This is a genomic window from Streptomyces sp. NPDC005775, assembly GCF_042871565.1.
In the GTDB taxonomy this organism is placed as follows: Bacteria; Actinomycetota; Actinomycetes; order Streptomycetales; family Streptomycetaceae; genus Streptomyces.
This window is the reverse complement of record NZ_JBIAIU010000005.1, coordinates 1-114900: the sequence shown is the minus strand read 5'-3', so window position 1 is coordinate 114900 and position 114900 is coordinate 1. Positions and strand designations below refer to the sequence as shown.

Below are 114900 nucleotides of genomic sequence, written 5' to 3'. Positions count from 1 at the left end.
TGATCTGAGGGCAATGCGTCTGCCCCATTACTGCATTCGGTCCAGGCGGAGAACTCGATCAATTGCCGTTCGGTGGATGAAGGTCAATTACATTTACCGCGCACTGTTTTGATCGTGTCCCGCTCCCTACAATCCGTCCACGTCTTGAGCGCTGAGCGTCAAGGAGGACGTATGGCGGGGTTCGGCACCACACCACTGGCAGAACTGACGCAGTTTTCCGCACTTTCCGACCCACCCACCACTCTGGCGGCCGCGGTACTCACCGATGACAACCGCGTCATCGTGATCGTCGTCGCGGTCGTCGCCGTCGCCGCACTGGTCGTCGCCCAGCTACTGGTACGCCAGGTGCTGGCGGCGGGCGAGGGCACCGAGCGCATGAAGGAGATCGCGGCGGCGGTCCAGGAGGGCGCGAATGCCTATCTGGCCCGGCAGTTGCGCACGGTCGGCGTATTCGCCGTCGTGGTCTTCTTCCTGCTTCTGCTGCTTCCTGCCGACAACTGGTCGCAGCGCGCGGGCCGTTCGGTGTTCTTCCTGGTGGGTGCGCTTTTCTCGGCAGCCACCGGATACATCGGTATGCGGCTGGCCGTACGGAGCAATGTCCGGGTGGCGGACGCCGCGCGTGAGGCGACTCCGGCGGAAGGCGAACCGGAAAAGGATCTCACCACTGTTTCGCACAAAGCCATGAAGATCGCTTTTCGAACGGGTGGCGTGGTCGGCATGATCACCGTGGGGCTGGGCCTCCTCGGCGCCTCCTGCGTGGTCCTCGTCTACGCCGCCGACGCGCCCAAGGTGCTGGAGGGCTTCGGGCTCGGTGCGGCGCTGATCGCGATGTTCATGAGGGTCGGTGGAGGCATCTTCACCAAGGCGGCCGATGTCGGCGCCGACCTGGTCGGCAAGGTGGAACAGGGCATCCCGGAGGACGACCCCCGCAACGCCGCCACCATCGCCGACAACGTGGGCGACAACGTCGGGGACTGCGCCGGCATGGCGGCCGACCTCTTCGAGTCCTACGCCGTCACGCTGGTCGCCGCGCTCATCCTCGGCAAGGCTGCCTTCGGCGACTCGGGGCTGGCCTTCCCCCTGATCGTTCCGGCGATCGGTGTGGTCACCGCGATGATCGGGATCTTCGCGGTGGTCCCGCGACGTGCCGACCGCAGTGGAATGACCGCCATCAACCGCGGATTCTTCATCTCCGCCGTCATCTCGCTGGTGCTGGTGGCCGTCGCGGTCTTCGTCTACCTGCCGTCCTCGTACGCGGAGCTGGACGGGGTCACGGACGCGGCCATCACCTCCCACGGCGGGGATCCGCGGGTCTTCGCGCTGGTCGCCGTCGCCATCGGCATCGTGCTGGCGGCCCTGATCCAGCAGCTGACCGGCTACTTCACCGAGACCGGCCGGCGCCCCGTCAGGGACATCGGCAAGTCCTCCCTGACCGGACCGGCGACGGTCGTGCTCGCCGGAATCGCCATCGGTCTGGAATCCGCCGTCTACACCGCGCTGCTGATCGGGCTCGGCGTCTACGGGGCGTTCCTGCTGGGTGGTACGTCGATCATGCTGGCGCTCTTCGCGGTGGCGCTGGCCGGTACGGGCCTGCTCACCACCGTCGGTGTCATCGTCGCCATGGACACCTTCGGACCGGTCTCCGACAACGCGCAGGGCATCGCCGAGATGTCCGGTGACGTCACGGGTGCCGGCGCGCAGGTCCTCACCGACCTGGACGCCGTGGGCAACACCACCAAGGCCATCACCAAGGGAATCGCCATCGCCACGGCCGTTCTGGCGGCAGCGGCGCTCTTCGGCTCCTACCGGGACGCGATCGCCACCGCCGTGGACGACGTCGGCGCCTCGGCCGGGGAGATGGGGCTGAGTCTGGACATCTCCCAGCCCAACAACCTGGTCGGCCTGATCCTCGGCGCCGCGGTGGTCTTCCTCTTCTCCGGCCTGGCCATCAACGCGGTGTCCCGCTCGGCGGGCGCCGTGGTCTACGAGGTGCGTCGGCAGTTCCGTGAGCACCCAGGGATCATGGACTACACGGAGAAGCCGGAGTACGGGCGCGTCGTCGACATCTGCACCAAGGACGCGCTGCGCGAGCTGGCCACCCCCGGTCTGCTGGCGGTCCTGGCGCCGATCGCGGTCGGCTTCACCTTCGGCGTCGGCGCACTCGGCTCGTATCTGGCGGGTGCGATCGGCACCGGAACGCTGATGGCCGTCTTCCTCGCCAACTCCGGCGGTGCGTGGGACAACGCCAAGAAGCTCGTCGAGGACGGCCATCACGGCGGCAAGGGCAGTGACGCCCATGCCGCGACCGTCATCGGTGACACGGTCGGCGATCCCTTCAAGGACACGGCCGGGCCGGCGATCAACCCGCTGCTCAAGGTGATGAACCTGGTGGCGCTGCTCATCGCACCCGCGGTGGTGCAGTTCAGCTACGGCGAGGACGCGAGCGCGGGGGTGCGCGCGGTGGTGGCGGTACTGGCCATCGCTGTCATCGTCGGGGCGGTCTACGTCTCCAAGAGGCGGGGGATCGCGGTGGGCGACGAGGACGGTCCCGACGGCGGGGGCGGGGGAGGTACTGCCAGGCCGGCCGACCCGGCAGCCGCTCGGTGAGCCGGAACCGGCGCGGCGTACGCGGCTCCTAGCCGACGCACGGTCAGAGGACGGGCGGGCGTGCCATTCTGAGGTCGCGTCCGCCCTCCGTGCGAGGGGTGAGCCGTTCAGGTGTTCCCATGCTTGGGGGCCGTGCGGGTGAGTTGTATCTCCCTCATTTCCCTTGGTGCAAATGGCTGCAAAAGACCACCCATCGGACGCCCGGCACCCGGATGGAGGGCGCTCGGCGTGTAAGTTCCGGGGCCGAGAGCCTTGGAAGGGACCAATCCGGTGAACAAGAAGCTTGCGGCCGCGCTGTCCGGCGGTGCGGTACTGGTACTCACGCTGTCGGGCTGCAGCGACGACAGCGATGACAAGGTGAACGACTGGGCCAAGAAGGTCTGTGACCAGGTCCAGCCCCAGCTGCAGAAGATCGCGAACGCCAACGCCTCCATCCAGCAGCAGACCGCGGACAACAGCAAGCCCGTCGACGTCCAGAAGACCGACTCGGCCGCCTTCCAGCAGATCTCGCAGGCGTACAAGGCGCTGGGCACGGCCGTCGATTCCGCGGGCCCGCCGCCGGTCGACGACGGCGAGACGACGCAGAAGGAGGCCGTGAAGGAGCTCAACGCCTCCTCCGTGGCCTACGCGAACCTGCAGAAGAAGGTCGACGACCTGGACACGAAGGACCAGGCGAAGTTCGCCGACGGGCTGAAGGGCATCGCCGACGAGCTGAACAAGATCAGCACCAATGGTGACCAGGCGCTGAAGAAGCTTCAGTCCGGCGAGGTCGGTACCGCGATGGCCAAGCAGAAGGGCTGCCAGAAGCCGACCGCCTCGGCTGCGCCCTCCGGCGACGCGTCGAAGCAGGCGACTCCCTCCAAGGAGGCGTCCGCCTCAGCCAGCGCGAAGGCGTAGCGGGGGTTCGCGACGGCCCGGCGGCCCCCTGCGGGCCGCCGGGCCGCTGCCGTTGTCAGTGCGAGCCGTCACAATGGGGCATGTGAGTAAGACCAGCCTTCCCGCAGCAGACCACGCGACCCGGCTCCGCGAAGCCCTCCTCGCCGCCGCCTTCACCGCCGACGGGCTCCTCGACCTGCTCGGCGCACCTGCCTACGCCGCGCTCGCCCGCAGCGAGACGGTCCCGGCGCTGCGGGCCACCTCGGGCGACGCACCGCTCGACACGCTCGTGCGCCTCTTCCTCCTTCAGCGCCCGGTCCCCGCGGGCCGGGCGGCCGCCGTGCTGCCGCTGGCGGAGTGCGTGGCCGACGGCTGGCTGACCGAGGCGGACGGCGAGGTGCGGGCGACGGTCGATGTGCGGCCGTACGGCGGGCCGGAGGAGCAGGACTGGTTCATCGTGTCCGACCTGGGCTGCGCGGTGGGCGGCGCGGGCGGGATCGGTTCGCACGAGGAGGGCGTCGTCCTCGGGATCGGCGGGGCCTCCACCACTCTCGCCGGGATCACCGTCCGCAGGCCCGTCGGCTCCGCCCTCGACGTGGGTACGGGTTCCGGCATCCAGGCGCTCCACGCCTCGCAGCACGCCACCCGGGTCACGGCCACCGACCTCAATCCACGTGCCCTGGACTTCACCCGGCTCACCCTCGCCCTGTCCGGCGCAGCCCCGGCCGACCTGCGCGAGGGCTCCCTGTACGAACCCGTCGGCACCGAGACGTACGACCTCATCGTCTCCAACCCGCCCTTCGTCATCTCGCCCGGCGCCCGTCTGACCTACCGCGACGGCGGTATGGCGGGCGACGACCTGTGCCGAACCCTCGTGCAGCAGACCGGTGACCGGCTCAACGAGGGGGGCTACGCCCACTTCCTGGCCAACTGGCAGCACACCGGGGACGAGGAGTGGCAGGACCGGCTGCGGTCCTGGGTGCCGCAGGGCTGCGATGCCTGGATCGTGCAGCGCGAGGTGCAGGACGTCACGCAGTACGCGGAGCTGTGGCTGCGCGACAGCGGTGACCACCGCACGGACCCCGCCGAGTACGCCGCGCGGTACGACGCCTGGCTCGACGAGTTCGAGGCCCATGGCACGAAGGGGGTCGGCTTCGGCTGGATCACGCTGCGGAAGTCCGCCGCGGCGGCGGCCGGCGAGCCCTCGATCGTCATCGAGGAGTGGCCGCACGCGGTGGAGCAGCCGCTCGGACCGGCCGTCGAGGCGCACTTCGCCCGCCAGGACTACCTGCGGGAGCAGGACGACGCGGCGCTGCTGGCCGCTCACTTCACCCTCGCCGCCGAGGTGGTGCAGGAGCAGGTGGGGATGCCGGGGGCCGAGGACCCCGAGCACGTGGTGCTGCGGCAGAACCGCGGCATGCGGCGGGCGACGAAGGTCGACGCGGTCGGTGCCGGGTTCGCCGGGGTGTGCGACGGATCGCTGCCCGCCGGCCGGATCCTGGACGCCATCGCCCAGTTGATGAACGAGGACCCGGTGCTGCTGCGCGACCGTACCCCGCAGGCCATCCGCCTGCTGGTCGAGGAGGGCTTCCTGGAGCCCCTGCCCCGGCCGGCCGGATGACCGCATGATCCGTATCGAGCTGGACGAGGCGTCGCCCGGCGCGACGCGGATCGCCATCAGCCCGCTGTGGGACGCGTTCTGCAGCCTGCACCATGCCGCACCGCGCCCCCTCCCGGCCCTACGAGAAATGGGTGGCGCGGGCCCGCGAGGTGCTGCGGGAGGACGGGCGGACTGATCCCCTGCGGCTGCTGATCGACGGCCCGCACAACTTCCCGGACTTCCTGCGCTACTTCGCCGAGCTGTACGCCGTCGAACCACGCGCGCAGAAGCGGCGGATCGCGGAGCTGCTCGACCTGGTGGGCCTCTCCGGCCGGGAGAGGGAGCGTGTCGAGGGGTACTCGCGCAGGATGCGGCAGCGGCTGCACATCGCGCGGGGACTGATCCACCGGCCCGATGTCCTGTTCCTCGACGAGCCGTCCATCGGCGTCGACCCGTACGGGACGCTCGGCGCTGTGCTGCTGAGCCCTCGGAACCGGGCTCCGCTCCGGTTCGGCCGGGCGCTGTCGTACGTACTGAACGGCCTGGCCATCAGCGTGTTCACGCCCGCCGCGGCTTGCCTGTTGCCAGGTCTCCGGATTCCGGTTGGGGCGCTGCCGGGGCCGGCCGCGGTCCTGCTCGCCGCTGCGGCGGGATGCTCCGCCTTGGGCCTGGCGCTGGGGGCGCTGGGGCTGAGATTCCGCGATGTCTTCCTCATCTCGAACGTGGCCAGTTCCGGCCTGCTGCTCCTGACCGGCGCCAACGTGCCGCAGGAGAACCTGCCGCAGTGGATGCGGGCAGTCGGGGACGTCCTGTCGATGACCCACGCGGCCGAGGCGGCCCGGGAGTTGTCGGCAGGAGCCGGGCTCGGCGGCCGGGCCATCGCCGCGGAGCTCGCGGCCGGAGCGGGGTATGTGCTGCTCGCCGTCGTGCTGCTGACGGTGTTCGAACGGGGCAGCGGGCGGCGCGCGACCCTGGACGTGATGTGAATTCGGCCATGGTCGTGGCGGATCCAGGGTGACGCGACCACCGCCGGAGCCGGGCTGTTCACCCCGGGTTCGCGTCCGCGACGTTCCGTGGTGGGACTCTCCCCCCGGAACCGGACGACACCGTACGGACAGACCGTGCCGGGCCGCGCCGGGTGACGGGGAGGCGCACGGGTATGGAGAGCGGACCTGCTGTCTTCGCCGGAACGGTGTTCGCACTGTTCGGCGCCGCACTGCTGCTGTGGACGGGGGCGCGCGTGCTGGGCCGTGCGCCGGTGGCGCACGGGGTGAGCCCTGTCGTCTCCACCGCACTCGCCACTGTGTTCGGCGTACTTTTTCTCGCACTCGGGGTGTGGTGCCTCATCCGTATCTGAACCCGAATCCGCACTCGGGCACGCACCCGAGTCCGAACGTGCTCCTGCCGGCCCGGCCACTCCCGGGGGACACGCCCGGACCGCACGCTTCCGGGGCCTCCGCGACGCGGCCCCGGCGCCGCGGAAACCCGCAGGCAGGGGCCGCGCAGACGGCGGACCGAGCGGGCCGGGCGGCAGGAATGGCGGAAGTCGGGTTACCGTTCGAGTGGCCGTTGCGGGCTTTTGCCGTTTGACACGGGGGCGGGTTGTACCGTCACACTCCGCAGCGACAGCACTGTCGGCAGCGCCATCGCGCTGCCCTGATGCCCACCGAGCGTCGACCGGAGAGAAGAGCGAAGTTGTCCCCGACCAGCGAGACCGCACAAGGCGGCCGCCGACTCGTCATCGTCGAGTCGCCCGCCAAGGCGAAGACGATCAAGGGCTATCTCGGCCCCGGATACGTCGTCGAGGCGAGCGTCGGGCACATCCGCGACCTCCCGAACGGCGCCGCCGAGGTGCCGGACGAGTACACCGGTGAGGTACGCCGCCTCGGCGTGGATGTCGAGAACGACTTCCAGCCGATCTATGTCGTCAACGCCGACAAGAAGGCCCAGGTCAGGAAGCTCAAGCAGCTGCTGGCCGAGTCCGACGAACTCTTCCTCGCCACCGATGAGGACCGCGAGGGCGAAGCCATCGCGTGGCACCTGCAGGAAGTGCTCAGGCCCAAGGTCCCGGTGCACCGGATGGTCTTCCACGAGATCACCAAGGACGCGATCCGGGCCGCCGTCGCCAACCCGCGCGAGCTCAACCAGCGCATGGTCGACGCCCAGGAGACCCGCCGCATCCTCGACCGTCTCTACGGCTACGAGGTTTCGCCGGTCCTGTGGAAGAAGGTCATGCCGAGACTGTCGGCGGGCCGTGTCCAGTCCGTCGCCACCCGCCTCGTCGTCGAGCGGGAGCGCGAGCGCATCGCCTTCCGTTCCGCCGAGTACTGGGACCTGACCGGCACCTTCGCCACCGGCCGCAGCGGTGACGCTTCCGACCCCTCGACGCTCACCGCCCGCCTCAGCGCGGTCGACGGCCGCCGCATCGCCCAGGGCCGCGACTTCGGCCCCGACGGGCAGCTGAAGCAGGGGTCCGCGCAGACGCTGCACCTGGACGAGACGAACGCCCGCGCCCTGGCCGCCGCGCTCGCCGACTCCTCGTTCGCCGTACGGTCCGTCGAGTCGAAGCCGTACCGTCGCTCCCCGTACGCCCCGTTCCGTACGACGACCCTCCAGCAGGAGGCGAGCCGGAAGCTGGGCTTCGGGGCGAAGGCCACCATGCAGGTCGCGCAGAAGCTGTACGAGAACGGCTTCATCACCTACATGCGTACCGACTCCACGACCCTCTCGGACACCGCGATCTCCGCGGCCCGGGCGCAGGTCACGCAGTTGTACGGGGCGAATTACCTGCCCGAGAAGCCCCGCACGTACGCCGGCAAGGTCAAGAACGCGCAGGAGGCGCACGAGGCGATCCGCCCCTCCGGCGACCGCTTCCGCACCCCGGCCGAGACCGGCCTCACGGGCGACCAGTTCCGGCTCTACGAGCTGATCTGGAAGCGGACCGTCGCCTCCCAGATGAAGGACGCGGTCGGCAACTCCGTCACCGTCAAGATCGGCGGCCGTGCGAGCGACGGCCGGGACGCCGAGTTCTCCGCCTCCGGCAAGACGATCACCTTCCACGGCTTCATGAAGGCGTACGTCGAAGGCGCCGACGACCCGAACGCCGAGCTCGACGACCGCGAGCGCAGGCTGCCGCAGGTCGCCGAGGGCGACGCGCTGACCGCCGACGAGGTCACGGTCGACGGCCACGCCACCAAGCCGCCGGCCCGCTACACCGAGGCCTCGCTGGTCAAGGAGCTCGAAGAGCGCGAGATCGGCCGTCCGTCGACGTACGCCTCGATCATCGGGACGATCCTCGACCGTGGCTACGTCTTCAAGAAGGGCACGGCGCTCGTCCCGTCGTTCCTGTCGTTCGCCGTGGTCAACCTGCTGGAGAAGCACTTCGGCCGGCTCGTGGACTACGACTTCACGGCCCGCATGGAGGACGACCTCGACCGCATCGCGCGGGGCGAGGCGCAGTCCGTGCCGTGGCTGAAGCGCTTCTACTTCGGCGCGCGGGAGGGTGACGACGCGGCCGGTGCGGGTAAGGCCTCCGACGCGGGCAACGGCGACGGCGACCACCTCGGCGGGCTCAAGGAGCTCGTCACCGACCTCGGCGCCATCGACGCGCGGGAGATCTCCTCGTTCCCCGTCGGCAACGACATCAAGCTGCGTGTCGGCCGGTACGGCCCGTACATCGAGCGCGGCGAAAAGGACTCCGAGGGCCACCAGCGCGCGGACGTCCCCGAGGACCTGGCGCCCGACGAGCTGTCCGTGGAGTACGCGGAGGAGCTGCTGGCCAAGCCGAGCGGCGACTTCGAGCTCGGTGCGGACCCGGTGAGCGGGAACCAGATCATCGCCAAGGACGGGCGCTACGGCCCGTACGTCACCGAGGTGCTGCCCGAGGGCACCCCGAAGACCGGCAAGAACGCGGTGAAGCCGCGGACCGCCTCGCTCTTCAAGTCGATGTCGCTGGACACGGTCACGCTGGCCGACGCGCTGAAGCTGATGTCGCTGCCGCGCGTCGTCGGCGAGGACGCCGAGGGCGTCGAGATCACCGCGCAGAACGGCCGCTACGGCCCGTACCTGAAGAAGGGCACGGACTCGCGGTCGCTGACCTCCGAGGACCAGCTCTTCGACATCACGCTGGAAGAGGCCCTCGCGATCTACGCCCAGCCCAAGCAGCGCGGGCGGGCCGCCGCCAAGCCGCCGCTGAAGGAACTGGGCACGGACCCGGTGAGCGGTGCTCCGGTCGTCGTCAAGGACGGGCGCTTCGGCGCGTACGTCACCGACGGCGAGACGAACGCGACCCTGCGGACCGACGACAGCGTCGAGGACATCACGCCGGAGCGCGGCTACGAGCTGCTCGCCGAGAAGCGGGCCAAGGGGCCTGCCAAGAAGAAGACGGCGAAGAAGGCTCCGGCAAAGAAGGCGCCGGCGAAGAAGGCGACCGCGACGAAGAAGACGACTGCCGCGGCGAAGAAGACGACTGCGGCCAAGAAGACGACGGCTGCGGCGAAGAAGGCTCCTGCCAAGAAGGCGCCGGCTGCGGCGAAGAAGGCGGCTTCTTCGGCCTCTGCGGAGGACTGATCCGCCTGGGGCCTCGGCTCCTGAACGCCGGAGGGGCTGGACTGATGTCCAGCCCCTCCGGCGTTGTCGCGTTGTGGGGGCGGGTGGGGGCGCCTGCCGCGGGCTTGTCCCCTACCCGCCCCTTCCCGTAACCGGGGCTCCGCCCCGGACCCCGCTCCTCAAATGCTGAGAAGGAAGGGCGGAGGGGCTGGAACGGAAGGGCGGAGGGCGCAAGGGGGTGCGGAGCGGCCGGACAGGGCGGAGTTCGAGGCGGCCCGAGGTGCGGGTCCGCGGTCGTATGTTCGGACGCGGCCCCCGGGCACCGGCCCGCTCCCGATAGGCTGGGCGGATGACGCGAGCCGAGCAGCCAACGGTCGTGAGCCCCACCTCCGACACACTTGCCGCAGACTCACGCGAGCGCGCCGTACGAGCCCTGTTGCGTGTTCCCCCGCTGAAGCGGTTGTGGAGCGCCCAGCTCGTCGGCAGTACCGGCGATGCACTCGCCCTTCTCGTGCTGGTGTTGCTGTCGCTGCAAGCGGCGGTCCTTGAGGGCTCATTCGGATCCGGATACCGCGGGGCGGCCTTCGCCGTCGCCGCCGTCTTCGGGGCCCGGATTATTTCCACCTTGCTCTTCGGAGCCGTACTCCTGGGGCCCCTGACGGCCCTGACAGCGCCAGGAGGGCCGCTCGACCGGCGGTGGCTGATGATCGGCGCCGACGGGCTGCGGCTCGCGCTGCTGGTCGTCGCGCCCCTGTGGATCGACTGGACGCCCGACAAGGCGCTCATGATGATCCTCATCACCGTCTTCGTCACCGGCGCGGGCGAGCGGCTGTGGACGATCGCGAAGGACAGCACAGCGCCCGCGCTGCTGCCTGCCCCGCCGATCGAGGGCGCCGCGGTGCGCCCGCTGCCGGATCACATGGACGCCCTGCGCCGGCTCTCGCTGCGTACGGACTTCGCCGCCGTTCCCGTCGCCGCGGCCGTGCTGCTGATCGCCACGCTCATCGGCAACCTGCTGGGCTCGGGGCTGGAGTGGTTCTCGTTCCACCAGGCGGCCCTCGGCTCGTACGTCGCGGCCGGACTGTTCTCCGCCTCGATCTCCACCCTGTACTTCCTGGAACTGCCCGGTACGCAGACGCCCCGCCCGCGCTCGCCCCTGGAAGGGCTGCGCCGGCCGTCCGCCGGCAGCGGACCGGACAAGGGCCGCACGGGCGCCGTCCCGCTGATCGTCGCGACCTGCGCGGCAGTCGCCGGAGCGATCGCGGCCGCGGCCGCCGTCGCCGTCCTGCACGCCGCCGACCTCGGTGGCGGCCCCGTCACCTTCGCCCTGCTGATCCTTGCCCTGACCGGCAGTACGGGCGTCGGTATCCGCACCGCGCAGAAGGTGCTGCCGACCCTGTCGCGCCGGCGGCTGCTCTCCCTGGCCACCGCCGTCACCGGCGTCGCCCTCCTGGTGATGGGCCTGGTGCCGGACACGGCGACCGTCGTCCTGATCGCCGTGCTCGCCGGTTACGCGGCGGGCGTCGCGGCCAACACCGGTCATGTACTCGTCGACCAGGAGACCGAGGAATTCCGCCGGGCCCGGACCACCGAGCACCTCCAGGCCGTCGTCCGGGTCCTGATCGCGCTCGGCGCGGTCGGCGGCCCGCTGGTCGCCGCCGCCATAGGCACCCACCGGCTGACCGCGGGCGACTTCGTCTTCGCGCACGGCGGCGCCGCCTTCACGCTGATGCTGATCGGCGCCCTGCTGCTGCCGGTCGCCGCGATCGTCCTCGCGAAGACCGACGACCGTTCCGGAGTGCCGCTCCGCCGCGATCTGCGCGAGGCACTGCGCGGCGGCGATCCGGCGGTCGCACCCGCCGCGACCGGCTTCTTCCTCGCCCTGGAGGGCGGTGACGGAGCGGGCAAGTCCACCCAGGTCGAGGCGCTCGCCGAGTGGATCCGCGCCAAGGGCCACGAGGTCGTCGTCACCCGCGAGCCGGGCGCGACCCCCGTCGGCAAGCGGCTGCGCTCGATCCTGCTCGACGTGTCGTCGGCCGGGCTCTCCAACCGGGCGGAGGCGCTGCTGTACGCCGCCGACCGCGCCGAGCACGTCGACTCCGTGGTGCGTCCGGCGCTGGAGCGGGGCGCGATCGTCATCTCCGACCGGTACATCGACTCGTCCGTCGCCTACCAGGGCGCGGGCCGCGATCTCGCGCCGACCGAGATCGCCAGGATCTCGCGCTGGGCGACGAGCGGTCTCGTACCGCATCTGACGGTGCTCCTGGACGTGGACCCGCAGACCGCGAGGGAACGGTTCACCGAGGCGCCCGACCGGCTGGAGTCCGAGCCGCCCGAGTTCCACGCCCGGGTGCGCTCCGGCTTCCTGACACTGGCCGCGGCCGACCCGACGCGCTACCTGGTGGTGGACGCCGGACAGGAACCGGAAGCGATCACCACGGTCGTACGGCACCGGCTCGACCACCTCCTTCCGCTCTCCGAGGCCGAGATCAAGGCCCGGGAAGAGGCGCGCAAGGCCGCCGAGGAAGAGGCCAGGCGCCTCGCCGAGGAGGAGGCCGCACGCAAGGCGGAGGAGGAGCGCCTGGAGCGCGAGCGGCAGGAGCAGCTCGCCAAGCTCCGCGCCGAGGAGGAGGAGCGCAAGCGCCGCGAGGAGGAGGAAGCGCGCCGCCGCGAGGCCGAACGCCAGGCGGAGGAGGCCCGGCAGCGCGCCGAGGAGGCCCGGCAGCGTGCCGAGGAGGAGCGCGCCCGGATCGAGGCCGAGGAAGCGGCCCGCGAGGCCGAGCAGGCCAGGCTCCGCCGCCAGGCCGAGGAGGAGGCCCGGCTGCGGCAGGAGGCCGAGGCCCGGCGTCTGGAGAAGCAGCGCAAGGCGGAGGAGGCCCTGCTCCGGGCCGAGGCGGCACGCCGGCAGGCAGAGGCCGAGGCCGCTGCCGCCGCGGAGAGCGCCCGCGCTCAGGCTGCGGCCGCCCAGGCGGAGGCCGAAGCAGAGGCGGCCGAGGCCGCCAAGGCTTCGCGCGCTGCCGCGCAGGCCGCACGGTCCGAGTCGTCCGCGCCGGCCGAATCGGACAGTGAGCTGACGGTGCCGACCCCGATCGTCAACCCGAACGAGATCACGCAGCCGGTGCCTTCCCCGGTGGACCCGCCGTCCGGTTCGGAGCGGCCCCGCAGCGCGTGGCCGTCCGCGCCATGGCCTTCCGACGAGGCCGAGACGGCGATGATCCCGAAGGTCTCCGACGGCCCCGGTCATCCCGGTGCGGCGGATGAGACGGCGGTGCTTCCGCCGGTGCGTGACGCGGGGCGGGACTCCGGACGCGACGCGGGGCGGGACTCCGGACGCGACGCCGACCCCGCGGACCGGGTTCCGCGCGGCATCTTCCGGGACGAGCGCCCGGCGGACTCCGCGCCGGAGGGTGAGAACGAGCGCACCCGCGAGCTGCCGCAGATCACCGACCCGCACGCGAGCCCGCATGCGGACCGGGACCAGCAGGAGTCGTCCGGCCGGTCGCGGCGCCCGCGCCCGGACTGGGCGGAGGAGACCCCGCTGGACGATCTGCCCACGCTGGCGGACGAGCTGCTCGGCGACCACGGCGACGAGGGACCCGCGCCCAAGGGCCGGGGGCGCCGCCCGCGCCGCTGAGCCGGTCTGCCGTCACCCGTCCGTCCGTCTGCCGGGATTGTCAGTCCTGTCCCCCACAATGGGAACCGGATCGACGGACGTCACGGCGACAGCCGTGACGAGAGCCACACGGAGCCGCGCCGCCGTTCCACGGAACGGCGGCGCGGCCGCACATCACTGGAAGGGCGGTGCCCCATGTCCGTATGGGACGACCTGGTCGGCCAGGACCGCGTGCAGGAGCAGCTCGGTGCCGCGGCCCGGGACGCCGACGCGCTGGTCACCGCCCATTCCACGGGGCAGCAGGTGGCGCCCGGCTCGAAGATGACCCACGCCTGGCTGTTCACCGGCCCCCCGGGCTCCGGCCGGTCCACCGCCGCCCGGGCCTTCGCCGCCGCCCTGCAGTGCACCAGCCCGGACCGTGCCCTGGGCGGGGCACCGGGCTGCGGCTTCTGCGACGGCTGCCACACGAGCCTCATCGGTACGCACGCCGATGTCGACGTGATCCGCACCGACCTGCTCTCCATCGGTGTGAAGGAGACCCGCGAGCTGGTCCGCCGCGCCCAGCTCTCGCCGGCCGTCGGGCGCTGGCAGGTCATCGTCATGGAGGACGCCGACCGCCTCACCGAGGGCGCGGGCAATGTGCTCCTCAAGGCGGTCGAGGAGCCCGCGCCGCGCACGGTGTGGCTGCTCTGCGCGCCTTCGCTGGAGGATGTGCTGCCCACGATCCGGTCCCGTTGCCGCCACCTCACCCTGCGTACCCCGTCGGTCGACGCCGTCGCCGATGTCCTGATCCGCCGCGACGGCATCGATCCGGAGCGGGCCGCGGCCGCCGCCCGGGCCACCCAGGGCCACATCGGCCGGGCCCGTCGGCTCGCCACGGACGAGCGGGCCCGTGCCCGCAGAGCGGCCGTACTGAAGCTCCCGCTGCGGGTCGAGGACATCGGCGGCTGCCTCAAGGCCGCCCAGGAGCTGATCGACACCGCCACCGACGACGCGAAGCAGGCGTCCGAGGATGTCGACGTCAAGGAGACGGAAGACATGAAGGCCGCGCTCGGCGCCTCCGCCGGGGGCCGGATGCCGCGCGGCACGGCAGGGGTGATGAAGGACCTGGAGGACCGGCAGAAGCGCCGGAAGACCCGTACCCAGCGCGACAGCCTCGATCTGGCGCTCACCGAACTGACGGGGTTCTACCGGGATGTGCTCGCGCTGCAGCTGGGCTCTCGGATCGCCATCGCCAACGCGGACGCCCAGGACTCCCTGGACCGCATCGCCCGCTCGTCCACACCCGAGCGCACCCTGCGCCGGATCGAGGCCGTGACCGCCTGCCGCCGGGCCCTGGACCGCAATGTGGCCCCGCTGCTCGCGGTGGAGGCGATGACGATGGCGCTGCGGGCGGGCTGAGGCGGCCGGGTCACGGCCGCACGGCGGACCGGCCGCTCACCGAAACACCCGGAACCGAACACCGAATCACCCGAAAGAGCAGGGAATCGGACGAGCCGACGCCCGGCGGCTACGCTCCGGACATGCACACCAGGCGCCCGCTCCGCACCCTCGCCCTAGCGCTCGGCACTGCCGGCCTCCTCATCTCCGGTTGTACCGGCGGGGGTTCGACGTCGGGCGCATCATCGCCCGCGCACGCGGCCTCGGCCACGCCGTCTGCCGTACCGGCGGCGCTGAAGCCGTTCTACGCGCAGCAGTTGAGCTGGCGGGACTGCGGTGTCACCGGATTCCAGTGCGCCACGATGAAGGCACCGCTCGACTACGCGAAGCCGGACGGCGGCGAGATCAAGCTGGCGGTCTCCCGCAAGAAGGCCACCGGGCCCGGCAAGAAGATCGGCTCCCTCCTGGTCAACCCCGGAGGCCCCGGCGGATCTGCGATCGGCTACCTCCAGGGGTACGCCGCGATCGGCTACCCCGCCCAGGTGCGCGCCCGCTACGACATGGTCGCCATCGATCCGCGCGGGGTGGCGCGCAGCGAACCCGTCGAATGTCTCACCGGTTCCCAGATGGACGCCTACACGCAGGTCGACCAGACCCCGGACGACGCCGTCGAGGTCACGAAGCTGAGCAGCGCTTTCAAGAAGTTCGCCACCGGATGCGAGCAGCGCTCGGGCGAGAACCTGCCGCACGTCTCCACCGTGGAGACGGCCCGGGACATGGACATGCTGCGGGCGCTGCTCGGGGACGAGCGGCTGCACTACGTCGGGGCCTCGTACGGAACCTTCCTGGGGGCGACGTACGCCGAACTCTTCCCCGCGCGGGTGGGCCGTCTCGTTCTCGACGGTGCGATGGACCCCTCGCTCCCCTCGGTCGAGATGAACCGGGACCAGACCGCGGGGTTCGAGACCGCGTTCCAGTCCTTCGCGGCGGACTGCGTGAAGAAGAAGGACTGCCCGCTCGGCACGGCGTCCGCCGCCGACGCGGCGACGAATCTCAAGAAGCTGTTCAGCGATCTCGACGCGAAGCCGATCGCCACGGGTGAGTCCCGCAAGCTCGGCGAGTCCCTCGCCACCACGGGCGTCATCGCCGCCATGTACGACGAGACGGCCTGGCCCCAGCTCCGCGAGGCGCTCACGGGCGCCGAGGCGGGGGACGGCTCGGGGCTGCTCTCCCTGGCGGACAGCTACTACGAGCGCGAGCCGAACGGCACGTACGCGAACCTCATGTACGCGAACGCGGCCGTGAACTGCCTGGACCTTCCGCCCGCCTTCGCCACCTCCCAGGCGGTCACCCAGGCCCTGCCCACCTTCGAGAAGGCCTCGCCGGTCTTCGGGAAGGGCTTCGCCTGGGCCTCCCTGAACTGCGCCTACTGGCCGGTCCCCGCCACCGGCACCCCGCACCCCATCAAGGCCGAGGGCGCCGCCCCGATCGTGGTCGTCGGCACCACCCGGGACCCGGCGACCCCGTACAAGTGGGCGAAGTCCCTGGCCGGCCAGCTCTCGTCGGGCACGCTCCTCACCTACGAGGGCGACGGGCACACGGCGTACGGCCGCGGCAGCGACTGCATCGACACGGCGATCAACACGTACCTCCTGGAGGGCAGCGCGCCGGACGACGGCAAGAAGTGCTCCTGACCTGCGGCGGAGGTGGGGAAACGGCCTGGTGCGGAGCGCCCCTCGAAACTGTGTAGACTTGGGCCCGCTGCTGATCGCACCATGGTGTGACAGGGCGTGCCGCCTTAGCTCAGTTGGCCAGAGCAACGCACTCGTAATGCGTAGGTCTCGGGTTCGAATCCCGAAGGCGGCTCCGCTTAAGCCTCAGGACTCACTCGCCGTGACCTGGGGCTTTTGCTTTTTCCTGATTGACTGGTGGTCTACACCACATGCCTGATCGGGCTCCAAAGTGGCCCATGGGGGCCAGATGGGGGCCCGCGCACGACGTAATGCGTAGGTCTCGGGTTCGAATTCCGAAAGCGGATGCGAGAAGAGCCAGGAGGGCCCCTCTGACCTGGCCTTTTCTCGTTTACTTGATCGGCTTCTGGTCCAACCGCTTGCCGAATGGGCCCTGAGGCGGCCCGGCGGGCTCAATCTGGGGCCTGCGCGGGCCTCCGCCCGTCCGCCCTCAGGCCCTTCTTCGAGGCACGGCTGTGCCCGGCGGAGCTGGCCGGCGGCTTGACGCCGTGGGTGCGGGGCCTATCGGGCGTCGGCGAACACCGATGGCTTCCTGGCCGGGTTCCGAATCGACCGCAGCGGTGTGAATCTGGTGCTGTTTCACGGCTCCGAGCTGTACGAACTCTCGTGCGAGGAGTCGAGCAGGTGCCGCATGCACTCTTCCCGGCCAGCCACATCCGGCCGAACCGAAGCTGCCCAGAGCGCCCAGCCGTTGGTGTTCGTCGGCTTCAGCTCCATTTATTGCCCGAGTTGCCAGACGAAGTCACCCTGCAGCGGACCCACACAACCGGCGGCGCTGCCCGCTCCTCACCGGCGGTGGTCGACGGCATCGTCTACGTCGGCAGCAATGACGGCATCGGCAAGATCGACGCCACGCTATTCGCCCTCGACGCCAACACCGGCGCCGGACACGCCAGTTGAGAGTGAGAAGCGGGAACCGGCCCCTGTCCGCCCGATTTCGCGAGGATCATGAGTGGCGCTAAGCCCTTCTATGGCGGAGCCGCCGTATAAGCGGGCGCATCCATCTCAAGTACACCAAGGGCAAAGCCCCGCACTCCGCGCACCACGTCTGCAACACAGGCATCCACATCAAGGAGTCAGAGTGATCGTCCTGCCATACGATCTAGATCTGCCGGACCGTGACACAGTGCTCAGCCAGGCGATCCCCTTCAACCGAGCCCGGTGGATACCCGTGCTGCCAGACGTGACGTGGTGGCCGGCCGAACTCGACTCATGCCCGCGCGTAGGAAAGTGGCCGCGAGTGGACCGCCGAACCGTGTTCAGCATCGCTCTCAAAGCGGACACCGTTGAAGGACGTCGGCACCTGCTCGTCGCGGCGTTGGTCTGGGGCACGGGCACCAAGGCCCGGTCAGTAGACAGGCGCGCGCAAATCTTTCGCCACTCTCCAGGTCCTGACATCGACGCGCGACTCGACGCGGCACTCAAGGCACTCCGAGAGCGAGGAGCTACGGAAGCGTACTGGGCCTTGCACAATGACCAGCACATCTCCTACCTGGGGGCGGCGTTCTTCACCAAGGTCCTGTACTTCGCCGGGCGCGAAGGCCCCGCCGGACCCTATCGGCCGGTCATCCTGGACAGCGTCGTCTCGCAAGCTCTCAAAGACCTGAAAACGGTCGACGCCGACTGGCCGGAGAACGGCTGGACCACTGACCAGTACAGGCGGTACCTGGAGGGAGTACACGACCTTGCGCAGAGACGAGGCGTCCTGCCGGACCAGGTCGAGGCCGCGCTGTTCTTCCGTGGCAAACAACTGTCCTGACTACCAGGGCCGTGCGCGGCATCGGCATGCTCTCTGTGATCGGCAGCGGCGAGCGCAGGATCCCAGCGGAACTGAAGCGACGTTGCCGAGCCAACCGCCCTGGCGCTCGGCTCCGACAACGGCGAGGTCCTCGACCTGCGCATGGACCGGCCCGCGGTTCGCTTCCTGCGCGGCGACTACCGCCGGGCTCTGCCCGAGTTCGACGCGCTTGTCGACGCTTCCCCCGCACCGCCTGACCCACCAGCGAAAAGGTGCGCTCCTGCCATGTCCAGGCCGCGCACTGCCGCGCCGAATTGGGCCGGGCGGCGACGCCAACCCTCGTGAACCTTGTCGGTCACAGCACTAGGCTGCCAAAGGTGCCGCATGGGCGTGATGACGGGGAGCAGCATATGGACGACCTATTGGACACACTGAAGAAGTGCGTTGATCGGCTGGGTCGTTACCGCAGCCTCGGAAGCCGGGTGGGCGAGCAGAACACGAAAGCCGGCCTCATCGAACCAGTGATCGCCGCCCTGGGTTGGGACGTGCTGGAGCCAGACGAGGTGCACCGTGAGTACCGACGGCGGACGACCGACAACCCCGTCGACTACGCGCTGATCCTCATGCGCATGCCCCGGCTGTTCATCGAAGCGAAGGCGATTGGGGAGAACCTCGACGACCCGCGCTGGGCAAATCAGACGATCAGCTACGCAGCAGTCGCGGGTGTGGAATGGGTTGCGCTGACCAACGGGGCGGAATGGCGCGTGTACAACGCTCATGCGCCGGTTCCGGTCGAGCACAAGCTCTTCCGCACCGTGCGGATCGCTGACGACATCGATGCCGCCTTCGAGCTGTTGTCCTTGCTGAGCAAGGACAACATGCGCGACAACCGCATCCAGGAGTTGTGGCGCAGTTTCTTCGTTGACCGCGAGGTCAACCTCGCTCTCAATGACTTGTTCGCCTCCGGTGAGCCTCCCAGAGACCTTATCGATCTGCTCGCCAAGCGCGTGCCGAAGTTGCCCCACGCGGACCTCCGGGCGAGCCTGCAACGGGTACGCGCTACCTTTGACTTCCCCCGCGCCGGGGTCGCTCCAGCGATCTCCGCGCCTCCGGTCCCCGCACCTCGACCAGCCGAACCCTCGCCTGCTGAATCCTCCATCCCCAAATCTCGGGCGTCGGGCCAACCACCTTCGACGAGATCGCGGAAGATAGCAGTCAGCGAAGATGAGAGGCACGTGGGCTTCGAGGAAATGATGGCCGCCGGCAGGGTGGCCCCCGGGGCGACCCTGCACGGTGACTACATGGGGCAACGACACACCGCAACCGTGTTGGCCTCTGGCCAGATCCGCTACCAGGAGAAGGTTCACCCTTCGCTCTCGGCTGCCGGGCGAGCGGTCAAGCTCCACGTCAGAGGCCGCAATACCCCTGAGTCCACCTTGTCCACCGATGGGTGGGACTTCTGGCGCACCACAGACCCGGTCCGTGGCGACGAAGTGACCCTAAAGACACTACGACGTCGGGTGGTCCATGCCCAACGTGATCAGTGAGAGTCCTGCCGCTGAGAGATGCCCTTCGCACTTTGCCGGCGACAGGAGCCGACTCCTGATCAGCTCGTCCTCGCTCCGTGCGCGACATGATGACGGGGGCGGAGGCATGGCGTTCATCCGGCGAAATGGGCCGCCCGTGTCGGGACGCGGAGCAAGCGTCGTTACAGCGGTTTCCGAGATTCTGGCCCCGGGCAGAGCGGTCACCTCGGCGGCGGTACCGGTGATCAAGAGTCCTGCCCTACGGCGTTGAGCGCCCGGAAGGGGACGAGGTCCAGCGCGTACCCCTTCTCGCTGTCGTCCAACACGCCGTGATCTGCGAGCCGGTCGGTGAAGCGGCGGACCTCGTCCAGGCCGAGACCGGTGACTGCGGCGATGTCGCCGCGGTCGCAACACTCGCCGGGCTCGATGTCCTGGACCCAAGCCGCCAGCAGTACGTCCGAGGTGACGCGCTCAGGGTGACGAGGCGCGGACCGCCGCAATCGATACGGAGGTTCGGTGGTCCGCAAGCCGGAGATCCGCCCGAGCGTCTTGTACTGACTGGTCCCACAGGTGAGCCCGCGCCGCTAGCCTGTCTCAGCGGCCCAGGAGGAGTGGCCGCGTAGACGGCCGGAGGCCATACCCCCAGCGGGGTATGGCCTCTTTGCGTCGCAAGGGTGATGCGCCGGACACCCTTTTCCGCCCGCCGCTGACCTGGCGGCCAGTCCGCCGGGAGCCCAGGTGCCAGTCGAAGGGGCCCGATGGGGGCCAGATGGGGGCCGGAAGGATGGTGAAACCCCGTGAACGATCATGAGAGCCGGGGTAGGCCCATGCGGGATGACCTGCTAAAACGGTGAATCCGGGGTTAGTCAGGGAAGGGTAGGGGGCGCTCTGGCAACCTCGTAATGCGTAGGTCTCGGGTTCGAATCCCGAAGGCGGCTCGGATCAGCCCCAGGACTCACTCGCCGTGACCTGGGGCTTTTTCATGCCCTGACGCGGCGGGACAGTGCGGAAGCCCGCCTCGCGCCCCGGTGTCCGGCCGGTGGCCGGCAGGGGGAATCGGTGGGGCCGGGCGGGGTCTCTTCGGTGCCGTCCGTCAGGGGCTGATGTGTATGATCGCCGCCGGGCCGGCCTCCGGCATTCTGCGCCGCTGCAATGGACCCGATCAGCAGGGTGTGACGGAGGAGGCGGCGGATGGCAAGCCCGATGGGCGGGGAGATATCGAGGCCGGCGAGCGAGAGAGCCGTGCTGACAGCGCCCCCCGCACCGGATCGTTCGGCTGCGTCCGCGCCCGTTCGGGCCGGCAGGGACCCCTTCTTCGACAATGCCAAGTTCCTGCTGCTCGTCCTGGTGGTCTGCGCGCACTTCTGGGCCGACTGGATCAACCACAGCGATGCCGTGAGGTCTGCGGGAGCGTGGGTCTACTCCTTCCACATGCCGGCCTTCATCGTGCTTTCCGGTTACCTCTCCCGTAGCTACACCGGGCGCCCGGATCAGGTGAAGCGGCTGATCACCGGGGTTCTGGTCCCGTACCTGATCTTCGAGACCCTCTATGCGCTCGTCCGGCAGTACGTCCTGGACGAGGGCGACATCGATATCACCATCCTCCAGCCCTGGTTCGTCTGCTGGTTCCTCGTCGCCCTGTTCATCTGGCGGATCACCACGCCCGTCTGGCGTGCTGTGCGCTGGCCGGTGGCCGTGGCTGTCGTGATCTCGATGCTCTCGGGTCTCACCAGCAACGGGAACATCCTGCAGTTCGCCCGGGTGCTCCAGTTCCTGCCCTTCTTCGTGCTGGGTCTGCAACTGCGCAGGGAGCACTTCGAGTGGCTGCGCTCCCGGCACGTCAGGGTGGTCTCGGCCCTGGTGCTGTGCCTCGCACTGCCCGTCTCCTACCTGGTGGCCCCGCGGCTGGGCGAGTGGGAATGGTTCAGCTGGCGGCACGACTACACCGAGCTGCACGTCTCGCTCTCGTTCTGGTTCTTCATGCGGATCGCGCTGTTCGTCGCAGCGGCGGTCATGACGGCGGCGTTCTTCTCGCTCGTCCCGAACCGCAAGACCTGGTTCACGGTCATGGGCACGCGCACGATGTACGCCCTCCTGCTGCACCCGCTGCTCTACCGTGCGGCTGTGGACGCCGGGGTCTACTCCCGGCTGGATTCGCCCTGGGGCAAGCTCGCGCTGACCGCCGCGGCCGCCGTTGTCGCCGTCGTGCTGATGACCGCTGTGGTGCAGCGGATCTTCCGGCCGCTCGTCGAGCCTCGCCTGGACCGGCTGATGTCCTGAGGGCCCGGGTCCGGCAGCCGGCGCCCGTCGCGCGGGTTCACCGGCCGGGGTGCCTCAGCCCCGCAGGTACGCCAGCACCGCCAGGACACGGCGGTTCGTGGTGTCGTCGAGGGACAGGTCGAGCTTGCCGAGGATGCTGGCGAAGTGCTTGCTGACCGTGCCCTCGCTGACCGTCATCGCGGCGGCGATCGAGGCGTTGGACCTGCCCTCCGCCATCAGGGCCAGTACCTCCTGCTCGCGTGCGGTGAGCCGTGCGAGCGGGTCCCGGCGGCGGCGGATCAGCTGGCGCACCACCTCGGGGTCCACGACCGTGTTCCCGGCGGCGACCCGGTGCAGGGCCTCGATGAACTCCTCGACGTCGCCGATGCGCTCCTTGAGCAGATAGCCGACGCCCCTGCCGTCGGCGGAGTCGAGCAGCTCCTCGGCGTAGGCGCGCTGGACGTACTGGCTGAGTACGAGGATGGGCAGCCCCGGCTGGCGGGTGCGCAGTTCGATGGCGGCGCGCAGGCCCTCGTCGGAGAGGCCGGGGGGCATGCGCACATCGGTGACCACGATGTCCGGGCCGTGCTCGGCCACGGCCGCGATCAGCTCGTCCGCCGTACCGGCGCCCGCCACGACCTGGTGGCCGAACCGCTCCAGCAGACCGATCAGGCCCTCCCGCAGGAGCACACTGTCCTCGGCCAGTACGATGCGCACGCTCAAGTCCTCGTATCCGCAGGTGACATGGGGACCTGCAGCCGAAATACCGTGGGCCCGCCGGGCGGACTGGACAGTAGCAGGTGGCCGTCGAGCACCGAGATGCGGTCGGCCACGCCCTGGAGCCCCGTGCCGCCACCGCTGTCGGCGCCGCCCACCCCGTCGTCCGACACCTCCACCACCAGCCGGCCCCTGTCCGTCCGGCCGCTCACCCGGGCGCGCCCCGCCCCGCTGTGCCTGGCCACATTGGTCAGCGCCTCGCAGACCGCGAAGTAGACCGCCGTCTCGACCGCTTCCGGGAGCCGGTCCGGCGTCAGGTCGAAGTCCACGTCCACGGGAACCACCGAACGGTCCGCCACATCCTCCACCGCGGCCCGGAGGCCGCGGTCGGTGAGGACCTGGGGGTGGATGCCCCGGATGAGCTCCCTGATCTCCGCCAACGCCGTCCCGGCCTCCTCGCGGGCCTTGGTGAGCAGTCCGGCCAGTGGTTCGGCCGGGTCCTCCAGCCGGGCGAGACCGAGCGTCATGGACAGGGCGACGAGCCGCTGCTGTGCCCCGTCGTGCAGGTCGCGTTCGATCCGCCGGCGCTCCGCCTCGAAGGCGTCCACCAGCCGCATCCGGGAGCGCCCCAACTCCCGCAGCCTGGTGTCCAGTCCGGAATCCGGCGCGGAGAGCAGCTGCCGGGTCAGCGCGGCCCGGCCGGTTGCCAGGACCCCGAGTGGATACGCGAACAGGGGGAGCAGCGCCAGTCCGGCGAGCAGCAAAGCGAAGGCGGGCGGGTAGCTGTCGATCAGCCAGATCTTGAGTACGCGCGTCTCCCCGTCCCCGCTCGCCGCCAGCAACGCGGGAGCGGCGATCAGACCGGCGCAGACGACGAGGGCCGTGCCCACGGCCAGCGCCTCCAGCGGCCACAGGACCAGGGCGAACAGCAGCGTGTAGCCCAGCTCCCGCCAGGTGGCGCGCTCCCGGAGGCGGGTGCGCAGCCAGGCCGGGAGACCGGTGCCGTCGGGCTCGCGGTGGGCCGGGGGGATCGGCCGGGGGTCGAGCAGCCGCAGTCTGCGCCGCTCCAGGGCGGCCAGCGGAATGCCCGCGAGCACGAGCGTGAGGAGCAGCGGGATGCCGACCAGGACCACGGTGAGCACGCTGCCCGCGATCACCAGGAGGAGCAGGACGGTGAGGGTCGCGAGGCCCAGGGGCACGCTCGTCAGCAGGTAGAGCGTGGCGCGCCACGGCCACGCGGTGCGTAGGTAGCGGCGCTGCCCCAGCGCCTGCCGCAGGCCCGGGGAGGGCGGGGAGTCGGCTGAGGGGGCGGCGGGGGAGGACATGAGGGAACGTTAGGCCGGGCCGGGAGGCCCGGACCACCCGGTGAGGTCTACTTCCGGGGTGGAGCCAGCTCCACCCCGGGGACTCGTGCTCGCTGTGATGTGCCGCGGGGGCGGCGCCGGTTGAGTGGTGAGCATGAATCACGCAGCTGTCCGACTCCGCTCGGTCTCCCGGTCCTACGGCAGGAACACCGGCGCGGTGACCGCGCTGGACGGGGTCAGCCTCGATGTCCTCCGGGGCACGTTCACCGCTGTCATGGGCCCGTCCGGCTCCGGCAAGTCGACCTTGCTCCAGTGCACCGCCGGCCTCGACCGGCCCACCGGCGGGCAGGTGTTCCTCGGCGACACCGAACTGACCGGACTCAGCGAGCGGAAGCTGACGCTGCTGCGCCGCACCCGCATCGGTTTCGTCTTCCAGTCCTTCAACCTGCTCCCCTCGCTCACCGCCGAGCAGAACGTCGCCCTCCCGCTGAGGCTGGCCGGCCGCCGGACGAAGCGGGCCGAGGTCCTGGACGTACTGGAACGGGTCGGGCTGCGCGAACGGGCCGGGCACCGGCCCGGCGAACTGTCCGGCGGGCAGCAGCAGCGCGTGGCCCTGGCTCGCGCCCTGGTCACGCGGCCCGATGTGCTGTTCGGCGACGAACCCACGGGCGCCCTGGACTCCACGACCGGCCGGCAGGTGCTGACCCTGCTGCGCACCATGGTCGACGGCGGCCAGACCGTGATCATGGTGACGCACGATCCGGTCGCCGCCTCCTACGCGGACCGGGTGCTGTTCCTGGCCGACGGCCGGGTGCGGGACGAGCTGGTCTCCCCGTCCGCCGAGCAGGTCGCGGCGCGCATGACGCGGATGGCGGCCCTGTCGTGCTGAGCCTCGCGCTACGCGGTCTGCGGACCCGCTGGGTCACCTTCGTCGGCTCGTTCCTCGCGCTGGCCCTCGGTGTGGGGATCGTCGCCACCACCGGGATGGCCCTCGCGGCCACGTTCGACGCCCCCCGTCACGGGCCCGAGCGGTTCGCCGCCGCCCCGGTCGTGGTGCGGGGCGAGGACCGGCTGCGGGTACGGACCCCGAGCGGGGTGCGGACCCAGGAGCTGACCTCGCCCCGGGCCGTCCCGGCGGAGCTGGTCACGGCCCTCGCGAAGCTGGGCCGTACGGTCGAGGACCGCACGTTCCCCGTCACGGTCGGCGACGCCCGTGTCAAGGAGGACGGGGCAACGGTCGGCCACCCGTGGCCGATCGCGGCCGCCGCTCCCTACCGGCTGGCCACCGGACGCGCCCCTGCCGCCGCCGGAGAGGTCGTCGTCACCGCGGGGGCCGGCGCCGGTGTGCGTACGGGGGAGCGGATCACGGTCACCACCGCCGCGGGGGCCGTCACCCGGACCGTGGTCGGCACGGTGCGGTCCGCCGGGTTCGAGACCGCCGTGTTCTTCACCGCGGCCGAGGCTGCCCGGATCTCCCCGGTCATCGACGCCGTGGCGGTGTACGCGAAGCCGGCGGCGGTGCGCGCGGTCGTGGCCCGGGTGGACCGGATGGCGGTGCTCACCGGCGACGACCGCCGCCGGGCCGACCCCGACCCGGACCGGGACGCCGAGGCGCTGGTCTCCGTGAACGCGCTGCTGGGCACCGCCGCCGGCATCACCGTGTTCGTCTCCGTCTTCGTGGTCGCCTCCACGTTCTCCTTCGCCGTGGCCCAGCGCCGCCGCGAGTTCGGCCTGCTGCGCACGGCGGGCGCGACCCCCGGCCAGCTGCGGCGGATGGTGTACGCCGAAGCCGCCGTCATCGGCGTACTGGCGTCGGCGGCGGGCTGCCGACTGGGTGTCCTCGGTGCGCCCCGGCTCGCCTCCTGGATGGTCGGCGAGGGCATCGCGCCCGGCTGGTTCGCGATCGGCGAGCAGAACTGGCCGCTGCACACCGCCTTCTGGACCGGGCTCGCCGTGGCGCTCGCCGGTGCGGTCGCGGCCTCGGGCCGGGCCGCGAGGGTGGGACCGGCCGAGGCGCTGCGCGAATCGGCCGTCGACAGCGGTTCGATGCCGCTGAGCCGGGTGCTGCTGGGCGCGACCGTCCTGCTGACCGGGGCCGTGCTGCTGGGTATCGCCCTCGTCCAGGACCCCGGAAGCGTCCTCAAGCGCAAGACGTACGTCACCCAGCCGATGCTGCTCATCGTCGGCTTCGCCCTGTTCGCACCCGTTCTCGTACGGCCCGTCATCCGCTTCCTCGCCTGGCTGCCGTCGCGACTGCCCGGCGCCACCGGCGTACTGGCGAGGGAGAACGCCTCCGCCGGGCTGCGCCGGACGGCCGCGGTCGCGGCGCCCGTGATCGTCACCGTGGCGCTCGCCGCCTCGCTGATGGGCACCACGGCGACCCTCGACGAGGCCAGGGCCACCGAGGCGCGCACCCAGGTGACCTCGGACTTCGTGATCACGGCGGACGGCGAGGGCGCCGCCCTCCCGCCACGGTTCGTCGAGCGGGCCCGGGCCGTCCCGGGCGTCGTCGTCAGCGCCTCGCGGTCCACCTCCGTGACCGTGCTGGAGGAGGGCACGGCACTGGTCACCTCCGAGGCGCGGGCCGTGGACCCGGCCGACGCGGCGGCGGTGTCGGCGCTCCCCGTGGTGGCGGGCAGCCTCGCCGGCCTTGACGACGACTCCGTCGTCGTCAACGAGGAGTGGATGACCACGACGGTCGGCGAACGCGTCGGCGTCTGGCTGGCCGACGGCCGCAAGGTCACCCTGCGGGTGGCGGCAGTGCTGAGCACCGGCACCGGGAACAACGGGGTGTATGTGACCCCGCGCAACGCCGGCGGCGCCGCGATCGACCGGATCGACGTCAAGGTCAACCGAGACACGCGGCGTTCAGTCGTCGCGGGCCAATTGGAGGCAGTCGGCCGGGCGACGGGCACGGCGGTGGTGACGAGAGCCGGGTGGCTGTCCGCCGGCCACCGGCAGTCCGGTGCGAACACCCGCCTCGGACTGCTGATGATCCTTCTCATCGCCCTGGTCTACACGGGCATCGCGCTGGCCAACACGCAGGTGATGGCGACCTCGGACCGGGTGCGCGACCTGGCGGTGCTGCGGCTCGCCGGGGCGACGAAGGCGCAGGTGCTGCGGTTGGTGGGGGCGGAGGCGCTGCTCGTGGTGGCGGTGGGCGCGGTGCTCGGCGGGGCGGTGGCAGCGCTGGACCTGTTCGGCGTACGGGCCGCGCTCGGGCTCCTCGACGTGCACTCGGCCGTCGTCGTCCCGTGGGGGGTCATCGGTTCGGTCCTCGCCGTGTGCGCACTCCTGGCGGTGGTCTTCGCGGTGCTGCCCGCCACGCTCGCCCTGCGCACCCGGCCGGTCGAACTCGCGGGAGCCCGGGAGTAGTTCGAGGTCAGGCAGGGCGGCCCTCAGCGGGAGAGCGAGGAGACCAGGGCCGTCGCCTCGCCGATGAGGTCCCGTTCGGCCGGGCTCATCGTCGGGTTGGCGGCGCGCCGGGCCGCCGCGTCGGCGAGATGGCGGGCCGGGATGCCGCCCTCCGCCATGAGGTGCGGCATCAGGGCGGTGAGCAGCTCGCGTCCCCCGTCCGCCGCGGGGCCGGCCGGGTCGACCGCCACCTGGGCCAGGATCAGCGCCGACATGGCCCGGTCCAGGGCCGGCGGGCCCTCCTCGGTGTTGCTCCAGTCGATCACCACGGGCCCGTCGGCCGTCAGCATCACGTTGTCCGGATGCAGGTCGAGGTGGAGGATCCGGTCCTCGGGGTCGGGCGAGAGCCGGGCCGGGATGGTGTGCAGCTCGGTGAGGAGCCCGGCGAGTACGGCGGAGCCCTCGGCGCCGCCCATGGCGCCGCTGAGCAGCGACTCCAGCATCGTCGGACCGGTGAGGCGCTGCAGGACCAGATCGCCGGGTCCGGCGGACGGGGGCTGCGGGCCGAGCCGCGGGACCGGGTAGCCCGAGGCCGACAGATAGGACATGACCGGCAGTTCGCGGGTGGCGTCCAGTCCGTCGCGGTAGCGCCGCAGGACCCACTGCTCGTCCAGTTCGTATACGTCGGCGGAGCGCCCGCTGCCCAGCATCTGGCCTATTCGCATGAGAGGAACCTACTCGCGCGGGCCCGTCCCGGGGAGGCCGATCGCGCGTGTTCACGCCGTATCGCCGCCGGTCACGACAGCCCCATAACGTCATGCGATGGGGCGGACGGGATCTCCTGGAGCTGACGTGTACGCGGCTACGTTGACGGCAATTCCCCCGAAGGCAAGGAGAGTTCCGTGGAGAGATCCATGCTCCGCAGACGTGCACTGGCCGCGTGCACCGCCACCGTGGCCGTCGGCGCGCTCGCACTGGCCGGACTGACCGGCACCGCGTCGGCCGACCCGTCCCCCCGCCTGCCCGCCGCCGGGGAGGACCAGTTGTCGCCCGGCCTGGTGGACGCCATGCGGCGCGATCTCGGACTCACCGCCGACCAGGCGACGCGACGGATCGGCAACGAATCCCGTGCCGCCGCCGTGGCCGCCGGACTGCGGCGCTCGCTCGGCACCGGATTCGCCGGGGCCCGGGTGAGCGGCGACGCCGGGGGGCTGACCGTCGCCACGACCGATGGGGCGGACGCCGGCCGGATCGCCGAGGCCGGTGCCCGGCCCGTCGTCGTCGACCACAGCCTGGCCGAACTCACCTCCGCCAAGGCCGCCCTCGACCGGGTCGCCCTGCGCAGGGCGCCGAAGGACGTGCCCGCCTGGTACGTCGACGTGCGCACCAACCGTGTCGTCGTCCAGGCCGGGCGGGCCGCTTCCGCCGGCGCCTTCCTCGCCGCGGCCGGTGTCGCGCCCGGACTGGTGACGGTCGCCCGGAGCAGCGGGCAGCCGCGCACGTTCGCGGACCTGCGCGGCGGCGACGCGTACTACATGAACGGCTCCGGCCGCTGTTCCATCGGCTTCCCCGTCAAGCGCGGCACCCAGGGCGGCTTCGTCAGCGCCGGGCACTGCGGAACCCCGGGCGTCAGCACGAGCGGATACAACCAGCAGGCCCAGGGCTCCTTCCAGGGCTCCACCTTCCCCGGCCGCGACTACTCCTGGGTCGCCGCGAACACCAACTGGAACCCGCGCCCGCTCGTGAACGGATACGGCAACGGCGACGTGACGGTCACCGGATCCACCGAGGCGCTGGAGGGTTCGTCCGTCTGCCGCTCCGGCTCGACGACCGGCTGGCACTGCGGCACGGTCCAGCAGCGCAACAGCAGCGTCACCTACCAGGAGGGCACCGTCTCCGGGGTGACGCGGACCAACGTGTGCGCCGAACCGGGCGACTCCGGCGGCTCGTTCGTCTCCGGCAGCCAGGCCCAGGGCGTCACCTCCGGCGGCACCGGCAACTGCTCCCAGGGCGGTACGACGTACTTCCAGCCGGTGAACCCCGCGCTCCAGGCGTACGGACTCACCCTGGTCACCAGTGGCGCCCCGACCGATCCGCCGACCGACCCCACGGACCCGCCGACCGATCCGGACGGCAGCTGGGCCGCCGGGACGACGTACGCCGCCGGTGACGTGGTGACCTACGGCTCCGGGAGCTACCGCTGCCTCCAGGGACACCGGGCGCAGCCCGGCTGGACGCCCCCGAACGTGCCCGCGCTCTGGCGGGCCCTGTAGGGCGGCCCCGCGGGGCCTGTTCCGGCCCTCATCCGCCGGACAGGCCCGGCAGCCGCCACACCCCATCCCGCACGTGCCCTTCCCCACCACCCCGAGGAAGCAGCCATGACCTCCGACCCGATACCCGGTGGCTTCGCCGGTGACCGGCGCATCAGCCGCAAGAACCTCCTCAAGGCGGCGCTGGTCGCCACCGCCGTCCCGCTGTTCGCGGGCGGCGGGGTCGCGTTGGCCCGCGACGCCGGTTCCGCCGGAGTGCCGCTCGCCCCGACCCCGGACTGCGACGACGGTGACGGCCCCACGCACGACCAGATGGAGGGCCCCTACTTCAAGCCCAACTCCCCCCTCCGTACGAGCCTGGTGACCGCCGGTACCCCCGGAGTCCCGCTGACGGTCAGCGGATACGTCTTCGGCCGCGCGTGCAGGCCCATCCCCGGAGTGCTGCTCGACTTCTGGCAGGCCGACACCAACGGCGCGTACGACATGAGCGGATACGCCTTCCGGGGCCATCAGCTCACCGACCGGTCCGGCGCCTTCACGCTCACCACGATCGTCGCGGGGCTGTATCCCGGCCGCACCCGCCACATCCATGTGAAGGCGCAGGCGCCCGGCTCGCGCGTCCTCACCACACAGCTGTACTTCCCGGGCGAACCGCGCAACAACACCGACACCCTGTACGACCCGACGCTCCTGATGAACGTCCGGTCGGCGGGGTCCGGGAAGGAGGGGACCTTCGACTTCGTCCTCGACATCGCGCAGGACCCCACGGACCCGACCGATCCGCCGACCGGCCCGACGGATCCGCCGACCGGACCTGGCGGCGGCTGGGCGGCCGGCACTCCCTACACCGCGGGTGACCGCGTCACGTACGGCGGGGTCGGCTACCGCTGTCTGCAGGCTCACACCGCCCTGACCGGCTGGGAGCCGCCGAACGTCCCCGCGTTGTGGGAGCGCGGGTAGACGGGCGGACCGGCGGGGCACCACCGCCGCGCGCGCATGTCCCGGGCTCTCTCCCCGGGGCATGCGCCGCGCCCGGACCGGGCCGCTTCCCGCCGCGTGCGAGCCACGCCGCGCCGGGGCTGCGGCCCGGTCACTTCGCGTCCGAGTACCGCTCCACCACCGCCGTCGTGAACGGGAAGCGCACCGGCGTGTCACCGAAGGCGGTCCGCCCGGCCAGCTCACCGGCCGCCCGGATCGCCTCGACGACGGTCTCGGCCTCCTCCCGCGGGCAGTGCACGATCACCTCGTCGTGCTGGAAGAAGACCAGTTCGGCCCGGAGCCCGGCGGCCGATATCGACTGCCGAAGCGCGGCCAGGAGCAGCAGCGCCCAGTCGGCCGCACTGCCCTGCACCACGAAGTTACGGGTGAAGCGGCCACGCGCACGGGCGTTGGAGGAGGCGTACCCCGGAGTGAACGCGCCGTCCACCGCGTCGGATCCGTCTGTCGGGGAGACGTCGCTCTCCTGCGGTATGCCGGCCTCCCCGTCGTCCCCGCTGCCCGCGGCGGGCGGGCTGGTCCGGCCCAGCCAGGTCCGGACGAGACGGCCCTCCTCACCGGTCTTCGCGGCGTCGTCCACGTAGGCGACCGCCTGCGGGAACCTGCGGCGCAGCGCGGCCAGATTCTTCAGGCCGTCCCCCGACGTCTGGCCGTAGACCGCGCCGAGCAGCGCGATCTTGGCGTGGTCGCGGTCGCCGTGGAAGGCGCGGTCGGACAGCGCGGTGTACAGGTCGCCGTCGTGGCCGGCCACCTCCATCAGGCCCCGGTCGCGGGAGATGGCGGCCAGCACCCGCGGCTCCATCTGGTCGGCGTCCGCGACGACCAGGCGCCAGCCCTCGTCGGCGACCACCGCCCGCCGGATCACCTTGGGGATCTGGAGCGCCCCGCCGCCATTGGTCGTCCAGCGGCCGCTGACCGTGCCGCCGGGCTGGTACTCGGGGCGGAAGCGGCCCTCGCGCACCCAGTCCTGGAGCCAGCTCCAGCCGTGCGCCGTCCAGATCCGGTAGAGCTTCTTGTACTGGATGAGCGGACGCACCGCCGGGTGGTCCAGGCCCTCCAGCTCCCAGCGCCGGGTGGAGCGCACCTTGATGCCGGCCTGCGCGAAGGCCTTCACCACATCGGCGGGGAGATCCGGGCGGACCCTGCGGCCGAACGCGGCGGACACCTCGTCCGCCAGCTCGGCCAGCTTCCGGGGCTCGCCGCCGCCCGCGTACCGCTCGCCCAGGAGTTCGTGCAGCAGCTCGCGGTGGACGTCGGCCCGCCAGGGCAGACCCGAACGGTTCATCTCGGCGGCGACCAGCATGCCGGCCGACTCGGCGGCCGTCAGCAGACTCATCCGGCCCGGCCGGTCCGTGGCGTCGTGCCGGGCGAGCTGGTCCGCGTACACCCGGAGCAGGGCGTCGAAGGGCAGCTCCGTCCCCGACTGCGGCTCGAACAGGGAGGACTGGGAGCCCGGTACGGCGGAGCGGGGCGGCGGGTCGGGCGGCACCGGGCCGCGCAGCAGGCGGGCGTGGGCAGCCGCGGCGGAGCGGGGTTCACCGAGGCGGCCCTCGTGCCCCAGCAGGAGGGACTCGGCGACCTCGATGTCGTAGCAGCGCGCGACCGGTACCCCGGCGGCCAGTAGGCGGGGGTAGACCTCGGCCGTCGAACGCCACACCCAGCGGGTGACCCCGGGCCGGGAGCGGACGGCTTCCACCAGGTCCGGTTCGGTGACGACCGGGGCGGTGGGGCGGCCTGTGCGGTCCAGCGGGGCGAGGTGCGCGCCACCGCTCTCCGTGGCGGCCACAGCCCAGCGTTCGGTCATGGATTCGAGTCTGGCACCCGGCACTGACAGCGAGGCGGAGCGCGCGCGGAAGGGGACGCTGGAAGGATGGGCCGGGCCCGGGCAGGCGGGACTTTTCGGGACACGTCCCGGCCCGGATCCGTTGCGACGAGGAGGCAGACGACACGATGGAAGCGATCGTTTTCGAGGAGTTCGGCGGACCCGAGGTACTGCATCCGGCCCGGGTCGAGGACCCGCACCCCGGCCCCGGACAGGTGCGGGTGAAGGTCCGGGCCGCGGCGGTCAACCCGATGGACTACAAGATCCGGCGCGGGTGGATGGAGGACGTGTTCCCGACCTCGCTCCCGGCGATTCCCGGTGTGGAGTTCGCCGGAGTGGTCGATGTGACCGGTGAGGGCGTCACCGATGTGGCCGTGGGCGACGAGGTGCTGGGCTGGAGCGCCACCGGTTCCTACGCCGAGTACGCCCTGGCCGACGCCGCGCTCGTCGCCCCCAAGCCCGCGGAGCTGGGCTGGCCGGACGCGGCCGCGCTGACCATCGCGTCGAACACCGCCCAGCGGGTCCTGGACGAACTCGCCGTGGAGGCGGGGGAGACCCTGCTGCTGCACGGTGCGGCCGGGGCCGTCGGATCGGCGGCGGTCCAGCTGGCGGCGGCCCGCGGCGCGACGGTGATCGGCACGGCGTCCCCGGGCAACCATGACTATCTGCGGGTGCTCGGTGCGACCCCGGTGGAGTACGGGGACGGGCTGGTCGGCCGGGTGCGCGACCTCGCTCCCCAGGGGGTGGACGCGGTCTTCGACGCGTCGGGTCGGGGCGCCCTGCCGGACTCCATCGAGCTGCGTGGTGGCACCACCGACCGGATCGTCACCATCGCCGACCCGGAGGCGGGCACGTATGGCGTGGCGTTCTCCGGCGGTGGCTCCCGGTCCGGGAAGCAGCTGGCCGAGCACGCCCGCCGTGCGGCCGACGGCGAGCTGCGGGTGCCCGTCGCCCGGACGTTCCCGCTCACCGAGGCGGCCAGGGCGCAGGAGATGAGCGAGGCGGGGCACGTACGCGGGAAGGTCGTCCTGCTGCCGTAGGGAGACCGCCACTGGTTGTCCACAGGGTGTGGATGAATTCCGCCGAGTCCACCACGCCTACCCTGACCTCATGGAATCGGTGATCGACCAGGCCTTCGCGGCGGCCCTGTACTCGGACGGCGACCGCGGCCTCGACACCGGCGCGTCCCTCCTCGCCGCCGACCCGGCGTCCGACGCGGAGCTGCTGCGCCGGGGCGAGGAGTTCGTCCGGCGTGCCTGGGACCGGGGCTGGCTGCCCGCCGACCTCGTGCGCGTCGTCCGCCGCGAGGTGGACGAGCACGCGGCCGGACTGGCCGCCGGGCTGATCGGCTCGGAGGTCCGGCGTTACGAGGCGCTGCCGCCCCGCTGGCAGGGGCAGCTGGACGAACTGCCCGCGACGCCGCCGACGGGCCGGCCGGACCGCTTCTCGTGCGCCTCCGCACTCCTCGGGCTCTACCGGCTGCTGCTCCGGCTGCCCGCGATCGAGCCCGTCGGGCCGCCGCCCGGCGCCTTGCGCGACACCCTGCACCTGCCGCCCGCGCACGACGAACCGCGCATGCTGACGCGCATTCGCGCGCTGCTGGCCAAGGCCGAGGCGACCGGATTCCCGGAGGAGGCGGAGGCGCTCACCGCCAAGGCGCAGGAGCTGATGGCCCGGCACAGCATCGACGAGGCGCTGCTGGCGGCCCGTACGCACAGCGGCAGTGTCCCCGGCGCCTGCCGGATCGGGGTGGACGCCCCGTACGAGACGGCCAAGGCGATCCTGCTCGACGCCGTCGCCTCGGCGAACCGCTGCCGGGCCGTGTGGAACAGCGACCTCGGCTTCTCGACGGTGGTCGGCTTCGAACCGGACCTGGAGGCCGTGGAGCTGCTCCACACCTCGCTGCTGGTGCAGGGCACGGCGGCGATGACCCGGGCCGAGGCCGGCCAGCGGGCGGGCGGCCGCAAACGCACCAAGACCTTCCGGCAGTCGTTCCTGATGGCCTACGCCCAGCGGCTGGGTGGCCGGCTGGCCGACGGCACCGCCCGTGCCACCGCGGAGGCCGACGCCGAGGGCGCCGCCCCCGGCACGTCGTCCGCCGGGGCCGGCCTGCTGCCCGTGCTGGCCGCACGGGACGTGGCGGTCACCGACACCGCCGAGAAGATGTTCCCCGCGACGACGACCACCCGCGTCCGCGGTGCCACGGACCTGGACGGCTGGACCCACGGGACGGCTGCGGCGGACCGGGCCCGGATGGGCGGGAGCCGGCCGGAGATCGCCGACCGGTGAGGGCGGCGGGTCTGCCGCCGGGGGCGTTATGCGGAGCGGTCCGGAGAACCGGAGAACCACACCCGACAACTCGGGCATAGCGGTAAATCCGGTTAGGCTCTGGGCATGAGCTGGCTCCGGGCGCTGAGGGAGACCGCCCGCTCGGGGCTCACGATCGAGCGGAAGCGTCTCGAACCGCTGATCGCCATCCGCGGCGCGGCGGGCCTCGCCCTCGTGATCGGGGTGAGCCTCGCCCTGTTCGGTCCCGTCGTCGCGGCGAGTTCCGCGTTCGGTGCGTTCCAGGCGGCGATCGCCACCTTCCAGCGCAGCTGGCGGCCCCGCCCGGTGCTCGCCCTGGTCTCCGGCTTCAGCCTCGGCGTGTCGACGTTCCTCGGCTATGTCACCGGCCCCCACCTCCCGCTCTTCCTGGCCCTGCTGGTGCTCTGGACCTTCGTCGCCGGAATGGCCTGGGCGGCGGGCCCGACGGGCGGCATCATCGCCGCGTCCAACGTCGCGATCATGCTGGTCACGATCACACTGCCGACCTCCGTCGCCGAGGCGGCCCTGCATGCCCTGATGATCACGTTCGGCGGAGTGGTCCAGGCGCTGCTCATCGTGCTGTTCCCGGTCCGCAGATGGGGCGCCCAGCGTGACGCCCTGGCGGACGCGCTGGCCGCCGAGGCCGACTACGCCCGCAGGCTGCGCCACGACCCGGTCGCCCACTTCGACCCGGCACCCTTGATGGAGGCCCGCAGGGCCGCCGCCGTCACCGCCCGCCAGGCCCGCCGCCGCCCCGCCGAACTGCACGGCTCACGCGGTGCCGCCGAGCGGATCAGACCGGTCCTCGCCTCACTCGCGGACCCGGCGATGGGCGTCCCGTCCGAGGGCCCGGAACGCGACCGGGTCCGTGAGCTCCTCGCCGCCGCCGCCTCCCTGCTCGACGCGGCCGCCCGGGCGATCCGACACGGCGACCCGGTGCGCCTTCCCGGGGCCGCCGTCGCCGCGCTGAAGACCCCCGACACCGGCGCGCTGCTCACCGGCCCCCCGCTCCGCGCCGCCGACCGGCTGGCGGCCCTGCTCTCCGACGTCATCGAGGCCGCCGACGGCGACGGCACGAAGGAGGAGCGGGCCGGGGCGGCGGAGGCCGCCGACGCCATCGAGGCAGGGCGGGGCCGTCGGCTGCCCGCCGAGCACCACGCCAGGCCCACCCTGCTGCGGCTGGTGCCGGTCGTGATCAGGTCGATGCGCGGCGAGCTGCACCACGGCTCCCCGATCCTGCGGCACGCGATCAGGGTCTCCACCGTCGCCGCGGTCGGCTACCTGCTGGGCCTGGCGCTGCCGTTCGGCCACGGCTACTGGGTGCCGCTGGCGGCCGTCATGGTGATGCGGCCGGAGTTCTCCCGGACGTACGAACGTTCCGTGGCGCGCTTCGGCGGCACCGTCGTCGGGGTCTTCGTCGCCAGCGTGATCGTCCAGGCCGCCCACCCCCGCGCCGGGCTGTCCGCCGTGCTCGCCGTGGTCTGCGCCCTGCTGATGTACCTGCTCATGCGCACCGGCTACGCCGTCGGGCAGGCCTGCATCGCCGCGTACCTGGTCTTCCTGCTCGGCATGGCCGGTGACGACCTGTCGCAGACCGTGCTCGAACGGGTCCTGCTGACCCTGCTCGGCGGGCTCCTGGCCATGATCTCGTACGCCGTCTATCCGGCCTGGGAGACGCCGAGGCTGCGCGGGCGGCTCGGCGACTGGCTCAAGGAGGACGGCCGTTACGCCGCCTGTGTCGTCGACCAGTACGCCGATCCGGCCGACCGGGGCCACGACGACGTCCGCCAGGCGCTGCTCGCCACCCGGAACGCCCGCGTCGCCTGGCGGGAGGCGGTGGCCACCGCCCAGCACGAACCGGTGCGCCACCGCGGCCTCTCGCACGCCGCAGCCGATGACACCCAGCACGCGCTCGTCCAGCTGGGCCGGGTCGCGATGCTGATGGAGGCGCACCTCCCGGAGGGCGGCGCCACTCCCGTACCGGCGGCCGCTCCGCTCGCCGAGGCGCTTCGCCGGGCCACGGAGCAGGGAGCCAAGGCGGTGCGGGAGCGGCGCGTACCGGACTGGTCGGCGGTGCGGGAGGCGCTGGAGAAGTGGGACGAGGAGGAGCGGATGCGCGGAGGGGAAGGGTCGGACCCGGTCGTACGGAACGGGGCCGACCTCCTGCTCGAAGCCCTGGAGGAGTTCTCCGAGGGTCTGGACGGCGGCTCCGGCTCGCGGTCCGCCGCGTCCGACGACGACTGAGGCGCGGTCAGGGCCCTGCCGACCGCCCCGGGTTACGGGATCGGCAGGTCGGGCAGGCCTTCCAGCGAGTCGGCGTCCGTCTTGGCGAGCGTGTCCTTGGCGCCGCCGTCCCACGAGACGACGAGGGTCTTGCCGTCGTTGGACTCGATGGCGCCCATGGTCCGGTCGGTGTCGCCGTCGGCGCACGTCAGCGCCAGCATCGGCTTGCCCATGTCCTTGGCGGTGCCCGAGCAGACATGGGAGTCGGCGACGACCACGGCCTTCCCGGATGCGACGGACAGGACCACGGCCTTGCCGTCGGTCTGTCCGGCCCAGGCGCCCTCCAGCGCCTTGAGGCCGCCGGTGGCGCCGGTCTCACCGGAGCCGGAACCGTCGCTCGCGCTGCCGGTGGGCGCCGGGGTGGCGGTGGAGCCGGAACCCTTGTCCGCGCCGTCCTTGTCGCCGTCGCTGCCGCACCCGGTGAGGGCGAGGGCGGTGAGCAGTCCGGTGGCGACGACGGCGCCGGTACGTACGAGTTTGTGCATGGCGAATTCCCCCTGGTCGACGAATGACCGTCCAAGCTACCAGTGGGTCGCCACCGGGGCGGAGGGGCCAACTTGCGGAATCGGGAGCGGAAGAGCCCTCTCGTTCGTCTTTCTCCTGCGGAGAGCTGTAATCGGGGGAACACCGCGCGTGCACGTGCATCTGCCCATGCATCCGCTCATGCACCAGAAATTGAACACAGCTATGATCCGAGACAGTTGACACTTGCACTTTGCAACTCGGGGAGCGTCCTGTGCACCACGTGTACAACGGCATGGCGGCCACAGAGCTTCGCGGAGTCGTCTGGCAGAAGAGCATGCACAGCAACTCCCAGGGATCCTGCGTGGAGTTCGCGAAGCTGCCCGACGGAGACGTGGCGATGCGCAATTCGCGCCACCCCGACGGGCCGGCGCTGGTCTATACGCCCGCGGAGATAGAGGCCCTGCTGCTGGGCGTGAAGGACGGCGAGTTCGACCACCTGGTGGCGGAGGCCTGAGGGCCGCCCGCCGGAGCGTCATCTCCCGGTGGTGCGGCGCTCCTTCGGCCCCCGCGTCACGCCGGGTCGGACAGCCGGAAGAGCGCCCAGACGACCTTTCCGCGCGGCGTCGCTCCGACGCCGGTGCTCTCCGCCGTCAGTACGGGGGAGGGGTGCCAGCCCCAGCAGTCGCTGAAGGAGTCCACCAGGAAGAGGCCGCGGCCCGACTCCGCGGAGTCCTCGGCCTCGGACGCGACGGGGCTCGCCTGGCTGGGGTCGCGCACCGCGCACACCAGCCGCGAGGTCCAGCGCATCAGATGCAGCCGGACGGGCGGGTCCTGTGTCTCGCGCGGGGTGTCGGCGGGCAGGGCGTGCCGCAGGGCGTTGGTGACCAGTTCGGAGACGACGAGCGCGACGTCGTCGAAGCGCTCGCTCAGCCCCCAGCCGCCCAGCGTCGCCCGGGTGAACTGGCGTGCCCCGCCGACGGCTTCGAAACGTGCGGGCAAGGTGCAGGTCGCTGATCCGGAGACGGATGAGGGATCGATGGGGGGAAGCCCCTGCCGTAACGGCTCGAGCATCGTCGATCCATTCGTCCCCATGCGAGGCACTCCCGGGATTCGCGGCTGTATCGGTACTGCGGGTACACGGGTACAGCGGCACAACACGAACGAGCACGCAGGTGCGCGACGCCCATGGTTCCGAATGCGCAGGGCAGATGCAAGGGCAGATGCACGTGCACGCGCCTGACCTGTCCGATACCGTGCCGGTTCTTGCTCATTTCTTCCCGTGGGGAGTTTCGGGACCTCCGAGAAGTCTTCCCATTTCCGTAATCGAATGAGTACGGGCTGAAGCGTTTTGATGGCAGAATCCGGCTCTTGGGGTTCGGGGGGACCCCGATGCCCAGGAAGCGATGGGGAGGGCTGGACCGGTGGCGGCAGGCGAGTCGAGTGGATCCGTGGTGCGGCGCATCCTGCTGGGCTCCCAGCTCAGGCGGCTGCGGGACTCACGTGGCATCACCCGTGAGGCGGCCGGCTACTCCATCCGGGCTTCCGAATCGAAGATCAGCCGCATGGAGTTGGGACGGGTGAGCTTCAAGGCCAGGGACGTCGAGGACCTGCTCACGCTCTACGGAGTCACGGACGAGGCGGAGCGCGACTCCCTGCTCGGGCTGGCACGTGAGGCCAATGTGGCGGGCTGGTGGCACAGTTACGGGGACGTGCTGCCCGGCTGGTTCCAGACGTACATCGGGCTGGAAGGCGCGGCCTCACTCATCCGGATCTACGAAGTCCAGTTCGTGCACGGTCTGTTGCAGACCGAGGACTACGCGCACGCCGTCGTCTCGCGAGGCATGCGCGGTGCTCCCGCCGCCGAGATCGACCGCCGGGTCGCCCTGCGCCTGGAGCGGCAGAAGGCCCTCGTCTCCGAACGGGCCCCCAGCTTCCATGCCGTACTGGACGAGGCGGCGCTGCGCCGCCCCTACGGCGGACGCGAAGTGATGCGTACCCAATTGCGGCATCTGATCGAAATGTCGGAGCAGCCGAACATCACGCTCCAGGTGATGCCCTTCAGTTTCGGCGGGCACGCGGGCGAGAGCGGTTCCTTTACGATGCTGCGATTCCCGGAATCCGATCTGTCGGACATTGTCTATTTGGAGCAGCTGACAAGTGCGCTCTATCTGGACAAGGCCGAAGAAGTCGCCCAGTACGAAAAGGCGATGGCCCGGCTCCACGAAGACAGCCCGGGTCCGGAGGAGAGCCGCGATCTGCTTCGCGGTCTTCTCCAACTCTCCTGATATTTCGTTACCATGACGTACCGACAGGAGTCTGCACCTGCAGTAAGGGATCGCATGTCCTTCTTCCACGAGCTGGCTGCCCAGTACATCGACGGTGAATGGCGCACCGGAACCGGCTCGTGGGACATCATCGATTTCAATCCCTACAACGGGGAAAAGCTCGCCGCCGTCACCATCGCCACCGTGGACGAGATCGACCTCGCCTACCGCGCGGCCGAGCGCGCCCAGCGGGAATGGGCCGCCGCGAGTCCGTATCAGCGCCGCGCTGTTCTGGAGCGGGCCGCGCGCGTCACTGAGCAACTGGCCGACGAGATCGTCGAGGCCGTCATCGACGAGCTGGGCGGCACCCGGGCGAAGGCGCGGTACGAACTGAGCGCCGCCCAGGACTTCCTGCGCGAGGCGGCCCGCCAGGCGCTGTACCCCGAGGGCCAGATCCTGCCCTCCCCGGTGGACGGCAAGGAGAACCGCCTCTACCGGGTCCCGGTCGGCGTCATCGGCGTCATCAGCCCCTTCAACTTCCCCTTCCTGGTGACGATGAAGTCCGTCGCACCGGCCCTGGCGCTCGGCAACGCGGTCGTCGTCAAGCCCAACCAGAACGCTCCGGTGACCGGCGGCGGTCTGATCGCCCGGATCTTCGAGGCGGCCGGGCTGCCGCCCGGACTGCTCAACGTCGTCGTCACGGACATAGCGGAGGTGGGCGACGCGTTCATCGAGCACCCCGTCCCCAAGGTGATCTCCTTCGCCGGCTCGGACCGGGTGGGCCGCCATGTCGCCGCGACGGCGGGCGCGCTCTTCAAGCGCACCATCCTCGAACTCAGCGGGAACAGCGCCCTGGTGGTGCTCGATGACGCGGACATCGACTACGCCGTCGACTCCGCCGTCTTCAGCCGCTTCGTCTACCAGGGCCAGGTCTGCATGGCCGCCAACCGGATCCTGGTGGACCGTGCCGTGGCCCCCGAGTTCACGGAGAAGTTCGTCGCCCGGGTGGCCGCGCTCAAGGCCGGCGACCCCCGCGACCCGGAGACGCAGATCGGCCCGGTCATCGACACCTTCCAGGCCGACGCGCTGACCGCCCTGGTCGACCAGGCGCTCGCGGACGGGGCCACGGCGCTCGTCCGGGGCCGTACCCGCGGCAACCTCGTCGAGCCCACCGTGCTCACCGGGCTCGCGGACGACTCCCCGCTGCTCCACCAGGAGATCTTCGGCCCGGTGGCGCTGCTGATCGAGTTCGACGGTGAGGAGGAGGCCGTACGGATCGCCGACGACAGCCCCTACGGGCTCAGCGGCGCCGTGCACACCGCCGACGCCGAACGCGGGGTGCGCTTCGCCCAGCGGATCGACAGCGGCATGTTCCACGTCAACGACTCCACCGTCCAGGACGATCCACTGGTCGCTTTCGGCGGCGAGAAGAACTCCGGGAACGGGCGGCTGAACGGCGAGGCGACGGTGGAGGCCTTCACCACCCGGAAGTGGATATCGATCCAGCACGGCCGGAGCAGTTTCCCGCTCTGAGCGCGGCGCCCCGACGGCCGGAGCCCTTTTCCCGCCCCGATCCCCGCACCGCTACTCTCGTCAAAGTTGAGTAGAGAGGTGGGTGGGATGTCAGCGATCCGGTTGCTGGTCCTGTGTGCCGTGCGGCAGCACGGCCGGGCGCACGGCTATCAGATCCGCAACGACCTGGAGTACTGGGGCGCGCACGAGTGGTCCAACGCCAAGCCGGGGTCGATCTACCACGCACTGAAACAGATGGCGAAGCAGGGCGTCCTGCTCGCCCACGAAGTCGCCCCGAGCACGGTGGGCGGCCCGCCGCGCACCGAGTACGAGATCACCGAGCAGGGCGACGAGGAGTACTTCGCGCTGCTCCGCGCGGCGCTGACCTCGTACGACCAGAGGCTGGACGTGCTGTCGGCCGGGCTGGGCGGGATCGTCGACCTGGAACGGGCCGAGGCGGTGGCGCTGCTCAAGGAGCGGGTGGCGGGCCTGGCCCGGTGGCGGACCTCGGTCACCGAGTACTACACGCCCGAGGCGGGGCCCGAGTCGATCGGGCACATCGGCGAGATCATGAACATGTGGGTGCACTCGGCGGACTCCGGCGCGGAGTGGACCCGGGGGCTGATCGAGCGCATCGAGGGCGGGGCGTACACGTTCGCGGGTGAGGGCGATCCGTTCGTCGGCGTGCTGGCCGAGGGCGAGGAGAACCCGTACGCGACGGGGACCACCCACCCGGAGGACCCTCACTAATCAAGTTTGACGAATGCCGACCCGGCCGCTACTTTTCTGGTGCTAGTCAAGTTTGACTAACTGGGGGTGTGGCGATGTCTGACGACGCGATCGTCGTCGAAGGAGTGCACAAGCGATACGGCGCCAAGCGCGCGCTGGACGGCCTCGACCTCACGGTCGCCCGTTCCACCGTGCACGCGGTGCTGGGCCCCAACGGGGCGGGGAAGACCACGGCGGTGCGCATCGCGTCGACGCTGCTGCGGTACGACGAGGGCCGCGTCGAGGTGGCGGGGCACGACGTGCGGCGGTGGCCGGGTGAGGTCCGGCGCCGGATCGGGCTGCTCGGGCAGCACGCGGCGGTGGACGAGCAGCTCGGCGGGCGGCAGAACCTGGAGATGTTCGGGCGGCTGTACCACCTGGGCGCCCGCAGGGCGGCAGCCCGGGCGGACGAGCTGCTGGACCGCTTCGGACTCGCGGACACCGGCCGCAAGGCGGTCGCGGAGTACAGCGGCGGCATGCGACGGCGGCTGGATCTGGCCGCTTCGCTGATCACGGACCCGGAGGTGCTCTTCCTCGACGAGCCGACGACCGGTCTCGACCCGCGCGGCCGGAGCGAGGTGTGGGCGGCGGTGCGGGCCCTGGTGGGCGGCGGCACGACCGTACTGCTGACCACCCAGTACCTGGAGGAGGCCGACCGGCTCGCGGACCGGATCTCGCTGATCGACGGCGGCCGGGTCGCCGCCGAGGGCACGGCCGACGAACTGAAGGCGCGGGTGGGCGGCGACCGGATCGATGTCGTCATCCGCGACGGGGCGCAACTGGACCGGGCCGCCGCACTGCTGGACGGCGGATCGGTGACGGACCCCGACCGACGGCTGATCGGCGCGCCGGCGGGGGACCGGATGGAGGCGCTCTCGCGGGCCGTACGGGCGCTGGAGGAGGCGGGTATCGAGGCGGAGGACATCGCGGTGCGCCGGCCGACGCTGGACGAGGTGTTCCTGTCCCTGACGGGCAGCGGGCAGGACGACGTGGAGGTGGCGGTGTGAGTACGGCGGGCTGGGCGGTATCCGATTCCTGGACCATGACCCGGCGGGAGCTGGCGCACTGGGCGCGGCAGCCGGTGCAGGTCGTCGTGGGGCTGGTCTTCCCCGTGATGCTCCTGCTGATGTTCAACTACCTGGTCGGCGGCGGCCGGGGGGTGGACGGTGACACCACCGAGTACCTGGTGCCCGGCATGCTCGCGCTCACCATGGCCTTCGGCCTGGAGTCGACCATGCTCGCGGTCACCCAGGACCTCAACAAGGGGGTCGTCGACCGGTTCCGCTCGATGCCGATGGCCTCCGGCGCGGTGCTGGTCGGGCGGGCCGTCGCGGACATGCTCCAGTCGGTGGCCGGGCTCGCCGTGATGACCGGCGTCGGGTACGCGGTCGGCTGGCGCTGGCACCACGGGACGCTCGCGGCGCTGGGGGCCCTGGGGCTGCTCCTGCTGTTGCGGTTCGCGATGCTCTGGCTCGGCATCCTGCTGGCGCTGGTGGCGGGGCGCCCGGAGATGGTGCAGGCGGTGCAGATCCTGGTCTGGCCGATCGGCTTCCTCTCCAACGTCTTCGCGGTGCCGGAGTCGATGCCGGGGTGGCTGGGCGCGGTCGTCGAGTGGAACCCGATGTCGGCGACGGCCACGGCGGTGCGCGAACTGTTCGGCAACCCGGGCGGCGGCGGGGATTCCTGGGCCGCCGGCCACGCCGGACCGCTCGCGGTCATCTGGCCGTTGGTGCTGCTGGCGGTGTTCTTCCCGCTCGCGGTACGGCGGTTCGCGCGGCTCGGCCGCTGACGGCGCGCCCGTCCGGTCCCCGTCCGGTGTTCGCGAACTGGGGCTGGACGGGGGCCGGCGGAGACGCGATCAGTGGTGGAACGATGTCGCCGGGCCGTGCTCGGCGCTCAACGGGTGTGCCTGGCTGCGCAGTTCGGGCAGCAGCAGCCGCATGTCCTCCAGCAGGAGTTCCGCCAGGTCGGACGAGAAGCCGTTGCGGCACACGATCCGGAGCACGGAGAGGTCCTCCCGGTTGGCCGGGAAGGTGTACGCGGGCACCAGCCAGCCGCGTTCGCGCAGCCGGCGCGACACGTCGAAGACGTCGTACGCCGTCACCTCCGGCTTGGTCGTCACCGCGAAGACGGGCAGCTGGTCGCCCCGGGTGAGCAGCCGGAAGTCGCCGAGCTCCTCGAACTTCTCCGCCAGCCCCATCGCCACGTCCCGGGACGCCTGCTGCACGGCCCGGTAGCCCTCCCGGCCCAGCCTGAGGAAGGTGTAGTACTGCGCCACGACCTGGGCGCCCGGCCGGGAGAAGTTCAGCGCGAAGGTGGGCATGTCGCCGCCCAGGTAGTTGACCCGGAAGACGAGTTCCTCCGGCAGTTCGGCGGGGGAGCGCCACAGCGCCCAGCCGACGCCCGGGTAGACCAGGCCGTACTTGTGCCCGGACGTGTTGATCGAGGAGACCCGGGGGAGGCGGAAGTCCCACACCAGGTCCTCGTCCAGGAACGGCGCCACCATGGCGCCCGACGCCCCGTCGACGTGGACGGGGATGTCGAGGCCGGTGCGTTCCTGGAGGGCGTCGAGGGCGGCGCAGAGCTCGGCGATGGGTTCGTAGCTGCCGTCGAAGGTGGAGCCGAGGATGCCGACGACGCCGATGGTGTTCTCGTCGCAGAGGTCGGCGGCGGCCTGCGGGTCCAGGTGGAAGCGGTCGCCCTCCATCGGGACGAGGCGCGGCTCGACTTCCCAGAACGTGCAGAACTTGTCCCAGCAGACCTGCACGTTGACGCCCATGACCAGATTCGGCCGGGCGGTCGCCGGATAGCGGTCGGCGTTCTTGACCGCCCAGCGGCGCTTGAGCGCCATGGCGGCCAGCATGCAGGCCTCGCTCGACCCGGTCGTCGAACAGCCGACGGCCGTGGCGGGGTCGGGGGCGTTCCAGAGGTCGGCGAGCATCGCCACGCAGCGCCGTTCCAGTTCGGCGGTGCGCGGGTACTCGTCCTTGTCGATCATGTTCTTGTCGCGGCACTCGCTCATCAGCACACCGGCCTGGGGTTCCATCCAGGTGGTGACGAAGGTGGCGAGGTTGAGCCGCGCATTGCCGTCGAGCATCAGCTCGTCGTGGACGAGGCCGTACGCGGTGGCAGGCGGCAGCGGTCCGTCCGGCAGCTTGTGCCGGGGCGGTGCGGACTCCATCCCGGCGGTCGGGTCGGCCTCCCCGAAGAACGGGTTGAGCGCGAGCCGGCGCCGCGGGTCGGACGGTTCGGTGCCGTGTGCGGAGCCCTTGTGGAGCGGCATCGCAGACCTGCCCTTCTCAGCTGTCACCGGTCTGACGGAATAAATCCGGCGATACGGACAATGTCAGACGATACGGATAGGCGAGGTGTCCGGCGCGTCGAAACGGGCGCCCGCTCGACGCGCCGCCCGTTTCAGCGCAGCGGCGTGCGCCGCCCTTCAGCGCAGCGGCGTCCCGTCCGTACGCAACTGCATCTGCGGCCGTCCGGTCACCAGCAGCCAGGCCGGCAGTGTGGCGACGCACAGCAGGGGGAGCAGTGTCATGTCGGAGGCCAGCACCGCCGCCGTGAACAGGCTCAGCCAGCCCTGCCGGGTGACGGCCAGTAGGACGCCCAGCACCCCGCACGTCACCGCGAGGGCCACCGGCACCCCGTCGACCAGGGCGTGGGCGCACAGGCCGAGCGCGACGCCTGAGAACACTGCGGGGAAGATCCGGCCACCCCGGAAGCCACAGGTCGCGGCCACCAGCAGGGCGACGGTCTTCACCACCGCCATGACCGCGAACTCGCCCGCCGACCAGCCGCCCGGGTCGGCGGCGATCACCTTCACCTCCTCCAGCCCCTTGAACAGGGTGAGGTGCCCGCCCAGCGCCCCGAGCAGGCCGAGCAGCAGCCCGCCCGCCGTCAGGGCGAGGACCGGGTGCCGCAGGGCGCGGAAGGCCCGGTGTGCGTAGGGGAACGCGTACACCGCCGCCAGTCCGAGCACCGCTCCCGCGGCAGCGATCACGCACGCGGAGAGCAGGTCGCCCCAGTCCGCGTGGGTGTAGGCCGGCAGTGACAGGTCGAAGCTGGGGTGGGCGGCCAGCGTCATGGTGAGCGCCCCCGCGGCCCCCGCGGCGAGCGGTCCGAAGAGCCGGTCCCAGAGGGCCCCCGGCCCGGGGCGCGTGGCGAGCGTCTCGGAGAGGACCAGGGCGGCGGCGACCGGGGTGCCGAAGAGGGCGCCGATGGTGCCGGCGGCGGCGAGCGCGAGCCAGAGTTCGGCCGACGTGTCCGGTGCGAACCGGCGGCCCGCCCAGCACGCCAGCGCGATGTTGGCGGCGGTGATCGGATTCTCCGGGCCCAGGCTGACCCCGCCCGCCAGCGCCAGGACCGTCACGACCAGCAGCCCCGGCAGCACGACCGGCGGCAGGGGAGGGTCGACCAGCCCGGTGGTCGCCGGGTCGGGGCCGGCCCTGCCGGGCACCGTCCGGATGGTCAGTCCCGTCACCAGGCCGATCGCGGTGAGCATCACGATCATCCACAGCGAGGAGTACGGGCCGATCGACAGCGCGTCGGGCAGCGTCTTCCACAGGACGTCCTGCAGCCGCTCCGCGATCAGGCTGACGCCGAGCAGGACGAGGGCCGAGACCACGCCGACGGCCAGCGCGGGCACGAGGAGCAGCAGCAGGCGGCGCGCGGGGGTCGGCTCGGGGGAGACGGCGGAACCGGCGGCGGATTCGGTGGCCATCGGCTCACCATAGCGACGCAAAAGCCTTATAACCCATCAAATAGTGCAGTGCTCGGGGCCTTTCGGGCTTGCGCCTCACGTCACCTCAGCAGGTGGGCGGGTGGGGGCTCATGGGGGTGGAACGCCCCACCCCCGTGACGCCGCTCAGTTCCTGCTGATCACCGCGGCGGTCCCGTACGCACAGACCTCCGTGCCGACGTCCGCCGCCTCGGACACGTCGAAGCGCATCATCAGCACCGCGTTGGCGCCGCGGGCCCTCGCCTGCTCGACCAGCCGTTCCATGGCCTGGTTGCGGGTCTCCACGAGCGTCTTGGTCAGCCCCTTCAGCTCGCCGCCGATCATGGACTTCAGTCCGGCGCCGATCTGGCTGCCGAGGTGACGCGATCTGACCGTCAGGCCGAACACCTCGCCGATGACCTGGGTCACCTGGTGGCCGGGTACGTCATTGGTGGTGACGATCAGCACATCGGACTGTGCCGTCTGGCCGCCGCCGTAATCCTCGATGCCCATGGTGTGACACCTCCTGGGGTCGAGTTTTGCCCCGGTTCACCCCGTGTGCATCTCCACGGGGGCCAGTGGAACCGGGAGGGGGGCCGGTGCGTTGATAGCTTGGGGCGGCCACGCAGCCGCCATCGACCACATCCTGGAGCCCGGACCCTTGAATACGCTTGCGCTCGGACCGAGCTGGCTGGACCCGGACCACCTCATCGGGCAGTTCGGGCTGATCGGTGTGCTGGTCATCGTCTTCGCCGAGTCCGGGCTGCTGATCGGCTTCTTCCTGCCCGGCGACTCGCTCCTGTTCACCACGGGTCTGCTGGTGACGACGGACAAGCTGGACACCCCGCTGTGGCTGGTCTGTGTCCTGGTCGCCCTGGCGGCGATCATCGGCGACCAGGTGGGCTATCTCTTCGGCCGCAAGGTCGGCCCTTCGCTCTTCAACCGCCCGGACTCCCGCCTCTTCAAGCAGGAGAACGTCGAGAAGGCCCACGAGTTCTTCGAGAAGTACGGGCCGAAGTCGCTGATCCTGGCCCGCTTCGTGCCCGTCGTGCGCACGTTCACGCCGATCATCGCCGGTGTCAGCCGGATGAACTACCGCTCGTTCATCACGTTCAACATCATCGGTGGAGTCCTCTGGGGCGTCGGGGTGACGCTCCTCGGGGCGGTCCTGGGCAAGATCGAGTTCGTGCACAAGAACATCGAGATGATGCTCGTCCTGATCGTGCTGATCTCGGTCGTGCCGATCGCCATCGAGTTCCTGCGGGCCCGCGGCAAGGCGAAGAAGGAAGCCGCCTCCGCCGTGGACGAGGACCAGGACCCGGCCGCCGGTGGCGGCGCGAGCCGCCGTGGCGGCCGCCACGCCAAGCGCTGACACCGTCCTGGACCGCAGGGCCCCGCGTCAGAAGCCGCGCGTCCGCTTGGCCGCGCGGCGGTTCGCTCCGCCGACCGCACCCGGCACCCGCATGAACAGCCGGGAGATCTCGCTTCCCAGGTTCACCCCGATCGCGATGGCCAGCGCCGTCGCCACCGCGGTCGACAGGGAGGCGAGCCCCCGGTCCAGCTCGTTCTGCGCGACACCCAGCAGACCGAAGTACGTGGCAGAGCCGGGCAGCAGCGGGCCGATCGCGGCCGTGATGAACGGCAGCGACGAGGTGTAGCGGTAGCGCGAGAACAACTGCCCGAACAGGCCGACGAGCCCGGCCGCGGTGGCGGTCGCCGCCACCGCGGAGAGGTCGCCCGTCCGGGCCATCGCCCCGTAGATGATCCAGGCCACGCCGCCGTTGAGCGTCACCGCCAGCACCGTGGCCCGCTCCTGCTGGAGCAGGATCGCGAACGACAGGGTCAGCACCATCGACGCCAGGATCTGGATCACCGGCCGGTCATGGGTGATGAACCGCGCCTCCGGGTCCAGCTCGGCACCCAGCTGAAGCCCTCCGTAGAGGGCCAGCAGCACCCCGGTGACGATGGCGATGAAGAAGTACATGACCTCCAGCAGTCGTGCCGACGCGGTGATGTAGTAGCCGGTCAGACCGTCCTGTACACCCGCGACCAGGGCCCGTCCCGGCAGCAGCGCGAACAGTCCACCCGTGATCACCGCCGAGGGCCGTACGTCCGACCAGTGGGTGAGGGTCAGCGCCACGCCCATCGCGGCGGGCGGCATCGCGGCCACGACGAACTGGTAGAACTCCGGCAGCCCGCGTCCCGCACACAGCCAGGCCAGCCGGTCACCGAGCATCGCGCCGAGCGCGGCGATCAGGAACACCACGAACCCACCGCCGACCAGCACCGAGGCCGCGCCCGCCAGCCCGCCGGCGGCCATGGTGAGCACCCAGCCGGGGTACGGATGCCGGTTTCGGCGGATCTCCGCGAGGCGCCGGTAGGCCTCCTCCAGCGAGATCTCGCCCTCTTCGGTGGTGATGTCGTCGATGAGCCGGAAGACCGCGGCCAGCCGGGTGTAGTCGGTGCCCCGGCGGCGCACGGTGCGGCTCGCCGTCACCGGGTCGTCGACCAGCGACGGCTGGTGCGAGATCGACAGCAGCGTGAAGGTCACGGTGGGCTCGCAGCGGTCGAGCCCGTAGCTGCGGGTCACCGCGAACATCGCCGCCTCGACGTCCTCCGCCCCCTCGCCGCCGGCGAGCAGGAGCTCCCCGATGCGCAGGGTCAGGTCGAGCACGCGCGGTACGGCGGGGCCCGCGTCGTCGTGCCGCTGGACCGGTTCCGGTGCCGGGCGGTCGGCGACGGGCATCCGCAGCATCGTGCGCATCCGGTCCTGCCAAGGGGCCTCCTTGGTCAGCCGGATCATCGGGATGCCGTGCGCGGGCGTGAAGGCGGGCGGGGAGTTCCGGGCGTCGTAGGTGCGCGGCGGGGCGAAGGCCGATCCGACCGTGTCCGAACCGGAAGCGGAACCCGTGCCCGAACCGGATGACGGCCCCTGCTGCTCGGCTGTCATGCCGGTCGGCAGGGAGAACTCCGACGTCGGATGGTCCTCGTCCGACGGTGCTGCGGCCCTGCCGACCCCGGCGGGCTGGGAGAAGGCGCTGCGCGCCTCGTCCGACTGGGGCTTCTGGTCATCCGGACCGCCCGGTTCCGCCACTACTCGACCTCGTTCCTCGTCAGCTGCGTCTCCTCGGCCGCACTCCTGCCCAGTATGGTCACGCCCATGGGCGGCCACGCGAACGGGCGGCACACCCGTGAAGGTGTACCGCCCGAAAGCTGTTCAGAACCGCAAGCGGAACGTCAGTGCGCGCCGCCCTGCGCCTCGAGGCGCTTGTACGAGTTCTCGATCTCGGCCTCGGCCTCGACCCGGCCGACCCAGTCGGCGCCCTCGACGGACTTGCCCGGCTCCAGGTCCTTGTAGACCTCGAAGAAGTGCTGGATCTCCAGGCGGTCGAACTCCGACACGTGGTGGATGTCGCGCAGGTGCTCCACCCGGGGGTCGGAGGCCGGCACGCACAGCAGCTTGTCGTCGCCGCCGGCCTCGTCCGTCATCCGGAACATGCCGATCGCGCGGCACTTGATGAGGCAGCCGGGGAAGGTCGGCTCCTCCAGGATGACCAGCGCGTCCAGCGGGTCGCCGTCCTCGCCGAGGGTGTTCTCGACGAAGCCGTAGTCGGCGGGGTAGCTGGTCGAGGTGAAGAGTCGACGGTCCAGGCGGATCCGACCGGTCTCGTGGTCCACCTCGTACTTGTTCCGCGAACCCTTAGGGATCTCGATAACGACGTCGAACTCCACGGGTGGCTCCTCCATGATCAACACATACGACTGATGGTTAAGTGTCCCCCACGGAGTTGTGTGCTCGCGAAAGGGGCTGGTCAACGGTGGCCGAGCCGGTGAAAAGACCGTCGATCAATCCGTTCTCTCGCGTTGACAGGGCGGCCCTGAGGGGCCGCCTGGGCATGCGCGACGGACTGGGTGACCGGCAGTTCACGGCTGTCTCCGCCGTCCTGGGCCTGGCGCTCGCAGCCGGCGCCGTCTTCGCCGCCGGTCCCTGGGACTCGGGTCAGCGTAAGGCCGAGCAGGACTGGGCGGCTGCCCGGGCCGGTACAGGTGGCGCACATCACCGGCCCACCGATCCCGCGGGCCCGGCCCCGGCACCCAGCGCCCCGGCCGTGCTCGCGGCCCTAGGTACGGGCGTCGCGAGCCCCGCGCCGTCCGCGGCGGCCGCCCCGGACGGTGCGGCGGCCGAACTCCGCGCCGTGCTGGGCCCCCTGCTGAAGGACCCGGCGCTCGGGACCCGGCGCGGTGCCGTCGTCATCGACACGGCCACCGGGAAGCGGCTGTACGGCGTGGGGGCCGACATCCCCATGACGCCCGCGTCCACCGTCAAGATCGCCACGACGGTCGCGGCGCTGACGGCCCTCGGCCCCACCCACCGCATCCCCACGACCGTCCGGGCCTCCGCCGACCGGCGCACCGTGACCCTGGTCGGCGGCGGCGACCCCACCCTCGACCGGGCCGGCCTGAGCTCCCTGGCCGCGGACACGGCCCGCGCCCTCAAGGACGACGGGGTCCGCTCGGTACGCCTGCGGTACGACACCTCCGGCTACTCCGGGCCCGCGCTCCACCCGATCGGCCCCAACGAGAACATCGCCCCCATGAGCGCCCTGATGATGGACGAGGGGCGGCTCGACGACACCTCCAGCGGCCCCGCGCCACGCAGCGACGACCCCGCCCGCGACGCCGCCGACGCGTTCGGCGAACTGCTGGACGAGGCCGGGATCGCCACCGGGGACGGCGCCGCCCCCGGCCGGGCCACCGCGAAGTCACAGCCGCTGGCCACGCATCTGTCCGCCCCGCTGTCCGCCCTCGTCGAGCGCGCACTGACCAACAGCGACAACGACATCGCCGAGGCACTCGCCCGGCAGACCGCGCTCGCCACGGGCGAACCGGCCGACTTCGACGGCGGCCGACGGGCTGTCACCGCGCAGCTCAGGAAGCTGGGTCTGCCGCTGAAGGGCGTGGTCTTCGCCGACGGCAGCGGGCTCAACCGCAAGGACAAGGTCACCGCCGCCCTGCTCGCCGGGCTCCTGGCCCGCGCGGCCGACCAGGGCCACCCGGAGCTCCGCCCCGTTCTCACCGGCCTCCCGGTGGCCGGCTTCAGCGGAACGCTCAGCGACCGCTACACCACGAAGGCCGGCGGCACCGGCCTGATCCGCGCCAAGACCGGCACCCTCACGGGCGTCAACACCCTCTCCGGCACGGTCGTCGGCCCTCGTGGCCGGCTGCTCGCGTTCGCCTTCCTCGCGTCGGGCACCACCGCCCCGGCCGAGGCCCAGTCCGCCCTCGACGCGCTCGCCACCGCACTGGCCGCCGGAAGGCGATGAGCGGCTCAACACCTCACCGCATCAAGACCGGCCGGCAAATGGCAGGTGTGCGTGCCCGGCCCCGCGACGCCGCCCCTCATTTGCCGGTCGGTCTCGGGGATGAGCACGTACGGTTGACGCATGACGAGCATCGGTGGTGCCGGGATGGTCGACTGGAATCTCGCGGTCGCGACAGCGACCCGGCTTGTGCGGCCGGGTCCCGAGATCAGCCGCGAGGAGGCCCGCGAGGTCGTCGCGGAGCTGCGCAGGCATGCCAAGGCGGCGGAGGAGCACGTCCGTTCCTTCACCCGGATGATCCCGGAGGGGACCGAGCCGGAGGACACCCCCGTCCTGGTCGTCGACCGGGCGGGCTGGATCAAGGCGAACGTCGCGGGCTTCCGGGAACTGCTGCGCCCCCTCCTGGAGAAGATGGAGGAGCGGCGCGGCGGCGGTGCGGGCGGCGCCGTGCTCGGCGCGGTCGGCTCCAAGGTGACCGGCGTGGAGGTGGGGATGCTGCTGTCGTTCCTGGCCTCCCGTGTGCTGGGCCAGTACGAGACGTTCGCCCCCGCCACCCGTGACCTCCCGGCCTCGGCCGACGGCGGCGGCAGGCTCCTGCTGGTCGCGCCCAACATCGTGCACGTCGAGCGGGAGCTGGAGGTGGACCCGCACGACTTCCGCCTCTGGGTCGCCCTGCACGAGGAGACGCACCGCACGCAGTTCACCGCGGTGCCCTGGCTCCGCGACCATCTGCAGGGCGAGATCCAGTCATTCCTCGACGAGACCGACGTCGACCCGATGACGGTGCTCGAACGGCTCCGCGAGGCCGCCCAGTCGCTGGCCGGCGGCCGGCCCGAGGGCGAGGAGGACGAGGACGGCGGCCGCAGCCTCGTCGAGATCGTCCAGACACCCGCCCAGCGGGAGATCCTCGGACGGCTCACCGCGGTGATGTCCCTCCTGGAGGGGCACGCCGACTACGTGATGGACGGCGTCGGCCCCGAGGTGGTGTCCTCCGTCGGCGAGATCCGGGAGAAGTTCCAGCAGCGCAGGGCGCGCGGCGCGAGCCGTCTCGACCAGGCGCTGCGCAAGCTCCTGGGGCTCGACGCCAAGCTGCGCCAGTACCGGGACGGCGAGCGGTTCGTGCGCGCCGTCGTCGACGAGGTCGGGATGGACGGCTTCAACCGGGTCTGGACCTCGCCCAACACCCTCCCGACCAAGGCGGAGATCGCCCAGCCGGAGGACTGGATCGCGCGGGTGCACCGTAGGGCAGAGTCATGATCACGGCTCGTGCACAAGCCGGGGATCCGAGGGCAACGCGCCGGTAATCACCCATCCGAGGGACCGTAGAGGCATGGGAAGCCGTGCAATGCTCGATGAACGGGTTTGCTCTGTCACCATCGACGCACTCTGAGTGACGGCACTTCACCGTCCGGCACTCGGAGGCACCTCTCCAGAACCTTCACGAAGGGCACCGGACATGGGTCCCCATCCTGCGGTCGCGGCGATACGCCTGGCGGTCCGCCGCGTACTCCACGACGTACTCACCGAATTCGCCGACCAGAACGAACGCACCGGGCACGCCGGACGCGCCCCGCACCCCGAGCTCGCCGAAGCCGGGGCGGGCAGGCGGCGCCCCGCACTTCCCGAACGCACCGATACCCCCCTGGTACTGGTGGCATGCTCCGGCGGCGCCGATTCCATGGCGCTCGCCTCCGCCCTCGCCTTCGAGGCCCGCAAACTCGCCGTCCGGGCCGGCGGCATCACCGTCGACCACGGCCTCCAGAACGGCTCCGACACCCGCGCCACCGAAGTCGTCGGCCGCCTCACCGCCATGGACCTCGACCCGGTCGAGGCCGTCGCGGTGCGGGTCGGCCACGACGGCGGGCCGGAGGCAGCCGCCCGGGACGCCCGCTACGCGGCGCTGGACGCCGCCGCCGAACGTCACGGCGCCGCCGCCGTCCTGCTCGGCCACACCCGCGACGACCAGGCGGAGACGGTGCTGCTGGGCCTCGCCCGCGGCTCCGGCATCCGCTCCCTCTCCGGCATGGCCGCCGCGTCCGGACCCGCCGGCCGCTACCGCCGCCCCTTCCTCCAACTCGACCGGCAGACCGCCCGCACCGCCTGCCTGGCACAGTCCCTGCCCGTCTGGGACGACCCGCACAACATCGACCCCGCCTACACCCGCTCCCGGCTGCGCCACGAGGGCCTGCCCGCCCTGGAGAAGGCGCTGGGCAAAGGCGTCGTCGGGGCACTGGCCCGTACGGCGCAGCTCTCCCGCGACGACGCCGACGCCCTGGACACCTGGGCCGCCGAGGCCGGACGTGATGTACGCGACGACGCGGGCCTGCTGGAGTGCGCCAAGCTGCACGCGCTGCCTCCCGCGGTCCGCCGCCGCGTCCTGCGCCGGGCGGCCATAGAGGCGGGTTCCCCCGCCGGTTCGCTCTTCGCCCGGCACATCGAGGAGATCGACCGCCTCATCACCGGCTGGCGCGGCCAGCAGGCCATCAACCTCCCCGGCCGCGTCGAAGCCCTGCGCCAGGGTGGCAGACTGGTGATTCGGCAGAGCTGACGTTCAAGCGGCTGACATGCAGGCGAGCGGCCGCGCAGGCCCGGGACACCATCCCGGGCCCGGCAGGCAAAGAAAGAGACGCGGGTGAACGAGAAGGACATGGGCACCGACCTTCAGTCGGTGCTCCTCACCAAGGAAGAGATCGACGCCAAGCTCGTCGAACTGGCCGGCAAGATCGACGCGGAGTACGCGGGCAGGGATCTGCTCCTCGTCGGAGTCCTCAAGGGCGCGGTGATGGTCATGGCGGACCTGGCGCGCGCGCTGTCCACCCCCGTCACGATGGACTGGATGGCCGTCTCGTCGTACGGCGCGGGCACCCAGTCCTCCGGTGTCGTCCGGATCCTCAAGGACCTGGACACCGACATCAAGGGCAAGCACGTCCTGATCGTCGAGGACATCATCGACTCGGGCCTGACGCTGTCCTGGCTGATGTCGAACCTGGGCTCGCGCGAGCCCGCATCGCTGGAGATCTGCACCCTGCTGCGCAAGCCGGACGCGGCGAAGGTCGCTCTCGACTGCAAGTGGGTCGGCTTCGACATCCCCAACGAGTTCGTCGTCGGCTACGGGCTGGACTACGCGGAGAAGTACCGCAACCTCCCCTTCGTCGGCACCCTCGCCCCGCACGTGTACGGCGGCTGACGGCTACGCCGGCCAACCCGCCGCGGCTGCGGGGAACCCTCACCGATTTCCCGCCGTTGAGCCTTCGAAGGCGGGTTTGACAGACGTCCGTGACGGTCGTCGGTGACAATGCCGGTGTACCGTCCGAAGAACAGTCTTTACTCACAGCAGCATTTACCTACGGGCAGGAGGGACGGGGCGACTTCGCTCCGTATGGATGGACGTGAAGCGATACTTCCGTGGGCCGGTCATGTGGATCGTGCTGGCCGTCCTCGCCGTGGTCGTGTTGATGCAGGTCGTCGGCTCGGGTGGCGGCTACAAGACGGTGGACACCGGCAAGGTGATCCAGGCGATCAGTAAGAACCAGGTGGAGCAGGCCAAGCTGACCACCGGTGACGATCACATCATCAAGATCGAGCTGAAGGACGGCCAGAAACTCTCCGGCGAGTCCGGCAGCAAGTTCCAGGCGAGCTACATCGGCAACCAGGGCGTCCAGCTCGCCGACACGCTGCAGAAGAAGTTCGAGAGCGGTGACATCGACAAGGGTTACACCGTCTCGCCGTCGAAGCAGTCCCCGTTCGTCTCGATCCTCTTCACGCTGCTGCCGTTCGTCCTCATCGTGGTCGTCTTCCTGTTTCTGATGAACCAGATGCAGGGTGGCGGCTCCAAGGTCATGCAGTTCGGCAAGTCCAAGGCCAAGCTGATCACCAAGGACACTCCGAAGACGACGTTCGCCGACGTGGCGGGGTCGGACGAGGCGGTCGAGGAGCTCCACGAGATCAAGGAGTTCCTCCAGGAGCCGGCGAAGTTCCAGGCCGTCGGCGCCAAGATCCCCAAGGGTGTCCTGCTGTACGGGCCTCCCGGTACGGGCAAGACGCTGCTCGCACGCGCCGTCGCCGGCGAGGCGGGTGTCCCGTTCTACTCGATCTCCGGTTCCGACTTCGTCGAGATGTTCGTCGGTGTCGGTGCCTCCCGTGTCCGTGACCTCTTCGAGCAGGCCAAGGCGAACGCCCCGGCGATCGTCTTCGTCGACGAGATCGACGCTGTCGGCCGGCACCGCGGTGCCGGTATGGGCGGCGGTCACGACGAGCGCGAGCAGACGCTGAACCAGCTGCTCGTGGAGATGGACGGCTTCGACGTGAAGGGTGGCGTCATCCTGATCGCCGCCACGAACCGGCCGGACATCCTCGACCCGGCGCTGCTGCGTCCGGGCCGTTTCGACCGGCAGATCGCGGTCGACCGGCCGGACATGCTGGGCCGGCTGGAGATCCTCAAGGTCCACCAGAAGGGCAAGCCGGTCGCACCGGACGTCGATCTCGGCGCCGTTGCCCGTCGTACGCCCGGATTCACCGGTGCCGACCTGTCGAACGTGCTGAACGAGGCGGCGCTCCTCACGGCGCGCGGCAATCTGAAGCTGATCGACAACGCCATGCTCGACGAGGCCATCGACCGCGTCGTGGCGGGTCCGCAGAAGCGGACCCGGATCATGTCCGAGAAGGAGAAGAAGATCACCGCGTACCACGAGGGCGGACACGCCCTGGTCGCGGCGGCCTCACCTCAGTCGGACCCGGTCCACAAGATCACGATCCTCTCCCGCGGTCGCGCCCTCGGTTACACGATGGTGCTCCCGGAGGAGGACAAGTACTCCACGACGCGCAACGAGATGCTCGACCAGCTGGCTTACATGCTGGGCGGGCGCGCGGCCGAGGAGCTGGTCTTCCACGACCCGACGACCGGCGCTGCGAACGACATCGAGAAGGCCACGGCAACGGCCCGCGCGATGGTCACGCAGTACGGCATGACGGAGCGGCTCGGCGCGATCAAGTTCGGTGGGGACAACACCGAGCCGTTCGTGGGCCGCGAGATGGGCCACCAGCGCGACTACTCGGAAGAGGTCGCCGCGCTGGTCGACGAAGAGGTCAAGAAGCTCATCGAGACCGCGCACAACGACGCGTGGGAGATCCTCGTCGAGAACCGTGACGTCCTGGACGCCCTGGTTCTCCAGCTCCTCGAGAAGGAGACCCTCGGCAAGGAGGAGATCGCCGAGATCTTCGCTCCCATCGTCAAGCGTCCGGGCCGCCCGGCGTGGACCGGCTCCGCCCGGCGCACGCCGTCCACCCGGCCGCCGGTGCTCTCCCCGAAGGAGCTCGCCCTCACCAACGGCGCCACCACGGCGAACGGCTCGGTCACGGACACGGTTCCGGTGACCGAGGCGATCCCCGAGGAGCGTCCCGAGAGCTAGACACCGACCCCGGTGTGGCCCCTGTCACGGGGGTTGCACCGGGCCCGGAATGGATGCCGCGCCCCCCAGGTTTTAGCCTGTGGGGGCGCGGCTTTTCCGTTGGGGCCTGTGGCGGATCATGGTCGGGGTCGGGGCTCCGGTCCGCCGGACAGCCCCCACACCTGCGCGGATGCCCACGCAGTGACAGCTCAGAGGAACGAGGCAGAGATGACCGACCCGGTGACGCTGAACGGCCAGGGCCCGATCGGCGAGTTCGACGAGAAGCGGGCCGAGGCGGCCGTACGCGAGCTGCTCATCGCCGTCGGGGAGAACCCGGACCGGGAGGGCCTGCGGGAGACGCCGGGGCGGGTGGCGCGTGCCTACAAGGAGATATTCGCGGGCCTGTACCAGGAGCCCGAGGACGTCCTGACGACCACGTTCGACCTCGGTCACGACGAGATGGTGCTGGTCAAGGACATCGAGGTGTTCAGTACCTGCGAACACCACCTCGTGCCGTTCCGCGGAGTGGCGCACGTCGGATACATCCCGGCGACGAGCGGAAAGATCACCGGGCTCTCGAAGCTGGCCCGGCTGGTGGACGTCTACGCCCGCCGGCCGCAGGTCCAGGAGCGGCTCACCACGCAGATCGCCGAGTCGCTGATGGGGATCCTGGAGCCGCGCGGCGTCATCGTCGTCGTGGAGTGCGAGCACATGTGCATGTCGATGCGTGGCATCCGCAAGCCCGGGGCCAAGACGCTGACCTCGGCGGTCCGCGGACAGCTCCGCGACCCCGCGACGCGCGCCGAGGCCATGAGCCTGATCATGGCGCGCTGACGCTCCGGGCGGGGGAACGGGCGGCGGGCCGAGGGCTGTCCCGTAACCCCTGGCGGGCGCGCGCCGACAGCTACGGCACCTCTCCCCCGTAGCCTCAACGGCACGGGGGGATCCCCTCCGTTGTCGGAACGCCCGAATACATCCGGTATGCGGACGCCCCTCCGCCTTGCGACGCACCGCATCTGACGCCGCGCGCCGGACAGGCGGGACTTTCGAAACACGTCCTAGGCCGCCGCCGCGTTCTTGTTGTCGTCCTCGTCGTCCGGGAGCTTGCAGACGCGCTCCAGGAAGAGGGCAGCGGCGATCACCGCGATGCCGGCCAGGACCGCGAAGCCCGCGTAGATGGCCTGGTCGCGGCGGGGAGGGTTGTCGAGGGAGCCGAGCAGGAAGACCCCGACGCCGCCGTACAGCCCGGAGACCAGGGAGACGACGAGGGCGCTGGCCTGACCGAAGACCACGGCACGGGCCGCCATCAGGGGTTCGACGCCCTTCGCGCCCGGCCGGCGCTCGCGCTGGGCGCGCAGCCGGGAGCGGATGGAGAGCGCCGTCGCCAGCAGGACCACCGCGATCACCGCGAGCACGATGGGTGCGGCCAGCGGCACGCTCGGCAGGGTGCCGAGGGAGCTCCAGAGGCGGGCGCCGGCCCAGGACAGCACCCCGGCACCGGCGAAGAGGCCGGCCAGTACTCCGAGCCGTAGTTGCTTCACCGGGTGAGCCGCCCTTCGCCGCCTGTGGCTGTCCTGTGCCTGTGGACGCCCCTGTGGACGTCCTGCTGTCTCCTTCGAGCCTAACGACTACTCGGGCAGCCGGAGTTCCAGGTCGGTCCGGGGCAGTACGCCCTCGCGTCCCACACCGGCCAGCAGGTCGGCGACCGGGCCGGCACCGGGCAGCTGCGCCCCGGGATCCACGTCGTGCCACGGGGCGAGGACGAAGGCGCGCTCACGGGCCCGGGGGTGGGGGAGGGTGAGCTCCGGGTCGTCGGAGACGACGTCGGCGTACGCGACGATGTCCACGTCGATGGTGCGGGGCCCCCAGCGCTCCTCACGGACCCGGTCGAAGGCCTCCTCGATGGCCTGTCCGCGCTCCAGGAGCGAGGACGGGGGCAGCGTCGTCTTCACGACGACGACCGCGTTGAAGTACGAGGGCTGGGAGCCGGGGTCGACGCCCCACGGCTCCGTCTCGTACACCGGGGAGACGGCCTTGACCCTCAGGCCGGGGGTGTCCTCCAGGGCGTCGATGGCGCCCTGGAGGGTCTCCAGGCGGTTGCCCAGGTTGGAGCCCAGGGAGATCACGGCGCGTTGGGGGTTGGAGAGGGTGATGTCCGCGGCGTCCACCTGCTCGACCACGGACGCGGGAACCGGCTGGACGGTCGGGTCGCTCTGCCCCTCGGTGGAAAATGCAGTCATGCTCGGCTCCGGGTGATGGTGACGGTGACGTCGTCGAAGGGGACGGTGATGGGTGCGTCCGGCTTGTGGACCACGACCTCCACCTCCTCGACGCCTTCGTGCTTGAGGCACTGCTGCGCGATGCGCTCCGCGAGCGTCTCGATCAGGTCGACCGGCTCGCCCTGGACCACGGCGACGACCTCCTCGGCGACCACGCCGTAGTGCACGGTCTTCGTGAGGTCGTCGGCGGCTGCCGCGGGGCGGGTGTCGAGGCCGAGCACCAGGTCCACGATGAACGTCTGTCCCTCTTCCCGTTCCCGGGGAAAGACGCCATGGTGCCCACGGGCCTTGAGGCCGCGCAGCGCGACACGATCCACGCGAATCACTCCTGCTGTTGTTGTCGAAGGGGCACGGAACCGCGTGCGGGCGGCTGCGTACCCTTTTCCGAATCTACCTGCGAGCACCGACAGGGCTTCCCCGCGGGGGCTATGGACACGGTGGTACGGGACTGGTAGCCGCTGATACCCCGATGCGCCCGGATTCAATCCGGCCGAGCCGCCTCCGGCGCCCTTATCGGCGTTGTACCCACTCAGGACGAGGGTTCTTCGTCCTCTTCCTCATCGGTTTCGGCCAGTACGGGCGAGCCGTGGTGGGACCAGAGCTTCCAGCCGTCCGGAGTGCGGCGGAACACGTTGGTCGCGACGACCAGTTGGCCCACGAGCGGCCCCAGCGAGCTGCCCTCCTCGGCCGGACCGCCGCTGAGGATGTTCTCGGTGCAGGTCACCAGGGCGGTGTCGCCCGTCATGGAGACCCCGACATCGGTCAGGAAGAACTGGATGTACTCGGTGTTCGCCATGATCAGGGCGTAACTGCGCAGCACCTCACCGCGGCCGGTGAGCACCGGCCAGCCGGGGTGGACGCAGGAGACGGTGAGGTCCTCCCCGGGCAGCCAGAGCGCGGTCAGTTCGTCGAGGTCGCCCCGTTCCATGGCCTCGTAGAAGGCGGTGTTGGCCCGCTCGACCGCCTCGATGTCGTCGGCGGCGGAGGCCTGCTCGTCCTGCGGCCCGTTCACGCGGCTCCCTCGACGGCGCGGGCGACCCGGACGGCGTCGGCGGTGGCCCGTACCTCGTGGACCCGGACGGCCCAGGCACCGGCCCGGGCGGAGAGCGCGGAGACCGCGGCGGTGGCCGCGTCACGCTCGCGGGCGGGCGGCGGGGCGGCGCCCTCACCGGCCAGTACGTGGCCCAGGAACCGCTTGCGGGAGGCGGCGACCAGCAGGGGGCGGCCGAGGCCGTGCAACGCGTCCAGCCGGGCGATGAGCGACAGGTCGTGCGCGGCGTCCTTGGCGAATCCGAGGCCCGGGTCGATCACGATCCGTTCGGGGGCGACACCCCCGGCGACCACGGCGTCCATCCGGACCCGCAGCTCCTCGACGACCTCGGCGACGACGTCCCCGTACACCGCCCTGCTGTTCATGGACTCGCTGAAGCCGCGCCAGTGCATGACGACGAACGGCACCGCGGCCGCGGCGACGACCGGGATCATGTCCGGGTCGGCGAGTCCGCCGCTCACGTCGTTGACCAGGACCGCTCCCGCGGCGACGGCCTGTTCGGCGACCCGGGCCCGCATGGTGTCCACGGAGACCGTGACCCCTTCCGAGGCCAGGCCGCGGACGACCGGGACCACCCGCCGCAGCTCTTCGGCCTCGTCCACCCGGCTGGCGCCGGGACGGGTCGACTCACCGCCGACGTCGACCAGGTCGGCGCCCTCGCCGACCAGGTCGAGGCCGTGCTTGACGGCCGCCGTGGTGTCGAACCAGCGGCCCCCGTCGGAGAAGGAGTCGGGCGTCACGTTGACGACACCCATGACCGCGCAGCGGTCCCACTCCGGCAGGCCCTGCACCGTGCCTCGTCCTTGCAACGTACTCATACGACCAGCCTAGGCCCGCACGCGGGCCCGTCACGCCGCGTGGACGTGCTGCTCCCCGGCCGTGACCCGCACGTGTGCGCAGGGGCGGCGCCCGCCCGCCGGCAGCCGGCGGGCCAGCGGGCTGGGGAGCGCGAAGTTCACGAAGCCCTCGGCCTGCATCGCGGCCAGCGAGATGCGGGGCAGGTCGCGGGCGGTGCGGTAGACCACGAAGCGGGGCTCCCAGCGGGGCCGGAACTTGGCGTTGAACTTGTACAGGGACTCGATCTGGAACCAGCGCGACAGGAAGACCAGCAGCCCCCGCCAGACGCGCAGCACCGGGCCGGCGCCCAGTTTCTCGCCGCGGGCCAGGGCGGAACGGAACATCGCGAAGTTCAGTGAGACGCGCGTGATGCCGAGCCGGGGCGCGGCCTGGAGGGAGGCGACGATCAGCAGCTCGTTCATCCCCGGGTCCGCGGCGCGGTCGCGGCGCATCAGGTCCAGGGACATGCCGTCGGTGCCCCACGGGACGAAGTGGAGCACGGCCTTCAGATCGCCGTACGGGGAGTCGGCGTCCCGCTCGTCGGCCTTGTGGGCGGTGGCGACGAAGCAGTCCTCGTCGGCGGCGTCGCCGATCCGGCCCAGTGCCATGGAGAAGCCGCGCTCGGTGTCCGTGCCGCGCCAGTCGGCGGCGGCCCGCCGGATGCGGGTCAGTTCCGCCTCGCCGATGTCGGCCACGCGCCGGACCCGCGTCTCGTAGCCGTTGCGCTCAATGCGCTTCACCATCTGGCGCACGTTGCGCATCGCGCGTCCGGCGAGCGAGAAATCCGCGACGTCCACCACCGCCTCGTCGCCGAGCTCCAGGGCGTCGAGGCCCGTCTCCCGGGTCCAGACCTCGCCGCCGGTCTCGCCGCAGCCCATCACGGCGGGGGTCCAGGAGTGGGCCCTGGCCTCGTCCATGAAGCGCTCGATGGCACCGGGCCAGGCCTCCACGTCGCCGATCGGGTCGCCGCTGGCCAGCATCACCCCGGACACCACGCGGTAGCAGACGGCGGCCTTGCCGCTGGGCGAGAAGACCACGGCCTTGTCGCGGCGGAGCGCGAAGTGGCCCAGCGAGTCGCGGCCGCCGTGCCGCTCCAGCAGGGTGCGCAGCCGGGCCTCGTCGTCCTCGGTGAGACGGGCGGCCGGGTGCTCGGGGCGGAACGCGAGGTAGATCGTGGTGACGGCGGTCAGCAGCCCGAGGGCGCCCAGGGAGTAGCCCACGGTCCAGGAGGTGTCGCCGGCGTAGTCGACCGGGCCCTCGAAGCCGAACAGCCCGTACAGCACGTGCTGGAGCCGGTCGGCGATGCTGGGGTTCCCGACCAGGCGGCTCGGGTGGACGCTGACGATGACCAGGCCGAGCCCGAGCGAACCCGCGCCGAGCAGCACGAAGTTGGCCAGGGCCCGCCAGCGGCTGCGCGGGTCGGGGAGCGCGGCGAATTCACTCCGGTGGCGTACGAGCAGGTAACACAGCGTCAGTGAGACGACCGCGCCCAGTACCGAGTGCCGGTAGGCGAACTGGGCCACCGCACCGGCCGGGAGCAGGACGACGGCGGCTCGCCACGCGCGGCGCTTGTGCCGCTTCAGGCCGTGGGCCAGGAGCAGCAGCAGGACGCCGGCGCTCAGCGAGAGCGCGGCGGCGAAGGGGCCGAGGGCGCCGGGGAGCACCTCGGCGAAGGTGTGCATCCGGCTGTGCCGGAAGCGCGGGAAGACGCCCGCGGCGACGTCGATCAGGCCGACGGCCGTGCAGGCGGCACCGACGAGTGCCGGTACGGTCTCGGGTCGCGGTCCGCGTACGAACTTCCGTACACCGTTCGGAACCGATCCCGATTTATCCCCATCTAGCGTGACAGACATCGCTACCCGTGGTTCCGCGAGAGATTCTTGGAGTCCGTCGGCTGGAGCCCTACGGACGATGTGCGACCTCTAGGACGAGGCTTCCGGGTGATGGGTTCATCCATGACCCGGAAATTTCCTGACAAGAAAGTTTTCCCGCCATGGGCCTTACCGGCAAGGCAGTGCTGATCCTGGCGATCACGCTGGCCGCCCTGCTGTTCGCCGTCACGATCTGGTTCTGGCCGAGGTTCGCCCGGCGCGGCGTCTCCGCGGTGCTCGGCAGGGTGGGCCTGCTGTTGGCGACCCAGGTGGCGGTCTTCGTCTCCGTCGGCCTGATGGCCAACAACTCGTTCCTCTTCTACGGCTCCTGGGCCGACCTGTTCGGTCAGAAGCAGGACCTGGGGGTGGTGACCGACCACGCCCGGGCGACCCTGGCGGAGAAGAACATCGTCCGGGTGGGGACGCGGCGGCCGGAGGGGCCGGGGGGCTCGCGGCCCGCCTCGGTCGGCCGGATCGACAAGGTGGTGATCGCCGGGCGGAGCTCGGGGATCGAGACCTCGGCCTACGTGTACCTGCCGCCGGAGTACTTCCAGGAGGCGTACGCCCGGCGGAAGTTCCCCGCGGCTGTGGTGCTCACCGGTTACCCGGGCACGGCGGAGAACCTCATCAAGGGCCTCGACTACCCCCGCACATCGCTCGAAAGGGTGAGGGCGGGCCGCTCGCAGCCGATGGTCCTGGTGATGCTGCGGCCGACGGTGGCGCCGCCGCGGGACACCGAGTGCGTGGACATAGAGGACGGCCCGAAGACCGAGACGTTCTTCGCCGACGACCTGCCGCCCGCGATCTCGGCCGCCTACCGGGTCGGTCGGCACGCCCGTAACTGGGGCATCATCGGCAACTCGACCGGTGGCTACTGCGCCCTGAAGATCGGCCTGCACCATCCGGGACGCTTCACGGCGAGCGCCGGGCTCTCGGCGTACTACAAGGCGGCCGAGGACCCGACGACCGGTGACCTCTTCCACGGTGACCGGCGGGCGCGCGAGCGTGCCGACCTGCTGTGGTCCCTCGACCACCGGCCGCAGCCCGACTCCTCCTTCCTGGTGACGTCGTCCCGCCGGGGCGAGGCGAACTACCCCGACACACGGAAGTTCGTGGCCAAGGTGAAGCGGCCCGCCCAGGTCTCGTCGATCGTGCTCGACAGCGGCGGACACAACTTCAACACCTGGCGCCGGGAGATCCCCGCGGCCCTGGAGTGGATGAGCAGCCGGCTCAGCGAGAACTGAGCGCGGCGGCCGGGCGCGTCAGCCCCCTGCGGTCTTCGCCACGCCCGCGACGCCCGCCACGCTCTCGACGGCCACCTCGGCGCGCGGCACGGCCCGGTCGTCGGCGCTGATGGAACGCCGCAGCGCCTCGTGGAGGCGGGCCGGGGTGAGCACGCCGAGGAACCGGCCCTCGCTCCGCTCGTCGATGACCGCGATCCAGCCGGCGTCGTGCTGGAGCATGGTGGCGAAGGCCTGCTTGAGCGGGGCGCCGACGGGCAGCCAGGCTTCCATCCGGCGGGCGTGCTCGCGGACCGTGCCCTTGGCGCCGGTGGGCGCGTCACCGGCCGGGATCCAGCCGTGCAGCCGGCCGTCGCCGTCCAGCACGACGGCCCACCGCGCCCCGTCCGCGCGCAGCCGCTCGGTCGCCGTGGCCAGGGAGTCGTCGAGGTGGACGACCGGGGGGTGGTCGAGGTCACTCTCCTCGACGGGGGTGACCGAGAGCCGCTTGAGCCCGCGGTCCGCACCGACGAAGTCGGCGACGTAGCCGGTGGCGGGGGCGCCGAGCACGGTGGCCGGTGAGTCGAACTGCTCGATCGAGCCCTGCCCGTAGACGGCGATGCGGTCGCCGAGGCGGACGGCCTCCTCGATGTCGTGCGTCACGAACAGCACGGTCTTGCGGACCTGGGCCTGAAGCCGCAGGAATTCGTTCTGCAGTCGTTCCCTGACCACCGGGTCGACCGCGCCGAAAGGCTCGTCCATCAGGAGTACCGGCGGGTCCGCGGCCAATGCCCGCGCCACGCCCACACGTTGGCGCTGGCCGCCGGACAGCTGTTCCGGATATCGGTCGCCATAAACGGAAGGATCGAGTCCGACCAGGTCGAGGAGTTCCGCGGCGCGGGCGCGGCCCTTTCCGCGTTTCCAGCCGAGGAGATGGGGGACGGTCGCGGTGTTCTCCAGCACCGTCCGGTGCGGAAACAGACCGACCTGCTGGATCACATAGCCGATGCGGCGGCGCAGCTGGACGGGGTCGATGGCGGATATGTCGTCCCCGTCGAGGAATATCCGGCCCTCGGTCGGTTCGATCAGCCGGTTCACCATCTTCATGGTGGTCGTCTTGCCGCAGCCCGACGGTCCGACGAGCGTGACGAGTTCACCTTCGGCGACCTCGAAGGAAAGGTCGTCGACGGCGGTGGTGCCGTCCGCATACCGCTTGGTGACGTGCTCGAAACGGATCATGGTTCCCCATTGTCGCGCGTGTTCTGTGAAGGACATGTTGCTGGAATACAACGGCCTCGGCGATTGTCAGTGGTCGAGGATAGGCTCGCCGGACATCAGTACGAGAGGCGCTCGGGAGGTGGGGGACGGATGGCGGCACAGAACTGCCTGGTGACGAACGACTGGATCTGCGGGGAGTATCTCCGTTCCCGCAGCCAGGAGTTGACCGACGCGACGGTCCAGCACATCTGGATCACCGCGGTCTCGGTGGCGATCGGTGTGGCCGTGGCCTTTCCGCTGGCGCTGCTCGCCCGTCGCGGACGGCGCTTCGCCGGACCGGTGCTCGGACTGACGACGGTGCTCTACACGGTGCCGTCGCTCGCGATGTTCTCGCTCCTGCTGCCCCTTTTCGGGCTCTCGGCGGCGCTCGTCGTCACCGGGCTCGTGCTGTATTCGCTGACGATTCTCGTACGGAACATCCTGGCCGGCCTGGAGGCGGTCCCGCAGGAGGCGAAGGAGGCCGCCCGGGGGATGGGGTACGGGCCGGTGCGGTTGCTGTGGGAGGTCGAGCTGCCCCTCGCGATGCCCGCGCTGATGGCCGGGCTACGGATCGCCACGGTGTCCACGATCGCGCTGACCACGGTCGGGTCGATCGTCGGCCGCGGCGGCCTGGGCAATCTCATCGAGGACGCCCTGCCGAGCTTCTTCAAGGCCCAGGTGCTGGCCGCCTCGGTGCTCTGCGTGCTGCTGGCGGTGGTCGCGGATCTGCTGCTGCTCGGGGTGCAGCGACTGCTGACGCCCTGGACCCGAATACCGGCCACCCGCGACGCCGTGGGCGCGTCCGGCCCTGCGAAGGCGGTCTGAAAACCGTGGGAGTTCTCGGCGAGGCCTGGACCTGGCTCACCACCGGCGCCAACTGGTCGGGGGAGAGCGGGGTGGCCCACCGGCTCGGCGAGCACCTGTACGTCAGCGGAGTGGCGCTCGCCCTGGCCTGCGCCATCGCGCTGCCCATCGCCCTGTACCTGGGACACATCGGGAAGGGGGGCGCGCTGGCCGTCAACATCTCCAACGTGGGGCGCGCGGTCCCGGTCTTCGCGGTGCTGGCCCTCTTCATGGTCTCGCCCCTGCGCAACGCGGGATACGTACCGACGATCATCGCCCTGGTCCTGTTCGCCGTGCCACCGTTGCTGACCAACGCCTACGTCGGGATGACGGAGGTGGACCGTTCGGTGGCGGAGGCCGCCCGGGGGATGGGCATGTCGGGCGGACAGCTCTTCGTCCGCGTCGAACTCCCGCTGGCCTACCCGATGATCATGACCGGCCTGCGTTCGGCCTCGGTGCAGGTCGTGGCCACGGCGACGATCGCCGCGATGGTCGGCCAGGGCGGCCTCGGGCGGATCATCACCGCCGGCTTCAACACGTACAACACCCCGCAAGTGGTCGCGGGCGCCCTGCTGGTCGCCGTACTGGCGCTGCTGGTGGAGACGGTCCTGGTCGCCATCGACCGGCTGCTGTCACCGCTGCGCCGCCGCCGGACAGCATGAGCGTCCGGCCGCCCCACCCCACCGATCACCCTCATCGCATATGGCCTCGTTGCCGTGGACGGAGAACAGTATGAGCAGGACCTCGCGCCTGGCCGGCGCGGTCATCGGCATCGTCGCGCTCGCGGGCTCGCTCGCCGCCTGCGGTGGCGACAGCCTGGAGAAGGACAAGGACGGCTCCGCCGCCTCCGCGGACAAGGGCTCCGGCAAGAAGGGCTCGCTGGTCGTCGGCGCCGCCGCCTTCACCGAGTCCAAGGTGCTGGCGGAGCTCTACGCCGGCGTGCTGTCCGACGCCGGGTACAGCACCTCGGTCACCACGGTGAAGAACCGCGAACTCTACGAACCCTCCCTGGAGAAGGGCGAGATCGACGTCGTGCCGGAATACGCGGCGACGATCGCGGAATTCCTCAACGCCAAGGTGAACGGCGCGAAGGCGGCCGAGTCGAAGCCGGTCGCCTCGGGTGACACCGCGGCCACGGTCGCCGCCCTGGAGAAGCTCGCCACTCCGCGCGGGCTGAAGGTGCTGCCGGCCGGTGCGGCCGTCGACCAGAACGCCTTCGCGGTCACCAAGGAATTCGCCGACAAGAACAAGCTCAAGACCCTTTCGGATCTCGGCGCCTCCAAGATCAAGGTGAAGATCGCGGCGGGCGACGAGTGCGAGGTGCGGCCGTTCTGCGCACCCGGACTGAAGAAGACGTACGGCATCGACGTCACCGGCATCGACCCCAAGGGTGTCGGCACCCCGCAGTCCAAGCAGGCGGTCAAGGACGGCAAGGACCAGTTGGTCCTCACCACCACCACGGACGCGGTGCTCGACACCTATGACCTGGTCTTCCTGGAGGACGACAAGAAGCTCCAGAACGCGGACAACGTGCTGCCCGTCCTCAATGCCGAGGACGCCGGTGCCCAGGACGTCGCCGACGCGCTCGGCAAGCTCACCGCCGCACTCACCACGCAGGACCTGGCGGAGCTGAACCGGAAGGTCGACGCGGAGCGCGCCAAGCCCGCCGATGTGGCCAAGGAATACCTGGAGACGAAAGGTCTGATCAAGAAGTAGCGCAAGGGCCTTTCGTCCGGATCACCCCGCCGTCCCGGCACGGTCCGGACGAAAGGCGACCGCGGCCAAAATGGCCGGTTCAAGGGTCGTCAGGTAACTGCCGGGGAACAGATTGCCGGGCGGGGCCCCAAGCGGACCGTACGCACGGTAAATTTCAGGCCATGCCACGTGGACGCCATCGCCATTCGCCACCTCTGCACAGAATCCTTCCGCCTTCGGTCGTCGCCGGAGCGGCGGTCGTCTGTGCCGCGGGAGCCTGGCTGCTCGCCGAGCCGCTGGTCCTGCGCGGACTGGTCGCCGCCGCGGCGGCCGCCGCCGTCACCGGCGCGTATCTGATGCGCAGCTGGGACCAGGAGGCGGGCCGCCGTGTCGCGGAGCTGACACGCGCCCGCGCCAGTGACGAGTGGCGCACCGAGGAACGCGTGGCGGAACTGGAAGCCGACCTGGACGAGTCGCGCGAGCTGCGCGCCCGCCTGGAGACGAAGCTGCGCCGCAAGCGCGTGGAGCTCGCCGGGCTGCGGGGCGAGCACGCCGCGCTGCTGCGGCGGTACGCCACCGCCGAGACCGAGCGCGCCAGTGTGCTGGAGAGCCGGCGGCAGCTCGCCCTGGAGGCGTCCGCGACGCCCCGCGAACTGCCCGCCGCACGCAGCACCCCCACGCCGTCCGCGTATCTGCGCGCGGCCCAGGCGCTCGACGACCTCACGCGCAACGGGGCGCTCCAGGAGGCCCGGCGCACCGCCGAGCGGGCCAGGAAGCGTGACCTCGCGGAGCGGGCCAGGGAGGCGGACGAGCCGCAGGGGAAGCACGCGGCGGCCCCGGTGCCGCCCGTATCCGCCGGGCAGCGGGGCAAGGGGCAGCAGGGCGCCGGGCAGCGGGGCGCCGAGCAGCACCGCCGCCCGCAGGCCGCCGCCCTGCCCGCGACCCGGCCGCCCCAGGCCCTGCCCGCCCCGCGCCCGGTGCAGGCCGCCAGCGCGGTCGTCCCGTACGCGGCGGCCCGCCGCCATCTGGTGCCGCAGGGCAGCTTCGACTTCTTCGGTACGCAGAAGGCGCACGCCGCGATCGAGGCCGTGCAGAACGAGGATCTCGCCGACGTGGTGGGCGAGGAGGCACTGGCCGCGCACCGCACGGGCACGGCCGAGAACCGGGCCGTCGGCAAGGTCATCGACCTGACCGCGCACGACGAGACCGAGCAGCTGGACGTGGCGGAGCTGCGCAGCGCGATCTCGTAGGCCGAGCCGGCCGGTTGCCTCGCGATCTCGTGGGCCGTACCGGCCGGCTACTTGTCGATGTCGCCGACGACGAAGAACAGCGAGCCGAGGATCGCCACCATGTCGGCGACGAGCGTGCCCGGCAGCAGTTCGGTGAGCGCCTGGATGTTGTTGAACGAGGCGGAGCGGAGCTTCAGCCGGTACGGGGTCTTCTCGCCCTTGGACACCAGGTAGTAGCCGTTGACGCCGAGCGGGTTCTCCGTCCAGGCGTAGGTGTGGCCCTCGGGGGCCTTCAGCACCTTGGGCAGCCGCTGGTTGATCGGGCCGGGCGCCAGGCCGGCCATCCGGTCCAGGCAGGCGTCCGCCAAATCCAGCGCGTTGTGCGTCTGTTCCAGCAGACACTCGAACCGGGCCAGGCAGTCGCCCTCGGTACGGGTGACGACCTTCAGGGTGTCCTGGAGCTCCCCGTACGCGAGATACGGCTCGTCGCGCCGCAGGTCGAAGTCGACGCCCGAGGCGCGGGCGATCGGCCCGGACACCCCGTAGGCGTGCACGGCCCCGGCCGAGAGCACCCCCACCCCACGGGTACGGCCCCGGAAGATCTCGTTGCCGAGCACCAGTTCGTCGTAGACGCCCATCCGGGAGCGGACCGAGGCGACGGCGTCCCGGGCCCGGCCGAGCCAGCCCGCGGGAAGGTCCTCCTTGAGGCCGCCGACCCGGTTGAACATGTAGTGCATCCGGCCGCCGGAGACCTCCTCCATCACGGCCTGGAGCTCCTCGCGCTCCCGAAACGCGTAGAACACCGGTGTGATGCCGCCGAGTTCCAGCGGGTACGAGCCGAGGAACATCAGGTGGTTGAGGACCCGGTTCAGCTCGGCGAGCAGGGTGCGGGTCCAGACCGCGCGCTCCGGCACCTCCATGCCGAGCATCCGCTCGACGGCCATCACGACGCCCAGTTCGTTGGAGAACGCCGACAGCCAGTCGTGGCGGTTGGCGAGCATCACGATCTGCCGGTAGTCGCGGGCCTCGAAGAGCTTCTCCGCGCCGCGGTGCATGTAGCCGATGACCGGTTCGGCGTGCTGGATGCGTTCCCCGTCCAGGACGATGCGCAGACGGAGCACGCCGTGGGTGGAGGGGTGCTGGGGGCCGATGTTGAGCACCATGTCGGTGCTTTCCGCTGCGCCGCCGATGCCGACCGTCGTCTCCGTCATGCCGACAGTATTGCCTGCGGCCCGGTTTCCCGGGGCTCCGCCCCGGGCCCCGCTCCTCAATCGCCGGAAGGGCTGGACGGGGCCGGGCCCGGGACACGTTGCGTCAGCCAGCCGAAGTCGCCCAGGCCGCCCCGGGCGGTGAGTTCCGCGGCCTGGCCCGCCGACGCCAGGGCGCGTACGTATCCGGCCGGGTCGCCGGCCGCCAGGGACAGCGGCGGGCGTTCACCGCTGACGCCCAGGCGCCGCAGCGCCTCGCGCTGGGTGACGATCTCCGCGCCCGGTCCGCCCGCCGCCGCGCACGCGTCCAGCGCCACGTGCGAGGTGAGGTCGCAGCTGCCGTCCGGCACCGGCCGCACCTCCCGCCCGGCCCGGAAGCCGGTCAGCGTGCCGAACGGCGGCCGCTCCTCCCGTACGTGGCAGTAGTCCACCGCCACCGCGAGCCCGGCGGACAGCGTGGCCACCGCGTCCGCCCACGCCTCGTCGCGCGGGCGGCCGATCTCGGCCCGGCTGCCCGGCCCCGCCGACGGCCACCAGCGGCGCAGCCACCGCGCGTCCGCCCCGCTCACCGGCTCGCCCAGCCGCTCCGCGCCGTCCGCCGCCCGCACCAGGACGTACCGTTCGACGCCCTCCGGGTCCGTCTCGGCGACCGGCACCGGCACGTTGTCCAGCCACTCGTTGGCGAACAGCAGCCCTCGCACCCCCTGCGGCGGCTTCGCGCACCACTGGATCTGCGGGTCCGGCCCGGGCGGCCGGGCGGCCAGCTCCACGGCGAACGCCCGCACCGTGAGACCCTCGCCACCCTCGGCCGGCAGCGCAGCGAGCACCCCCGTCAACAGCTCCCCGCGCCCCGCCCCCATGTCCACCAGGTCCACACACGACGTCGCCAGCTCCGCGGCCGTCCTGACCAGCAGCCGGGCGACGGCCGCGGCGAACAGCGGGGAGGCGTGCACGGAGGTGCGGAAATGCCCGGCAGGCCCTTCCGGGCTCCGGTAGAACCCCTCGTCTCCGTACAAAGCGGTCTCCGCCGCCTCCTGCCACCCCAGCCACTCATCCGTCACGTTCCCAAGTCTCCACCTTGGGGAGTACGGTCTCCGGACCTGGATCGGCCCTTCGGCTGACCCGTGCACCCATTGGCTTTACCTACGCTGGGTTACGTGCAGCGCCTCTACGACTTCATCCGCAGACACCCGACGGGCGTCGACAGCTTCTGGGCTGTCTTCCTCCTCGGGATCTCCGGCATGACGATCGTGGTCGGGGGGATCGGACAGAGCGGCCGTGCGGCCCGCATCGCCATAGTGCCGATCGTCGTCGGCCTCTGTGTCGTCGTCGCGCTGCGCCGCCGCGCCCCCGAGAAGATGCTGCTGCTCGCCATCGCGATGGGCGTCGTGCAGCTGGTGCTGGGGGTCAGACCGACCCTCGCCAACTTCGCCATGCTGGTGATCACCTTCACCGTGGCCACCGTCGGCGAGCGCTGGGCCTCACGGCTCGCCCTGGTCTGCAGTCTGTGCGCCGCCGGTCTCTCCCAGCTCCGCTGGCCGGAGCAGGAGGGGGCGCCGCGCGGCTGGGCGGAGGCGGGGTTCGTCGTCGTCGTCATGACGGTGCCGTTCGTGCTGGCCTGGGTGCTCGGCGACTCGATGCGGACCAGGCGGGCCTACTTCGACCAGCTGGAGGAGCGCGCCGCCCGGCTGGAGCGGGAGCGGGAGGCCCAGTCGAAGGTCGCGGTGGCGGCGGAGCGGGCCCGGATCGCCCGGGAGCTCCACGACGTCGTCGCGCACAACGTCTCCGTGATGGTGGTGCAGGCGGACGGCGCCGCCTACGTGATGGACGCGGCCCCCGACCAGGCCCGGCAGGCGCTGGAGACCATCTCCAGCACGGGCAGGCAGGCGCTCGCGGAGATGCGCCGGCTGCTCGGCGTGCTGCGCACGGGCGATGCGCCGGAGACCGGGGAGTACGTCCCGCAGCCCGACGTGGACCAGATCGAGGACCTGATCGACCACGTGAGGGCCGCCGGTCTGGCCGTCGACTTCAAGATCGAGGGGACCCCGCGCCCGCTGCCCAGCGGCGTGGAGCTGACGGCGTACCGCATCGTGCAGGAGGCCCTGACCAACACGCGCAAGCACGGCGGCCCGGACGCCGGGGCCAGTGTCCGGTTGGTCTACTTCGACGACGGGCTCGGCCTGCTGGTGGAGGACGACGGCCGGGGCGCGGCGCACGAGCTGTACGAGGACGGCGGCGCCGACGGCGCGGGCCACGGCATGATCGGCATGCGCGAACGGGTCGGGATGGTCGGCGGCACGCTGGACGCCGGGCCGCGTCCCGGCGGCGGCTTCCGGATCAGCGCCCTGCTGCCGCTCAAGGCCGCGCACTAGGGGCTTTCGTCTGCATGATCCGAACGAGAGGCCCCGCGTCCGATCCGTACGGACGCGAAGAGCCTTCCGCTACGCCGAAACCGACCGCATAACGAATACAGGAGACAAGGACCCCATGGCGATCCGCGTGATGCTCGTCGACGACCAGGCGCTGCTGCGCACCGGCTTCCGGATGGTGCTCGCCGCGCAGCCGGACATGGAGGTCGTCGCCGAGGCCGGCGACGGAGCGGAGGCGATCGAGAATCTCCGCTCCACCGCGGTCGACGTGGTGCTGATGGACGTGCGCATGCCCCGGCTGGACGGCGTCGAGGCCACCCGCCGGATCTGTGAGCAGCCCGATGCGCCCAAGGTCCTGATCCTGACGACGTTCGACCTCGACGAGTACGCCTTCTCGGGGCTGAAGGCGGGTGCCAGCGGCTTCATGCTCAAGGACGTGCCGCCGGGCGAACTGCTCGCCGCGATCCGTTCCGTGCACAGCGGCGACGCCGTCGTCGCCCCGTCCACCACCCGCCGGCTGCTCGACCGCTTCTCGTCGATGCTGCCCAGCGGCAAGGCCGAGCCGCAGCACAAGGACGTCGCCAAGCTCACCGAACGCGAACGCGAGGTGATGCTGCTGGTCGCCCAGGGGCTGTCGAACGGCGAGATCGCGGGGCGGCTGGTGCTCTCCGAGGCGACCGTGAAGACGCACGTCGGCCGCATCCTCACCAAGCTGGGTCTGCGCGACCGGGTGCAGGTCGTGGTCCTCGCGTACGAGACCGGTCTGGTGCGCGCCGGGGGCGGGGCGGGCTGAGTCGGTGGGCGCGCTGGTATGGGTCAACGGCCCGTTCGGCGGGGGCAAGACCCAGACGGCGTACGAGCTGCGGCGTCGGCTGCCCGGCAGCGTGGTCTGCGATCCGGAGCACGTCGGCTTCGGGCTGCACCGGACGCTGCCGCCCGCGCTGCGCGGCGACTTCCAGGATCTGCCGGCCTGGCGGCGGGGCGTGCACGACATGCTCGACATCGCCCTGCGCGGGCACCCCGGCACGGTCGTCGCCCCGATGACCCTGGTCGACCCCGGCTACTTCGCGGAGATCGTCGGGCGGCTGCGCGAGGACGGGCACGCGGTGCACCACTTCGCCCTGCTCGCCGAGCGCGCGACGGTGCTGAACCGGCTGCGTGAACGCGGGCTGGGGCGCGGCCTCGGGCGCGAGAGCTTCGCCGTCGCGAAACTGGACCACTGCCTGGAGCGGCTGGAGGGCGCGGAGTTCGCCGAGCACATCCGTACCGACCGGATGACGGTTCCCCAGGTCGCCGACCGGATCGCCGCATCGGCGGGGCTCACGCTGCTGCCGGACACGGACAGCGCGCTGCGGCACCGGGTGCGGCGGGCCTGGACGGGGATCCGGCACATCCGCTTCGACTGAGGGGGACGCCCGGCACCGCCCGGCAGCCCCTCAGCGCAGGATTCCCTCCAGGAAGTCACTGCCGAGCCGAGCCACCACGGTCAGGTCCAGCTGGTGCAGGACATACCGGCCGCGGCGCCGGGTCGTGACCAGACCCGCCTTCTTGAGCACCGTGAGGTGGCGGGAGACCTCGGGGGCGGTGATGCCGTGGAAGTCCGCGAGTTCCCCGGTCGTGTACGGCGAGCGGGCGATGTTGCGGCACAGCCGCATCCGCATCGGGTGGGCCAGCGCCTCCATCCGCACCTGGAGCAGTTCGACGGAGGCGGGGGAGGGCAGTTCGGGCCGGTGTACCGGGTAGTGGATCACCGGCCGCCACCCGGGGGCGTGCAGCACCATCAGGTGCGGCCAGCCGAAACTGGTCGGGATGAGCGTGAGCCCGGCGCCGACGGCCGGGTCGGTGGCGTCGGTCGAGCCGTCGGAGAGCTTGTCGACGCTGATCCGCTTCCCGTCCTCGTCGACGGAGAGCGCGGCGGAGACCGCTCCCATCGCCTCGGTGAGCCCCTTGTGCCGCAGCAGGTCCGTCTTGTGCCGGGCGTCGGCCACCAGCTGGACCCGCACCCGCTGCCAGGTGTCCGCGAAGAACGCCTGGTCGCAGTCCTCGAACAAGCGCCGGATCCAGCGGCGTACGGGGGCGGGGTCGGTCAGCAGCCGCTGGGTGAACTCCAGCTGCTGCGGGCCCCGCGCCGCCGCCACGTCCATGGCCCGGGCGCGCATCCCGGCATCGTGGAGCGGAGAGGCGGAGCCGGGCCCGTAGAGGTGGGCGCAGGTGAACTCCAGGGCCGCGGCGACGAACCTCTCGTCGTCCAGCCGGTCCAGGATGTCCAGGTCCTCGGTGAGGCCGGCGCCCGTCCTGCCGTTGCCGCCGACGACACCGGCGAACGGCATGAAGATGTCCGAGAACGTGTTCCGCCACAGGAAGTCGGCCTCGTGCAGCCGGTCGGCCAGATCCGGTTCCAGAGCCGTGGTGGTGGCCGTCGCCCAGCCGTGCACCCCGGGGTGGTGGCCCGGCTCCGCGAGCGCGTGGAGGGCGACCCCCAGCTCGACGAGGGGGGAGGTCTCGAAGACGATGCGTCCGGGGTCGAGGCCCGCGATGTCGATGGTTACGCTCACCCGTCCATGGTGCGGGGTCGCGGCGGCTGCCCGGATCCGGATTGACGGCAGTCGTCAATCGGCGGCGTCGAGCCCGGCGGCCTCACCCTCATCCGGGGGCGTCGAGCGCGGGGGCCTCGCCCTGATCCGGCGGCGTCGAGCGCGGCGGCCTCTCCCCGGTGGCCTCACCCCTGCGCGGCCACCCGTCCCACGAACTCCGCCGCCGCCGCGCGGACGTCCGCCGCCGTCCACTCCAGCCCCGCCTCCGACACCGTGACCTCGGTGAACGACAGCCCGGGCGGGCCCGCCGGAGCCGGGTACCACCTGCGGAACAGGGCCACGCCCGTCTCCTCCGCCTGCCGCACCGCCGCCTGGGACAGGACGTCCGGCGGGTAGGGGAGCCACACCTGGAACTGGTGGGTGTGGGGCGGCTCGGGATGGACCCGGAACCACCCGGCACCCGCCTCCGCGAACCCCTCGGCCAGCGCCGCGGCGACCACCTTCGCCTGCGCCACGTACGACGGCAGCCTGGGCAGCTCCCGGTCCAGGCCGATCAGGGCGGAGATCGCCGCGGGGAACTGCTGGAAGAGCTGGCCGCCGTACCGGTGGCGCCAGGTGCGGGCCTCCTCGACCAGCGAGGCGGAACCGGCGAGCGCGGCCCCGGAGAGTCCGCCGAGGGTCTTGTAGAACGACACGTACACGCTGTCGGCGAGCGCAGCGATCTCCGGCAGTTCCCGCCCGAAGTGCGACGCGCACTCCCACAGCCGCGCCCCGTCGAAGTGGACGACCGCGTCGCGTTCGCGGGCCGCCGCCACCACGGCCTCCAGCTCCTCCCACGTGGGCAGGACGAAGCCCGCGTCGCGCAGCGGCAGCTCCAGCATCAGGGTGCCGAAGGGCTCCGCGAAGTCACGGATCTCGTCCGCCGTGGGCAGGCGCGGCTCGGTCGTCGGGTGGACGGTGCGCAGCCCGCTCACCGCCCCCAGCGCGCCGCGCTCGTGCCCCTCCGGGTGGGACAGCGGATGGAGGGCCACCGTGGGGTTGCCGGTGCGGCCGGCCCAGCAGCGCAGGGCGACCTGCTGCGCCATCGTCCCGGTCGGGAAGAACGCGGCGGCCTCGGTGCCGAGCAGTCCGGCGATCCGCTGCTCCAGCTCGGCGACGACGCCGTCGCCGTAGATGTCGGCGGGCCGGTCCACTTCGGTGACGGTGGCCGCGCCCGCGGTCAGTGCCGCCAGCTGCTCGCCGAGCGAACGGTCCACCGGCATCCGGGACAGGATCCGCTCGGCCTGCCGCCACGCGGTGATGCTGCGCAGCCGCTGCTGATCGGCCTCCTCGTCCCCGTTCCCGCGGGGGACCTCCGGTCCGTCCGCCAACCCGTCGCGCACCTGCTCGTTTATGTCTGCCATGGGACGATCATCACGCAGAACGCAGCCGCTGCCCACAGGATATGGACGCCCGCCGGCCGGGCCGGTGCTGCCGCGTCCCGCACTGTCCACAGCCTGTGGACAGCCGGGGGCCCGGACGAAGTGCTGGCGTAGCATGCAGAGGAATCGTCCGGTACCCCCCGCGGACTGGAACGGAAGGCCACTGCCGCGTGAACGCAATGACTCCCCAGGAGCCCCTCGACGCGAGGGACCGCCCCGCCCGTCTCACCGTCGGCGTCGTCGGCGCGGGCCGCGTCGGCCCCGCCCTCGCCGCTGCCCTGGCCCTCGCCGGGCACCGCCCGGTCGCCGTGTCGGGCGTCTCCGCCGCCTCGGTGCGCCGAGCCGCCACCCTGCTCCCCGACGTCCCCCTGGTGACGCCCGCCGAGGTCCTCGCGCGCGCGGAACTGGTCCTGCTGACCGTGCCCGACGACGCCCTGCCGGGGCTCGTCGAGGGCCTCGCCGAGACCGGTGCGGTGCGCCCCGGCCAGCTGATCGTCCACACCTCGGGGCGGTACGGGACGAAGGTGCTGGATCCCGCGCTGCGGGCCGGCGCCCTGCCACTGGCCCTGCACCCCGCGATGACGTTCACCGGCACCTCGGTGGACGTCCAGCGGCTGGCGGGCTGCTCCTTCGGGGTCACGGCCCCCGAGCAGCTGCGGCTCGCCGCCGAGGCGCTGGTCATCGAGATGGGCGGCGAGCCCGAGTGGATCGCCGAGGAGTCCCGTCCGCTCTACCACGCGGCTCTCGCGCTCGGCGCGAACCACCTGGTCACCCTGGTCGCCCAGTCGATGGAGCTGCTGCGCACGGCGGGGGTCACCGCCCCCGACCGGATGCTCGGCCCGCTGCTCGGCGCCGCTCTGGACAACGCCCTGCGCTCCGGTGACGCCGCCCTGACCGGCCCGGTCGCCCGGGGCGACGCGGGCACGGTCGCCGCGCACATCGGCGAGCTGCGCACCCACGCCCCGCAGACGGTGGCCGGTTACGTCGCGATGGCCCGCGCCACCGCCGACCGCGCGCTCGCCCACGGCATGCTCAAGCCGGAGCTCGCCGAGGACCTGCTCGGCGTCCTGGCCGACGGCTCGGGCGCATCCGGCGGCGCCGGCCGCGGACCGGAGGAGTCCCGATGACCGCATCCGCCGCCACTGTGCTCCGTACCGCCGCCGAACTGGCGGAGTACGCCCCCGAGGGCGGCCGGGCCGAGCGCGCCGTCGTCATGACGATGGGGGCCCTGCACGAGGGCCACGCCTCCCTGATCCAAACCGCGCGTGCGGTTGTGGGACCGGCCGGCCAGGTCGTCGTCACCGTCTTCGTCAACCCGCTCCAGTTCGGCGAGAGCGCCGACCTCGACCGCTACCCGCGCACCCTGGACGCCGATCTCGCCGTGGCCGGCGCGGCCGGCGCCGACGTGGTCTTCGCTCCGTCCGTCGACGAGGTCTACCCGGGCGGCGAACCCCAGGTCCGGATCTCGGCGGGCCCGATGGGCGAGCGTCTGGAAGGCGCCTCACGCCCCGGGCACTTCGACGGCATGCTCACCGTCGTCGCCAAGCTGCTCCACCCCACCCGTCCCGATGTCGCGTTCTTCGGGCAGAAGGACGCCCAGCAGCTGGCGCTGATCCGCCGCATGGTGCGCGATCTGAACTTCCCCGTGGAGATCGTGGGCGTGGAGACGGCGAGGGAGGCCGACGGCCTGGCGCTCTCCAGCCGCAACCGCTTCCTCGACCCGCACGAGCGCCACACCGCGCTCGCCCTGTCCCGCGCTCTGTTCGCGGCCCGTGACCGGCTCGCCGCCCAGCAGGCGCTGCACGCCCGCGCGCAGGCGGCGGGCGCGACGGAGGGCCGGGCCGCCGGACTCACCCGCCTCGGCGAGGCCAGGCTGGCGGCCGACGCCCAGGCGGTCGCCAGGGCCCGGCCGGACGCGGGCCCCGCCGCCGTGCGCGCGGCGGCCCGTGCGGTCCTGGACGACGCCGCGGCCGAGCAGCCCCCGCTCGCCCTCGACTACGTGGCGCTCGTGGACCCGGCGGACTTCACCGAGATCCCCGACGACCGCACCGCGGGCGACGCGATCCTCGCCGTCGCCGCCCGGGTCGGTACCACCCGCCTCATCGACAACATCCCCCTGACCTTCGGAGCCACCGCGTGACCGGAATACGGCTGACCGCCCCCGCCCCCGGCTGGTCCATCGACGCCGATGTCGTGGTCGTCGGCTCCGGCGTGGCCGGTCTCACCACCGCCCTGCGCTGCGCCGCCGCCGGCCTCGCCACCGTCGTCGTCACCAAGGCCCGCCTCGACGACGGCTCCACCCGCTGGGCCCAGGGCGGCGTCGCCGCCGCCCTGGGTGAGGGCGACACTCCGGAACAGCACCTGGACGACACCCTGGTCGCCGGTGCGGGCCTGTGCGACGAGACGGCGGTCCGCACCCTCGTCACCGAGGGCCCCGACGCCGTACGCCGGCTGATCGGCACCGGCGCCCACTTCGACACCGCGGACGACGGCACCATCGCACTGGGCCGCGAGGGCGGTCACCACCGCCGCCGCATCGCCCACGCGGGCGGCGACGCGACGGGCGCGGAGATCTCCCGCGCCCTGGTCGAAGCGGTCCGGGAAGCCGCCCTGCACACCGTCGAGAACGCCCTCGTGCTCGACCTGCTCACCGACGCCGTAGGCCGTACCGCGGGCGTCACCCTGCACGTCATGGGCGAGGGCCAGCACGACGGGGTCGGCGCGGTCAACGCCCCCGCGGTCATCCTCGCCACCGGCGGTATGGGCCAGGTCTTCTCCGCCACCACCAACCCGCCGGTCGCCACCGGCGACGGCGTGGCACTGGCGCTGCGGGCGGGCGCGGAGGTCTCGGACCTCGAATTCGTCCAGTTCCACCCCACGGTCCTCTTCCTCGGCGCCGGTGCCGAGGGCCAGCAGCCGCTCGTCTCGGAAGCGGTACGGGGCGAGGGCGCCCATCTCGTCGACGCCCACGGCACGCGTTTCATGCTCGGGCAGCACGAGCTGGCCGAGCTTGCCCCGCGCGACATCGTCGCCAAGGCCATCACCCGCCAGATGCAGCTGCACGGCACCGAGCACATGTACCTCGACGCCCGCCACTTCGGCGCCACGATGTGGGAGCAGCACTTCCCCACCATCCTGGCGGCCTGCCGGGCCCATGGCATCGACCCGGTCACCGAGCCGATCCCGATCGCCCCGGCCGCGCACCACGCCTCCGGCGGCATCCGCACCGACCTGCGGGGACGTACGACCGTGCCCGGCCTGTACGCCTGCGGCGAGGTCGCCTGCACCGGGGTGCACGGCGCGAACCGGCTGGCGTCCAACTCGCTCCTGGAAGGCCTCGTCTTCGCCGAGCGCATCGCGGCCGACATCGTCGCCGACCGGCCCCGGTCCTCCGCCGCCACCGTCGCCGACCACCCCGCGCCCTCCCCGCTGCTGCCTCCCGAGGCCCGGAGCACGATCCAGCGCATCATGACCCGCGGCGCCGGCGTCGTGCGTTCCGCCGACAGCCTCGCCAGGGCCGCCGAGGAGCTGGAGGACCTGCACCGCAGCGCGTTCCTGAAGGCCGGGGCGGCCGAGCCCAAGGACGCGGTGCCCGGCGTCGAGGCCTGGGAGGTCACCAACCTGCTCCTCGTCTCCCGGGTCCTGGTCGCCGCCGCCCGGCAGCGCGAGGAGACCCGGGGCTGCCACTGGCGCGAGGACCGGCCCGAGCGCGACGACGAGGACTGGCGCCGCCACCTCGTCGTGAAGCTCACCCCGGACCGGCAGCTCGTCCTCCGTCGGACGGATACCGAGGCGTTCGGGCCCGTACGGCCGTCCGGGGCAGCAGACTGCGCAGCGACAGGCACCACCCACCCCACTCCCGAGGAGCCGTAACCGTGAGCACGCCCGAAGAGAATCCGCGCCCCACACCCGTGGACGTACCGCTGATCCAGATCGGCGCGCCCGCATCCGCCGCGGGCGGCTGCGGTGACGGCTGCGGCTGCGGCGGGGAGGACGGCTACGACCTGGACGCCCTGGAGTGCGGCCTGGACCCCGCGCTCGCCCAGCTCCTCGCCGAGGCAGGCCTGGACCCGGTCACCGTCGAGGACGTCGCGCACGTCGCGATCGAGGAGGACCTCGACGGCGGGGTGGACGTCACGACCGTCGCCACCGTCTCCGAGGACGCCGTGGCCACCGGCGACTTCACCGCCCGTGAGGCGGGCGTCGTGGCAGGTCTGCGCGTGGCCGAGGCCGTGCTCTCCATCATCTGCACCGACGCGTTCGAGGTCGAGCGGCACGTCGAGGACGGCGACCGCGTCGTCCCCGGCCAGAAGCTGCTGACCGTCACCACCCGTACCCGTGACCTGCTCACCGGCGAGCGCAGCGCGCTCAACCTGCTGTGCCGGCTCTCCGGTATCGCCACCGCCACCCGCGCCTGGGCCGACGTGCTGGAGGGCACGAAGGCCAAGGTCCGCGACACCCGCAAGACGACTCCGGGCCTGCGCGCCCTGGAGAAGTACGCGGTGCGCTGCGGCGGCGGGGTCAACCACCGCATGTCGCTGTCCGACGCCGCGCTGGTCAAGGACAACCACGTGATCGCGGCGGGCGGGGTCGCCGAGGCGTTCAAGCGGGTCAGGCAGGAGTTCCCGGACCTCGCGATCGAGGTCGAGGTCGACACGATGGAGCAGGTCACCGAGGTCCTGGACGCGGGTGCCGATCTGATCCTGCTGGACAACTTCACGCCCTCGCAGACGGCCGAGGCCGTCGCGCTCGTCAGCGGCCGCGCGGTCCTGGAGTCCTCGGGCCGGCTGTCCCTCGACTCCGCCCGCGCCTACGCGGAGGCCGGAGTGGACTACCTGGCCGTCGGCGCGCTGACCCACTCCTCGCCGATCCTCGACATCGGCCTGGACTTCCGCGACACCGACGAGGCCGGCGTCTGATGCTGCTCACCATCGACGTCGGCAACACCCACACGGTCCTCGGGCTGTTCGACGGTGAGGAGATCGTCGAGCACTGGCGCATCTCCACCGACTCCCGCCGTACCGCCGACGAGCTCGCGGTGCTGCTTCAGGGCCTGATGGGGATGCACCCGCTGCTGGGCATGGAGCTGGGCGACGGCATCGAGGGCATCGCGATCTGCTCCACGGTCCCTGCCGTCCTGCACGAGCTGCGCGAGGTGACCCGCCGCTACTACGGCGACGTCCCCGCCGTCCTCGTCGAGCCGGGCATCAAGACCGGGGTGCCGATCCTGATGGACAACCCGAAGGAGGTCGGCGCGGACCGCATCATCAACGCGGTCGCCGCCGTCGACCTGTACGGCGGTCCGGCGATCGTCGTCGACTTCGGCACGGCCACCACCTTCGACGCGGTCTCCGCCCGGGGTGAGTACACCGGCGGCGTCATCGCGCCCGGCATCGAGATCTCGGTCGAGGCGCTCGGCGTCAAGGGCGCCCAGCTGCGCAAGATCGAGCTGGCCCGGCCGCGCAGCGTGATCGGCAAGAACACCGTCGAGGCCATGCAGGCGGGCATCATCTACGGCTTCGCCGGCCAGGTCGACGGTGTCGTGGGACGGATGAAGAAGGAGCTGGCCGCAGACCCCGACGACGTCACGGTCATCGCGACGGGCGGCCTTGCTCCGATGGTGCTGGGCGAGTCCTCCGTCATCGACGAGCACGAGCCCTGGCTCACGCTCATCGGACTGCGTCTGGTGTACGAGCGCAACGTGTCGCGCCTCTGATCAGCGCCGCGCGGCGGCACGGCGGCCCCCGCGCCGCCGCGCCGCCGACAGCCAGTTAAACGGATTTTGTCCCTTTAGCACGTATTGTCGCGCTATGCCCACGCCCTACGGATCACGCGGCGGTATGGCGTTCAGCGCGGACGAGCTGCGAGTGCTCCGCCGTGCCCTCGCCATCGCCCTCCACCCCGCGCCCCTGCCCGACGAGGACGTCCAGGACTGCCTGCGGCTAGCGGGCTCCGTCGACGAGGCGGTCGGTGAGGCCGGACGGCTGCGCGCCTTCCTCCTCGCCGACCTCGTCCGCTACCGCAACGCCCTCCCCGGCTCCCTCAGCGGCTATCTGGAGCGCCTCCAGGACGCCTTGGCCGCCGGTTACGACCCCCGCCCCGAGGATCTGGCCGCGCTCCGTGCCCTGCGCGGCGGACCGGTCGCCGCGGCGCTCCTGGAGCGCTGCCAGGTGCTCGCCGAGCGCTCGGTGCGGGCCCGCCTCGCCGGACGCGCGGTGTCCGCGACGGCGCCCGCGCCGCGCAGCCGGCTGCTCGCACTGCCCGGCGGGCGGGCCGCGGAGCCCGAGAAGCCGAAGACCCCGGCGGCCCCGGCCCCACCGTCGGAACGCCCGGCGCCGAAGCCCTCCGAGGTCTTCCCGCCCCGCCGCCGCCCGGTCCCGCCACCGCAGCAACGCGCCGCGGGGTAGGTCCTTCCACCGGGCGCGACCGGGCTCGCTACTCTGGACGCCATGGACTACGTATCCGCGCTCGTGCCCCCCGTGGTGATGGCAGCCTTCTTCATCGGTCTGGTCGTGACGATCGTCAAGAGCCAGGGCGGGCCGAACAAGGGCAAGGAGGACGCGGCCGTCGACGCCGCGATCAGCCGCGCGGAAGCGGCCCACCAGGCACCGCGCGCCGACGGGGTCTGACCTCCCGGTCCCGCGCACCACACGTACGAAGGGCGTACGGCTCCCGAGAGCCGTACGCCCTTTTGTCGTGCGAATAACCCGTCATTCCAGACATTTGCTACTAGGGTGGCGCTGTGCCCCGCCAATTGGGAGAGCTGGAAGACGCCGTGATGACGCGGGTCTGGCAATGGAACCGACCGGTCACCGTACGGGAAGTCCTTGAAGACCTTCAGCAGGAGCGGTCCATCGCCTACACGACCGTCATGACGGTTATGGACAATCTCCATCAGAAGGGCTGGGTGCGCCGGGAAGTGGACGGCCGCGCATATCGATATACGGCGGTCTCCACCCGCGCCGCGTACTCGGCCGCACTGATGAACGAAGCCTGGTCGCAGAGCGACAACCAGGCCGCCGCGCTGGTGGCGTTCTTCGGCATGATGTCGGCCGAGCAGCTCGAAGCCCTCCGGGACGCCATGCGCATCGTTCTGCCCACTCTTCCCGAGGGTGCCGTTCGGGCGGTCGGTGAAGTGGCCGGTGAAGACGCGGGTGAAGTGGCCGGTGAAGACGCCGGTGGCGGATCGGGCGAAGGCGCCGAAGCGGCCGATGGCGCGGAGCCGGACGCCGGGCGATAGCGTCGGGGTATGTCCTCAGAGCTTCCGCATACCGATTTCCAGACCGATCCGTCGGTTATAAACGTGGCCATCACCGTCCGTCGTGCGAGGACGAGCGATGTGGCCTCGGTCCGGCGTCTCCTCGACGGCTACGTGCGAGAAGGCATCCTGCTCGACAAAGCGACGGTCACGCTTTACGAGGACATCCAGGAGTTCTGGATCGCCGAACGGGACGAGGACGCCCGGGTCATCGGATGCGGTGCACTGCATGTGATGTGGGAAGACCTGGCCGAAGTGCGTACTCTCGCCGTCGATCACAGCGTCAAGGGTGCCGGAGTCGGACATCAAGTACTGGACAAGTTGCTGCAGACCGCCCGCTGGCTTGGGGTGCGGCGGGTTTTCTGCCTGACCTTCGAAGTCGACTTCTTCGCGAAGCACGGCTTCGTGGAGATCGGAGAGACACCGGTCGACGGAGATGTCTACAGCGAGCTGCTGCGTTCCTATGACGAGGGTGTCGCGGAGTTCCTCGGTCTCGAACGAGTGAAGCCGAACACCTTGGGTAACAGCCGGATGCTTCTGCACCTGTGACCCGTAGGAAGAAGACCGATCCCTATGTCCGAATCGCGCACGTTTCCCGTCTTCTTGCGCTCCTGAACCTCTCCCGGGGGTTTGTGTTTTCCGGTGAAAAGCGGTTTCCTTTCCGCGTACTCCATTTTCGATGAAAGGAAATCCCGGTGGCGCAGAAGGTTCAGGTCCTTCTTGTTGACGACCTCGACGGTGGCGAGGCGGACGAGACCGTGACGTTCGCTCTCGATGGCAAGACGTACGAGATTGACCTCACCACGAGCAACGCGGACAAGCTGCGGTCCCTTCTTGAGCCGTACGCGAAGAGCGGCCGGCGCACCGGTGGCCGTGCGGCGTCCGGTCGTGGCAAGGGCCGCGCCGTTTCGGGCGGCAACAAGGACACCGCCGAGATCCGTAAGTGGGCGCGCGAGAACGGCAAGAATGTGAATGACCGCGGTCGCGTTCCCGCGGAGATCCGTGAGGCTTACGAGCAGGCCAACGGCTGAGCAGCCGTTTTCCCGGGGTGCGTTCCGGCCCGGGCGCGCGTCAGGCGGGCCCGGTGGCATTCCGTCGCGACGGCGTCCACGAGCCGGATGAGATCGGGAGCAGCATCCCCACTCCTGCTCCCGAAGCCGGAGAGGGCCGGGAACACCGGTCCCCCCTCCTGCTCGTGGGGTGGGCAGGGGGGCCGCAGCCATACGGCGGCCCCCGGCGGACCCGGCCGGCCCGGTGGCGGCGGTGCGGTGATCCGTCCGCCCGCGCCGAGAGCGGTCAGGGCGAGGGTGACCCCGCCCCACTCCAGCCAGTCGAGCAGCCCGGGCAGTTCGTCCGCGCTTCCCGGCGCCACCAGAAAACTCATCCGCCTGCCGGTCAGTGCCACAGGACCGGTCCGGCCCACCCGTCGCAGCGCCGAGTGGCCGGCGGCGGCAGGGACGACGAGCGCGTCGAACCGCAGCCCCGTCAGCAGCCGCACCGGCGCGCTGCCGGCCGTGGCCCAGTCGAGCTCCTGCTCGTACCACCGGGCACACGCGCCGCGTGACGCGCCATCGGCACGGCCGCCCCGCTCTGCGGGGAGCGCGGTGCGCGGAGGCGGGACGGTGAGGGTCATGACGGAAGAACTCCCGATCCGCGCCAAGAGTTACGCAGAGTCCTTGATCGAACGCATAGGGTGTCCGGGTTGAGGGCGTACGGGCGCATTCGGGAGCACGAAGATGTTCGCCCGTAGCGGAGGGAACCCGCGTACGCCGCATGGACTGTCTGTAATTGCGGGTAGGACATCCCTAGTGGGGAGGGGCGACACGCAAGCCAAGGACGTCTCACGTTCGCCATCGGCGTACCGGCGATAGGGGTATCTGCCTGGCCTGCGGGAACATCGTCTCGCACCATCGGGTTGGAGCAGGTGTCGGCGTTCGGGGCGCGTGATCCCCCGGGAAGCAGGGCCGGGTGTCGGCAGTTGAAATGAGCGGTCCCCGCTTGCGGGACTAAGCTGCGGAAGGACAGGGAGGGGACCGACCCCTTACTGCCTGACCGCTCTGAGGAGCGATTAACGATGTTCGAGAGGTTCACCGACCGCGCGCGGCGGGTTGTCGTCCTGGCTCAGGAAGAAGCCCGGATGCTCAACCACAACTACATCGGCACCGAGCACATCCTCCTGGGCCTGATCCACGAGGGTGAGGGTGTCGCCGCTAAGGCCCTGGAGAGCCTCGGGATTTCGCTCGAGGCGGTCCGCCAGCAGGTGGAGGAGATCATCGGGCAGGGCCAGCAGGCTCCGTCCGGGCACATCCCCTTCACCCCCCGAGCCAAGAAGGTCCTGGAGCTGTCGCTCCGCGAGGCCCTTCAGCTCGGCCACAACTACATCGGCACCGAGCACATCCTGCTCGGCCTGATCCGCGAGGGCGAGGGCGTCGCCGCCCAGGTCCTCGTGAAGCTGGGCGCCGACCTGAACCGGGTGCGCCAGCAGGTCATCCAGCTGCTGTCCGGCTACTCGGGCGGCAAGGAGGCGGCCACAGCGGGCGGCCCCGCGGAGGGCACGCCCTCCACGTCGCTGGTCCTCGACCAGTTCGGCCGGAATCTCACCCAGGCCGCTCGTGAATCCAAGCTCGACCCGGTCATCGGGCGCGAGAAGGAGATCGAGCGGGTCATGCAGGTGCTGTCCCGCCGTACGAAGAACAACCCGGTCCTCATCGGCGAGCCCGGCGTCGGCAAGACGGCGGTCGTCGAGGGCCTGGCGCAGGCCATCGTCAAGGGCGAGGTGCCCGAGACCCTCAAGGACAAGCACCTCTACACCCTCGACCTCGGTGCGCTGGTCGCCGGCTCCCGCTACCGCGGTGACTTCGAGGAGCGCCTGAAGAAGGTCCTCAAGGAGATCCGCACCCGCGGCGACATCATCCTGTTCATCGACGAGCTCCACACCCTCGTGGGTGCGGGCGCCGCCGAGGGCGCGATCGACGCGGCGAGCATCCTCAAGCCCATGCTGGCGCGAGGCGAGCTCCAGACCATCGGTGCCACCACGCTCGACGAGTACCGCAAGCACCTGGAGAAGGACGCGGCCCTCGAGCGCCGCTTCCAGCCCATCCAGGTCGCGGAGCCGTCGCTGCCGCACACGATCGAGATCCTCAAGGGCCTGCGCGACCGCTACGAGGCCCACCACCGCGTGTCCATCACGGACGAGGCGCTGGTCCAGGCCGCGACGCTGGCCGACCGCTACATCTCGGACCGCTTCCTGCCGGACAAGGCGATCGACCTGATCGACGAGGCCGGTTCCCGGATGCGCATCCGCCGGATGACCGCGCCGCCGGACCTCCGCGAGTTCGACGAGAAGATCGCGGGCGTGCGTCGCGACAAGGAGTCGGCCATCGACTCCCAGGACTTCGAGAAGGCGGCGTCTCTCCGTGACAAGGAGAAGCAGCTGCTGGCGGCGAAGGCCAAGCGCGAGAAGGAGTGGAAGGCCGGCGACATGGACGTCGTGGCCGAGGTCGACGGCGAGCTCATCGCCGAGGTCCTCGCCACCGCGACCGGCATCCCGGTCTTCAAGCTGACGGAGGAGGAGTCCTCCCGTCTGCTGCGCATGGAGGACGAGCTCCACAAGCGCGTCATCGGGCAGAAGGACGCCATCAAGGCCCTCTCGCAGGCGATCCGCCGTACGCGAGCCGGTCTGAAGGACCCGAAGCGCCCGGGTGGCTCGTTCATCTTCGCCGGTCCGTCCGGTGTCGGTAAGACCGAGCTGTCCAAGACGCTCGCCGAGTTCCTCTTCGGCGACGAGGACGCGCTGATCGCCCTCGACATGTCGGAGTTCAGCGAGAAGCACACGGTTTCCCGCCTCTTCGGCTCGCCCCCCGGCTACGTGGGTTACGAGGAGGGCGGCCAGCTCACCGAGAAGGTGCGCCGCAAGCCGTTCTCCGTCGTCCTCTTCGACGAGGTCGAGAAGGCCCACCCCGACATCTTCAACTCCCTGCTCCAGATCCTGGAGGACGGTCGCCTGACCGACTCCCAGGGCCGGGTCGTGGACTTCAAGAACACGGTCATCATCATGACGACCAACCTCGGGACCCGGGACATCTCCAAGGGCTTCAACCTGGGCTTCGCCGCCCAGGGCGACGTCAAGACGAACTACGAGCGGATGAAGACGAAGGTCAACGAAGAGCTCAAGCAGCACTTCCGGCCCGAGTTCCTCAACCGCGTCGACGACACGGTCGTCTTCCACCAGCTCACCGAGGAAGACATCATCCAGATCGTCGACCTCATGCTCGCCAAGGTGGACGAGCGTCTGCGGGACCGCGACATGGGCATCGAGCTGAGCCCGGCCGCCAAGTCCCTGCTGGCGAAGAAGGGCTACGACCCCGTGATGGGCGCCCGGCCGCTGCGCCGGACGATCCAGCGCGAGATCGAGGACATCCTCTCCGAGAAGATCCTCTTCGGTGAGCTGCGCCCCGGTCACATCGTGGTCGTCGGCACCGAGGGCGAGGGTGAGGAGCAGAAGTTCACCTTCCGTGGCGAGGAGAAGTCGGCTCTGCCCGACGTCCCCCCGATCGAGCAGGCGGCAGGCGGCGCCGGCCCGAACATGACGAAGGAAGCGTGAGCGGCGCCTAGCGCGCCCGAGCGTACGAAAGGGCGGCCCCGAACCGGTTCACACCGGTTCGGGGCCGCCCTTTCGCTGTTGCGTACACCGTGAGGGGCGCGTCGCGGGGAGGTCCCGGTCGCGTCAGCCCGGCGGGGGCGTAGATCCGCTGGTTGGTCCCGCGCGGCTCCGGGCGCCTCGTCCGGGGCGTGGACGAGCAGGTGACGGGGACGGGACGGACGGGAACGGCCTCGGTGTCCATGCCTACGACGCCCGCAGCGGGAAGCCGCGCCTGACGTACGACGGACGGCAGCGGCGACCTCCAGCGCTGGTACCTGGCGGCAGGCGGCAGGCAGCTCGTCGCCTGGCACGGGGCGGCAGGCAGCTCGTCGCCCCGCACGCGAGGAAGGTGACCGCCCTGCCCGTCGGACAGCGCGGAACCCCCGGCCGAAGGTCCTGAAACGGACGGCCCTTGGTCCCACCGCCGGTGACAAGGCGCACAGCCCGTTCGGGGCGTACTAGCCACGTTAGGAGCCATGGCCGTGATCGCCATCGGGACCTTCGGCCCGGTGACCGGCAGGCATTTCGGGTGTGTGGGGTGAAGTGCGTGGATGGCGGGGTTGTGTCCGGTACGGGTGGTTTCGAACTGGGGTTAAACCCGTCCCGGCGAAGACTTTCGGCTGCTCCTCCGGGGCTCGGAACGGGACCTGCGGCAACGAATTCCCGGGCCTCCTGCTACGGCTTTTCTTCGTAGATGGGGGGTTTGAGTGCATCCGGGGGTGCGGGTTACCAAGGTATGGCCAGCCCGGCACACCGCCGGGTCCAGTCATCCCGGAGGTTTTCCGCTTATGTCGAAGCGCGTTACGTTCCAGACCCGCCGCCCGTCCGCTTCCCGTGTCCGTGGCGCCGTGGTGGCAGCCGGCCTGGGGACGTCGATGGTTCTCGGTGCGGGCGCTGCGTTCGCGGCCGGCACGACGGGTACCCCCAACGCCGCGAGCCTGGCGGGTGCGACCATCGCCGAGTCGGTCGCCCAGCAGGCGGCCGCGCAGGGCAAGGCGGCCGAGCACACCGCGGCCAAGAAGGCCGCGGCGGCCAAGAAGGAAGCCGCCGAGGCGAAGAAGAAGGCGGCCGCCAAGAAGAAGGCCGCTGCCAAGAAGGCCGCGAAGCTCGCCTGGGAGACCCCCGTCCACCACTACGAGCTGAGCGCGAGCTTCGGCAACGACGGCAGCCGCTGGGCGCACAAGCACTCCGGCCAGGACTTCGCCGTGCCGATCGGCACCAAGGTCGAGGCCGCGCACAAGGGCACCGTCGTGAAGGCCGGTCCGAACGGCGGCGGCGACGGTCCCGCGTACGGCAACGCCATCGTGATCAAGCACAGCAACGGCACCTACTCGCAGTACGCGCACCTCTCGAAGATCCAGGTGCACATCGGCGAGCACGTGAAGAAGGGCGAGAAGATCGCCCTCTCCGGCAACACCGGTAACTCCAGCGGCCCGCACCTGCACTTCGAGATCCGGACCACCGCGAACTACGGTTCGGCGGTCAACCCGGTCAACTACCTGCACAAGGAGGGCGTCACGGTCTGACCGACCGGGACACCATCCCCGCTACTGGGCGGAGTCCGGGCCGTGTGCCCGGGTGACCAGTTCGACGGCGACTTCGAGGGCGGCCTTCCGCTTGTCCTCGGGGTCGCCTTCGGCGTCCTTCAGCGCGAGCATGCCGGCGTGCATGGTGAAGAGCGCGCTGAAGCACCGCACCTGATCGGTGAGCGGCGCGTCGGGATCCTTGATCAGGTCGACGAGTCCGAGCACCCGGTCCTTGATCCTCACGCCGATGCTCAGGTCGCGCACGGTCGCCTGGTTCTCCTGCATGAAGCGGAAGAGCGGGGTGGCGCTCGCCAGGGCCTCGCTGTAGCGGCGGAGGATCTCCTTCTTCGTCTCCAGCGTGCGCGGCTGCTCCCTGCCCCAGGCGATCAGTTCCTCGACCGGCCGGTTCAGGTCCTCGAAGATGCTGACCAGGATGTCTTCCTTGGTCTTGAAGTGGTAGTAGAGCGCGGCCTTCGTGACGTCGAGGTGCTCGGCGATCTCCCGCAGCGAGGTCTTCTCGTATCCCTGCTCGGCGAAGAGTTCCAGAGCGACGTCCTGGATGCGCTGCCGGGTGTTGCCCCGGCGCGGCTGCGGCGTGCTGCCCATGGTGCTCTCCCCAAAAAACTTACTTGACGCCCGGCTAGTTACGGGTCTACCTTCCCCTACTGTAGTCAACTAGCCGGGCGGCAAGTAAGAGGTCCGGTGTACAGGGGATCTGGGGAGTTGGGGAACATGGCGGACCTGATGAAGGCGGCGGCGGACGGGAAGCCGGACGCGCCGGCCGGACGGGCGGAGAAACCCGGCCCGCAGCAGCGCAGCGTGCGGGTGGTGGTGCTCGCCCTGATGATCGCCATGCTGCTCGCCATGCTCGACAACCTGATCGTCGGCACCGCGATGCCGACCATCGTCGGTGACCTCGGCGGGCTGGAGCACCTCTCCTGGGTCGTCACCGCCTACACCCTGGCCACCGCGGCCTCCACCCCCATCTGGGGCAAGCTCGGCGACATGTACGGGCGCAAGGGCATCTTCCTCACGTCCATCGTGATCTTCCTGGTCGGCTCGGTCCTCAGCGGCATGTCCCAGGACATGGGCCAGCTGATCGGCTTCCGGGCCGTCCAGGGCCTGGGTGCCGGCGGTCTGATGGTCGGCGTCATGGCGATCATCGGTGACCTCGTGCCGCCCCGCGAGCGAGGCAAGTACCAGGGCATGATGGCCGGCGTGATGGCGGTCGCGATGATCGGCGGACCCCTGGTCGGCGGAACCATCACCGACCACCTCGGCTGGCGCTGGAGCTTCTACATCAACCTGCCGCTGGGCGCCGTCGCCCTGGCGATGATCACCGTCGTGCTGCACCTGCCCAAGCGGGAGCGCACCAAGGCGAAGGTCGACTACCTCGGGGCCGGACTGCTGACCGTCGGCATCACCGCGATCGTGCTGGTGACCACCTGGGGCGGCTCGGAGTACGACTGGAACTCCGCCGTCATCATGGAGCTCATCGCGATCGGCGTCGCCGCACTGGCCGGCTTCCTCTTCGTCGAGACCAAGGCCGCGGAACCGATCATCCCGCTCCACATCTTCCGCAACGCCAACTTCACGCTGATGTCCGTGGTCGGCTTCATGGCGGGCTTCGTGATGTTCGGCGCGGTGCTCTTCCTGCCGCTGTTCCAGCAGTCCGTCCAGGGCGCGTCCGCGACCAACTCCGGACTGCTGCTCCTGCCGATGCTCCTGGCGATGATGATCGTCTCGCTCATCGCCGGACGCGTGACCACCAGCAGCGGCCGGTACAAGATCTTCCCGATCATGGGCTCGATCCTGATGGTGACCGGTCTCTTCCTGCTCTCGCAGATGGACACCGGCACCAGCCGGTTCACCTCCGGCGTCTACATGGCGGTGCTCGGCGCGGGCATGGGCTTCCTGATGCAGATCACGATGCTCGTGGCGCAGAACAGCGTCGAGCTGAAGGACATGGGCGTCGCCTCGTCCTCCACCACCCTGTTCCGTACGCTCGGCAGCTCCTTCGGCGTCGCGATCATGGGCGCGCTGTTCACCGGACGGGTGAACGACGAGATGGCTGCCCGTGGCGGCGGGGGCGCCACCACGCACGGCGCCCAGCTGGACGCGGCGAGCCTGGCGAAGCTGCCGGTGCCGGTGCGTGAGGCGTACGAGTACGCGGTGGCGTCCGGCACCCACATCGCCTTCCTGGTGGGCGCCTCGGTCGGACTGGTCGCGGTGGTGGCCGCGCTGTTCGTCAAGGAGGTGCCCCTGCGGGGAACCGGCCCGGAGAAGGCCCCGGTGGCCGAAGCCGTGTGAGCGCATGCGGGACGAGGAGGCCGAGGGGTGCGTGCACCCCTCGGCCTCCTCGTATCCAGTGCGGACCGACCGTTCAGCGGTCGAGGTGCGCGCCGTCTCCCGTGGACTTCCTGCCTCCCGGCTCCGGGCCACGCTGTTCGCCCAGCTGGAGCATGGGGAAGCTGCCGGTGTCGGTCGGGGCGTGCTCGGGCAGCCACAGGACGGCGATCGCCCCGCCGGTGCCCTCGGCCGCACCTTCGGGGGCCGCGTTGCGGAAGGTCAGCCGGGCGCCGAGCACCCGGGCCTGACCGGCCGCGATCGTCAGGCCCAGCCCGTGCCCCTGCCCGGCCCGGTCGGCGGACCCGGTACGGAACCGGCTCGGCCCCTCCCGCAGCAGCGCCGCCGGGAACCCGGACCCGTGGTCGCGGACCCGCACCACCCGGCCCTCGACCGTGACCTCCACGGGCGTGGAGCCATGCTTGGCGGCATTGCCCAGCAGATTGAACAGGATGCGCTCCAGCCGGCGCGGATCGGTGCTGACCCACGACTCGTGGATCACCCGCACCCGCACCTCGGGGCCCAGCAGCGCCACCCGGCGGCTGACGAACTCGCCCAGCGCGAGCTGCTGCAGCTCGGCCCGCTCGGACGCGCTGTCCAGCCGGGCCACCTCCAGCACGTCCTCGACCAGCGTGCGCATCGCCTGCGCCCGGTCCCGTACGAGCTCGGTCGGGCGGCCCGGGGGCAGCAGCTCGGCCGCCGTCAGCAGACCGGTCACGGGGGTGCGCAGTTCGTGCGCGATGTCCGCGGTGACCCGGCGCTCGGCCTCGATGCGCTCGTTCAGCGCGTCCGTCAGGGCGTCCACCGCACCGGCCAGCTCATCGGTCTCGTCCCGCACGACCCCGCCGACGGCGTCCCCGACCCGTACATCGGTGTGGCCCTGAGCGACCCGTCCGGCAGCGGCCGCCGCCTTGCGCAGCCGGCGCGAGAGCTGGCCGCCGATCAGGACCCCCAGCGCGGAGCCGCCGAGGACCACCGAAACGGAGCCGATGATCAGGGCCCGGTCGAGATCGCCCATGATCGTGGTGGAGCGGTCGGCGAAGCGGGTGTGGAGCGAGAGCACGTCGCCGTTGGCCAGGGGGACCGCCGCCCAGACGTCGGGCACCCCGCCGCCGTCCTCGACATGCGTCGCGCGCCGGTGGCGCCGGATCTCCTGGCGCAGGCTCTTCGGCATCGTCGGATCATTGAGCTTCGCGCCGAAGCGGGGGTCGGCCTTCTTCGTCTTCGTCGCCTCGTAGAGGAGCTGGGCGTAGTTCAGCCGCTCCAGCTGGACCTCGCGCGCGTTCTCCAGCATGGAGACCCTGGCGGCGTTGTGGACGACCAGGCTCAGCGCGATCGCGATCAGGGCGCCGACCGACGCGATCGCGATGCTGATCTTCCAGCGGACACCCGTCCGCAGGGCCGGGCGCCTCATGCCCTGAGCTTGTAGCCGAAGCCGCGGACCGTCTCGATCCGGTCCTGGCCGACCTTCGTGCGCAGCCGCTGGACATGGACGTCCACGACCCGGGTGTCCCCGCCCCAGCCGTAGTCCCAGACCCGCTCCAGCAGCTTGTCGCGGGAGAGCACCGTGCCGGGGGCGGACGAGAACTCCAGCAGCAGCCGCATCTCGGTGGGGGTCAGCCCCACCTGCTCGCCGCCCTTGCGGACCTCCATGCCCTCGGTGTCGATCTCCAGGTCGCCGAAGACGAGCACCCCGCCCTCGGACCCGGCCGCCGTCTCGCCGCCGGCCGCCCCGCCCGATGCGTGGCCGAAGCGGCGGAGCACGGCCCGGATCCTGGCGACCAGGACCGCGCCGTCGAACGGCTTCGTGACGTAGTCGTCGGCGCCCGCCTCCAGGCCGAGCACCACGTCGATCGAGTCGGCCCGGGCCGAGAGCATGATCACCGGAACCGTCGACTCGTCCCGGATGCGCCGGCAGAGGCTGACCCCGTCCAGACCGGGCACCATCACATCGAGCAGCGCGATGTCGGGCCGGTCCCTGCGGAACGCCTCGAGACCGAGGAGGCCGTCGGGCATCGCGGTGACCACGAAGCCGTCCCGCTCCAGCGCCAGCTGGGTGGCCTCGCGGATGACGTCGTCGTCCTCGACGAACAGGACATGGGTCTCGGCCATCGGACTGCTCTCAGTTCTTCGTCGGTTCGGTGGGCTCGGGGAAGTCCCCGTCTCCTGCTCCGACGGCTCTGTTGAAGTCGTTGTGCACCCGGTCCTGCTCGGTGAACCGGCTGCTCGCCCAGTGGTACGTGATCACTTCCTCGCCCGACGGGTAGGCGACCGCGTCCTTCTTCCCGTACACCTGCGTCGTCACCACGAGATCGCCGCGGTCGATGGTCCCGTAGACCGCGGGCTGCTCGATGGCGAACACGTTCTCGTACGTGCCGTCGGGCCGCGGCCGGTACACATAGGTGCCCACGCCGACCGAGTCGCCGCAGGTCATCACGTTCACCACGACATCGGCCGAGGGGCCGCCGGTCAGGCTCCCGTACGAGGTGTCCACCGGGTACTCGTCACCGGTGCAGGGCTTCAGCGCGGTCCTGACCCGCTCGCTCACCCGGGCATCCGCCTTGAGCAGCCCCACCGGGTCGACCCGGGGCGCCGGCCGCGCCGCGGCCGGGGCCGTCGTGCTCGGTGTGACCTGGGCGACCGGCTGAGTGCCGGCCGGGCCCTCGTCACGCGTGCCCGTGCCTCCCGTGGAACAGCTGACGGCGAACAGCCCGAAAACGGCGAGCCCGGCCAGAGCCGTACTGCTCGCCGCCCAGCCGGTCAGCAGGCGTCCGCGCCTGCCACCGGCCCCGTCCCTCGTGGGTTCCCCGGTGACCGTGCCGCCGCTCCCGCCGCCGCCCTCACCGCTGCCTGTCAGGCCGCGCACCGCTCCCGCCCCCGCTCATCGTGACGCCCCTCGGGGGGCGCCCCTGCCCGTGCCCGCGAGCGCACCGGGGTCCGGGGCGCCGCGACGCGGACCTCCGCCCCGCGCTCCCCGTCCTCACGGATCCGCTCCGCACGGCTCGCCGCTTCCCTGCTCTCCAGCTCCTGGCGCAGTCGCGCCAGCGCCCGGTGCAGGGTGCTCTTCACCGTACCGGCCGACATGCCGAGCGCCGCGGCCGTCTCCTCCGTGCTCATCTGTTCCCAGTGTCGCAGTACGACCACGCTGCGCTGCTTGGGAGCCAGCACGCCCAGGACGTCCATCAGCAGGGCGCGGTCGGCGCGCTGCTCGGTGCCGTCCTCGACGCTGGCGTCGGGGAGCTGCTCGGTGGGGACCTCGTCCAGCTTGCGGGCACGCCACCACTCGGTACGGGTGTTGATCATGACGCGGCGCAGATAGGCGTCGGCCAGGGACTTGTCGGCGATGCCGTCCCAGCGGCCGAAGGTGCGGGCCAGAGCGGTCTGCAGCAGGTCCTGCGCGTCCACGGGATCGGGCACGAGCCGACGCGCACTGCGCAGCAGCGCGTCCTGCCGAGTACGTACGTACTCTTCGAAACCGAGCACCTCACCCTGCGCCATGACAACCGCCTCCGTCCCCGTGAAACCCCGTAGAACCACCGCCAGCCGCCTGGTCGTCGGGCTGACTTCGGTGACGCTACGGAGCGGTTGTCACGAGGCTGTGCGGAGCAGCCGTACGCCGACGCACGGCTGCCCATCGGTTGTGTAACAGCGCAGGAGGAGAGGGACAAAGACCCCGCGGAAGCGGAGCGGGGCCGCCCGGTCCGTCAGGTCAGCGGCAACCGGTACTGGCCACCCGCCAGCGGTTCGACCAGGCCGTCGGAGACCAGGCCGTCCAGCGCGCGGGCCCGCTGCACCGGCTCCTCCCACACCGCGTCGAGCGCCGACTGCGGCACCGGAGTCACCGACTCGCGCAGCACCGCGAGCAGCCTGCCGCGCACCTGCCGGTCCGTACCGGCGTAGGTCTGGCCGCGGCGCGGCGGTCCCTGGTGTGCGGGCTTGCCGGCCAGCCGCCAGGCGCACTGCTGCGCGATCGGGCAGCGCGAGCAGTCCTCGTTCTTGGCGGTGCAGACGAGGGCGCCGAGTTCCATCGTCGCGGCCGCCCACTGGGCCGCCTGCTCGTCCTCGTCCGGCAGCAGGGCGCGGGCGAGCTTGCGTTCGGCGGCGGTGGTCGCGTTCGGCGGGTACTGGATGCCGGAAGCGGCCCGGGCGAACACCCTGCGGACGTTCGTGTCGAGGACGGCGTGCCGCTGCCGGTAGGCGAACGAGGCCACGGCCGCAGCCGTGTACTCGCCGATCCCGGGCAGGGCGAGCAGCTGGGCGTGCTCGCTCGGCACGTCACCGCCGTGCCGTTCCGTTATGGCCTGGGCGGCCCCGTGCAGCCGCAGGGCCCGCCGGGGGTAGCCGAGCCGGCCCCAGGCACGGACCGCCTCGCCCGGCGGTTGGGCTGCGAGGTCGGCGGGTCGCGGCCAGCGGGCCAGCCACTGCTCGTACACCGGGAGGACCCGGTTGACGGGGGTCTGCTGCAGCATGAACTCACTCACCATCACACCCCAGGCGCCCGCTTCGGGGCGGCGCCAGGGCAGATCGCGGGCGTGCTGGTCGAACCACCCGATGACGGGAGTGTGGAGGGAGGTGGGGGGCGTCTGTGTCGCAGTCGTAGCAGTCATCGCACCGTCGATCCTGGCATGGAAGTGCAGACGAGGGTCAGGGGCACGGGGGTGTCGCCCCTCATAAGAGCCCTTGGAGTGATAGGGCCCCCGTCTTTCCCCCGCCCTGCCGGACTCGCGTTCCGGCAAGTGGCCGCACGCCCCGCGAGCCGTTGCGGCAACTGGCCCATGCCCCTCACACGACAGTCGCTATACGTGTCCATCCGAACACCGAGAGTTGCTATGCGGCGGTCCGAGGTGCGAACGGGGGGTTCCGGGATGATGATCCGCCAAACTCGGCGTCCTGAGGCGGCGGGTGGGGCGGGAGTTGGAGCCGTTCTCTCGTACAGTTTGCGCCGTGGGATCTTTGCGTAATCCGATCGGGCCGCTTCCCTCCACCATCTACTGGCGACGGAGGGCGGTAGCGGCGACGCTGATTGCGCTGCTCGCGTTGCTGGTCGTATGGGCCGTCACCAACGGTGGCGGCAAGGGGAATCATGACGACTCACGGGCCCCCGGCTCGGGGCCCACGGACTCGATCACCCCGGGGCCCTCCGGCTCCGGACCGGCCATCAGTGAACAGCCGGGCGGGCGCGACGAGTCGGGCGACACCGGTGGCAGCGACGGGGGCAGTGGCGGCAGTTCGGACGCGGGCCCCGGCGGAACGGGTGGCGGATCGGGTGGCGGGACGAACGGCTCCGGCAACGGCTCGGCCACAGAGGCCGGTTCCGGTGCGAGCGGCGGTTCGGGCGGTGTGACCTCGGGGCAGCAGCTCCCGGCCGGCTCCTCGCTCCCCACCTGCGCACCTGCGGCTCTGCAGCTGACCCTGAAGACGGAACTGCGGTACGAGCCCGGTCAGAAGCCGAAGTTCCGGCTGATCGCCAAGAACACCTCTTCCACCGCGTGCAAGGCCGACTTCGGCCCGAAGTCCGCGGTCCTCACCGTCACGGAAGCCGGCGGTGACGACGAGGAGGTGTGGTCCTCCAAGGACTGCCCGCGCAACGCGGTCGCCGTACTGCTGAAGGTGCCGGCGGGCGCGACCGTCGAGCACGCCGTGGAGTGGGACCGCGCGAAGAGCGCCCCGAAGTGCGCGACGCCGCCCGCGGGGGCCGTGGGCCCCGGTACGTACCTGGTCGAGGCGAAGGCCCCGGGCGAGCCCGTGCAGCGCGCGTCGTTCGTCCTCGCGAAGGACTGACCGCAGGACTGACCGCAGGACTGGCCGCAGGACCGGCCGCGGCGGACCGGCCGCGGCGGACCGGCCGCGGCGGACCGGCCGCGGCGGATCGGCCGCGCAGGGCCGGCGGCGAGGACGGGCGGGCGGGGAGAGCTGGAGGCGCAGGGCCGGGGGTGGGGCGAAGGCCCGGGCGCCCCTGGGCCCCGGGGTGTGGCCCGGAGGCCGCCGCAGCCCCCGCTACACGTACCGCTCGAGGATCGACGACTCCGCCAGCCGCGACAGCCCCTCGCGCACGCTGCGCGCCCGTGCCTCGCCGACGCCGTCCACCGTCTGGAGGTCGTCGACGCTCGCGGCGAGCAGCTTCTGCAGGCCGCCGAAGTGCTCCACCAGCCGGTCGATGATCGCCCCGGGCAGCCGCGGCACCTTCGCCAGCAGCCGGAAGCCGCGCGGCGACACCGCGGAGTCGAGCGTCTCCGGAGAGCCGCTGTAGCCCAGCGCCCGCGCCACGACCGGAAGTTCGAGAAGCTCGGTGTGGGAGAGCGCGTCCAGCTCGGTGAGCGCCTCCGCCACCGTGCGCGAGCGCTTCGCGGTCGGCTCCGGCACGTAGTCACGCACGACCAGCTCGCGCTCCGGCTCCACGCCCGCGATCAGCTCGTCTAGCTGCAGCGAGAGGAGCCGGCCGTCGGTCCCGAGCTCCACCACGTACTCCGCGATCTCGGTCGCGATCCGGCGGACCATCTCCAGGCGCTGGGCGACGGCCGTCACGTCCCGGACCGTCACGAGGTCTTCGATCTCCAGCGCGGAGAGCGTGCCCGCGACCTCGTCGAGCCGGAGCTTGTACCGCTCCAGCGTGGCGAGCGCCTGATTGGCGCGGGAGAGGATCGCGGCGGACTCCTCGAGGACCCGGCGCTCCCCGTCCACGTACAGCGCGATGAGGTGCATCGACTGCGAGACCGAGACGACCGGGAAGTTGCACTGCTTGGAGACCCGGTCCGCCGTGCGGTGCCGGGTGCCCGTCTCCTCGGTGGGGATCGACGCGTCCGGGACCAGCTGGACGCCGGCCCGCAGGATCTTGGTCATGTCCTTGTCGAGGATCAGTGCCCCGTCGAGCTTGGCGAGCTCGCGCAGCCGGGTCGCGGTGAATTCCACGTCCAGCACGAAGCCGCCGGTGCACATGGACTCGACGGTCCGGTCCATGCCGAGCACGATCAGTCCGCCGGTGTTGCCGCGGAGGATGCGCTCCAGGCCGTCCCGCAGGGCCATTCCGGGCGCGACGGCGGTCAACGAGGCGCGCATCAGCGCCTCGTTACCGGTGCTTTGGCCGGACTTTCCGGGCGATGCTGCCCGGTCGCTGGCTGCCACTGCACTCCTCCGGTCACAGGTTTGCGGTGCCCTCAGGGCTCTCCGCTCGGATCAGGTCCGGTCCGGGCGAAAGACCCTACGTCCCTCATACCGTTCGTACGGACGGGCGAGACCAGGGCAAAGTCTACCGGCGTGCGCCGTCCTCCTGTGGGGCCTGTGTACGAGAGCGGCGCGGGAGCACCCTGAGCGCGTCGCCCATGTTGGCGACTTCTGTGACCTTCATACCGGCCGGGACCTTCCCCGGATCGGTCGGAACCAGTGCGTGGGTGAAGCCGAGACGGTGGGCCTCGGCCAGTCGGCGCTGGACCCCGGTCACCCTCCTGACCTCGCCCGCGAGGCCCACTTCACCGATCGCCACCAGGTTCTTCGGCAGCGGTGTGTCGCTCGCCGCGCTGGCCAGGGCGAGCGCGATCGCGAGGTCCGCGGCGGGCTCGGAGAGCTTCACGCCGCCGACCGTGGCGCTGTAGATGTCCCGCTTGCCCAGCGAGCTGATCCGGCCGCGCTGCTCCAGCACGGCCAGCATCATCGACACCCGGGACGTCTCGAGCCCCGAGGTGGTGCGCCGGGGCGAGGGGATCTGGGAATCGACGGTGAGTGCCTGCACCTCGGCGACCAGGGGGCGCTTGCCCTCCAGGGTGACGGTCAGGCAGGTGCCGGGCACCGGCTCGTCGCGGCGGGTGAGGAAGAGGCCGGAGGGGTCGGCGAGGCCGGTGATGCCCTCGTCGTGGAGCTCGAAGCAGCCGACCTCGTCGGTCGCCCCGTAGCGGTTCTTGACGCCGCGCACGAGCCGGAGCCGGGCATGCCGGTCACCCTCGAAGGACAGCACCACGTCGACCAGGTGCTCCAGCAGCCGGGGACCGGCGATCGCGCCGTCCTTGGTGACGTGGCCGACCAGCAGGGTCGACATGCCGCGCTCCTTGGAGGCGCGGATCAGTGCGCCCGCCACCTCGCGGACCTGCGCCATCCCGCCGGGCGCGCCCTCGATCTCCGGGGAGGCGACGGTCTGTACGGAGTCCAGGACGAGCAGGGACGGCTTGACGGCGTCCAGGTGGCCGAGGACCGCGGACAGGTCGGTCTCCGCGGCCAGGTACAGATGGTCGTTGATGGCGCGGATCCGGTCGGCGCGCATCCTGACCTGGCTCGCCGACTCCTCGGCCGTGACGTACAACGTGCGGTGCTCGTCGCTCGCGGCCTTGGCCGCCACGTCCAGCAGCAGCGTGGACTTCCCCACGCCCGGCTCGCCCGCGAGCAGCACGACGGCGCCGGGCACCAGGCCGCCGCCCAGCACCCGGTCCAGCTCTCCGACGCCCGTCGAGCGGGCGGTGGCCTGGCGGCTGTCGACCTGGCCGATGGGGAGCGCGGCGGTGGAGACGCGGCCGGCCGCCGTGGTGCGCACCGCGGGGGCGCCGCCGAACTCCTCGACCGTCCCCCACGCCTGGCATTCGGGGCAGCGGCCGAGCCACTTGGCGGTCGTCCAGCCGCATTCGGTGCAGCGGTAGGACGGCCGGTCCTTCGCGGATTTCGTACGGGCAGCCATGGCGCCACCGTATAGGTGGGGTCGGACAGTGGGGCCCGGCGCGGTGCGCGCGCGGGGAGCCGCCGTCACCGGCGGCGGGGCGCGGAATCACGCATTCCTGTCCCTTATTGAGCGATACGTTCACCCGTAAGGGTTAAATGTGCTCAAGGGGTGCTAGGGGCATGCCCCGCCCTGCCTACGGTCGCAAGGTGACGAGCAGCAGGCTGGAGACCCCGACGAACACCCCCGGCGCACACCGGGCGCAACACCGTGCGCCCCAGACCTCGCCGAAGCAGTCGAAGCAGCCCAAGCAGCCGCCTGCCCGTTACGAGCCGCATCTCGACGGCCTGTTCACGTACTGCCTCTCCGTGCTCTGCGACCACGACGCCGCCACCGAGGCGCTCGGCGGCGTACTGGCGCTGGCCGAGCGGCAGGGCGGCCGGTGCCCCACCGACGAGGAGGAGCGCAGGACCTGGCTGTACGCGCTGGCCAGGTGGATGTGCCTGCGCAGGCTCGGCGAGCAGAAGCACGGCCGCCGCGCGCACCGCAGGCCCGACGGCCCGCAGGCGCGCAGGCAGTCCTCCCGGCCGCAGGACGACCACCGCGGTCCCGCCGCACCGGCAGCCCGCGCGGGACGGCGCACGCCCGCGCCCGCGCACGCCTCGAAGACCGCGACCGCGCCACCCCACACCCCCGGCGGCCCCCTCACGCCCTCCGCGCCCCGGCAGCCCGCCACCCCCGGGCACGTCGCGGCCCCGGAGAGCCCCGCGGCCGCCGAAGCGCACCGCCGCGAGCTGGCCCAGTTGGCCTGGCCCGAGGCGGCGGGCACCACCCCCGAACAGCGCGAGGCGCTGGAGCTTGCGGTGCGCCACCACCTCACCCCGCGCGCGGTCGCCGCCGTCCTCGGGCTGGAACCCGCGACCGCCCGGGAGCTCCTGGCCGCGGCCGCCTGCGAGGTGGAACGGACGCGGGCCGCCCTCGCCGTCGTGGAGAAGGGCAACTGCCCCACGGTCGCCAGGCTCACCGGTGACCGCCGCATGCTGCTCTCCGCCACCCTGCGCCGTGAGCTCGTACGGCATGTGGACGACTGCCCGAGCTGCCGCCGCGCGGCCGAGCGGGCCGGAGCGCAGGGCCCCTGGCCGGGGGCCGCGGTCACGCCTGCGGCCGCGCTGGCGGTCGTCGAGGCGCCGCGCCCCTCCGCCTATGTGGCGATGATCCACGCCCAGAAACATCAGAAGAATCGGTCCGCCACTCCCCGGTTCGACCGGACGGGCTTCCCGATGGACCCCAAGGACCACGCCGCGCGCCGGGACCGGCTGCGTTCCAGGGTCATGACGACGACGGTCGTCGTCACGGTCGTCGCCGCCCCCGTGATCGCCCTGTGGTCCGCCTACCGGGGCGCGCCCCTCACCGGCGAGGGGCGCGACGGTTCGGCGGTCACCGCGGCCGACACGGACGCCGGCCGCGGGACCGACGACCCGTACGGCCACTACGAGAACGCGGGCAACGCCCGCCCCGAGCCCGGCGCCCCCTTCACGGACGGCGACCGCCTCCCGGGCGTCTCCGCCGAGGTCATCAGCGGGGGAGCGGACGGGGAGGGCGGAGCGGCGGGCGCGGGCCGCCTCACCGTCGAGGCCCGGTCCTCCGGCGGTACGACGACGATCACGCTCACCGCCTCGAAGGCGGGCCCGGTCGTCTGGTCGGCCGGCACGGGTCAGTCCTGGCTGCGCCTGAGCAGCACCTCGGGGACGCTCGCGGCGGGCGGCAGTGTCACGCTCCGCGTCCTCGTGGACCACGCGCGCGAACCCGCCGGGTCCTGGACGGCACGGGTCACCATCGCCCCGTCGGGGTCGGTCGTGGCGATGCACGGGCACGGGGGGCGGGTGCCGACCGCCGTGCCGCGGCCGCCCCTGCCGGGCGGCCCGTCCCGTCCGCACCCGCCCGTTCCGCAGGACCCGTCGCCGTCCTCGCCGCATCCCGATCCGACGCCGACGCCGACGCCGACGCCGACTCCCGACCCGACGGGCGGCACTCCCACGGATCCGGGTTCACCGAGCCCGTCGCCGGACCCGACGACGGACTCCCCGTCCCCGTCGGACCCGGGCAAGGGCCCGAGCCTCCCGCCGGCGGCGGACTGACGAACCCCCACCCGGGGGACTACGCCGGGTCCGCCGGGTGGGGCGCCATCGGGAGCAGCGAGGAGAGCCGCTCCTCGCAGAGCTCGACCAGCCGGTCGTACGCCGGCTTGCCCATCAGCTCCGTGAGCTCCGGCCGGTACGACACGTACACCGGCTCGCCGGCACCGTGCGCCGACGTCGCCGACGTGCACCACCAGTGCAGGTCATGGCCGCCCGGTCCCCAGCCCCGGCGGTCGTATTCACCGATCGACACCTGGAGCACCCGCGTGTCGTCGGGCCGGTCGATCCAGTCGTACGTACGCCGGACCGGCAGCTGCCAGCACACGTCCGGCTTCGTCTCCAGGGGCTCCTTGCCCTCCCGCAGCGCCAGGATGTGCAGGGAACAGCCCGCCCCCGCGGCAAAGCCGGGACGGTTCTGGAAGATGCAGGACCCCTCCCAGCGCCGTGTCTGGCGCTCCCCGTCCTCATCGGTCTGCACCCAGCCCGACTCCGTACCCACGTCGTGGAACTGCCACAGGTCCGGGGTGAGACGGGCCACGTGACCGGCCACCCGCTTCTCGTCGTCCTCGTCGGAGAAGTGGGCGCCGAGCGTGCAGCAGCCGTCGTCCGCCCGCCCGGCCTGGATGCCCTGGCAGCCACTGCCGAAGATGCAGGTCCACCTGGACGTCAGCCAGGTCAGGTCGCAGCGGAAGACCTGCTCGTCGTCGGCTGGGTCGGGGAACTCGACCCACGCCCGCGCGAAGTCGATCCCCGTCTCGTCGGGCCCCTCGGGCCCCTGTGTCTCCGGCTGCTGCATCTCCTGCTTCGTCTTCTGCTTCTCAGTGACTTTGCCCGGCTTCGCCTTTTTCGTCTTTGGCACGCGCCCAGAGTAAGTCGGGCAGGCGCATGGACGGGTCACCGTGCGCCGGTCCGTCCCGGGCCGTGGCCGCAGTAGCGTTCCGTACATGAGACTCGGAGTCCTCGACGTGGGGTCGAACACGGTTCATCTGCTGGTGGTCGACGCGCATCCCGGCGCCCGGCCGCTGCCCGCGCACTCGCACAAGGCGGAGCTGCGCCTGGCCGAACTCCTAGACGGGGACGGGGCCATCGGCCCGCTCGGCGTGGACCGCCTGGTGACGACGATCGCCGGTGCGCTCCAGGCCGCCGAGGACAAGGGCTGCGAGGACGTGCTGGCGTTCGCCACCTCCGCGGTGCGTGAGGCGAGCAACGCCGACGAGGTGCTGACGAGGGTGCGCGACGAGACCGGCGTCGACCTCGCCGTCCTCAGCGGTACGGAGGAGGCCCGCCTGACCTTCCTCGCCGCGCGGCGCTGGTTCGGCTGGTCGGCGGGCAAGCTGCTGGTCCTTGACATCGGCGGCGGCTCGCTGGAGATCGCGTACGGCATGGACGAGGAGCCGGACGCGGCCGTGTCGCTGCCGCTGGGCGCGGGCCGCCTCACGGCCGGCTGGCTGCCCGGCGATCCGCCGGACCCGGCACGGGTGAAGGAGCTGCGCCGCCACGTACGGGCGCGGATCGCCCGCAGCGTCGGCGAGTTCACCCGCTTCGGCCGCCCCGACCACGTCGTGGCCACGTCCAAGACCTTCAAGCAGCTCGCCAGGATCGCGGGCGCCGCGCGCTCCGCGGAGGGGCTGCACGTACAGCGCGCCCTCAGCCGCAAGGCCCTGGAGGAGTGGGTGCCGAAGCTGGCCGTGATGACGGTCGAGGAGCGCGGCAGGCTGCCGGGCGTCTCCGAGGGCCGGTCCGCCCAGCTGCTGGCCGGTGCGCTCGTCGCGGAGGGTGCGATGGACCTCCTCGGCGTCGAGGACCTGGAGATCTGCCCCTGGGCGCTGCGCGAGGGAGTGATCCTGCGCCGCCTGGACCACCTGCCGTCCACCGAGGACGTCGCCCTGAACTGACGGGCCGCCCCCGGGGCGCGGCCCCGTGATGGCCCTTCTCACTTTCGGCCGGACTCCCTCGGCGACGCGCACCGCTGCCCGTACGCTGTCTGCGTGGCAGAACCAGTGGTGCGCGTCCCGGATGCGAAGGTCGCCCTGTCGACGGCCTCGGTCTATCCGGAGTCGACGGCGACGGCCTTCGAGATCGCCGCGCGCCTGGGGTACGACGGCGTCGAGGTCATGGTCTGGACCGACCCCGTCAGCCAGGACATCGAGGCGCTGCGCCGGCTCTCCGACTACCACCAGGTGCCGATCCTGGCCGTTCACGCCCCCTGTCTGCTGATCACGCAGCGGGTCTGGTCCACCGATCCCTGGGTCAAGCTCCAGCGGGCCCGCGCCGCGGCGGAGAAGCTCGGCGCGTCGACCGTCGTCGTCCACCCGCCGTTCCGCTGGCAGCGGGGTTACGCGCGTGACTTCGTCACCGGCATCTGGCGGATGGCGGACGAGACCGATGTGCGGTTCGCCGTCGAGAACATGTACCCGTGGCGCTACCGGGACCGCGAGATGCTCGCGTACGCCCCCGACTGGGACGTCACCAACGACGACTACCGCCACTTCACCGTCGACCTGTCGCACACCTCGACGGCGCGCACGGACGGCATGGCCATGGTCGACCGGATGGGCGACCGGCTGGCCCACGTCCACCTGGCCGACGGCAAGGGCTCCGCAAAGGACGAGCACCTGGTGCCCGGCCGCGGCGACCAGCCCTGTGCGGAACTGCTGGAGCGGCTGGCCCGCACCGGCTTCGACGGCCATGTCGTCATCGAGGTCAACACCCGCCGCGCGATGTCCACCGCCGAACGCGAGGCCGACCTGGCCGAGGCGCTGGCCTTCACCCGGCTGCACCTCGCCACCTCGGCGCAGGTGCCGCGCCCATGACCCCGGGCGCCGAAGCCCCGGGCCCCAGGCGCCGCGGCCGCCCCGCCCGCACCACGGCGACCCCCGGGCCCGACGCGCGCACCCGCATCCTGGAGGCCGCCCGCGCCGAATTCGCCGAACGCGGCTACGACAAGACGTCGGTCCGCGGCATCGCGAAGGCGGCGGGCGTGGACGCCGCGCTGGTCCATCACTACTTCGGTACGAAGGACGAGGTCTTCGCCGCCGCGATCGAGCTCTCCTTCGAGCCCGCCCTGGTGATCCCGGCCATCCTGGGCAGCGACAAGGAGGGCCTGGGGGAGCGGCTGGCGCGCTACTTCATCGCGGTCTGGGAGAACCCGGCGTCCAGGACCCCGCTGCTCGCGGTCCTGCGGTCGGCCCTGACCCACGAGGCGGCGGCGAACGTCCTGCGCGGGTTCGTCCTGCGCCGGCTGCTGGGCCGGATCGCGGAACAGCTCGACGTACCCGACCCCACGTTCCGCGCGGAGCTGGCGGCCTCCCACATGGTCGGCATCGCGATGCTCCGGTACGTGCTCCGGGCGGAGCCCCTGGCATCGGCGGACCCGGAGAAGATCATCGCGATGGTGGCCCCGACCTTGCAGCGCTACCTGACGGACTCGAGCCCGGATTCAGGCCCCTCCGGCGGTTGAGGAGCGGAGCCCTGAACCCCCGCGCCGCACCGCCCCCGCCGCGCCACCCCGCTCACCCTCTGAGCACCCAATCCCGCATTCCGGACACCCCGTCCAGATCCTGGCACCACAGGCGTACGCTCGAAGCCAGTCTTTTCTGTCGAAGGAGCGAGAGACGATGCCCCAGCTGAGGTCCCGCACTGTCACCCACGGCCGCAACATGGCGGGCGCGCGCGCCCTTATGCGCGCCTCGGGCGTAGCGAGCGAGGACATCGGCAAGCCGATCATCGCGGTCGCCAACTCGTTCACCGAGTTCGTCCCCGGCCACACCCACCTCGCCCCGGTCGGCCGGATCGTCTCCGACGCGATCAAGGCGGCGGGCGCGGTTCCCCGCGAGTTCAACACGATCGCGGTGGACGACGGCATCGCCATGGGCCACGGCGGCATGCTCTACAGCCTGCCCTCCCGTGACCTCATCGCCGACAGCGTCGAGTACATGGTCGAGGCGCACTGCGCCGACGCCCTGATCTGCATCTCGAACTGCGACAAGATCACCCCGGGCATGCTGATGGCCGCGATGCGCCTCAACATCCCCACGGTCTTCGTCTCCGGCGGCCCGATGGAGGCCGGAAAGGCCACCCTCGTCGACGGCACGGTCCGCAAGCTCGACCTGGTCAACGCGATCAGTGACGCGGTGGACGAGAGCATCTCCGACGAGGACATCCTCCGCATCGAGGAGAACGCCTGCCCCACCTGCGGCAGCTGTTCCGGCATGTTCACCGCCAACTCGATGAACTGCCTGACCGAGGTCCTCGGCCTCTCCCTCCCCGGCAACGGCTCGGTCCTCGCCACGCACACCGCCCGCAAGGCGCTGTACGAGGACGCCGGCCGGACGGTCGTCGAGATCACCAAGCGCTACTACGAGCAGGACGACGAGACGGTCCTGCCCCGCTCCATCGGCACCCGCGCCGCGTTCGACAACGCGATGGCGCTGGACATCGCCATGGGCGGCTCGACCAACACGATCCTGCACCTGCTGGCCGCCGCCGAGGAGGCGGAGCTGGCGTACGACCTGGACGACATCAACGAGGTCTCGCGCCGGGTCCCGTGCCTGTCCAAGGTCGCGCCCAACGTGGCCCCCGGTGGCACGTACTACATGGAGGACGTCCACCGGGCCGGCGGCATCCCCGCCCTCCTCGGTGAGCTCCACCGCGGTGGCCATCTCAACGAGGACGTGCACTCTGTGCACTCCGACACGCTCGCCGAGTGGCTCAAGAACTGGGACGTCCGCGGCGGCTCGCCGTCCCCCGAGGCCGTCGAGCTGTGGCACGCGGCTCCGGGCTGTGTCCGTTCCGCGACCGCCTTCTCGCAGTCCGAGCGCTGGGACACCCTGGACCTGGACGCGGCGGGCGGCTGCATCCGCGACGTGGAGCACGCGTACTCCAAGGACGGCGGCCTCGCGGTCCTCAAGGGGAACATCGCCGTGGACGGCTGCGTCGTGAAGACAGCCGGCGTCGACGAGTCGATCTGGACCTTCGAGGGTCCGGCGGTCGTCTGCGAGTCCCAGGAGGAGGCCGTCGACAAGATCCTCCGCAAGGAGATCACGCACGGCGACGTCGTCGTCATCCGTTACGAGGGCCCGCGCGGCGGCCCCGGCATGCAGGAGATGCTCTACCCCACCTCCTTCCTCAAGGGCCGCGGCCTCGGCAAGACCTGTGCGCTGATCACCGACGGCCGCTTCTCCGGCGGCACGTCGGGCCTGTCCATCGGCCACGCCTCGCCCGAGGCGGCGTCCGGCGGCACGATCGCGCTCGTGGAGGACGGCGACCGGATCCGGATCGACATCCCGAACCGCTCGATCGAGCTGCTCGTGTCCGACGCAGACCTGGCCACCCGTCGCGAGGCGCTGAACGGCGTGTACGCGCCGAAGAACCGCGAGCGCAAGGTCTCGGCGGCGCTGCGCGCCTACGCGGCCATGGCGACGAGCGCGGACCGCGGCGCCGTCCGCGACGTCTCCAAGCTGGGCTGAGCCACCCGCGCCCGGCCCCTCTCGGCCGAGCCACCCGCGCCCGGCCCCTCTCCGGAGGGGCCGGGCGCGGCGCGTGGGGCGTGGGGTCCGGGGAGTCCGTTGCGGGTCAGGGGGCCATCGTGGCGCCTCCGGGCCTACCTGCGGCGGGCCTTCTTCGCCCTGGCCGTCTTACGGGCCGCCGGGTTGCCGGTGCGGGACGAGCGGCGCTTCGCGAACCTGACCTGGGCGGCCTCGTACTCCGCGCGCCGGAGCTTCTCGCCCGGTGCCTCGGTGAACGTACGGAAGAAGTACGCGAGGAGCGAGCCGACGAAGCCGATGGTCTTGAGGCCGCGCAGCGCGTCCTCGCGGCCCGGGTCGGCGGGGCGGCGGCCGAAGCCCTCCCACGTCCTGCGGAAGGCGACGGCGCTGCAGATGGCGAACATCACGACGACCAGCAGGCCGACGAGGCTGCCGACATCGGCGATCTCCAGGCCCTGGTAGGCGAAGCGCAGCACGAAGCAGGAGGCGACCGCGGCGGCGAGTGAACCGATGCCCGCACCCACGCGGCGGAGCCCGTAGTTGCCGTCGTGGGCGACCCAGGTCGTGCCGAAGAAACGGAGGGGCTCGGGCTGCGGGCCGGGGGCCGTCGCGGGGGCGTCGGTGGGCTTCGCGCCCGACTCGCTGGCGCCTGGAGCCGTGCCGTCGGGGGTGTCGCTGTTCTCGGTCACGGGATCGAGTATCCCAGGGCGCACCGCGGTCCGGCCCTGTCAGCCGTGCGCGGCTGTCCGTTCCGTCGGCGCAGTGCGCCGCTGTGAGGGCGATGGAGATCTCCGGCTCCAGGAGGGGTGCCAGATATTGCCGGCCTGGGCGCCGCGCCCCCTCCCGCGCCCCGGCCTTCGGCCCGAGGCGCCCATGTCGTCGCCGTGGAGCCGGGTTCCGGCATGGCGGCCGAACCGCACCGGGCCCTGCCGCACGTCCCGCTGGTACGCGGCGACGGCAATGGCCTCCCTGCGCCACGTCCTCGGCCGGCCTGATCACGTACGCCCGGTCCTGGCACTGGACCGGCCCCGCCCGCTCCGCCCGACGAGGAGCGCGCACACCTCGCAGACCTCTTCCCGGACGGCACGGTCGAGGAGGCGTACGTCGTCGACCTGAACGTGGCCATCGGCTGACGGCCCGCCGGTCTGACGGCGCCGGATCCCTTGACGCCGGCGCCCACCGGGATCAAAATTCATCACATGATGAATTCTTCGCCGGTCGCCATCGAGGCCCGTGGCCTCACCGTCGTACGAGGCAGCCGCACCGTCCTGAAGGGCCTCGACTTCACCGTCGAACCCGGAAGGATCACCGGCCTCCTCGGCCCCTCCGGCTGCGGCAAATCCACCCTGATGCGGGCCGTCGTCGGCACCCAGGCCAAGGTCACCGGCACCCTCGACGTCCTCGGCCGGCCGGCCGGCGACCCCACCCTCCGGCCGCGGATCGGGTACGTCACCCAGGCCCCGTCCGTCTACACCGACCTCACCGTCCGGCAGAACCTCGACTACTTCGCGGCCATCCTCCAGCCGGGCCGCCGGCACCGCGACGCCCGCCGCGAGGCCGTCACCCGCGCCGTCACCGAGGTCGACCTGTCCAACCACGCCGATGACCTCGCCGGCACCCTCTCGGGCGGCCAGCGCACGCGCGTCTCCCTCGCCGTGGCCCTGCTCGGCACCCCTGAACTGCTCGTGCTCGACGAGCCCACCGTCGGCCTCGACCCGGTGCTCCGGCGCGACCTCTGGCACCTCTTCCACAGCCTCGCCGCCGACCGCGGCACCACCCTGCTCGTCTCCTCCCACGTCATGGACGAGGCCGAGCGCTGCCACCGGCTGCTCCTGATGCGCGAAGGCGAGATCCTCGCCGACGACACCCCCGAGGCCCTGCGCGGGGACGCCGGCACCGACACCGTCGAAGAAGCCTTCCTCCACCTGGTCGACGCGGCCGCCACCCGTCAGGAGAACGCCCGATGAGCACCACGACCACCACCACCCCGCCCCTGAGCGCCGCCCGCACCCTCGCCACCGCCGGCCGCGTCCTGCGCCAGCTGGCACACGACCCGCGCACGATCGCGCTCCTCCTGCTGATCCCGGTCGTGATGATCACGCTGCTGCGGTACGTGTTCGACGGCAGCCCGCGGACCTTCGACTCCATCGGAGCCTCGCTCCTCGGCATCTTCCCGCTGATCACTATGTTCCTCGTGACCTCGATCGCCACCCTGCGCGAGCGCACCTCCGGCACCCTGGAGCGGCTCCTCGCCATGCCGCTCGGCAAGGGCGACCTGATCGCCGGTTATGCCCTGGCCTTCGGTGCGGTCGCCATCGTCCAGTCGCTCCTGGCCACGGCCCTCTCGGTCTGGGCCCTCGGTCTGGACGTCACCGGATCGCCGTGGCTGCTGCTCCTGGTCGCCCTGCTCGACGCCCTCCTCGGCACGGCGCTCGGCCTGTTCGTCTCCGCCTTCGCCGCTTCCGAGTTCCAGGCCGTCCAGTTCATGCCGGCCGTGATCTTCCCGCAGCTCCTGCTCTGCGGACTCTTCATCGCCCGGGACCGGATGGCCCCCGTCCTCGAAGCGATCTCGAACGTCCTCCCCATGTCGTACGCCGTCGACGGCATGAACGAGGTCCTCCATCACACCGCCGTCACCGGCGACTTCATCCGCGACATCGCGATCGTGGCCGGCTGCGCCCTCCTCGTCCTCACCCTCGGCGCGGCCACCCTCCGCCGCCGCACCGCCTGACGGCCCGGTGCGAGGATGGCGCCACGAGAATCGTGAGCACCGCCCGGAGGGTGAACCGCATGACCCAGACAGTTGCAGTCCTCGGCACCGGCAAGATCGGCGAGGCCCTGCTCAGCGGCATGATCCGGGCCGGCTGGCGCCCGGGGAACCTCCTGGTCACCACCCGCCGCTCCGAGCGGTCCGCCGAGCTCCACGACCGATACGGCGTCGACGCGGTCAGCAACGCCGAGGCCGCCAAGCGCGCCGACATCCTCATCCTGGCGGTCAAGCCCCAGGACATGGGCCGCCTCCTCGACGAACTCTCCCCGCACCTCACGGCCGACCGCCTGGTCATCAGTGCCGCGGCCGGCATCACGACCGCCTTCTTCGAGGAGCGCCTCACCGCGGGCACCCCGGTGGTCCGCGTCATGCCGAACACCCCCGTCCTGGTCGACGAGGGCATGTCCGTCATCTCCGCGGGCAGCCACGCCACCACCGATCACCTCGCCACTACTGAGGCGATCTTCGGCGGGGTGGGCAAGACCCTGCGCGTCCCGGAGTCCCAGCAGGACGCGGCCACCGCGCTCTCCGGCTCGGGCCCCGCCTACTTCTACTTCCTCGTCGAGGCGATGACGGACGCGGGCATCCTGCTCGGCCTGCCCCGCGCCCAGGCCCACGACCTCATCGTGCAGGCCGCCATCGGCGCCGCCGTGATGCTCCGCGACAGCGGCGAACACCCGGTCAAGCTCCGCGAGGCCGTCACCAGCCCGGCCGGCACCACCATCAGCGCCATCCGCGAACTGGAGAACCACGGCGTACGCGCCGCCCTCATCGCGGCCCTCGAAGCCGCCCGCGACCGCAGCCGTGAGCTCGCCTCCGGCAACGGCTGAGCCAGGCCCTACTCCGCGGCAGCGATCAGCTCCGCACTGCGCACCACCTTCGCGAACCCACCGCCGTGCAACGTCACGGCGGTGGCCCGCGCCAGCTCCTCCGCACCGAGCGTCCACCCCCATGGGCCGGTCGCGTCGAAGGTGTACGTCGCATCAAGCGCGAAGAACACCTCATAACCGAGGTTCCCCGCCATCCGCGCCGTCGTCTCCGCGCACATATTGGTCTGGATCCCGGCCACCACGATCTGCCGCACCCCGGCCGCGCTCAGCCAGGCCCCCAGATCCGGTGTCCCGTAGAACGCCGAGTTCACACTCTTCGTGAGAAACAGTTCCGCCCCGCCGCCCTTCCCCCGCCGCTCCTCCACATACGGCTTGAAGGCATTGCCCGGATATCCCACCCTCAACGGCGAATCGGCCTTGGGCGAGTCATGCCGTACGAAGACGACGGGCCGCCCGCTCGACTGCCAGGCATCGATCAGCCCGGCAATGTTCTCGTCCGCCGCAGGATTGTTCCGCGGCCCCCAGTACGCCTCCTCCTCGAATCCCACCTGCACGTCCACCACGACCAGCGCTGCGTTCTCCGCGATCTCCATGACCACGATCCTGCCGCTCCGGAGCCTGGACACCCAGAGGTCACAAAGCCATCGACCGATGCTTTACTGCCAGCATGACCTCGACCGGCGGCCCCTCCGCCCACACCCCCTCCCGGATCGCCCTCGTCGCGTTCCCCGGGGTGCGGGCGTTCGACGTCTCCGTCATCACGGAGGTGTGGGGTGTGGACCGTACGGACCGCGGGGTCCCCCCGTTCGTCCTGCGCCGCACCGCGCCCACCCCCGCCCCCATCCCGCTGCGCGGGGGTCTCTCCCTGACCCCCGACCGCACGCTGAGCTGGCTGGCCCGGGCCGATCTGATCGTCGTCCCGGGGCTCGACGACCATGTGACTCCGGCGCCCGAACCGGTCCTCGAAGCCCTGCGCCGCGCCCATGCCCGGCACACCCCGATCGCCGCCCTCTGCGGAGGTGCCTTCACGCTGGCCCAGGCGGGCCTCCTCGACGGACGCCGCGCGGTCACCCACTGGAACCTCACTGACCTGCTGCGCACCGGCCATCCCGCGGTGAAGGTCGTCCCGGACGCCCTGTTCGTCCACGACGACAACCTCTGGACGTCAGCCGGCACAGCGGCCGGTATCGACCTCTGCCTCCACCTCGTACGGACCACCCATGGCGCCGAAGCCGCAGCGACGATCGCGCGCTCGATGGTGACGGCCCCTTTCCGTACCGGCACGCAGGCCCAGTTCATCGAGCACCCCACGCCGCACACCGACCGCGACGCCGACTCGCTCGCTGCCGTACGCACCTTCGCCCTGACCCGTCTGGCGGAACCGCACACGATCGCGGACCTGGCGGGCATGTCCGCGCGCTCCTTCGCCCGCCACTTCCAGGCGAGCACCGGCACGACTCCTCTGCGCTGGCTGATCACCCAGCGCGTCGCCGCAGCTCAGAAGCTGCTCGAGCGCACCGACCTCCCCCTGCCCGAGGTGGCCCGCCGCACGGGCTTCGGCAGCGAGATCACCATGCGCCAGCACTTCGCCACCCACCTGGGCACCAGCCCCCGCGACTACCGCCTCGCCTTCCACCGCTCCCCGGCGAGGACGGGGGTTGACACGCCCCATCCGCATCCGTAGTGTGCTCCGAGTTGTCCGACGTGAGCGCCGACCCCGGTCGGTCCCCGGACAGCCATTCCGCAATAACCACAACGAGCGAGCGACCACTGTCGCCTGTCTTTGTGTGCGCATTCGCGAAATGAGGAATCCACGTTCGAAAGAACGTGACCCCGATTAGCGTCGAGGCACCGGATTCCGCTACTGTCTCACTCGTCGGAACGGCCCAACAGCCGGGAAGACAAGCCCCACTGACTGGGAATCAGGCCCGAGAGGATCTGATAGAGTCGGACTCGCCGGAAAGGGAAGCGCGAAAGCGAAGAACTGGAAAGCGAAAATGCGAGGCCCGCTTCGACCGGGAATCGGACACGAAAGAGTCTGATAGAGTCGGAAACGCAAGA

Annotated in this window: 99 protein-coding genes, 1 tRNA gene and 1 pseudogene; 66 read left to right on the top strand and 35 right to left on the bottom strand. The window is 71.4% G+C overall.

What is annotated here, in order from left to right; all coding sequences use genetic code 11:
* The first annotated feature begins 171 nt into the window (after positions 1–171).
* From ACFYPA_RS14005 to ACFYPA_RS13945, 13 genes are all read left to right on the top strand, one after another.
* Positions 172–2607: a sodium-translocating pyrophosphatase gene (locus tag ACFYPA_RS14005; protein WP_389131827.1), complete on the top strand. Its 2436-nt coding sequence runs from the start codon at positions 172–174 to the stop codon at positions 2605–2607.
* Positions 2608–2877: 270 nt separating this feature from the next.
* Positions 2878–3504: a small secreted protein gene (locus tag ACFYPA_RS14000; protein ID WP_359080683.1), complete on the top strand. Its 627-nt coding sequence runs from the start codon at positions 2878–2880 to the stop codon at positions 3502–3504.
* A 73-nt stretch (positions 3505–3577) separates the two neighbouring features.
* The gene (locus ACFYPA_RS13995; RefSeq protein WP_389131824.1) at positions 3578–5104 is read left to right on the top strand and encodes a methyltransferase; all 1527 of its coding nucleotides are present in this window, start codon (positions 3578–3580) and stop codon (positions 5102–5104) included.
* Between the two features lie 92 nt (positions 5105–5196).
* Positions 5197–6069, top strand: a complete 873-nt coding sequence (locus ACFYPA_RS13990; RefSeq protein ID WP_389131822.1) for an ABC transporter permease — start codon at positions 5197–5199, stop codon at positions 6067–6069.
* A gap of 173 nt (positions 6070–6242) precedes the next feature.
* Positions 6243–6440, top strand: coding sequence for a hypothetical protein (locus ACFYPA_RS13985; RefSeq protein WP_359080679.1), 198 nt, complete (start codon positions 6243–6245; stop codon positions 6438–6440).
* A 338-nt stretch (positions 6441–6778) separates the two neighbouring features.
* Positions 6779–9652 carry a type I DNA topoisomerase gene (gene topA, locus ACFYPA_RS13980; RefSeq protein ID WP_359318320.1) on the top strand — a complete coding sequence of 958 codons (2874 nt, stop codon included), beginning with the start codon at positions 6779–6781 and terminating at the stop codon, positions 9650–9652.
* Positions 9653–9980: 328 nt separating this feature from the next.
* Positions 9981–13265: a dTMP kinase gene (gene tmk / locus ACFYPA_RS13975; RefSeq protein WP_389131819.1), complete on the top strand. Its 3285-nt coding sequence runs from the start codon at positions 9981–9983 to the stop codon at positions 13263–13265.
* A 174-nt stretch (positions 13266–13439) separates the two neighbouring features.
* The gene (locus tag ACFYPA_RS13970) at positions 13440–14645 is read left to right on the top strand and encodes a DNA polymerase III subunit delta' (protein ID WP_359080673.1); all 1206 of its coding nucleotides are present in this window, start codon (positions 13440–13442) and stop codon (positions 14643–14645) included.
* 122 nt (positions 14646–14767) lie between these two features.
* Positions 14768–16318: an alpha/beta hydrolase gene (locus ACFYPA_RS13965; protein ID WP_389131816.1), complete on the top strand. Its 1551-nt coding sequence runs from the start codon at positions 14768–14770 to the stop codon at positions 16316–16318.
* Between the two features lie 98 nt (positions 16319–16416).
* Positions 16417–16490: transfer RNA gene (locus ACFYPA_RS13960), tRNA-Thr, on the top strand.
* 614 nt (positions 16491–17104) lie between these two features.
* Positions 17105–17275: a PQQ-binding-like beta-propeller repeat protein gene (locus tag ACFYPA_RS13955; protein WP_359080669.1), complete on the top strand. Its 171-nt coding sequence runs from the start codon at positions 17105–17107 to the stop codon at positions 17273–17275.
* A 181-nt stretch (positions 17276–17456) separates the two neighbouring features.
* Positions 17457–18134, top strand: coding sequence for a hypothetical protein (locus tag ACFYPA_RS13950; RefSeq protein WP_359080667.1), 678 nt, complete (start codon positions 17457–17459; stop codon positions 18132–18134).
* Between the two features lie 389 nt (positions 18135–18523).
* Positions 18524–19660 carry a hypothetical protein gene (locus ACFYPA_RS13945; protein ID WP_359080665.1) on the top strand — a complete coding sequence of 379 codons (1137 nt, stop codon included), beginning with the start codon at positions 18524–18526 and terminating at the stop codon, positions 19658–19660.
* 224 nt (positions 19661–19884) lie between these two features.
* On the opposite strand, the gene ACFYPA_RS13940 is transcribed toward ACFYPA_RS13945, so the two are convergent.
* Positions 19885–20166, bottom strand: coding sequence for a hypothetical protein (locus ACFYPA_RS13940; protein WP_359080663.1), 282 nt, complete (start codon positions 20164–20166; stop codon positions 19885–19887).
* A 664-nt stretch (positions 20167–20830) separates the two neighbouring features.
* On the opposite strand from ACFYPA_RS13940, the gene ACFYPA_RS13935 reads away from it, so the two are divergent.
* Positions 20831–21919 carry an acyltransferase family protein gene (locus tag ACFYPA_RS13935; RefSeq protein WP_359080661.1) on the top strand — a complete coding sequence of 363 codons (1089 nt, stop codon included), beginning with the start codon at positions 20831–20833 and terminating at the stop codon, positions 21917–21919.
* Positions 21920–21973: 54 nt separating this feature from the next.
* Here ACFYPA_RS13935 and ACFYPA_RS13930 read toward each other — a convergent pair whose 3' ends face one another.
* Both ACFYPA_RS13930 and ACFYPA_RS13925 read right to left on the bottom strand, forming a co-directional pair.
* Positions 21974–22615, bottom strand: a complete 642-nt coding sequence (locus tag ACFYPA_RS13930) for a response regulator transcription factor (RefSeq protein WP_359080659.1) — start codon at positions 22613–22615, stop codon at positions 21974–21976.
* 2 nt (positions 22616–22617) lie between these two features.
* Positions 22618–23940 carry a sensor domain-containing protein gene (locus tag ACFYPA_RS13925; protein WP_359080657.1) on the bottom strand — a complete coding sequence of 441 codons (1323 nt, stop codon included), beginning with the start codon at positions 23938–23940 and terminating at the stop codon, positions 22618–22620.
* A gap of 133 nt (positions 23941–24073) precedes the next feature.
* Here ACFYPA_RS13925 and ACFYPA_RS13920 point away from each other — a divergent pair, with 133 nt between their 5' ends.
* Both ACFYPA_RS13920 and ACFYPA_RS13915 read left to right on the top strand, forming a co-directional pair.
* Complete coding sequence (locus tag ACFYPA_RS13920) at positions 24074–24808, top strand: ABC transporter ATP-binding protein (protein WP_359080655.1); 735 nt, start codon at positions 24074–24076, stop codon at positions 24806–24808.
* Positions 24802–27294 (top strand): ABC transporter permease, encoded by a 2493-nt coding sequence (locus tag ACFYPA_RS13915; protein WP_359080654.1) that lies wholly within the window; start codon positions 24802–24804, stop codon positions 27292–27294. The genes ACFYPA_RS13920 and ACFYPA_RS13915 overlap by 7 nt, the downstream gene beginning before the upstream one ends.
* Positions 27295–27317: 23 nt before the next feature.
* On the opposite strand, the gene ACFYPA_RS13910 is transcribed toward ACFYPA_RS13915, so the two are convergent.
* Complete coding sequence (locus ACFYPA_RS13910) at positions 27318–27998, bottom strand: phosphotransferase (RefSeq protein WP_359080652.1); 681 nt, start codon at positions 27996–27998, stop codon at positions 27318–27320.
* Positions 27999–28187: 189 nt separating this feature from the next.
* On the opposite strand from ACFYPA_RS13910, the gene ACFYPA_RS13905 reads away from it, so the two are divergent.
* Both ACFYPA_RS13905 and ACFYPA_RS13900 read left to right on the top strand, forming a co-directional pair.
* Positions 28188–29546, top strand: coding sequence for an alpha-lytic protease prodomain-containing protein (locus tag ACFYPA_RS13905; RefSeq protein WP_359080650.1), 1359 nt, complete (start codon positions 28188–28190; stop codon positions 29544–29546).
* Positions 29547–29651: 105 nt separating this feature from the next.
* Positions 29652–30503, top strand: a complete 852-nt coding sequence (locus ACFYPA_RS13900) for a carbohydrate-binding protein (RefSeq protein WP_359318274.1) — start codon at positions 29652–29654, stop codon at positions 30501–30503.
* Between the two features lie 130 nt (positions 30504–30633).
* On the opposite strand, the gene ACFYPA_RS13895 is transcribed toward ACFYPA_RS13900, so the two are convergent.
* Complete coding sequence (locus ACFYPA_RS13895) at positions 30634–32343, bottom strand: bifunctional 3'-5' exonuclease/DNA polymerase (RefSeq protein WP_359318271.1); 1710 nt, start codon at positions 32341–32343, stop codon at positions 30634–30636.
* 146 nt (positions 32344–32489) lie between these two features.
* On the opposite strand from ACFYPA_RS13895, the gene ACFYPA_RS13890 reads away from it, so the two are divergent.
* The 3 genes from ACFYPA_RS13890 (at position 32490) to ACFYPA_RS13880 (ending at position 36912) form a co-directional block, all read left to right on the top strand.
* Positions 32490–33401, top strand: a complete 912-nt coding sequence (locus ACFYPA_RS13890; RefSeq protein WP_359080644.1) for an NADP-dependent oxidoreductase — start codon at positions 32490–32492, stop codon at positions 33399–33401.
* A gap of 70 nt (positions 33402–33471) precedes the next feature.
* Positions 33472–34650 carry a DUF2786 domain-containing protein gene (locus ACFYPA_RS13885; RefSeq protein ID WP_389131809.1) on the top strand — a complete coding sequence of 393 codons (1179 nt, stop codon included), beginning with the start codon at positions 33472–33474 and terminating at the stop codon, positions 34648–34650.
* A gap of 105 nt (positions 34651–34755) precedes the next feature.
* The gene (locus ACFYPA_RS13880) at positions 34756–36912 is read left to right on the top strand and encodes an FUSC family protein (protein WP_389131806.1); all 2157 of its coding nucleotides are present in this window, start codon (positions 34756–34758) and stop codon (positions 36910–36912) included.
* Positions 36913–36944: 32 nt separating this feature from the next.
* Here ACFYPA_RS13880 and ACFYPA_RS13875 read toward each other — a convergent pair whose 3' ends face one another.
* Complete coding sequence (locus ACFYPA_RS13875) at positions 36945–37436, bottom strand: hypothetical protein (RefSeq protein ID WP_359318263.1); 492 nt, start codon at positions 37434–37436, stop codon at positions 36945–36947.
* 251 nt (positions 37437–37687) lie between these two features.
* Between ACFYPA_RS13875 and ACFYPA_RS13870 the strand changes: the two genes are divergently transcribed.
* Positions 37688–37930 carry a DUF397 domain-containing protein gene (locus ACFYPA_RS13870; protein ID WP_359080637.1) on the top strand — a complete coding sequence of 81 codons (243 nt, stop codon included), beginning with the start codon at positions 37688–37690 and terminating at the stop codon, positions 37928–37930.
* Positions 37931–37986: 56 nt separating this feature from the next.
* Here the strand turns inward: ACFYPA_RS13870 and ACFYPA_RS13865 are convergent, their stop codons facing one another.
* Positions 37987–38487, bottom strand: a complete 501-nt coding sequence (locus ACFYPA_RS13865) for an ATP-binding protein (protein WP_359080635.1) — start codon at positions 38485–38487, stop codon at positions 37987–37989.
* A 332-nt stretch (positions 38488–38819) separates the two neighbouring features.
* On the opposite strand from ACFYPA_RS13865, the gene ACFYPA_RS13860 reads away from it, so the two are divergent.
* From ACFYPA_RS13860 to ACFYPA_RS13840, 5 genes are all read left to right on the top strand, one after another.
* Positions 38820–39701: a helix-turn-helix transcriptional regulator gene (locus tag ACFYPA_RS13860; RefSeq protein ID WP_359318261.1), complete on the top strand. Its 882-nt coding sequence runs from the start codon at positions 38820–38822 to the stop codon at positions 39699–39701.
* Between the two features lie 54 nt (positions 39702–39755).
* The gene (locus ACFYPA_RS13855) at positions 39756–41213 is read left to right on the top strand and encodes an aldehyde dehydrogenase family protein (RefSeq protein WP_359318258.1); all 1458 of its coding nucleotides are present in this window, start codon (positions 39756–39758) and stop codon (positions 41211–41213) included.
* Positions 41214–41300: 87 nt separating this feature from the next.
* A complete protein-coding gene (locus ACFYPA_RS13850; protein WP_389131801.1) occupies positions 41301–41942 on the top strand; it encodes a PadR family transcriptional regulator in 642 nt (213 codons plus the stop codon).
* 74 nt (positions 41943–42016) lie between these two features.
* Entirely contained in the window at positions 42017–42967 is a 951-nt protein-coding gene (locus ACFYPA_RS13845; protein WP_359080627.1) for an ATP-binding cassette domain-containing protein, read from the top strand.
* Positions 42968–43002: 35 nt separating this feature from the next.
* On the top strand, positions 43003–43749 hold the full coding sequence (locus tag ACFYPA_RS13840; RefSeq protein WP_359081078.1) for an ABC transporter permease: 747 nt from the start codon (positions 43003–43005) through the stop codon (positions 43747–43749).
* A gap of 69 nt (positions 43750–43818) precedes the next feature.
* On the opposite strand, the gene ACFYPA_RS13835 is transcribed toward ACFYPA_RS13840, so the two are convergent.
* The 3 genes from ACFYPA_RS13835 to ACFYPA_RS13825 all read right to left on the bottom strand — a co-directional run bounded on the left by ACFYPA_RS13835 (position 43819) and on the right by ACFYPA_RS13825 (position 47196).
* Positions 43819–45243: a glutamate decarboxylase gene (locus ACFYPA_RS13835; protein ID WP_359081076.1), complete on the bottom strand. Its 1425-nt coding sequence runs from the start codon at positions 45241–45243 to the stop codon at positions 43819–43821.
* 156 nt (positions 45244–45399) lie between these two features.
* Positions 45400–46686 (bottom strand): ion channel protein, encoded by a 1287-nt coding sequence (locus tag ACFYPA_RS13830; RefSeq protein WP_359080625.1) that lies wholly within the window; start codon positions 46684–46686, stop codon positions 45400–45402.
* Positions 46687–46830: 144 nt separating this feature from the next.
* Positions 46831–47196, bottom strand: a complete 366-nt coding sequence (locus ACFYPA_RS13825) for a YbjQ family protein (RefSeq protein WP_359080624.1) — start codon at positions 47194–47196, stop codon at positions 46831–46833.
* 148 nt (positions 47197–47344) lie between these two features.
* Here ACFYPA_RS13825 and ACFYPA_RS13820 point away from each other — a divergent pair, with 148 nt between their 5' ends.
* Entirely contained in the window at positions 47345–48055 is a 711-nt protein-coding gene (locus tag ACFYPA_RS13820; RefSeq protein WP_359080622.1) for a VTT domain-containing protein, read from the top strand.
* A 27-nt stretch (positions 48056–48082) separates the two neighbouring features.
* Here ACFYPA_RS13820 and ACFYPA_RS13815 read toward each other — a convergent pair whose 3' ends face one another.
* Complete coding sequence (locus ACFYPA_RS13815) at positions 48083–49777, bottom strand: threonine/serine exporter family protein (RefSeq protein ID WP_359080620.1); 1695 nt, start codon at positions 49775–49777, stop codon at positions 48083–48085.
* A 143-nt stretch (positions 49778–49920) separates the two neighbouring features.
* Entirely contained in the window at positions 49921–50415 is a 495-nt protein-coding gene (locus ACFYPA_RS13810; RefSeq protein WP_123525235.1) for an inorganic diphosphatase, read from the bottom strand.
* Positions 50416–50501: 86 nt separating this feature from the next.
* On the opposite strand from ACFYPA_RS13810, the gene dacB reads away from it, so the two are divergent.
* From dacB to folE, 6 genes are all read left to right on the top strand, one after another.
* The gene (dacB, locus tag ACFYPA_RS13805; RefSeq protein WP_389131795.1) at positions 50502–52007 is read left to right on the top strand and encodes a D-alanyl-D-alanine carboxypeptidase/D-alanyl-D-alanine-endopeptidase; all 1506 of its coding nucleotides are present in this window, start codon (positions 50502–50504) and stop codon (positions 52005–52007) included.
* A 120-nt stretch (positions 52008–52127) separates the two neighbouring features.
* Positions 52128–53261, top strand: coding sequence for a zinc-dependent metalloprotease (locus tag ACFYPA_RS13800; RefSeq protein WP_359080616.1), 1134 nt, complete (start codon positions 52128–52130; stop codon positions 53259–53261).
* 199 nt (positions 53262–53460) lie between these two features.
* On the top strand, positions 53461–54552 hold the full coding sequence (tilS, locus tag ACFYPA_RS13795) for a tRNA lysidine(34) synthetase TilS (protein WP_359318250.1): 1092 nt from the start codon (positions 53461–53463) through the stop codon (positions 54550–54552).
* Positions 54553–54651: 99 nt separating this feature from the next.
* Positions 54652–55191 carry a hypoxanthine phosphoribosyltransferase gene (gene hpt / locus ACFYPA_RS13790; protein ID WP_359081074.1) on the top strand — a complete coding sequence of 180 codons (540 nt, stop codon included), beginning with the start codon at positions 54652–54654 and terminating at the stop codon, positions 55189–55191.
* 196 nt (positions 55192–55387) lie between these two features.
* A complete protein-coding gene (gene ftsH / locus ACFYPA_RS13785) occupies positions 55388–57412 on the top strand; it encodes an ATP-dependent zinc metalloprotease FtsH (RefSeq protein WP_359080613.1) in 2025 nt (674 codons plus the stop codon).
* Positions 57413–57619: 207 nt separating this feature from the next.
* Positions 57620–58225: a GTP cyclohydrolase I FolE gene (folE, locus tag ACFYPA_RS13780; protein ID WP_359080611.1), complete on the top strand. Its 606-nt coding sequence runs from the start codon at positions 57620–57622 to the stop codon at positions 58223–58225.
* A gap of 224 nt (positions 58226–58449) precedes the next feature.
* Here folE and ACFYPA_RS13775 read toward each other — a convergent pair whose 3' ends face one another.
* The 6 genes from ACFYPA_RS13775 to ACFYPA_RS13750 all read right to left on the bottom strand — a co-directional run bounded on the left by ACFYPA_RS13775 (position 58450) and on the right by ACFYPA_RS13750 (position 63411).
* Positions 58450–58932: a DUF3180 domain-containing protein gene (locus ACFYPA_RS13775; protein ID WP_359080609.1), complete on the bottom strand. Its 483-nt coding sequence runs from the start codon at positions 58930–58932 to the stop codon at positions 58450–58452.
* An 87-nt stretch (positions 58933–59019) separates the two neighbouring features.
* The gene (gene folK / locus ACFYPA_RS13770; protein ID WP_359318247.1) at positions 59020–59631 is read right to left on the bottom strand and encodes a 2-amino-4-hydroxy-6-hydroxymethyldihydropteridine diphosphokinase; all 612 of its coding nucleotides are present in this window, start codon (positions 59629–59631) and stop codon (positions 59020–59022) included.
* Positions 59628–59987 carry a dihydroneopterin aldolase gene (gene folB / locus ACFYPA_RS13765; protein WP_326736961.1) on the bottom strand — a complete coding sequence of 120 codons (360 nt, stop codon included), beginning with the start codon at positions 59985–59987 and terminating at the stop codon, positions 59628–59630. Before folB ends, folK begins: the two co-directional genes overlap by 4 nt.
* A 212-nt stretch (positions 59988–60199) precedes the next feature.
* Positions 60200–60682: a nuclear transport factor 2 family protein gene (locus ACFYPA_RS13760; RefSeq protein ID WP_359318245.1), complete on the bottom strand. Its 483-nt coding sequence runs from the start codon at positions 60680–60682 to the stop codon at positions 60200–60202.
* Entirely contained in the window at positions 60679–61476 is a 798-nt protein-coding gene (folP, locus tag ACFYPA_RS13755) for a dihydropteroate synthase (RefSeq protein ID WP_359081072.1), read from the bottom strand. The genes ACFYPA_RS13760 and folP overlap by 4 nt, the downstream gene beginning before the upstream one ends.
* A gap of 93 nt (positions 61477–61569) precedes the next feature.
* Positions 61570–63411: a phosphatidylglycerol lysyltransferase domain-containing protein gene (locus tag ACFYPA_RS13750; protein WP_359318243.1), complete on the bottom strand. Its 1842-nt coding sequence runs from the start codon at positions 63409–63411 to the stop codon at positions 61570–61572.
* A 140-nt stretch (positions 63412–63551) separates the two neighbouring features.
* Here ACFYPA_RS13750 and ACFYPA_RS13745 point away from each other — a divergent pair, with 140 nt between their 5' ends.
* Positions 63552–64673: an alpha/beta hydrolase-fold protein gene (locus ACFYPA_RS13745; protein ID WP_359354189.1), complete on the top strand. Its 1122-nt coding sequence runs from the start codon at positions 63552–63554 to the stop codon at positions 64671–64673.
* Positions 64674–64691: 18 nt separating this feature from the next.
* On the opposite strand, the gene ACFYPA_RS13740 is transcribed toward ACFYPA_RS13745, so the two are convergent.
* A complete protein-coding gene (locus ACFYPA_RS13740; protein ID WP_359080599.1) occupies positions 64692–65888 on the bottom strand; it encodes a betaine/proline/choline family ABC transporter ATP-binding protein in 1197 nt (398 codons plus the stop codon).
* Positions 65889–66017: 129 nt separating this feature from the next.
* Between ACFYPA_RS13740 and ACFYPA_RS13735 the strand changes: the two genes are divergently transcribed.
* From ACFYPA_RS13735 to ACFYPA_RS13720, 4 genes are all read left to right on the top strand, one after another.
* Positions 66018–66731, top strand: a complete 714-nt coding sequence (locus tag ACFYPA_RS13735) for an ABC transporter permease (protein WP_359080597.1) — start codon at positions 66018–66020, stop codon at positions 66729–66731.
* A gap of 5 nt (positions 66732–66736) precedes the next feature.
* Positions 66737–67411 carry an ABC transporter permease gene (locus tag ACFYPA_RS13730; RefSeq protein ID WP_359080596.1) on the top strand — a complete coding sequence of 225 codons (675 nt, stop codon included), beginning with the start codon at positions 66737–66739 and terminating at the stop codon, positions 67409–67411.
* Positions 67412–67481: 70 nt separating this feature from the next.
* Positions 67482–68465, top strand: coding sequence for an ABC transporter substrate-binding protein (locus tag ACFYPA_RS13725; RefSeq protein ID WP_359080595.1), 984 nt, complete (start codon positions 67482–67484; stop codon positions 68463–68465).
* Positions 68466–68626: 161 nt separating this feature from the next.
* Positions 68627–69694 carry a hypothetical protein gene (locus ACFYPA_RS13720; RefSeq protein WP_389131785.1) on the top strand — a complete coding sequence of 356 codons (1068 nt, stop codon included), beginning with the start codon at positions 68627–68629 and terminating at the stop codon, positions 69692–69694.
* Positions 69695–69741: 47 nt separating this feature from the next.
* On the opposite strand, the gene ACFYPA_RS13715 is transcribed toward ACFYPA_RS13720, so the two are convergent.
* Both ACFYPA_RS13715 and ACFYPA_RS13710 read right to left on the bottom strand, forming a co-directional pair.
* Positions 69742–70884: an NADH-quinone oxidoreductase subunit D gene (locus ACFYPA_RS13715; RefSeq protein ID WP_359080592.1), complete on the bottom strand. Its 1143-nt coding sequence runs from the start codon at positions 70882–70884 to the stop codon at positions 69742–69744.
* A 56-nt stretch (positions 70885–70940) separates the two neighbouring features.
* The gene (locus ACFYPA_RS13710) at positions 70941–71942 is read right to left on the bottom strand and encodes an SAM-dependent methyltransferase (protein ID WP_359354196.1); all 1002 of its coding nucleotides are present in this window, start codon (positions 71940–71942) and stop codon (positions 70941–70943) included.
* Between the two features lie 96 nt (positions 71943–72038).
* Here ACFYPA_RS13710 and ACFYPA_RS13705 point away from each other — a divergent pair, with 96 nt between their 5' ends.
* From ACFYPA_RS13705 to ACFYPA_RS13695, 3 genes are all read left to right on the top strand, one after another.
* Entirely contained in the window at positions 72039–73253 is a 1215-nt protein-coding gene (locus ACFYPA_RS13705; protein WP_359080589.1) for a sensor histidine kinase, read from the top strand.
* Between the two features lie 115 nt (positions 73254–73368).
* Positions 73369–74043, top strand: a complete 675-nt coding sequence (locus ACFYPA_RS13700; RefSeq protein ID WP_359080587.1) for a response regulator transcription factor — start codon at positions 73369–73371, stop codon at positions 74041–74043.
* A gap of 4 nt (positions 74044–74047) precedes the next feature.
* Positions 74048–74656, top strand: a complete 609-nt coding sequence (locus tag ACFYPA_RS13695) for an AAA family ATPase (protein WP_359080585.1) — start codon at positions 74048–74050, stop codon at positions 74654–74656.
* 30 nt (positions 74657–74686) lie between these two features.
* Here the strand turns inward: ACFYPA_RS13695 and ACFYPA_RS13690 are convergent, their stop codons facing one another.
* Together ACFYPA_RS13690 and ACFYPA_RS13685 are read right to left on the bottom strand one after the other, a co-directional pair.
* Positions 74687–75805, bottom strand: coding sequence for a DUF5937 family protein (locus tag ACFYPA_RS13690; RefSeq protein ID WP_389131782.1), 1119 nt, complete (start codon positions 75803–75805; stop codon positions 74687–74689).
* 164 nt (positions 75806–75969) lie between these two features.
* The gene (locus ACFYPA_RS13685) at positions 75970–77187 is read right to left on the bottom strand and encodes a beta-eliminating lyase-related protein (RefSeq protein WP_359354198.1); all 1218 of its coding nucleotides are present in this window, start codon (positions 77185–77187) and stop codon (positions 75970–75972) included.
* 197 nt (positions 77188–77384) lie between these two features.
* Here ACFYPA_RS13685 and ACFYPA_RS13680 point away from each other — a divergent pair, with 197 nt between their 5' ends.
* From ACFYPA_RS13680 to ACFYPA_RS13635, 10 genes are all read left to right on the top strand, one after another.
* Positions 77385–78332 (top strand): Rossmann-like and DUF2520 domain-containing protein, encoded by a 948-nt coding sequence (locus ACFYPA_RS13680; RefSeq protein ID WP_389132128.1) that lies wholly within the window; start codon positions 77385–77387, stop codon positions 78330–78332.
* On the top strand, positions 78329–79345 hold the full coding sequence (panC, locus tag ACFYPA_RS13675) for a pantoate--beta-alanine ligase (RefSeq protein ID WP_389131781.1): 1017 nt from the start codon (positions 78329–78331) through the stop codon (positions 79343–79345). The genes ACFYPA_RS13680 and panC overlap by 4 nt, the downstream gene beginning before the upstream one ends.
* Positions 79342–81078, top strand: a complete 1737-nt coding sequence (locus ACFYPA_RS13670) for an L-aspartate oxidase (RefSeq protein ID WP_389131778.1) — start codon at positions 79342–79344, stop codon at positions 81076–81078. The genes panC and ACFYPA_RS13670 overlap by 4 nt, the downstream gene beginning before the upstream one ends.
* Before the next feature lie 2 nt (positions 81079–81080).
* Positions 81081–82124, top strand: coding sequence for a carboxylating nicotinate-nucleotide diphosphorylase (gene nadC / locus ACFYPA_RS13665; RefSeq protein ID WP_389131776.1), 1044 nt, complete (start codon positions 81081–81083; stop codon positions 82122–82124).
* The gene (locus tag ACFYPA_RS13660; RefSeq protein WP_359080572.1) at positions 82124–82921 is read left to right on the top strand and encodes a type III pantothenate kinase; all 798 of its coding nucleotides are present in this window, start codon (positions 82124–82126) and stop codon (positions 82919–82921) included. The genes nadC and ACFYPA_RS13660 overlap by 1 nt, the downstream gene beginning before the upstream one ends.
* Positions 82922–83045: 124 nt before the next feature.
* On the top strand, positions 83046–83612 hold the full coding sequence (locus ACFYPA_RS13655) for a hypothetical protein (protein WP_359081070.1): 567 nt from the start codon (positions 83046–83048) through the stop codon (positions 83610–83612).
* 42 nt (positions 83613–83654) lie between these two features.
* Positions 83655–83834 (top strand): hypothetical protein, encoded by a 180-nt coding sequence (locus ACFYPA_RS13650; RefSeq protein WP_359080571.1) that lies wholly within the window; start codon positions 83655–83657, stop codon positions 83832–83834.
* A 113-nt stretch (positions 83835–83947) separates the two neighbouring features.
* Positions 83948–84445, top strand: a complete 498-nt coding sequence (locus tag ACFYPA_RS13645) for a BlaI/MecI/CopY family transcriptional regulator (protein WP_359318233.1) — start codon at positions 83948–83950, stop codon at positions 84443–84445.
* 9 nt (positions 84446–84454) lie between these two features.
* On the top strand, positions 84455–85012 hold the full coding sequence (locus ACFYPA_RS13640) for an amino-acid N-acetyltransferase (protein ID WP_359080567.1): 558 nt from the start codon (positions 84455–84457) through the stop codon (positions 85010–85012).
* Positions 85013–85158: 146 nt separating this feature from the next.
* Entirely contained in the window at positions 85159–85494 is a 336-nt protein-coding gene (locus ACFYPA_RS13635) for an Lsr2 family protein (RefSeq protein WP_359080565.1), read from the top strand.
* Here the strand turns inward: ACFYPA_RS13635 and ACFYPA_RS13630 are convergent.
* Positions 85473–86096 (bottom strand): SCO3374 family protein, encoded by a 624-nt coding sequence (locus ACFYPA_RS13630; protein WP_359354201.1) that lies wholly within the window; start codon positions 86094–86096, stop codon positions 85473–85475. The two genes, ACFYPA_RS13635 and ACFYPA_RS13630, sit on opposite strands and share 22 nt — an antisense overlap.
* 441 nt (positions 86097–86537) lie before the next feature.
* On the opposite strand from ACFYPA_RS13630, the gene ACFYPA_RS13625 reads away from it, so the two are divergent.
* Entirely contained in the window at positions 86538–89066 is a 2529-nt protein-coding gene (locus ACFYPA_RS13625) for an ATP-dependent Clp protease ATP-binding subunit (protein WP_350997971.1), read from the top strand.
* A gap of 827 nt (positions 89067–89893) precedes the next feature.
* Positions 89894–90631, top strand: a complete 738-nt coding sequence (locus tag ACFYPA_RS13620) for a M23 family metallopeptidase (protein ID WP_389131771.1) — start codon at positions 89894–89896, stop codon at positions 90629–90631.
* Positions 90632–90652: 21 nt separating this feature from the next.
* Here ACFYPA_RS13620 and ACFYPA_RS13615 read toward each other — a convergent pair whose 3' ends face one another.
* Positions 90653–91237 (bottom strand): helix-turn-helix domain-containing protein, encoded by a 585-nt coding sequence (locus ACFYPA_RS13615; RefSeq protein WP_359080559.1) that lies wholly within the window; start codon positions 91235–91237, stop codon positions 90653–90655.
* A 126-nt stretch (positions 91238–91363) separates the two neighbouring features.
* Between ACFYPA_RS13615 and ACFYPA_RS13610 the strand changes: the two genes are divergently transcribed.
* A complete protein-coding gene (locus ACFYPA_RS13610) occupies positions 91364–92941 on the top strand; it encodes an MDR family MFS transporter (protein WP_359080558.1) in 1578 nt (525 codons plus the stop codon).
* A 73-nt stretch (positions 92942–93014) separates the two neighbouring features.
* Here ACFYPA_RS13610 and cseC read toward each other — a convergent pair whose 3' ends face one another.
* The 5 genes from cseC to ACFYPA_RS13585 all read right to left on the bottom strand — a co-directional run bounded on the left by cseC (position 93015) and on the right by ACFYPA_RS13585 (position 97584).
* Positions 93015–94391, bottom strand: coding sequence for a two-component system sensor histidine kinase CseC (cseC, locus tag ACFYPA_RS13605; protein ID WP_359318227.1), 1377 nt, complete (start codon positions 94389–94391; stop codon positions 93015–93017).
* Entirely contained in the window at positions 94388–95089 is a 702-nt protein-coding gene (cseB, locus tag ACFYPA_RS13600; RefSeq protein ID WP_359080554.1) for a two-component system response regulator CseB, read from the bottom strand. Before cseB ends, cseC begins: the two co-directional genes overlap by 4 nt.
* Positions 95090–95099: 10 nt before the next feature.
* The gene (locus ACFYPA_RS13595) at positions 95100–95843 is read right to left on the bottom strand and encodes a hypothetical protein (protein WP_389131766.1); all 744 of its coding nucleotides are present in this window, start codon (positions 95841–95843) and stop codon (positions 95100–95102) included.
* The gene (locus ACFYPA_RS13590; RefSeq protein ID WP_359080552.1) at positions 95831–96475 is read right to left on the bottom strand and encodes a SigE family RNA polymerase sigma factor; all 645 of its coding nucleotides are present in this window, start codon (positions 96473–96475) and stop codon (positions 95831–95833) included. Before ACFYPA_RS13590 ends, ACFYPA_RS13595 begins: the two co-directional genes overlap by 13 nt.
* 206 nt (positions 96476–96681) lie before the next feature.
* Positions 96682–97584, bottom strand: coding sequence for an A/G-specific adenine glycosylase (locus ACFYPA_RS13585; protein ID WP_359080550.1), 903 nt, complete (start codon positions 97582–97584; stop codon positions 96682–96684).
* Positions 97585–97921: 337 nt separating this feature from the next.
* Here ACFYPA_RS13585 and ACFYPA_RS13580 point away from each other — a divergent pair, with 337 nt between their 5' ends.
* Entirely contained in the window at positions 97922–98758 is an 837-nt protein-coding gene (locus tag ACFYPA_RS13580; RefSeq protein WP_359354205.1) for a hypothetical protein, read from the top strand.
* A gap of 216 nt (positions 98759–98974) precedes the next feature.
* Here the strand turns inward: ACFYPA_RS13580 and disA are convergent, their stop codons facing one another.
* Together disA and radA are read right to left on the bottom strand one after the other, a co-directional pair.
* A complete protein-coding gene (disA, locus tag ACFYPA_RS13575) occupies positions 98975–100099 on the bottom strand; it encodes a DNA integrity scanning diadenylate cyclase DisA (protein WP_359080546.1) in 1125 nt (374 codons plus the stop codon).
* 124 nt (positions 100100–100223) lie between these two features.
* Positions 100224–101636 carry a DNA repair protein RadA gene (gene radA / locus ACFYPA_RS13570; RefSeq protein ID WP_359080544.1) on the bottom strand — a complete coding sequence of 471 codons (1413 nt, stop codon included), beginning with the start codon at positions 101634–101636 and terminating at the stop codon, positions 100224–100226.
* Positions 101637–101773: 137 nt separating this feature from the next.
* On the opposite strand from radA, the gene ACFYPA_RS13565 reads away from it, so the two are divergent.
* Positions 101774–103753 (top strand): hypothetical protein, encoded by a 1980-nt coding sequence (locus ACFYPA_RS13565; RefSeq protein WP_389131761.1) that lies wholly within the window; start codon positions 101774–101776, stop codon positions 103751–103753.
* 19 nt (positions 103754–103772) lie between these two features.
* Here ACFYPA_RS13565 and ACFYPA_RS13560 read toward each other — a convergent pair whose 3' ends face one another.
* Positions 103773–104612, bottom strand: coding sequence for a hypothetical protein (locus ACFYPA_RS13560; protein WP_359080540.1), 840 nt, complete (start codon positions 104610–104612; stop codon positions 103773–103775).
* Positions 104613–104697: 85 nt separating this feature from the next.
* Between ACFYPA_RS13560 and ACFYPA_RS13555 the strand changes: the two genes are divergently transcribed.
* From ACFYPA_RS13555 to ilvD, 4 genes are all read left to right on the top strand, one after another.
* Positions 104698–105648, top strand: coding sequence for a Ppx/GppA phosphatase family protein (locus ACFYPA_RS13555; RefSeq protein WP_359080538.1), 951 nt, complete (start codon positions 104698–104700; stop codon positions 105646–105648).
* A 105-nt stretch (positions 105649–105753) separates the two neighbouring features.
* On the top strand, positions 105754–106566 hold the full coding sequence (locus tag ACFYPA_RS13550; protein WP_359081066.1) for a sugar phosphate isomerase/epimerase: 813 nt from the start codon (positions 105754–105756) through the stop codon (positions 106564–106566).
* Positions 106563–107213, top strand: a complete 651-nt coding sequence (locus ACFYPA_RS13545) for a TetR family transcriptional regulator (RefSeq protein ID WP_359080536.1) — start codon at positions 106563–106565, stop codon at positions 107211–107213. Before ACFYPA_RS13550 ends, ACFYPA_RS13545 begins: the two co-directional genes overlap by 4 nt.
* A 157-nt stretch (positions 107214–107370) precedes the next feature.
* Positions 107371–109221: a dihydroxy-acid dehydratase gene (gene ilvD / locus ACFYPA_RS13540; RefSeq protein ID WP_359080534.1), complete on the top strand. Its 1851-nt coding sequence runs from the start codon at positions 107371–107373 to the stop codon at positions 109219–109221.
* A gap of 134 nt (positions 109222–109355) precedes the next feature.
* On the opposite strand, the gene ACFYPA_RS13535 is transcribed toward ilvD, so the two are convergent.
* Positions 109356–109928 (bottom strand): hypothetical protein, encoded by a 573-nt coding sequence (locus ACFYPA_RS13535; protein WP_359354209.1) that lies wholly within the window; start codon positions 109926–109928, stop codon positions 109356–109358.
* A gap of 117 nt (positions 109929–110045) precedes the next feature.
* On the opposite strand from ACFYPA_RS13535, the pseudogene ACFYPA_RS13530 reads away from it, so the two are divergent.
* The 4 genes and pseudogenes from ACFYPA_RS13530 to proC all read left to right on the top strand — a co-directional run.
* Positions 110046–110305 (top strand): annotated as a pseudogene (locus ACFYPA_RS13530) (SAM-dependent methyltransferase); the annotation flags it as partial.
* 133 nt (positions 110306–110438) lie between these two features.
* Positions 110439–111206: an ABC transporter ATP-binding protein gene (locus tag ACFYPA_RS13525; protein WP_389131756.1), complete on the top strand. Its 768-nt coding sequence runs from the start codon at positions 110439–110441 to the stop codon at positions 111204–111206.
* On the top strand, positions 111203–111970 hold the full coding sequence (locus ACFYPA_RS13520; RefSeq protein WP_359080529.1) for an ABC transporter permease: 768 nt from the start codon (positions 111203–111205) through the stop codon (positions 111968–111970). The genes ACFYPA_RS13525 and ACFYPA_RS13520 overlap by 4 nt, the downstream gene beginning before the upstream one ends.
* 59 nt (positions 111971–112029) lie before the next feature.
* Positions 112030–112839 (top strand): pyrroline-5-carboxylate reductase, encoded by an 810-nt coding sequence (gene proC / locus ACFYPA_RS13515; RefSeq protein ID WP_389131752.1) that lies wholly within the window; start codon positions 112030–112032, stop codon positions 112837–112839.
* A gap of 8 nt (positions 112840–112847) precedes the next feature.
* Here the strand turns inward: proC and ACFYPA_RS13510 are convergent, their stop codons facing one another.
* Complete coding sequence (locus ACFYPA_RS13510) at positions 112848–113432, bottom strand: cysteine hydrolase family protein (protein ID WP_359080525.1); 585 nt, start codon at positions 113430–113432, stop codon at positions 112848–112850.
* Between the two features lie 74 nt (positions 113433–113506).
* Between ACFYPA_RS13510 and ACFYPA_RS13505 the strand changes: the two genes are divergently transcribed.
* Positions 113507–114523, top strand: coding sequence for a GlxA family transcriptional regulator (locus ACFYPA_RS13505; protein WP_389131749.1), 1017 nt, complete (start codon positions 113507–113509; stop codon positions 114521–114523).
* The last annotated feature ends 377 nt before the right edge of the window (positions 114524–114900 follow it).

Coding starts and splice junctions, on each gene's coding strand:
- ACFYPA_RS14005 (WP_389131827.1), top strand. CDS start 172: ATGGCGGGGTTCGGCACCACACCACTGGCAGAACTGACGCAGTTTTCC.
- ACFYPA_RS13995 (WP_389131824.1), top strand. CDS start 3,578: ATGGGGCATGTGAGTAAGACCAGCCTTCCCGCAGCAGACCACGCGACC.
- ACFYPA_RS13990 (WP_389131822.1), top strand. CDS start 5,197: ATGCCGCACCGCGCCCCCTCCCGGCCCTACGAGAAATGGGTGGCGCGG.
- ACFYPA_RS13985 (WP_359080679.1), top strand. CDS start 6,243: ATGGAGAGCGGACCTGCTGTCTTCGCCGGAACGGTGTTCGCACTGTTC.
- tmk (WP_389131819.1), top strand. CDS start 9,981: ATGACGCGAGCCGAGCAGCCAACGGTCGTGAGCCCCACCTCCGACACA.
- ACFYPA_RS13970 (WP_359080673.1), top strand. CDS start 13,440: ATGTCCGTATGGGACGACCTGGTCGGCCAGGACCGCGTGCAGGAGCAG.
- ACFYPA_RS13965 (WP_389131816.1), top strand. CDS start 14,768: ATGCACACCAGGCGCCCGCTCCGCACCCTCGCCCTAGCGCTCGGCACT.
- ACFYPA_RS13945 (WP_359080665.1), top strand. CDS start 18,524: ATGGACGACCTATTGGACACACTGAAGAAGTGCGTTGATCGGCTGGGT.
- ACFYPA_RS13935 (WP_359080661.1), top strand. CDS start 20,831: ATGGCAAGCCCGATGGGCGGGGAGATATCGAGGCCGGCGAGCGAGAGA.
- ACFYPA_RS13925 (WP_359080657.1), bottom strand. CDS start 23,940: ATGTCCTCCCCCGCCGCCCCCTCAGCCGACTCCCCGCCCTCCCCGGGC.
- ACFYPA_RS13920 (WP_359080655.1), top strand. CDS start 24,074: ATGAATCACGCAGCTGTCCGACTCCGCTCGGTCTCCCGGTCCTACGGC.
- ACFYPA_RS13910 (WP_359080652.1), bottom strand. CDS start 27,998: ATGCGAATAGGCCAGATGCTGGGCAGCGGGCGCTCCGCCGACGTATAC.
- ACFYPA_RS13905 (WP_359080650.1), top strand. CDS start 28,188: ATGCTCCGCAGACGTGCACTGGCCGCGTGCACCGCCACCGTGGCCGTC.
- ACFYPA_RS13900 (WP_359318274.1), top strand. CDS start 29,652: ATGACCTCCGACCCGATACCCGGTGGCTTCGCCGGTGACCGGCGCATC.
- ACFYPA_RS13895 (WP_359318271.1), bottom strand. CDS start 32,343: ATGACCGAACGCTGGGCTGTGGCCGCCACGGAGAGCGGTGGCGCGCAC.
- ACFYPA_RS13890 (WP_359080644.1), top strand. CDS start 32,490: ATGGAAGCGATCGTTTTCGAGGAGTTCGGCGGACCCGAGGTACTGCAT.
- ACFYPA_RS13885 (WP_389131809.1), top strand. CDS start 33,472: ATGGAATCGGTGATCGACCAGGCCTTCGCGGCGGCCCTGTACTCGGAC.
- ACFYPA_RS13880 (WP_389131806.1), top strand. CDS start 34,756: ATGAGCTGGCTCCGGGCGCTGAGGGAGACCGCCCGCTCGGGGCTCACG.
- ACFYPA_RS13875 (WP_359318263.1), bottom strand. CDS start 37,436: ATGCACAAACTCGTACGTACCGGCGCCGTCGTCGCCACCGGACTGCTC.
- ACFYPA_RS13865 (WP_359080635.1), bottom strand. CDS start 38,487: ATGCTCGAGCCGTTACGGCAGGGGCTTCCCCCCATCGATCCCTCATCC.
- ACFYPA_RS13860 (WP_359318261.1), top strand. CDS start 38,820: ATGGGGAGGGCTGGACCGGTGGCGGCAGGCGAGTCGAGTGGATCCGTG.
- ACFYPA_RS13855 (WP_359318258.1), top strand. CDS start 39,756: ATGTCCTTCTTCCACGAGCTGGCTGCCCAGTACATCGACGGTGAATGG.
- ACFYPA_RS13850 (WP_389131801.1), top strand. CDS start 41,301: ATGTCAGCGATCCGGTTGCTGGTCCTGTGTGCCGTGCGGCAGCACGGC.
- ACFYPA_RS13845 (WP_359080627.1), top strand. CDS start 42,017: ATGTCTGACGACGCGATCGTCGTCGAAGGAGTGCACAAGCGATACGGC.
- ACFYPA_RS13840 (WP_359081078.1), top strand. CDS start 43,003: ATGACCCGGCGGGAGCTGGCGCACTGGGCGCGGCAGCCGGTGCAGGTC.
- ACFYPA_RS13835 (WP_359081076.1), bottom strand. CDS start 45,243: ATGCCGCTCCACAAGGGCTCCGCACACGGCACCGAACCGTCCGACCCG.
- ACFYPA_RS13830 (WP_359080625.1), bottom strand. CDS start 46,686: ATGGCCACCGAATCCGCCGCCGGTTCCGCCGTCTCCCCCGAGCCGACC.
- ACFYPA_RS13825 (WP_359080624.1), bottom strand. CDS start 47,196: ATGGGCATCGAGGATTACGGCGGCGGCCAGACGGCACAGTCCGATGTG.
- ACFYPA_RS13800 (WP_359080616.1), top strand. CDS start 52,128: ATGACGAGCATCGGTGGTGCCGGGATGGTCGACTGGAATCTCGCGGTC.
- tilS (WP_359318250.1), top strand. CDS start 53,461: ATGGGTCCCCATCCTGCGGTCGCGGCGATACGCCTGGCGGTCCGCCGC.
- hpt (WP_359081074.1), top strand. CDS start 54,652: ATGGGCACCGACCTTCAGTCGGTGCTCCTCACCAAGGAAGAGATCGAC.
- ftsH (WP_359080613.1), top strand. CDS start 55,388: ATGGACGTGAAGCGATACTTCCGTGGGCCGGTCATGTGGATCGTGCTG.
- folE (WP_359080611.1), top strand. CDS start 57,620: ATGACCGACCCGGTGACGCTGAACGGCCAGGGCCCGATCGGCGAGTTC.
- folK (WP_359318247.1), bottom strand. CDS start 59,631: ATGACTGCATTTTCCACCGAGGGGCAGAGCGACCCGACCGTCCAGCCG.
- folP (WP_359081072.1), bottom strand. CDS start 61,476: ATGGGTGTCGTCAACGTGACGCCCGACTCCTTCTCCGACGGGGGCCGC.
- ACFYPA_RS13750 (WP_359318243.1), bottom strand. CDS start 63,411: ATGTCTGTCACGCTAGATGGGGATAAATCGGGATCGGTTCCGAACGGT.
- ACFYPA_RS13745 (WP_359354189.1), top strand. CDS start 63,552: ATGGGCCTTACCGGCAAGGCAGTGCTGATCCTGGCGATCACGCTGGCC.
- ACFYPA_RS13740 (WP_359080599.1), bottom strand. CDS start 65,888: ATGATCCGTTTCGAGCACGTCACCAAGCGGTATGCGGACGGCACCACC.
- ACFYPA_RS13735 (WP_359080597.1), top strand. CDS start 66,018: ATGGCGGCACAGAACTGCCTGGTGACGAACGACTGGATCTGCGGGGAG.
- ACFYPA_RS13725 (WP_359080595.1), top strand. CDS start 67,482: ATGAGCAGGACCTCGCGCCTGGCCGGCGCGGTCATCGGCATCGTCGCG.
- ACFYPA_RS13720 (WP_389131785.1), top strand. CDS start 68,627: ATGCCACGTGGACGCCATCGCCATTCGCCACCTCTGCACAGAATCCTT.
- ACFYPA_RS13715 (WP_359080592.1), bottom strand. CDS start 70,884: ATGACGGAGACGACGGTCGGCATCGGCGGCGCAGCGGAAAGCACCGAC.
- ACFYPA_RS13700 (WP_359080587.1), top strand. CDS start 73,369: ATGGCGATCCGCGTGATGCTCGTCGACGACCAGGCGCTGCTGCGCACC.
- ACFYPA_RS13685 (WP_359354198.1), bottom strand. CDS start 77,187: ATGGCAGACATAAACGAGCAGGTGCGCGACGGGTTGGCGGACGGACCG.
- ACFYPA_RS13680 (WP_389132128.1), top strand. CDS start 77,385: ATGACTCCCCAGGAGCCCCTCGACGCGAGGGACCGCCCCGCCCGTCTC.
- panC (WP_389131781.1), top strand. CDS start 78,329: ATGACCGCATCCGCCGCCACTGTGCTCCGTACCGCCGCCGAACTGGCG.
- ACFYPA_RS13660 (WP_359080572.1), top strand. CDS start 82,124: ATGCTGCTCACCATCGACGTCGGCAACACCCACACGGTCCTCGGGCTG.
- ACFYPA_RS13655 (WP_359081070.1), top strand. CDS start 83,046: ATGGCGTTCAGCGCGGACGAGCTGCGAGTGCTCCGCCGTGCCCTCGCC.
- ACFYPA_RS13650 (WP_359080571.1), top strand. CDS start 83,655: ATGGACTACGTATCCGCGCTCGTGCCCCCCGTGGTGATGGCAGCCTTC.
- ACFYPA_RS13640 (WP_359080567.1), top strand. CDS start 84,455: ATGTCCTCAGAGCTTCCGCATACCGATTTCCAGACCGATCCGTCGGTT.
- ACFYPA_RS13630 (WP_359354201.1), bottom strand. CDS start 86,096: ATGACCCTCACCGTCCCGCCTCCGCGCACCGCGCTCCCCGCAGAGCGG.
- ACFYPA_RS13625 (WP_350997971.1), top strand. CDS start 86,538: ATGTTCGAGAGGTTCACCGACCGCGCGCGGCGGGTTGTCGTCCTGGCT.
- ACFYPA_RS13620 (WP_389131771.1), top strand. CDS start 89,894: ATGTCGAAGCGCGTTACGTTCCAGACCCGCCGCCCGTCCGCTTCCCGT.
- ACFYPA_RS13615 (WP_359080559.1), bottom strand. CDS start 91,237: ATGGGCAGCACGCCGCAGCCGCGCCGGGGCAACACCCGGCAGCGCATC.
- ACFYPA_RS13610 (WP_359080558.1), top strand. CDS start 91,364: ATGGCGGACCTGATGAAGGCGGCGGCGGACGGGAAGCCGGACGCGCCG.
- cseC (WP_359318227.1), bottom strand. CDS start 94,391: ATGAGGCGCCCGGCCCTGCGGACGGGTGTCCGCTGGAAGATCAGCATC.
- cseB (WP_359080554.1), bottom strand. CDS start 95,089: ATGGCCGAGACCCATGTCCTGTTCGTCGAGGACGACGACGTCATCCGC.
- ACFYPA_RS13590 (WP_359080552.1), bottom strand. CDS start 96,475: ATGGCGCAGGGTGAGGTGCTCGGTTTCGAAGAGTACGTACGTACTCGG.
- ACFYPA_RS13585 (WP_359080550.1), bottom strand. CDS start 97,584: ATGACTGCTACGACTGCGACACAGACGCCCCCCACCTCCCTCCACACT.
- radA (WP_359080544.1), bottom strand. CDS start 101,636: ATGGCTGCCCGTACGAAATCCGCGAAGGACCGGCCGTCCTACCGCTGC.
- ACFYPA_RS13565 (WP_389131761.1), top strand. CDS start 101,774: ATGTGCTCAAGGGGTGCTAGGGGCATGCCCCGCCCTGCCTACGGTCGC.
- ACFYPA_RS13555 (WP_359080538.1), top strand. CDS start 104,698: ATGAGACTCGGAGTCCTCGACGTGGGGTCGAACACGGTTCATCTGCTG.
- ACFYPA_RS13545 (WP_359080536.1), top strand. CDS start 106,563: ATGACCCCGGGCGCCGAAGCCCCGGGCCCCAGGCGCCGCGGCCGCCCC.
- ilvD (WP_359080534.1), top strand. CDS start 107,371: ATGCCCCAGCTGAGGTCCCGCACTGTCACCCACGGCCGCAACATGGCG.
- ACFYPA_RS13525 (WP_389131756.1), top strand. CDS start 110,439: ATGATGAATTCTTCGCCGGTCGCCATCGAGGCCCGTGGCCTCACCGTC.
- ACFYPA_RS13520 (WP_359080529.1), top strand. CDS start 111,203: ATGAGCACCACGACCACCACCACCCCGCCCCTGAGCGCCGCCCGCACC.
- proC (WP_389131752.1), top strand. CDS start 112,030: ATGACCCAGACAGTTGCAGTCCTCGGCACCGGCAAGATCGGCGAGGCC.
- ACFYPA_RS13510 (WP_359080525.1), bottom strand. CDS start 113,432: ATGGAGATCGCGGAGAACGCAGCGCTGGTCGTGGTGGACGTGCAGGTG.
- ACFYPA_RS13505 (WP_389131749.1), top strand. CDS start 113,507: ATGACCTCGACCGGCGGCCCCTCCGCCCACACCCCCTCCCGGATCGCC.